General features: G+C 53.6%; 98 protein-coding genes, 1 tRNA gene, 3 rRNA genes and 1 pseudogene (2 of these 103 running past the window's edge). 60 read left to right on the top strand and 43 right to left on the bottom strand.

The window, feature by feature from the left end:
• On the top strand, positions 1–579 hold the 3' portion of the coding sequence (locus tag ACL2XO_RS00795) for a type III polyketide synthase (RefSeq protein ID WP_413726125.1). 492 nt of this gene lie to the left of the window's left edge; 579 of the gene's 1071 nt are visible here — the last part of the coding sequence; its start codon lies beyond the left edge, outside the window; the stop codon is at positions 577–579.
• Positions 580–641: 62 nt separating this feature from the next.
• On the opposite strand, the gene ACL2XO_RS00800 is transcribed toward ACL2XO_RS00795, so the two are convergent.
• Entirely contained in the window at positions 642–1100 is a 459-nt protein-coding gene (locus ACL2XO_RS00800) for a GNAT family N-acetyltransferase (protein WP_413726126.1), read from the bottom strand.
• A gap of 459 nt (positions 1101–1559) precedes the next feature.
• On the opposite strand from ACL2XO_RS00800, the gene ACL2XO_RS00805 reads away from it, so the two are divergent.
• From ACL2XO_RS00805 to ACL2XO_RS00815, 3 genes are all read left to right on the top strand, one after another.
• The gene (locus ACL2XO_RS00805; protein ID WP_413742004.1) at positions 1560–2951 is read left to right on the top strand and encodes a purine-cytosine permease family protein; all 1392 of its coding nucleotides are present in this window, start codon (positions 1560–1562) and stop codon (positions 2949–2951) included.
• Positions 2952–3123: 172 nt separating this feature from the next.
• Positions 3124–5196 (top strand): CocE/NonD family hydrolase, encoded by a 2073-nt coding sequence (locus tag ACL2XO_RS00810; RefSeq protein ID WP_413742005.1) that lies wholly within the window; start codon positions 3124–3126, stop codon positions 5194–5196.
• Positions 5193–5951 carry a nitrilase-related carbon-nitrogen hydrolase gene (locus ACL2XO_RS00815; RefSeq protein ID WP_413726129.1) on the top strand — a complete coding sequence of 253 codons (759 nt, stop codon included), beginning with the start codon at positions 5193–5195 and terminating at the stop codon, positions 5949–5951. Before ACL2XO_RS00810 ends, ACL2XO_RS00815 begins: the two co-directional genes overlap by 4 nt.
• Here the strand turns inward: ACL2XO_RS00815 and ACL2XO_RS00820 are convergent, their stop codons facing one another.
• The 8 genes from ACL2XO_RS00820 to ACL2XO_RS00855 all read right to left on the bottom strand — a co-directional run bounded on the left by ACL2XO_RS00820 (position 5952) and on the right by ACL2XO_RS00855 (position 15938).
• Positions 5952–6923 (bottom strand): GlxA family transcriptional regulator, encoded by a 972-nt coding sequence (locus tag ACL2XO_RS00820; RefSeq protein ID WP_413742006.1) that lies wholly within the window; start codon positions 6921–6923, stop codon positions 5952–5954. It lies immediately after the preceding gene.
• A gap of 101 nt (positions 6924–7024) precedes the next feature.
• Positions 7025–9019 carry a CocE/NonD family hydrolase gene (locus ACL2XO_RS00825; RefSeq protein WP_413726130.1) on the bottom strand — a complete coding sequence of 665 codons (1995 nt, stop codon included), beginning with the start codon at positions 9017–9019 and terminating at the stop codon, positions 7025–7027.
• 25 nt (positions 9020–9044) lie between these two features.
• On the bottom strand, positions 9045–10313 hold the full coding sequence (locus tag ACL2XO_RS00830) for an MFS transporter (protein WP_413742007.1): 1269 nt from the start codon (positions 10311–10313) through the stop codon (positions 9045–9047).
• A gap of 218 nt (positions 10314–10531) precedes the next feature.
• The gene (locus ACL2XO_RS00835) at positions 10532–12094 is read right to left on the bottom strand and encodes an ABC transporter substrate-binding protein (protein WP_413742008.1); all 1563 of its coding nucleotides are present in this window, start codon (positions 12092–12094) and stop codon (positions 10532–10534) included.
• A 29-nt stretch (positions 12095–12123) separates the two neighbouring features.
• On the bottom strand, positions 12124–13116 hold the full coding sequence (locus tag ACL2XO_RS00840; protein ID WP_413742009.1) for an ABC transporter ATP-binding protein: 993 nt from the start codon (positions 13114–13116) through the stop codon (positions 12124–12126).
• Positions 13109–14077 carry an ABC transporter ATP-binding protein gene (locus ACL2XO_RS00845; protein WP_203524192.1) on the bottom strand — a complete coding sequence of 323 codons (969 nt, stop codon included), beginning with the start codon at positions 14075–14077 and terminating at the stop codon, positions 13109–13111. Before ACL2XO_RS00845 ends, ACL2XO_RS00840 begins: the two co-directional genes overlap by 8 nt.
• Positions 14077–14991, bottom strand: a complete 915-nt coding sequence (locus ACL2XO_RS00850; RefSeq protein WP_413726133.1) for an ABC transporter permease — start codon at positions 14989–14991, stop codon at positions 14077–14079. Before ACL2XO_RS00850 ends, ACL2XO_RS00845 begins: the two co-directional genes overlap by 1 nt.
• Positions 14992–14993: 2 nt before the next feature.
• On the bottom strand, positions 14994–15938 hold the full coding sequence (locus ACL2XO_RS00855; protein ID WP_132924180.1) for an ABC transporter permease: 945 nt from the start codon (positions 15936–15938) through the stop codon (positions 14994–14996).
• A 1053-nt stretch (positions 15939–16991) separates the two neighbouring features.
• On the opposite strand from ACL2XO_RS00855, the gene ACL2XO_RS00860 reads away from it, so the two are divergent.
• The 7 genes from ACL2XO_RS00860 (at position 16992) to ACL2XO_RS00890 (ending at position 26683) form a co-directional block, all read left to right on the top strand.
• On the top strand, positions 16992–17414 hold the full coding sequence (locus tag ACL2XO_RS00860; RefSeq protein WP_132924179.1) for a MarR family winged helix-turn-helix transcriptional regulator: 423 nt from the start codon (positions 16992–16994) through the stop codon (positions 17412–17414).
• A gap of 687 nt (positions 17415–18101) precedes the next feature.
• The gene (gene gmk, locus ACL2XO_RS00865; protein WP_132924178.1) at positions 18102–18725 is read left to right on the top strand and encodes a guanylate kinase; all 624 of its coding nucleotides are present in this window, start codon (positions 18102–18104) and stop codon (positions 18723–18725) included.
• Between the two features lie 54 nt (positions 18726–18779).
• Positions 18780–19055, top strand: a complete 276-nt coding sequence (gene rpoZ / locus ACL2XO_RS00870) for a DNA-directed RNA polymerase subunit omega (RefSeq protein WP_132924177.1) — start codon at positions 18780–18782, stop codon at positions 19053–19055.
• A gap of 20 nt (positions 19056–19075) precedes the next feature.
• Positions 19076–21178, top strand: a complete 2103-nt coding sequence (gene spoT / locus ACL2XO_RS00875; RefSeq protein WP_132924176.1) for a bifunctional GTP diphosphokinase/guanosine-3',5'-bis pyrophosphate 3'-pyrophosphohydrolase — start codon at positions 19076–19078, stop codon at positions 21176–21178.
• A gap of 38 nt (positions 21179–21216) precedes the next feature.
• Positions 21217–23298: an ATP-dependent DNA helicase RecG gene (recG, locus tag ACL2XO_RS00880; RefSeq protein ID WP_413743015.1), complete on the top strand. Its 2082-nt coding sequence runs from the start codon at positions 21217–21219 to the stop codon at positions 23296–23298.
• 173 nt (positions 23299–23471) lie between these two features.
• Positions 23472–24857 (top strand): nucleobase:cation symporter-2 family protein, encoded by a 1386-nt coding sequence (locus tag ACL2XO_RS00885; protein ID WP_132924175.1) that lies wholly within the window; start codon positions 23472–23474, stop codon positions 24855–24857.
• Between the two features lie 134 nt (positions 24858–24991).
• Positions 24992–26683 (top strand): AsmA family protein, encoded by a 1692-nt coding sequence (locus ACL2XO_RS00890; protein ID WP_413726134.1) that lies wholly within the window; start codon positions 24992–24994, stop codon positions 26681–26683.
• A gap of 140 nt (positions 26684–26823) precedes the next feature.
• On the opposite strand, the gene fabY is transcribed toward ACL2XO_RS00890, so the two are convergent.
• The 7 genes from fabY to rbsK form a co-directional block, all read right to left on the bottom strand.
• Complete coding sequence (gene fabY / locus ACL2XO_RS00895) at positions 26824–27765, bottom strand: fatty acid biosynthesis protein FabY (protein ID WP_132924174.1); 942 nt, start codon at positions 27763–27765, stop codon at positions 26824–26826.
• A gap of 32 nt (positions 27766–27797) precedes the next feature.
• Positions 27798–28235, bottom strand: a complete 438-nt coding sequence (gene dtd / locus ACL2XO_RS00900; protein WP_203524201.1) for a D-aminoacyl-tRNA deacylase — start codon at positions 28233–28235, stop codon at positions 27798–27800.
• Positions 28232–29086, bottom strand: a complete 855-nt coding sequence (locus tag ACL2XO_RS00905; RefSeq protein WP_132924172.1) for a virulence factor BrkB family protein — start codon at positions 29084–29086, stop codon at positions 28232–28234. Before ACL2XO_RS00905 ends, dtd begins: the two co-directional genes overlap by 4 nt.
• Before the next feature lie 66 nt (positions 29087–29152).
• Positions 29153–29740: a glucose-1-phosphatase gene (gene yihX / locus ACL2XO_RS00910; protein WP_132924171.1), complete on the bottom strand. Its 588-nt coding sequence runs from the start codon at positions 29738–29740 to the stop codon at positions 29153–29155.
• A 161-nt stretch (positions 29741–29901) separates the two neighbouring features.
• The gene (locus ACL2XO_RS00915) at positions 29902–30921 is read right to left on the bottom strand and encodes an aldose 1-epimerase family protein (protein WP_413726137.1); all 1020 of its coding nucleotides are present in this window, start codon (positions 30919–30921) and stop codon (positions 29902–29904) included.
• Positions 30922–30938: 17 nt separating this feature from the next.
• Complete coding sequence (gene fucP / locus ACL2XO_RS00920) at positions 30939–32279, bottom strand: L-fucose:H+ symporter permease (protein WP_413742010.1); 1341 nt, start codon at positions 32277–32279, stop codon at positions 30939–30941.
• Positions 32280–32283: 4 nt separating this feature from the next.
• A complete protein-coding gene (gene rbsK / locus ACL2XO_RS00925) occupies positions 32284–33210 on the bottom strand; it encodes a ribokinase (protein ID WP_413726139.1) in 927 nt (308 codons plus the stop codon).
• Between the two features lie 187 nt (positions 33211–33397).
• Here rbsK and deoC point away from each other — a divergent pair, with 187 nt between their 5' ends.
• Complete coding sequence (gene deoC, locus ACL2XO_RS00930; RefSeq protein ID WP_132924167.1) at positions 33398–34075, top strand: deoxyribose-phosphate aldolase; 678 nt, start codon at positions 33398–33400, stop codon at positions 34073–34075.
• A gap of 45 nt (positions 34076–34120) precedes the next feature.
• Positions 34121–34894, top strand: a complete 774-nt coding sequence (deoR, locus tag ACL2XO_RS00935) for a DNA-binding transcriptional repressor DeoR (protein WP_132924166.1) — start codon at positions 34121–34123, stop codon at positions 34892–34894.
• Between the two features lie 218 nt (positions 34895–35112).
• Here deoR and typA read toward each other — a convergent pair whose 3' ends face one another.
• Positions 35113–36936, bottom strand: a complete 1824-nt coding sequence (typA, locus tag ACL2XO_RS00940) for a translational GTPase TypA (RefSeq protein ID WP_413726140.1) — start codon at positions 36934–36936, stop codon at positions 35113–35115.
• 376 nt (positions 36937–37312) lie between these two features.
• Here typA and glnA point away from each other — a divergent pair, with 376 nt between their 5' ends.
• The 4 genes from glnA to ACL2XO_RS00960 all read left to right on the top strand — a co-directional run bounded on the left by glnA (position 37313) and on the right by ACL2XO_RS00960 (position 41590).
• Positions 37313–38722 carry a glutamate--ammonia ligase gene (glnA, locus tag ACL2XO_RS00945; protein ID WP_132924164.1) on the top strand — a complete coding sequence of 470 codons (1410 nt, stop codon included), beginning with the start codon at positions 37313–37315 and terminating at the stop codon, positions 38720–38722.
• A gap of 140 nt (positions 38723–38862) precedes the next feature.
• Positions 38863–39912, top strand: a complete 1050-nt coding sequence (gene glnL / locus ACL2XO_RS00950; protein WP_132924163.1) for a nitrogen regulation protein NR(II) — start codon at positions 38863–38865, stop codon at positions 39910–39912.
• A 7-nt stretch (positions 39913–39919) separates the two neighbouring features.
• Positions 39920–41332: a nitrogen regulation protein NR(I) gene (gene glnG / locus ACL2XO_RS00955; protein WP_132924162.1), complete on the top strand. Its 1413-nt coding sequence runs from the start codon at positions 39920–39922 to the stop codon at positions 41330–41332.
• A 135-nt stretch (positions 41333–41467) separates the two neighbouring features.
• Positions 41468–41590: a YshB family small membrane protein gene (locus tag ACL2XO_RS00960; protein ID WP_165934192.1), complete on the top strand. Its 123-nt coding sequence runs from the start codon at positions 41468–41470 to the stop codon at positions 41588–41590.
• 120 nt (positions 41591–41710) lie between these two features.
• Here ACL2XO_RS00960 and hemN read toward each other — a convergent pair whose 3' ends face one another.
• A complete protein-coding gene (gene hemN / locus ACL2XO_RS00965; RefSeq protein WP_132924161.1) occupies positions 41711–43084 on the bottom strand; it encodes an oxygen-independent coproporphyrinogen III oxidase in 1374 nt (457 codons plus the stop codon).
• A 182-nt stretch (positions 43085–43266) separates the two neighbouring features.
• Positions 43267–43800, bottom strand: a complete 534-nt coding sequence (gene yihI, locus ACL2XO_RS00970) for a Der GTPase-activating protein YihI (protein WP_413726141.1) — start codon at positions 43798–43800, stop codon at positions 43267–43269.
• Between the two features lie 770 nt (positions 43801–44570).
• Here yihI and yihA point away from each other — a divergent pair.
• Entirely contained in the window at positions 44571–45185 is a 615-nt protein-coding gene (gene yihA / locus ACL2XO_RS00975) for a ribosome biogenesis GTP-binding protein YihA/YsxC (protein ID WP_243701602.1), read from the top strand.
• 339 nt (positions 45186–45524) lie between these two features.
• On the opposite strand, the gene polA is transcribed toward yihA, so the two are convergent.
• The 4 genes from polA to ACL2XO_RS00995 all read right to left on the bottom strand — a co-directional run bounded on the left by polA (position 45525) and on the right by ACL2XO_RS00995 (position 50800).
• Complete coding sequence (gene polA / locus ACL2XO_RS00980; RefSeq protein WP_132924158.1) at positions 45525–48314, bottom strand: DNA polymerase I; 2790 nt, start codon at positions 48312–48314, stop codon at positions 45525–45527.
• Between the two features lie 493 nt (positions 48315–48807).
• Positions 48808–49437 carry a thiol:disulfide interchange protein DsbA gene (gene dsbA, locus ACL2XO_RS00985; RefSeq protein WP_132924157.1) on the bottom strand — a complete coding sequence of 210 codons (630 nt, stop codon included), beginning with the start codon at positions 49435–49437 and terminating at the stop codon, positions 48808–48810.
• A 20-nt stretch (positions 49438–49457) separates the two neighbouring features.
• Positions 49458–50444, bottom strand: a complete 987-nt coding sequence (locus ACL2XO_RS00990) for a serine/threonine protein kinase (protein WP_413742011.1) — start codon at positions 50442–50444, stop codon at positions 49458–49460.
• 86 nt (positions 50445–50530) lie between these two features.
• Entirely contained in the window at positions 50531–50800 is a 270-nt protein-coding gene (locus ACL2XO_RS00995; protein ID WP_132924155.1) for a YihD family protein, read from the bottom strand.
• Between the two features lie 292 nt (positions 50801–51092).
• Between ACL2XO_RS00995 and mobA the strand changes: the two genes are divergently transcribed.
• The 3 genes from mobA (at position 51093) to ACL2XO_RS01010 (ending at position 54568) form a co-directional block, all read left to right on the top strand.
• Entirely contained in the window at positions 51093–51665 is a 573-nt protein-coding gene (gene mobA / locus ACL2XO_RS01000) for a molybdenum cofactor guanylyltransferase MobA (RefSeq protein WP_413743016.1), read from the top strand.
• A gap of 22 nt (positions 51666–51687) precedes the next feature.
• Positions 51688–52206, top strand: coding sequence for a molybdopterin-guanine dinucleotide biosynthesis protein MobB (gene mobB / locus ACL2XO_RS01005; RefSeq protein ID WP_413742012.1), 519 nt, complete (start codon positions 51688–51690; stop codon positions 52204–52206).
• 565 nt (positions 52207–52771) lie between these two features.
• Positions 52772–54568: an inverse autotransporter beta domain-containing protein gene (locus ACL2XO_RS01010; RefSeq protein WP_413726143.1), complete on the top strand. Its 1797-nt coding sequence runs from the start codon at positions 52772–52774 to the stop codon at positions 54566–54568.
• 516 nt (positions 54569–55084) lie between these two features.
• Here the strand turns inward: ACL2XO_RS01010 and rrf are convergent.
• The 4 genes from rrf to ACL2XO_RS01030 all read right to left on the bottom strand — a co-directional run bounded on the left by rrf (position 55085) and on the right by ACL2XO_RS01030 (position 60245).
• Positions 55085–55200: ribosomal RNA gene (gene rrf / locus ACL2XO_RS01015) — 5S ribosomal RNA — on the bottom strand.
• 234 nt (positions 55201–55434) lie between these two features.
• Positions 55435–58346: ribosomal RNA gene (locus ACL2XO_RS01020) — 23S ribosomal RNA — on the bottom strand.
• A 168-nt stretch (positions 58347–58514) separates the two neighbouring features.
• Positions 58515–58590 (bottom strand) — tRNA-Glu (locus tag ACL2XO_RS01025).
• 112 nt (positions 58591–58702) lie between these two features.
• Positions 58703–60245, bottom strand: a 16S ribosomal RNA gene (locus ACL2XO_RS01030).
• The 16S, 23S and 5S rRNA genes sit together here with 1 tRNA gene alongside, the layout of an rRNA operon.
• 466 nt (positions 60246–60711) lie before the next feature.
• Here ACL2XO_RS01030 and ACL2XO_RS01035 point away from each other — a divergent pair.
• Entirely contained in the window at positions 60712–61401 is a 690-nt protein-coding gene (locus tag ACL2XO_RS01035; protein WP_132924143.1) for a FadR/GntR family transcriptional regulator, read from the top strand.
• Between the two features lie 82 nt (positions 61402–61483).
• On the opposite strand, the gene kup is transcribed toward ACL2XO_RS01035, so the two are convergent.
• Positions 61484–63352, bottom strand: coding sequence for a low affinity potassium transporter Kup (gene kup, locus ACL2XO_RS01040; RefSeq protein WP_132924142.1), 1869 nt, complete (start codon positions 63350–63352; stop codon positions 61484–61486).
• Positions 63353–63591: 239 nt separating this feature from the next.
• On the opposite strand from kup, the gene ravA reads away from it, so the two are divergent.
• The 22 genes from ravA (at position 63592) to phoU (ending at position 86896) form a co-directional block, all read left to right on the top strand.
• Positions 63592–65091 (top strand): ATPase RavA, encoded by a 1500-nt coding sequence (ravA, locus tag ACL2XO_RS01045; RefSeq protein ID WP_413742013.1) that lies wholly within the window; start codon positions 63592–63594, stop codon positions 65089–65091.
• Positions 65092–65097: 6 nt separating this feature from the next.
• On the top strand, positions 65098–66567 hold the full coding sequence (viaA, locus tag ACL2XO_RS01050; protein ID WP_132924140.1) for an ATPase RavA stimulator ViaA: 1470 nt from the start codon (positions 65098–65100) through the stop codon (positions 66565–66567).
• Positions 66568–66627: 60 nt separating this feature from the next.
• Complete coding sequence (gene asnC / locus ACL2XO_RS01055; protein ID WP_132924139.1) at positions 66628–67089, top strand: transcriptional regulator AsnC; 462 nt, start codon at positions 66628–66630, stop codon at positions 67087–67089.
• Between the two features lie 89 nt (positions 67090–67178).
• Positions 67179–67622, top strand: coding sequence for an FMN-binding protein MioC (gene mioC, locus ACL2XO_RS01060; RefSeq protein WP_413742014.1), 444 nt, complete (start codon positions 67179–67181; stop codon positions 67620–67622).
• A 380-nt stretch (positions 67623–68002) separates the two neighbouring features.
• On the top strand, positions 68003–69892 hold the full coding sequence (gene mnmG, locus ACL2XO_RS01065; protein ID WP_132924137.1) for a tRNA uridine-5-carboxymethylaminomethyl(34) synthesis enzyme MnmG: 1890 nt from the start codon (positions 68003–68005) through the stop codon (positions 69890–69892).
• Positions 69893–69937: 45 nt separating this feature from the next.
• Complete coding sequence (rsmG, locus tag ACL2XO_RS01070; protein ID WP_413726145.1) at positions 69938–70558, top strand: 16S rRNA (guanine(527)-N(7))-methyltransferase RsmG; 621 nt, start codon at positions 69938–69940, stop codon at positions 70556–70558.
• Positions 70559–71193: 635 nt separating this feature from the next.
• Positions 71194–71574 carry a F0F1 ATP synthase subunit I gene (gene atpI, locus ACL2XO_RS01075; protein WP_132924135.1) on the top strand — a complete coding sequence of 127 codons (381 nt, stop codon included), beginning with the start codon at positions 71194–71196 and terminating at the stop codon, positions 71572–71574.
• A gap of 8 nt (positions 71575–71582) precedes the next feature.
• Positions 71583–72404, top strand: a complete 822-nt coding sequence (gene atpB, locus ACL2XO_RS01080) for a F0F1 ATP synthase subunit A (protein WP_132924134.1) — start codon at positions 71583–71585, stop codon at positions 72402–72404.
• 50 nt (positions 72405–72454) lie between these two features.
• Positions 72455–72694, top strand: coding sequence for a F0F1 ATP synthase subunit C (gene atpE, locus ACL2XO_RS01085; RefSeq protein ID WP_132924133.1), 240 nt, complete (start codon positions 72455–72457; stop codon positions 72692–72694).
• Positions 72695–72757: 63 nt separating this feature from the next.
• On the top strand, positions 72758–73228 hold the full coding sequence (gene atpF / locus ACL2XO_RS01090) for a F0F1 ATP synthase subunit B (protein ID WP_132924132.1): 471 nt from the start codon (positions 72758–72760) through the stop codon (positions 73226–73228).
• Positions 73229–73242: 14 nt separating this feature from the next.
• Positions 73243–73776 (top strand): F0F1 ATP synthase subunit delta, encoded by a 534-nt coding sequence (gene atpH, locus ACL2XO_RS01095; RefSeq protein WP_132924131.1) that lies wholly within the window; start codon positions 73243–73245, stop codon positions 73774–73776.
• A gap of 12 nt (positions 73777–73788) precedes the next feature.
• A complete protein-coding gene (gene atpA, locus ACL2XO_RS01100) occupies positions 73789–75330 on the top strand; it encodes a F0F1 ATP synthase subunit alpha (protein ID WP_413726147.1) in 1542 nt (513 codons plus the stop codon).
• 50 nt (positions 75331–75380) lie between these two features.
• A complete protein-coding gene (gene atpG, locus ACL2XO_RS01105) occupies positions 75381–76247 on the top strand; it encodes a F0F1 ATP synthase subunit gamma (protein ID WP_132924129.1) in 867 nt (288 codons plus the stop codon).
• Between the two features lie 32 nt (positions 76248–76279).
• Positions 76280–77662: a F0F1 ATP synthase subunit beta gene (gene atpD / locus ACL2XO_RS01110; RefSeq protein ID WP_132924128.1), complete on the top strand. Its 1383-nt coding sequence runs from the start codon at positions 76280–76282 to the stop codon at positions 77660–77662.
• Between the two features lie 20 nt (positions 77663–77682).
• The gene (locus ACL2XO_RS01115; RefSeq protein WP_132924127.1) at positions 77683–78105 is read left to right on the top strand and encodes a F0F1 ATP synthase subunit epsilon; all 423 of its coding nucleotides are present in this window, start codon (positions 77683–77685) and stop codon (positions 78103–78105) included.
• 355 nt (positions 78106–78460) lie between these two features.
• Positions 78461–79840 carry a bifunctional UDP-N-acetylglucosamine diphosphorylase/glucosamine-1-phosphate N-acetyltransferase GlmU gene (gene glmU / locus ACL2XO_RS01120; RefSeq protein WP_132924126.1) on the top strand — a complete coding sequence of 460 codons (1380 nt, stop codon included), beginning with the start codon at positions 78461–78463 and terminating at the stop codon, positions 79838–79840.
• 173 nt (positions 79841–80013) lie between these two features.
• Positions 80014–81846, top strand: coding sequence for a glutamine--fructose-6-phosphate transaminase (isomerizing) (gene glmS / locus ACL2XO_RS01125; RefSeq protein WP_413742015.1), 1833 nt, complete (start codon positions 80014–80016; stop codon positions 81844–81846).
• Between the two features lie 484 nt (positions 81847–82330).
• Entirely contained in the window at positions 82331–83371 is a 1041-nt protein-coding gene (gene pstS, locus ACL2XO_RS01130; RefSeq protein ID WP_413726150.1) for a phosphate ABC transporter substrate-binding protein PstS, read from the top strand.
• 62 nt (positions 83372–83433) lie between these two features.
• Positions 83434–84393: a phosphate ABC transporter permease PstC gene (gene pstC / locus ACL2XO_RS01135; protein WP_132924122.1), complete on the top strand. Its 960-nt coding sequence runs from the start codon at positions 83434–83436 to the stop codon at positions 84391–84393.
• Between the two features lie 20 nt (positions 84394–84413).
• A complete protein-coding gene (pstA, locus tag ACL2XO_RS01140; protein WP_413726865.1) occupies positions 84414–85286 on the top strand; it encodes a phosphate ABC transporter permease PstA in 873 nt (290 codons plus the stop codon).
• 39 nt (positions 85287–85325) lie between these two features.
• The gene (gene pstB, locus ACL2XO_RS01145) at positions 85326–86102 is read left to right on the top strand and encodes a phosphate ABC transporter ATP-binding protein PstB (RefSeq protein ID WP_132924120.1); all 777 of its coding nucleotides are present in this window, start codon (positions 85326–85328) and stop codon (positions 86100–86102) included.
• Positions 86103–86116: 14 nt separating this feature from the next.
• A complete protein-coding gene (gene phoU, locus ACL2XO_RS01150; RefSeq protein WP_132924119.1) occupies positions 86117–86896 on the top strand; it encodes a phosphate signaling complex protein PhoU in 780 nt (259 codons plus the stop codon).
• A gap of 107 nt (positions 86897–87003) precedes the next feature.
• Here phoU and yieH read toward each other — a convergent pair whose 3' ends face one another.
• The gene (gene yieH / locus ACL2XO_RS01155; protein WP_413726151.1) at positions 87004–87687 is read right to left on the bottom strand and encodes a 6-phosphogluconate phosphatase; all 684 of its coding nucleotides are present in this window, start codon (positions 87685–87687) and stop codon (positions 87004–87006) included.
• Positions 87688–88053: 366 nt separating this feature from the next.
• Here yieH and ACL2XO_RS01160 point away from each other — a divergent pair, with 366 nt between their 5' ends.
• The 7 genes from ACL2XO_RS01160 (at position 88054) to ACL2XO_RS01190 (ending at position 93357) form a co-directional block, all read left to right on the top strand.
• Positions 88054–88335: a PTS sugar transporter subunit IIB gene (locus ACL2XO_RS01160; RefSeq protein ID WP_132924117.1), complete on the top strand. Its 282-nt coding sequence runs from the start codon at positions 88054–88056 to the stop codon at positions 88333–88335.
• Positions 88336–88338: 3 nt separating this feature from the next.
• Positions 88339–89712, top strand: coding sequence for a PTS galactitol transporter subunit IIC (locus ACL2XO_RS01165; protein WP_413742016.1), 1374 nt, complete (start codon positions 88339–88341; stop codon positions 89710–89712).
• Between the two features lie 5 nt (positions 89713–89717).
• Entirely contained in the window at positions 89718–90170 is a 453-nt protein-coding gene (locus tag ACL2XO_RS01170; RefSeq protein ID WP_413742017.1) for a PTS sugar transporter subunit IIA, read from the top strand.
• 69 nt (positions 90171–90239) lie between these two features.
• Positions 90240–90533: a DNA-binding protein gene (locus ACL2XO_RS01175; protein ID WP_243701492.1), complete on the top strand. Its 294-nt coding sequence runs from the start codon at positions 90240–90242 to the stop codon at positions 90531–90533.
• A gap of 164 nt (positions 90534–90697) precedes the next feature.
• Positions 90698–91732 (top strand): HoxN/HupN/NixA family nickel/cobalt transporter, encoded by a 1035-nt coding sequence (locus tag ACL2XO_RS01180; RefSeq protein ID WP_413726152.1) that lies wholly within the window; start codon positions 90698–90700, stop codon positions 91730–91732.
• A gap of 135 nt (positions 91733–91867) precedes the next feature.
• The gene (locus tag ACL2XO_RS01185) at positions 91868–92581 is read left to right on the top strand and encodes a hypothetical protein (RefSeq protein ID WP_413726153.1); all 714 of its coding nucleotides are present in this window, start codon (positions 91868–91870) and stop codon (positions 92579–92581) included.
• Between the two features lie 164 nt (positions 92582–92745).
• A complete protein-coding gene (locus ACL2XO_RS01190; protein ID WP_413742018.1) occupies positions 92746–93357 on the top strand; it encodes a DUF3313 family protein in 612 nt (203 codons plus the stop codon).
• Between the two features lie 64 nt (positions 93358–93421).
• Here the strand turns inward: ACL2XO_RS01190 and ACL2XO_RS01195 are convergent, their stop codons facing one another.
• Positions 93422–93643, bottom strand: coding sequence for a DUF378 domain-containing protein (locus ACL2XO_RS01195; protein ID WP_132924110.1), 222 nt, complete (start codon positions 93641–93643; stop codon positions 93422–93424).
• A 704-nt stretch (positions 93644–94347) separates the two neighbouring features.
• Between ACL2XO_RS01195 and ACL2XO_RS01200 the strand changes: the two genes are divergently transcribed.
• The 3 genes from ACL2XO_RS01200 to ACL2XO_RS01210 all read left to right on the top strand — a co-directional run bounded on the left by ACL2XO_RS01200 (position 94348) and on the right by ACL2XO_RS01210 (position 97741).
• Positions 94348–95706, top strand: a complete 1359-nt coding sequence (locus ACL2XO_RS01200; RefSeq protein WP_243701601.1) for an aspartate aminotransferase family protein — start codon at positions 94348–94350, stop codon at positions 95704–95706.
• 236 nt (positions 95707–95942) lie between these two features.
• Complete coding sequence (locus ACL2XO_RS01205; protein ID WP_413742019.1) at positions 95943–96857, top strand: GNAT family N-acetyltransferase; 915 nt, start codon at positions 95943–95945, stop codon at positions 96855–96857.
• Entirely contained in the window at positions 96854–97741 is an 888-nt protein-coding gene (locus tag ACL2XO_RS01210; RefSeq protein WP_413726156.1) for a hypothetical protein, read from the top strand. The genes ACL2XO_RS01205 and ACL2XO_RS01210 overlap by 4 nt, the downstream gene beginning before the upstream one ends.
• Here the strand turns inward: ACL2XO_RS01210 and ACL2XO_RS01215 are convergent.
• The 6 genes from ACL2XO_RS01215 to ACL2XO_RS01240 form a co-directional block, all read right to left on the bottom strand.
• Positions 97738–98961, bottom strand: coding sequence for a DegT/DnrJ/EryC1/StrS family aminotransferase (locus tag ACL2XO_RS01215; protein ID WP_413726157.1), 1224 nt, complete (start codon positions 98959–98961; stop codon positions 97738–97740). The two genes, ACL2XO_RS01210 and ACL2XO_RS01215, sit on opposite strands and share 4 nt — an antisense overlap.
• Positions 98958–99335, bottom strand: coding sequence for a DMT family transporter (locus ACL2XO_RS01220; RefSeq protein WP_413726158.1), 378 nt, complete (start codon positions 99333–99335; stop codon positions 98958–98960). Before ACL2XO_RS01220 ends, ACL2XO_RS01215 begins: the two co-directional genes overlap by 4 nt.
• Positions 99332–99688: an EamA family transporter gene (locus ACL2XO_RS01225; RefSeq protein ID WP_203524233.1), complete on the bottom strand. Its 357-nt coding sequence runs from the start codon at positions 99686–99688 to the stop codon at positions 99332–99334. Before ACL2XO_RS01225 ends, ACL2XO_RS01220 begins: the two co-directional genes overlap by 4 nt.
• Before the next feature lie 22 nt (positions 99689–99710).
• Positions 99711–100604 carry an alpha/beta hydrolase gene (locus ACL2XO_RS01230; RefSeq protein WP_132924105.1) on the bottom strand — a complete coding sequence of 298 codons (894 nt, stop codon included), beginning with the start codon at positions 100602–100604 and terminating at the stop codon, positions 99711–99713.
• Complete coding sequence (locus tag ACL2XO_RS01235; protein ID WP_413742020.1) at positions 100588–101334, bottom strand: MtnX-like HAD-IB family phosphatase; 747 nt, start codon at positions 101332–101334, stop codon at positions 100588–100590. The genes ACL2XO_RS01230 and ACL2XO_RS01235 overlap by 17 nt, the downstream gene beginning before the upstream one ends.
• Before the next feature lie 242 nt (positions 101335–101576).
• Entirely contained in the window at positions 101577–102317 is a 741-nt protein-coding gene (locus tag ACL2XO_RS01240; RefSeq protein WP_413742021.1) for a MipA/OmpV family protein, read from the bottom strand.
• 299 nt (positions 102318–102616) lie between these two features.
• On the opposite strand from ACL2XO_RS01240, the gene cueP reads away from it, so the two are divergent.
• Both cueP and ACL2XO_RS01250 read left to right on the top strand, forming a co-directional pair.
• Positions 102617–103180 carry a copper-binding periplasmic metallochaperone CueP gene (gene cueP, locus ACL2XO_RS01245; RefSeq protein WP_413726161.1) on the top strand — a complete coding sequence of 188 codons (564 nt, stop codon included), beginning with the start codon at positions 102617–102619 and terminating at the stop codon, positions 103178–103180.
• 190 nt (positions 103181–103370) lie between these two features.
• On the top strand, positions 103371–104408 hold the full coding sequence (locus tag ACL2XO_RS01250) for an aldo/keto reductase (RefSeq protein ID WP_413742022.1): 1038 nt from the start codon (positions 103371–103373) through the stop codon (positions 104406–104408).
• Between the two features lie 151 nt (positions 104409–104559).
• On the opposite strand, the gene ACL2XO_RS01255 is transcribed toward ACL2XO_RS01250, so the two are convergent.
• Entirely contained in the window at positions 104560–104961 is a 402-nt protein-coding gene (locus ACL2XO_RS01255; RefSeq protein WP_132924097.1) for a tautomerase family protein, read from the bottom strand.
• Between the two features lie 600 nt (positions 104962–105561).
• Here ACL2XO_RS01255 and ACL2XO_RS01260 point away from each other — a divergent pair.
• The 3 genes from ACL2XO_RS01260 (at position 105562) to ACL2XO_RS01270 (ending at position 108821) form a co-directional block, all read left to right on the top strand.
• The gene (locus tag ACL2XO_RS01260; protein ID WP_132924096.1) at positions 105562–106692 is read left to right on the top strand and encodes a porin; all 1131 of its coding nucleotides are present in this window, start codon (positions 105562–105564) and stop codon (positions 106690–106692) included.
• Between the two features lie 216 nt (positions 106693–106908).
• On the top strand, positions 106909–107592 hold the full coding sequence (locus ACL2XO_RS01265; protein ID WP_413742023.1) for a GntR family transcriptional regulator: 684 nt from the start codon (positions 106909–106911) through the stop codon (positions 107590–107592).
• Positions 107593–107738: 146 nt separating this feature from the next.
• Positions 107739–108821, top strand: a complete 1083-nt coding sequence (locus tag ACL2XO_RS01270; RefSeq protein WP_413726165.1) for a YeiH family putative sulfate export transporter — start codon at positions 107739–107741, stop codon at positions 108819–108821.
• 47 nt (positions 108822–108868) lie between these two features.
• On the opposite strand, the gene ACL2XO_RS01275 is transcribed toward ACL2XO_RS01270, so the two are convergent.
• The 6 genes from ACL2XO_RS01275 to ACL2XO_RS01300 all read right to left on the bottom strand — a co-directional run bounded on the left by ACL2XO_RS01275 (position 108869) and on the right by ACL2XO_RS01300 (position 114623).
• Positions 108869–109867, bottom strand: a complete 999-nt coding sequence (locus ACL2XO_RS01275) for a LacI family DNA-binding transcriptional regulator (protein ID WP_132924093.1) — start codon at positions 109865–109867, stop codon at positions 108869–108871.
• 74 nt (positions 109868–109941) lie between these two features.
• A complete protein-coding gene (locus tag ACL2XO_RS01280) occupies positions 109942–110703 on the bottom strand; it encodes a glutamine amidotransferase (RefSeq protein WP_132924092.1) in 762 nt (253 codons plus the stop codon).
• 44 nt (positions 110704–110747) lie between these two features.
• A complete protein-coding gene (locus tag ACL2XO_RS01285) occupies positions 110748–111656 on the bottom strand; it encodes an ABC transporter substrate-binding protein (protein ID WP_413742024.1) in 909 nt (302 codons plus the stop codon).
• 75 nt (positions 111657–111731) lie between these two features.
• The gene (gene solA / locus ACL2XO_RS01290; RefSeq protein WP_413742025.1) at positions 111732–112871 is read right to left on the bottom strand and encodes an N-methyl-L-tryptophan oxidase; all 1140 of its coding nucleotides are present in this window, start codon (positions 112869–112871) and stop codon (positions 111732–111734) included.
• A gap of 55 nt (positions 112872–112926) precedes the next feature.
• On the bottom strand, positions 112927–113739 hold the full coding sequence (locus tag ACL2XO_RS01295; RefSeq protein WP_413726866.1) for an amino acid ABC transporter ATP-binding protein: 813 nt from the start codon (positions 113737–113739) through the stop codon (positions 112927–112929).
• A gap of 5 nt (positions 113740–113744) precedes the next feature.
• Entirely contained in the window at positions 113745–114623 is an 879-nt protein-coding gene (locus tag ACL2XO_RS01300; protein ID WP_203524246.1) for an amino acid ABC transporter permease, read from the bottom strand.
• Positions 114624–115199: 576 nt separating this feature from the next.
• On the opposite strand from ACL2XO_RS01300, the pseudogene ACL2XO_RS01305 reads away from it, so the two are divergent.
• Positions 115200–115343: pseudogene (locus tag ACL2XO_RS01305) on the top strand (helix-turn-helix domain-containing protein); its annotated part runs 17 nt beyond the window's last position; the annotation flags it as partial.

Genomic DNA, 115343 nt, shown 5'->3' on the forward strand with positions numbered 1-115343 from the left:
TGCGAATTCTGCTCACTAAGCTATCAGCCCACGGATGGTGATATCGGCAGCCTGCTGTCCGACGGATTATTTGGCGATGCGATAACGGCGGCAGTGGTGACCAGCCGCGCCGGCAACGGTCTGGAATTACAAAGAAACAGCAGTTATCTCATTCCGGATACCGATGAATGGATACGCTATGCGGTAAAAGATACCGGCTTTCATTTCCGGCTGGATAAACGGGTACCGGGCACCATGGCGCCTTTGGCCCCGGTCATGGCAGAACTGGCTTCGACGCATCATTGGCAGATTGACAGTCTCGATTATTATATTATCCATGCCGGCGGTCCGAGGATCTTAGACGATTTATGCAAATACCTCGGCGTGCAAAGGGAGAAATTCTCCTATAGCCGAGACACGCTGGTGAATTGCGGTAATATCGCCAGTTCAGTGGTATTTGAAGCCTATCGGCGCATGCACGAAGACAGCATTTTCAAATCCGACCAGAGGGGGATCATTGCCGGTTTTGGCCCGGGAATTATCGCGGAAATGAACCTTTCACAATGGCGATCCGCCGAAATTTCGCGGCTCACGGCGTAGAATATCTCTCAGGCCCATAGGGCGGGCGTCCAGGCCGCCCGAATCGGCTGCCCGGTAGTCCTTTACCGCGCTGAAGACGGAACGTTCTCCATGCCGATATGCGGTATACCGTCTTCTTCATACAGCTCGGTGACCGCATGAAATCCGAAACGACCATAAAATTTCTGTAAATGCGCCTGGGCGGAGAGATGAATCTTCCGGCCCGGCCACCGCGACGCACAGGCCTCCAGCGCCTGTTCCATCAGCCGATTACCCAGATTCATCCCGCGAGCCCGGGGCGAGACGATAACCCGGCCTATGGACAAGGTATCTTCACCGGTAAGAATCCGGGCATACGCAACCAGTTCACCCGCCATATAGCCCGCGACATGGCGGTTGTCATCCAGAAGATCCTGGCCGTCGATATCCTGGTAGGGGCAGGTCTGCTCTACGATAAACACCGCATTACGCAACGCGAGAATGTCATATAGACGTTGTACCGTCAGCTCATGGTGATGCCAGTCGTACCACGTTACATTCATTGAGCTTCCTTAGAAATCGGCTGAAAATTATCAATTCGCCACCTTTATATCCACCATTACTGTAAAATGCAAATATAATTATTGGATTGAAATTAACAATGACTGTTATAAGCATCGGAACGCTACTTCCCCCTTCAATGAGACTGAATATTTAAGTTTCCACAGGTTATAATAGCCCATAAACAGAGCGATTAAATTATCGATAAATATTTAAAACGTCATGATTACAATAGTCTGAATGGCATATTTTTTTGCAAGTGTATTTATTGCGTTAACTTAATCTAAAATCATTTTTTTAATAACCATCTTCACGATGATAATTATGTGTTGGATACCATTGGCATATATAACAGATTGATATTTGTCCCTCAATAAATAATGCCTCCAATTTCTATTCAACAATAGATGGGCCGATTTTTTAATCTGTTAGATTATTATTTTCATTCAAAGAGAGTCATCATGAAAAGACAATTCGCAAGTGTTATCTCTCCGGTTGAATTAAAAACCATTCAACCCATCAGCAGTACGGAACGGCAAGGCAAGATCAGCGATTTATTCACTATCTGGTTTGGTTCCAATATCATGATGCTGACGGTGATCACCGGTTCGCTGGCGGTGTGTGTATTCAATTTATCTTTTTTCGCCGCGGCGGCGGCGGTGATTATAGGTAATCTGGCGGGGGCCGTTTTTATGGCCCTGCACTCAGCCCAAGGCTCACAGCTGGGCGTGCCGCAAATGATCCAAACCCGCGGTCAGTTCGGATCCTTCGGCGCCTTGCTGGTTGTGGTCTTAGTGGTGGTGATGTACCTGGGCTTTTTTGCCTCCAATCTGATATTGGGCGGCCAGGGGCTGCACGCCATCTGTCCCCCGCTCAGTATCAACGGCGGCATTGCCATCGTCGGCGTCTTGAGCGTTACCGCCACGGCTTTCGGCTATAAACTTATACACGCCTACACCCGAATCATGTCCTGGCTGTCCGGTACTGCCCTGTTACTGTGTTTTGGCTGGATTCTGCTGGTAACCGGTTTGCCGGAGGCGTTCTTTAGCCACCGTCCGCCGACGTTTGCCGGTTTTTTCGGCGCCCTGTCTATTGCCGCTCTGTGGCAGTTGGCCTATGCCCCCTATGTGTCCGACTACTCCCGTTACATGCCGGAAAACAGCCATCAGGGTAAAGTATTCTGGGCCAGCTATTGGGGCTGCTCCCTGGGGTCCATTCTTCCGATGATCCTGGGCGTGGTGATCGCCCTGTGCTGGAAAGACGATGATGTCGTTACCGGCCTGGTGACCCTCACCGGCGGAGCCAGCGCCCTGATAGTGGCGATTTTCTCCGTGGGCATCGCCGCCACCAACGCGATGAATCTGTATTGCGGAACGCTGTGCGCGTTAACCGTCGGCCAGACACTGGCGCCGGCATGGTCTCCCCGCTCCGGCGCGCGCATTATCCTGGCCCTGGGGATGTTTACCTTGTCACTGCTGCTGGCGGTGGCGGGCCAGGGAAATTTTCTGGTGAATTACATCCATTTCATTCTGTTGTTGCTGTATGTGTTGATCCCGTGGACCGCCATCAACCTGGTGGATTATTACCTCATCGCCCACGGCAGCTACCATGTCCCCTCTTTTTTTCGGCAAGACGGCGGTATCTACGGCTATTTCAATTACAGGGCCATAGCTTGCTACCTGCTGGGCATCCTGGTGCAAATCCCCTTTATCGCCACCGATGTCTACACCGGCTGCATCGCCCGCGCCATGGGAGGCGCGGATATCTCATGGATCGTCGGTCTGATGGTAGTCTGTCCGGTCTATTACCTGATGAGCAGGGGAGTACGGGCGTCAGCCCACAGTCCGGCCTGATTCGCCCGACCGTTTTTTAACGTATTCAGGCGAAAATCGATGTCGGTCCGCTGCCTGATGTCGTATTTGACGCCAAATCGGTCGCAATGTTGATGGCCCCGGAACGGCGCTATGCAAAGATGATGCAGCGGGCATTTTTCACTGTTAGAACACCTATTATGCGGATACCTTGATGCAGATACTTGAAACAGTCTGGATTACCTTGCAGGATGGCTGCAAGCTCGCGGCGCGGATCTGGCTGCCGGACGGTCCCCGGCCGGTGCCGGCGATACTAGAATACCTGCCCTATCGCCGGCGGGACAGGCATCGCGGCGATGATGCCATTCTCCATCCCGGCCTGGCGGAAAGCGGTTATGCGGCCGTGCGGGTGGATATGCGCGGCGCGGGGGATTCCGACGGCCTGATGAACGACGAATACACTCCCCGTGAGTGGGCCGACGCGTGCGAAGTCATCGCCTGGATTGCCCAACAGCCCTGGTGTTCGGGGGCGGTGGGCATGATTGGCATCTCCTGGAGCGGATTCAACTCTCTGCAAATCGCCGCGTTGCGTCCCCCGGCCTTGAAAGCCATCGTCACCGCCTGCTCTACCGACGATCGTTATGCCGACGATATGCATTACATGGGCGGGGTGCTGCTTAACGATAATCTGCAATATGGCTCCACGCTGTTTACCTGGACGCCGACCCCGCCGGATCCGGACATCGTCGGCGACAAGTGGAAATCAATGTGGCTCCAACGGCTGAACGCCATGGAGCTGCCCCCGGCGAGCCGCTGGATGGCGCATCCCACCCGTGATGATTACTGGCGCAGCGGCTCGGTATGCGAAGACTACTCCCGTATCGAGGTGCCGGTGCTGGCGGTGGGCGGCTGGGCCGACGGTTATACCAATACCGTGCTGCGTCTGCTGGAAAACCTGCCGGGACCGCGCAAAGGGCTTATCGGTCCTTGGGGCCATGCCTTTCCTCATGTCGCCACGCCGGGCCCGCGCATTGATTTCATCCGCTACGTGACGCGCTGGTTTGATCACTGGCTGAAGAATGAGCCCACCGGCATTATGGATGAGCCGATGCTGACCTACTGGCTGCAGGAGGCGGAACCGCCGCGGGTCAGTTATACCGAACGCCGCGGTCGCTGGGCCGCCGAACAGCATTGGCCCGCACCGGCCATTGCGCCCCAGCGGTGGGCGCTGTCTCCGGACGGACGGCTGGAGACGTCTTGGCTGGATGACGGCGCCGAGGATGGCGGCGCCGCGATTGTCCGCCGGGGAGAGCCCCGCCACGAGGGATTGGTTCCCTTTACCCAGTCCATTTGTTCCCCTGCCGCCACCGGCATCGTTTCCGGGGAATGGTGTCCTTATGGCAACGGGCCGGATATGCCGGGGGATCAGCGGGAGGATGATGCCGGCTCCGCCTGTTTTGACAGCCCGGTATTCACGGCGCCGTTGCAAATTACCGGCCGTCCGGTGATAAGACTCGGCCTGTCGTCCGACAGCAGCCAGGGAATGATTGCCGTGCGGCTGAACGCCGTGGCGCCGGACGGCACCTCGCTGCGTATCACTTATGGCCTGCTCAATCTCACCCAGCGTAACGGCCATGATCGGCGCGAACCGCTGACGGCGGGGGAGCGCTATGATGTGGCGTTAACGCTTAATGCCGCGGCGTTTATTCTGCCCGCCGGCTATCGTCTGCGGGTGGCGGTATCCACCGCTTACTGGCCGCTGGCGGCGCCGCTGCCGGTCCGCACGACCTTGACATTGCATAGCGGCACCCTTGAACTGCCGGTTCGCGACAGCGGGATTGCCTCAACCCCGCCCCCTTGTCTCGGCAGGCCGCCGGTTCCCCCCGCCCTGCCTTCCCGTATCATCGTGCCGCCGCAACGGGGACGGCTGCGCCTGATCCGGGATATGAACGACGGCGATACCACCCTGGAGGTTGTGCGCAATCTGGGAGCGATATACCTGGAAGAAACCGGGCTGCGGCTGGACGCCTTGGGCCGTGAAACCTATAAAGTCAACGCCCTGGACCCCTGCGCCGCCAGCTCCAGGGCGGTGCGCAGCGCCGGTTTTCACCGCGGCGAGTGGCACGCCAGGCTGGAGGTCAGCAGCCTGCTGACCGCCGATGACGGCGGATGGCGCCTGGTATCCAGCCTGGAAGCCTTTGACGGCGACAGCCGTATCTTTCATCGTCGCTGGGACGATTATTATCCTTTTTTCAGCGACATCGCTCCCAAGGGAGACGCAACATGAATATCGGCATTGCCCAAATAACGGGCACTCCCGCAAGGGAGAGTGAAATAGTGGATTGGGTTCGCGAATCCATGGACGCGTTGCCGGACGCCGACATGATTATGCTGCCGGAGTTGGCGTTGTGCGGTTATGACGATCCCCATCGGGTCCGCAGTCTGGCGCTGGAAAGAGAGGGGCCGGTGCTGGGGAAGCTGGCGCAATTGGCCGCGGAAAAAGAGCAGGCGCTGGTATTCGGCTACGCGGAACGCGACCCCGCCGGACTGTATAACTCTTTACAGGTGATTGACGGCCAGGGCCGGGTGCGGGCCGATTACCGCAAAATCCATCTCTGGTCCGGTTATGAGACGGCGCTGTTCCAGACCGGTGAAAGCTTTGCCAGCTTTGCCCTGGGGGGACTGCGCTTCGGCCTGCTGATTTGCTATGACCTTGATTTCCCCGAGTCGGTCCGGGCATTGGCCCTTAAGGGAATGGATTGCCTGTTGTGCCTTAGCGCCACCACTCCCGGTTATGATGTGGTGCCACGCCATGTGGTGCCGACCCGCGCCTATGAAAACGGCTGTTTTGTCGCGTTCGCCAACCGCGGCGACAGCGGCTGCATCGGACAAAGCCGGATTGTGGGACCCGACGGCGGTATCGTCGCGTCGCTGCCGGGCAGCGGAGCGGCGCTGCTCATGGGAGAAATCAGCCTGACGGCCCTTGAGCAGTGGCGCCTGGGCCATGCCTACCTGGCGGAGCGCCGCACGGATCTGTATTGATTATGAGAGATTTTTTTTCTGTCTGACGCGGCGCATGGCCGATGGCAAAACACCGAAGGTGCGGCGAAACCAGCCGGCGAAGTGCGATGTGGAGCCGAACCCTGCCGAAACCGCGATTTCGATAATCGACTGGTCGGAATAAATCAGCATCTCCCGCGCCTGCTCAAGGCGCAGCTCCAGATAAAAGCGCTGCGGCGTTTTATCGAAATAGTGTGCGAACAGCCGCTCGAGCTGGCGCTTACCGACGCCGGCCCGCTTGGCAACCTCCGGCAACGAGATGGGATCTTCTATATGCGCCTGCATAACGGCGATAGCGGCGCCAAGAGGGGCGGGCATCGCCGCGCCGGCGGGACGCCCGCCCCGCTGATCGTCTTCAGCGCTGCGAATCCGTTCATGATGAAACTGATTGGCGATGGAGGCGGCATGTTCATCGCCGTAGCGTTCGGCAATGAGATTAAGCATCATATCCATGGCCGCCGTCCCGCCGGAGCAGGTGAGTCTTCCGCGATCGATTTCAAAAATTTTATGGGTACATTGGATATCCGGATAGACTTCCTTAAACGCCGAACGGCTTTCCCAATGGATGGTGCAGCGATACCCTTTAAGCAGCCCGCATTTGGCCAGCAAAAAGGTTCCGGTGGAAAGCGAACCGATAATGATCCCGGCACGGGCGGCCTGCCGCATGGCCTTTTGGTAGCCGCGTTCATACTTGGGCGCCACCACCCGCTCGCCGCCGCAGATAAAAAGATAATGAGAGCCGGGCATGACGTCATCGATGGACCGGGTGGGGAAAGGAATGCCGTTGGCGGCCACCACCGGCTCTCCGTTCAAGCTGGCCAAGTGCCAATTGAAGGCCTGTTTTTCATACAGCCGATTATAGGAACGCAACGGCTCAATGGCCGAGGCCAGACTCATCATGGAAAAGTCATGGCCAAGTAAAAAAGTGAACACGAGGGGTTCGACAAGAGGCATAGGTTCAAATCACTTCAATCTATAATATCACCGGTAAACAATACCCTATAGCCGTCATCTTTCAAGCCGCAGCGTGAAAGCTATTGGGCATTGCTTAGGTATTAACCGCCAATTGTCTTGATTCTCGCCGGAAAGCGATGTTCCCATTGCCGCTGGAAAATCTCCCGATCGTTTTCCCAGGCGCTATAGCTTGAGTTCAATACCAGGCCGCCGTTTTGCCATGCCAGGCGGCTTTCGCTGCGCAGTTCGATATGCCAGCCGGGGCGCTGGTAGCGCTGTCGGCGTTCGGCCTGCCAGCGGGCGGTTTCCGCGGTGGCGCCGATCTCATATGCCTCATGGCCTTCGCTATCAAAACTCAATTCGCCGATGCGGGTTTTCTGCCGCCGGGCATCCATTGTCAGCCGGTGGGTATTGCTGCCGGCATCCCAACTGAGCCGGCGGGCGGTGACTTCCGGAGCCATGACCTCATGATCCAGCGCCGGCGCTGAGCGGGGGGGGCCAAAAGCATCAGGCTTATCCGGCAGGCTTTCGGTTCGCAGCGGCAGCCGGAACCGGCCGGTGGCGGGGAGTATCTGAACCGGCCCCTGCCCTGGTTCGGCCCAGGCCATGGGCCAATATGCCGTGGAGAGCGCCAGCCGGATCCGGCTGCCGGCGGAAAACCGGTAGACAACGCCTTTAAGAGGCAATACCACAGGAAAAGTCTGGCCGGCGGGGACGTCCGGCCGGCTCAGCCGGTGTATGCCAAAGGTCACCCGCGCCGAACGGCCGTGGACATCCACCTCGTTCAGCCGCAGAACCAGCATGGCCGACGGCGTTTCAAAGGCGATATCCACCGTCAACTCCGCCTTGCCGCACAAAATAAGCGGGGCTTCCAGTACCGGCGCATCGAAACACACCGACAAACCATCATCGGCGCGCTGATCCCCTTGGAATTCAGGCGCATTGCCGCCGCCATCAAGGGGACACCACTCGCCGCCCATGGCGCCGCAGTGCGCCGGGGTATCAATGAGCAACGGCGCCGCGGCGGCGGGTGCATCAGTCAACAGGCCGTCCCCAAGATAAAAGTCATGATGATTTGTGGTGGCCGGCCATTGGGACGCGGTGATCCAGTGGCCGTCCAGCGTCAGCGATGACGGGTCGGGACGCAGCTGTTCCCCCTGCCATAGATGCAGCATCGGTTCATCCATGATGCCGGTTTGTTCGCCAAGCAGCCAATGCCGCCAAAATCGCAGGCATTCTCCGAGAAAATCAATTGCCGGACCGGGAGTGCCCCAATTGGGGTAGATATGGGTCCAGGGACCGATAAGACCCTTGCGCGGCACGTCAAGGTGCTCCATCAACCGTAATATGGCGTCGGAATAACCGTCTGTCCAGCCCCCCACCGCGTACACGGCGCACTGAATGTCGCGATAATTTTCATTTATCGACCCGTGCCGCCAGTAGTCGTCACGTTCCATATGCGCCAGCCAGTGGGCCAGCGGCGGTTCCATGCCCTCCAGACGCGCCAGCCATTGCTCGCGCCAGCCGTCGCCTACATAGGCTGGATCAAGGGGGCGTCCCAGCTGGGTAAATAAACCGCTGCCCCATTGCAGACCGTCGGTGAGCAGCGCCCCACCCATAAAATGCACGTCGTCCGTGTAGCGATCGTCGGTGGAACAGCAGGTGATAATCGCCTTCAGGGCCGGCGGGCGCCGGGCGGCGATTTGCAGGGCCGCGAACCCGCCCCAGGAGATGCCGATCATGCCGACGTTGCCGTTGCTCCAGCTTTGCCCGGCAATCCAGGCAATCACTTCCACCGCGTCGTCTTGCTCCTGTGACAGGTATTCGTCCCGCAGCAGGCCCCCCGAATTACCGCTGCCGCGTAAATCGATGCGCATGGCGGCAATGCCGTGGGCGGCGAAATAACCGTGGATCATCGAATCCCCCACCGCGGTATTATCCGACTGGCGATAAGGAATCCATTCCAGCACCAACGGCACCCGCCCCGGCCCATTAGGCAGCCACAGCCTGGCCGTGAGTTGGGTACCATCCGAAAGGGGGACGGTTATCTGACGAAAAGCCGGTACAGTGAGAGTATTGTCTATGGTGTCCGACATGGTCGGTCCTCCTGGCGATAAATAGTTAAGAATGAGGCGGCGATAACCGGCGCCGGGTTCCGAAGCGTTCCCAGGCGGCAATGGCGGCAGCGCCCGCCAGGCACAGCAGGCCGCCGACAATCATGGTCAGCGGCAGTCCCATGATCTCCGCCACGCCGCCGCAGATAATGGCGCCTATGGGCACCGTGCCGATTAACATCATGGAATAAAACGACATCAGCCTGCCCCGCAGGCCGTCGGGAACCTGGTGTTGCAGCAGCGAGTTCGAGGTGAGGTTCTGGGTCAGGATGGCGTAACCGATAGGCGCGGCAATCAGCGCGCTCAGCCAAAACAGGTGGGACAGGCCAAGGCATATTTGCGCAATCCCCAGCATCAGTGCGGCCCATAGCGGCCAGGGGCGCATGGGTTCAATACTGCTGCTGTAAGCCAGGCGCAGCGCGGCCACCAGCGCGCCGATGCCGGTAATGCTCATCAGAATGCCCGATCCGGCCGGGCCGCCTTTTAATACCCGATCGGCCAGCATCGGCAGGAACGAGAAATAGGGCACGCTGGTGAGGCTGCACAATCCCACCAGCAGCAAAATGCGCAGGGCATCGGCGTCATGGCGCAGAAAGCGCAGTCCTTCGGCCATTTCCGCCAGCAGACCGCCGGTCCGAACGGTGGGGGGACGCTGGGGAATACGCATCCCTGCCAGAAAGAGAATCAGCGGCACATAAGAGAGGGCAATAAAGGCGAAACACCAGCCCTCCCCCAGCTTATCCACCAGCAGGCCGCCCAGGGCGGGGCCGATAAGCCGGGCGCCGTTGAATATCACCGAGTTAAGCGCCAGGGCGTTGCCTAAATCGTTATATTCCACCAGATCCACCACCAGTGATTGCCGGCCCGGCAAATCGAAGGCGCTGATAAGACCCAGTCCGAGGGCGATGAAAATGGCTATCCTGGCGGTTATCCAATGATTCAAGGTGAGTATCGCCAGCATTGAGACCAGCACCGTCAGGCCGATTTGCGTGGCCAACACCAATTTGCGCCGATCGCAGCGATCGACGATGACGCCGGTGAATAACCCGAATATTAAAATGGGACCCTGGCTGCAAAAGGCCAACAGGCCCAGCATTACCGGCGACGCGACCCCGAGACGCCAGATAAGCCAGCCCAGGGCAATGGTGTGAATCCAGTTACCGATTACCGATAACAGCTGACCGCCGAAAAACCGACGGTAATTAGGGTGCCTTAAAGCGCTGCCGGCGGACCGTAGGCTCTTTTTAGGCGCGAGGGGAAGACGGGCAGTACTCAAGGAAGCTCCCACGTTAAGACAGGGGCGAAAACAGCGCCACCGGCTTATTGATCTTTTTTTGTTGAAGGCCCGCACCGTCTCCGGGCCGTGAGGGTGAAAACTCTGTCGCGTTCGAACGCGCGGGAAATTTCACGTCCGAACGTTTTATGCAAGCCGTTCAGTCATGAACTTTTTCCCGCACGCATTTTCATCTCGCGCTTCGTATTTCTCTGCTTTTATCACACTGCTTTTATTTCCCGGAACAAGGGCCACTGGCCGTCAGGAGTCCAGGCGCCTTTGATGGTGTTGGGCGTCACCCAGGCGTTACTGCCGTGGTAGAGAAAGACATAGGCGCCGGTTTCCTCCAGTTGATCCTGCAGCTTGACATACATGGCGGCCCGTTTGCCCTGGTCCAGTTCATTGGCGGCATCGTCGCTCAGTTTGTCCCAGTCCTTGTCGCAGGTTCTTTGGGTATTCCAGATACCCACCTGCTTGCAGGTGAACCAGGCGGTAACCCAGCTGGCATCCGGCGCGGTGGTAAAGGTGGTCATCCGCAGCTGCGAGTCCTTCCAGGCGGTGCCTTCGGATTCCTGCCCGGCCGCCACAAAGGCCGCGCTGTCCATTTGATTGATTTGCAATTGAATACCCACTTCCGCCAATTGCGCCTGAATGACCTGGGCGACGGTGCCGCCGTCGGTGGAGGTGGTCAAGTCCAGCCGCAGCTGCAGCTTGGATACGCCGGCTTCCTTAAGCAGGCGTTTGGCGGCGTCCGTTGAGTAGGGATAGATATTTTTACTCCGGGCGCCGGGCAGCGGCGGCGGCACCAGACCGAAAGCCGGTTTTACCGCCCCGCCGAAAGCTGCGTCCAGAATGGAGGGCACGTCAATGGCTTGCTGGATCGCGCGACGGACCCGGATATCCTTAAGCAGCGGATGATCAACGTTCATGCCGAGCCAGGTATAGGCCAGCGCCGGTCGCACCGTCAGGGTGGTGCCGGCCACTCCCTGCTGGTATTTGGGTATGGCGCTGATATTGATTTTGGTCATGTCCAGATCCCCCGCTTCAAAGGCGATTTCGGCGGTATTCAGATCGCCGATGGGCACCAGTTGAATCTGGTCGTAAAAACAGTGCGGTCCACTCCAGTTCTCGTTACGCACCAGGGTCAGCCGCTCCCTGGGTTGCCACTCGCCGATGCGATAAGGCCCGGATGACGCCAAGGGATCGGTGGCGATTTTTTTATCCTTCGCCGCTTCCACGGCCTTTTTACAGATAATCAGGCCGGAGGCATGGGGCAAGGTACTGGTGAACAGCGGCGCGAAGGGATGTTTCAAATGAATGAGTCCCTCGTAGGTGCCCTTGATCTCCACATGATCGAGGGCCTCCCAGTCGGTGGCATAAATCGCCGCCAGTTTGGGATCGATGAACCGTTCAAAGGAGTACTTCACGTCTTCCGCGGTCATTTCGCCAAAATCACCGGTCCACTTGATGCCCGGTTTGAGCTTGAAATGCACCGTCAGCGGGTCCACCTGTTCCAATACCTCTGCCGCATCCAGCTGCCATCCCCATTCTGTGCCGGCCTTGTACTGGCATAAGCCGGAATAGACGGCAAACATGACCATTTCATCGTACCAGCCGCTGCGATTGGCCGGATCGAGGTTGGTGATATCCTGATCGTTTTGCACGCGCAGGATTTTATTTTTGTTATCGGCGGCAAAAGCCACCGTCCGTCCGCCAAGCGCCAGCGAACCGGATACCCCGGCGGCAAGGATCGCCATGGTTTTAATAAGCTCACGTCTGTTCATCGAGGGGCCTTTCATGGATGCATCTCCTTTTAAATGATGCGGCTTGGCCGGGCCATTTGGGGTTGGTTTGGGATTAACGGGGTATGACAAGTCACCTGATGCTCCGCGGTAAGCTGCCGCGGCGCCGGCGCTTCGCTTCGGCAACGTTCCGTCGCCAGGGGACAACGGGTGTGAAACTCGCAGCCGGCGGGCCGGCGGGATAAGGTGGGCACATCCCCCTGCAACACGCCGGCGCCCGGGGGGTTATGCTTGCTTTTAGCGTTGAGCAGCGCCCGGGTATAGGGATGCGCCGGCGCGCGGAAAATGGCCTCGGTGGGCCCGGTTTCCACAATTCGTCCCAGATACATAATGGCAATTCGGTCCGTGACATGGCGGGTAATGGCCAGATTATGGGTAATAATCAGATAACTCATGCCCAGTTCCCGCTGTAGCGAGGTCAGCAGGTTAAGCAACTCGCCCTGAACCGAAAGATCCAGGCCCGCCGTGGGCTCATCGGCGATGATAAGCTTGGGCCGCAGGGCAAGAGCCCTGGCTACCGCCACCCGCCGCGCCTGGCCGCCCGAAAGTTGATGGGGATAGCGGTCCAGAAACAGCGATGGCAGGCCCACCAGTTCGAGCAGTGCCGCCGCCGCGCCGCGGCGTTTATATTCGCGGCCGTTAACCGCAAAAGGTTCGGTGACCAGATATTCCACCGTCATGCGCGGATCGAGGGCGGCCATCGGGTCCTGGAATATCAGCCCGGTTTCCCGGCGGATAGTCCGCCAGGACAAATCACTGGCATCCAGCGGTTCCCGGCCGTTAACCTGGATACTGCCCTTGGTTACCGGGGTCAGGCCAATCACGGCTCGCCCCAGCGTGGTTTTGCCGCTGCCGCTCTCGCCGATAAGACCGACGGTCTTGCCCGGCGGCACATGCAGACTGACGCCGGCCAGCACATCCACATGCCCGACGGCGCCGGGCATCAGACGGCTCAACAGATTGCCGGTCTTGTAGCGAACCACTAAATCCTGAATTTCAAGCATCGGCATTCACCTTATGGCAGCGCACCGTCCGGCCCTTTTCCCCCAGCAGGGTTTCCGGCGGCGTCTCGCTGCCGCACGGCGCGAACGCCAGGCTGCAGCGGGGCTGGAACGGACAACCGACGCGGTGGACGCTCGGCATCGGCACCGAACCGGCGATAAACGGCAGTTCGCGGGTGGCCACTTCAATTCGCTCCGGATCGCAGGCCAATAACGCACGGGTATAAGGATGGGCGGGAGAGCCGAAAATCTCGCCGATGGGACCGGCTTCGACGATCTCTCCGGCGTACATCACCGCCACTTTGTCGCAAAGAGCGCTCACCAAATGCAAATCGTGAGTCACAAAGATAATGGCGCCGTCCACCAACTGGCGGCTGGCCTTAAGCACTTCCACCACCTGCATCTCGGTGGTGGCGTCCAATGCGGTAGTGGGTTCGTCGGCAATCAGCAGCTCCGGTTCGGTTAACAGCGCCGCCGCGATGGCGATACGCTGGCGAATACCGCCGCTGAGTTCATGGGGATATTGCTTCAGCCTCCCCTGAGGGTCTGAAATCCCTACACGTTCGAGCATTTTCACCGCATGATTCAGCTTATCTGCCTTCGAACCCGGCTTATGGTGCTGGAACGCCACCAGCTGCTTGCCGATGGTGATCACCGGATTGAGAGCGGTGAAGGGATCCTGGGACACGGTGGCGATACCGTTGCCCCGCAGGCGGCGCTTGGCGGATTCAGGCAGCGCAAGGAGGTCTTGTCCGTGGTAAAGCAGCTGCCCGGAAGCCTGGGCATTGGCGGGCAACAGCGTGAGCATGGCTCCCACCAAGGTTGATTTACCCGAACCGCTCTCCCCCACCAGACCCAGCACTTCGCCTTTTTCCACCTGCAGGGAAATCTGGCGAACGGCCTTTAGCGGACCCTTGTCGGACGCATAGGTGACCGACAGGTTGTGCATTTCCAACAGTGCCATCAGTTATCCCCCCGGGATTGTCTGGCGGTGCGGGGATCAAGCGCATCCCGTAACGCCTCGCCGAGAAAGGTAAAGCCAAGGGTGGCGATGATAATGGGAATGCCGGCGGCAATAACGATATGGGGCGCCTGGCGGATAAAGGAGTAGCCATCGTTGAGTACCGTACCCCAGCTGGCGTCCGGCGGCTGTACCCCCTGCCCCAGGAAACTCAGGCCCGACTCAATGGCGATAACCGCCGGAATATCCATCGCCACCAGCACCAGCAGCGTGCCGGTCATATTGGGAACCAAGTGGCGAAAAACCACGCTGACGGGTGAGGCGCCCATGGCGCGGGCGGCGACAATATACTCCATGCGTTTGAGAACGCGGGTCTGGCTGCGCACTACCCGAAAGTAGCCAGGCACCATAAAAGTGATGATAATCATGATGATGGTGCTCACGCTCGACCCTACCAGCGTCACTACCGCCAAGGCGAACAGAATCATCGGTATCGACATCAGCGAATCGCAGAACAGCATTAGCAAGGTATCTATCTGCCGCGGACCGTAACCCGCCAGCAGTCCCAGCATGGCGCCGATAAGCAGCGCGCCGCCGGTGCCCAGGAATGCCACCGTCATAGCGATCCGGCTGCCGTAAATCAGGCGCGACAGCACATCGCGGCCGAGCTGATCGTTGCCCAGCCAGTAGTCCATGCTCGGCCCTTTAAGACGCAGGGCCGCTTTGATGGCAATGGGATCGTGCGGAGCCAGCCAGGGGGCGAAGATGGCGCACAACAGCATTGCCGCCACGCAAATCAGGGCAAAACGCCCCATGGGGCCTGACCAAACGTGCCGCAGCACGCGAAACGGGTCCGGCCGGCCCGCGGCGGCAATGTCGCCGGGACTCAATGCCGGGGTGGTGGTGATGAGCGCCATGGTCAAAGCTCCTGCCGCACGCGCGGATCCAGAAAAGTGTTGATCAGGTCGGCGATGAGATTGGCCAGTACATAACATCCGGAGGTCACCACCACCGTCCCCATCACCACCGGAAAATTGCGGGAAATCACCGAGTCGTACGCCAGCTTGCCCAGGCCGGGCCGCGCGAACACGATCTCGGTCAACACCGCGCCGGAGAGCAGCGAACCAATGCCGACCCCTAATACCGACACCACCGGCACCACCGCGATGGGCAGGGCATAGCGCAGCGCAATCAACCGATCGCCGATGCCGAAGGCGCGGAAGGTGCGGATATGGTTTTCCTTCAGCACTTCCAGCATCGAGGCCCGCACCAGCCGGGCCAAATAACCGATCCAGCTTAATGCCACCGTCAGGGAGGGCAGTACCAGCGCCTGTAGCTGCGAGCCCAAATCCCCCTGCTGCCCCGCGCCGATGGCCGGAAACCACTTCAATGTCACTGAGAACACCAGCAGTGCGTAAATCGCCACCACAAAAGCCGGCAGGGCGATCACGCTGGTGGACAGCAGTCCTATCAGCCGGTCGAGCCAGGTATTGGGCCGCAAGGCCGCCCAGCACCCCAGCGGGATGCCGATAATAATGGCCCAGGCAATGGCCGACAGGGCCAGAATGAGGGTATTGGGTAAGGCGCGGGCAATAAGCTGATTCACCGGCCGATGAGTCAGGACATCTTCGCCGAGATCTCCTGCGGCCACATGGACGATAAATCGTCCGATTTGCACGATAGCCGGCTGATCAAGCCCCATGTGTTCACGCAATGCCTGCTTTTGCGCCTCGCTGGCCCTCGGTCCCAACGCTACCGAAGCCGGATCCCCGGGCACTAAAAACACCAGACAGAATAATATCGTGATTGCCACCAGCATCACTGACGCCGCCAGAACTAACCGGCGAAGCAGGTAAAAGAACATAAGCGCAGCCTGTTAAATTAATTTTGTCAATGAAACGACAGCCCACCATCCGGCGCCGGAGAGATCTTCCGTCACGTTTTACTCAATTCGGGTGGGAGATAACCGGAAAATCGTCGCCGGCCCGACCGGTTATTTCGCCGGCTTCGGCGGATTGCGGCGGTAAACGTAAGCAAGCTTGCCAGTGTTTTAACCAAACAAAGGCCACATTCACGACATGATTTATTAACAATGCGACATATAAGAACTACGTATGCATGTCCGGTCCTATCCGGTCCTGTCCGGCCAAAATAGCGTTCTGACCGCCGGATCATTCACCAGCGTCCTTTTCTTACGCCGCCGCGTTAAAAGCGTCGCGGCGTCTCTTATGACTTTTTTAGATTTTACTTCATTGAAGTCTAAGCAATAATTTCTTCCGCTGCTGTGCCGGCAGCGTTTTTATAAAAACATCACAACATAAAAATCAACGCGTTACGTTAAACCTCACGGGTTCCCGCGAATTGTTTTACGATCACGGCAAGGTATTTATTAAATTTATTTTTTTATTATTTTATAAAATGCACTATTACACTATGCTTGTACGTCATATTTACACCTTGTAGACATAATAAAAAAACTCCAATAAATCAACAAGATTTTATCTATATCATCTTTATGTTAATTGAAAATTAGCAGGCTACTTAGTTATCATAAAAGTAATAAAGTAAAATAACATATCAACGACGTAATATTTCTGTATAGCATCCGTATTTTTCAATTAGTCGTGTTTAAAAATAGAAAATATTCCTATAAACTGCGCTGGCAATTCGTTAAGTATATTGCATGGCCCGTTCTTCAATTCAGAGATAATTATCGATTCCCCTAATGAGACACCGGGAAATAGGAAGGAATTTTATCGCCTTGGATTGAGATGTGTCATTGAAAAATTTGTTAAAAATATGTTTTTAAATTATGAAAATGGCGGGATTATTAAATACCCCACCCTCCATTTATAACAAATTTTTAACCTGCAATCGCGGCGAGTGAATCGCCTTAATTTCACCTAGAGATTATAAAATGGAAAAAGTTAAAGATATTGCCGACACCGTGGAATCTTTATCACGTATCTATCATCGCTTACGTAAAGAAGTGAACGGACAATTGGTTAACGAAGGACTGTCATTATCCAAAATGAAAATTCTTCAATTGATAACCCATGGCAAAACCAGCGCGACGGATATCAAAAACTATATGGGCTTTTCATCCCGCACCGTGGTCACCGTGCTGGACGCCCTGGAAAAGGATCTTATGCTGCAACGCCAGCAAAGCCCTACTGACCGGCGGGTCAAGCACGTTTATATTACGGAGAAAGGGCTGGATAAACTGCATATCGCCCAACACACGCACCGGACCATTCTGGAGCGTTTGCTTGCCCCCTTATCCGAAACGCAATTGGAAAAACTTGGCGAAATCTGCAATATGCTAGAACTGAGTCAATAGTAATTTTGGACTTTATTTGCGAATACAAACGTTAAGTGATAATGGTTAATTTAACCCCTTACACTTAATATACTCTGAACATTCTTCATCAATTTTCACGTCCGGATTGATGAGGAAAACTTTCTCGGCGTCCAGACATATAAGTGATGTTTGATATATGCATGTGGATAGTTTTACCCTGGCGGATCGGGTCAGATGAGCGATCGTGCATTTAGGAATGGGGCATATCCGCAGAAATTCAGGGTTGCCGGTATGGCCGGCATCCTTTATTAATTTGATTCATTGTCTTCATCAACAAAAACTCTTCTTTTGATACTTAAATTTTTCTTAATATTATGCTCGAGGGACTACGCATTTTCTGCGCAGCATTGCCGATAATCTGCTTTTTAATCTTTTTACTGGAAATTTATTCCCCGCCGGCACATCGCCACCTTATGCCGGTGCGGCGCAAGGCCGCTTCCCGCTTCAGCGCCGCTTCGCCGTCGCCAGGCCATCGCTGGCCCGGACGTAAGGCTCGGATGGCATAAATTCCTCTCGCTGCAGCAAGTGAGGCTGCATCCGGCGCCAATGCCGTGTATAATAACCGCTGTGATCAATTATACCCACCATCTTTCAAGCGGCAGCTGACGCTTGAACGCCATCGGGTATAGATGCGTCGATTCATTAACCACAGTCGAAAATCCCAGTATGGTTCAAGGAACGCTTTACATTGTTTCCGCACCCAGCGGCGCGGGAAAATCCAGCCTGATTCAGGCGTTGCTTAAAACACAACCGCTTTACGACACTCAGGTTTCGGTTTCCCACACCACGCGCCCCGTTCGTCCGGGTGAAAAACAGGGTGAACATTATTATTTTGTTTCCAAGGCGGAATTCGAACGCATGATCAATGAAGACGCCTTTTTGGAGTATGCGAACGTCTTCGGTAATTATTACGGCACTTCCCGCGAAATGATCGAACAGGTGTTATCCACCGGCGTGGACGTCTTTTTGGATATCGATTGGCAAGGGGCGCAGCAAATCCGTAACAAAATGCCCCAGACGCGCAGTATCTTCGTGCTGCCGCCCTCCAAAGAGGAACTGGATCGCCGTCTGCGGGGCCGCGGACAGGACAGCGACGAAATCATCGCCGGGCGCATGGCGCAGGCGGTGGCCGAGATGTCCCATTATGCCGAATATGATTACCTGATCGTAAATGATGAATTTAATACGGCACTGATGGATTTGAAAACCATCATCCGTGCCGAACGTCTGCGTCTGAACCGCCAAAAACTGCGGCATGACGCTTTAATCACCAAACTGTTGGCGGACTGAGACAACTTTCAGTATGATGCCCAGTCATTTCTTCATCTGTGGAGTAGCTCGCATATGGCACGCGTAACTGTACAAGACGCCGTCGAAAAAATTGGTAACCGTTTTGACCTGGTGCTGGTCGCTGCTCGTCGAGCTCGGCAACTTCAGGTCGGCGGCAAAGACCCTCTGGTTGCTGAAGAAAACGATAAGTTCACCGTTATCGCCCTGCGTGAAATCGAAGAAGGCCTGATTACCAATCAGATCCTCGACCTGCGGGATCGTCAGGAACAGCAGGAGCAGGAAGCCGCGGAAATCCAGGCGGTAACCGCGATTGCTGAAGGCCGTCGCTAACCTCAAACAACGGTTCGCAATTGTATCTGTTTGAAAGTCTGAATCTATTGATTCAACGTTACCTGCCAGAGGATCAAATCAAACTCCTCCGGCAGGCGTATCTTGTCGCCCGTGATGCTCACGAGGGGCAGACACGCTCCAGCGGTGAGCCCTACATTACCCACCCTGTGGCCGTGGCATGCATCCTGGCGGAAATGCGCCTCGATTATGAAACGCTGATGGCGGCGTTGCTGCATGATGTCATCGAGGATACCCCCGCCACCTACCAGGACATGGAACAACTGTTCGGTAAAAGCGTGGCGGAGCTGGTGGAAGGGGTATCCAAGCTCGACAAGCTGAAGTTCCGCGACAAGAAAGAAGCCCAGGCGGAAAACTTTCGCAAGATGATCATGGCGATGGTGCAGGATATCCGGGTGGTGCTGATCAAGCTGGCGGACAGAACGCATAACATGCGCACCCTGGGTGCGCTGCGCCCCGACAAACGCCGGCGCATCGCCCGTGAAACGCTGGAAATATACAGCCCCCTGGCCCATCGCCTCGGCATCCACCATCTCAAGACGGAACTTGAGGAGCTGGGCTTCGAAGCGCTGTATCCGAACCGCTACCGGGTCATCAAAGAAGTGGTCAAGGCCGCGCGCGGCAACCGCAAAGAGATGATCCAGAAGATACTCGCCGAAATCGAAGGGCGACTGACCGAAGCCGGCATCCCCTGCCGGGTCAGCGGACGGGAAAAGCATCTTTATTCCATTTATTGCAAAATGCACCTTAAAGAGCAGCGTTTCCATTCCATTATGGATATCTATGCCTTTCGGGTGATCGTCGGCGAAGTGGACACCTGTTATCGCGTATTGGGACAGATGCACAGCCTGTATAAACCGCGCCCCGGGCGGGTGAAGGATTATATCGCCATTCCCAAGGCCAACGGCTACCAGTCCCTGCACACCTCCATGATCGGTCCCCATGGCGTTCCGGTCGAGGTGCAAATCCGCACCGAAGACATGGATCAAATGGCGGAAATGGGGGTGGCGGCGCACTGGGCTTATAAAGAACAGGGCGAAACCGGCACCACGGCCCAAATCCGCGCCCAGCGCTGGATGCAAAGCCTGCTGGAGCTGCAGCAGAGCGCCGGCAGCTCGTTTGAATTTATCGAAAGCGTCAAATCCGATTTGTTCCCGGATGAAATCTATGTGTTCACGCCGGAAGGCCGCATCGTCGAGCTGCCGGCGGGCGCCACCCCGGTGGATTTCGCTTATGCGGTGCATACCGATATCGGCCATGCCTGCGTCGGCGCCCGAGTGGATCGGCAGCCATATCCCCTGTCGCAGGCCTTGACCAGCGGACAGGCGGTGGAAATCATCACCGCTCCCGGCGCCCGTCCCAATGCGGCGTGGCTGAACTTTGTGGTCAGTTCCAAGGCCCGGGCCAAGATACGCCAGATGCTGAAGAACCTTAAGCGCGACGATTCCGTCAGCCTGGGCCGCAGACTATTGAATCACGCCCTGGGGGGCAGCCGGAAACTGGCCGAGGTGGCGCCGGAAAACCTTCAGCGCGAGCTGGACCGGATGAAACTGGCGTCCCTTGATGACCTGCTGGCGGAAATCGGCCTGGGCAACGCCATGAGCGTGGTTATAGCCCGCAATCTGCAGGGCGATCAGTCCAATATGGCGCAGCCCGGTCCGAAGACGCTGCCCATCAAAGGCGCCGACGGCGTATTGATCACCTTCGCCAAATGCTGCCGCCCCATCCCCGGTGATCCGATTATCGCCCACGTCAGCCCCGGCAAAGGCCTGGTGGTACACCATGAATCCTGCCGCAATATCCGCGGTATCCAGAAAGACGCGGAAAAATTCATGGCGGTGGAATGGCAGTTGGATACCGAGCAGGAATTTATTGCCGAAATCAAAGTGGACATGTTTAATCATCAGGGAGTACTGGCCAATCTGACCGCGGCCATTAACGCCGCCGATTCCAATATCCAGAGCCTGAACACCGAAGAAAAAGACGGCCGGGTCTATAGCGCGTTTATCCGTCTTACCACCCGCGACCGTGTCCATCTGGCCAACATCATGCGCAAAATACGCGTAATGCCGGATGTGATCAAGGTGACGCGCAACCGGAATTAACCCCCTTTGGGGTTAATCTGCCACGGAGAGCTGAAATGATGGAAGGCCGTCTGCTGAACGCCATACCGTTGAATACGCTTTCAGGGGTCGGTCCCGCACAGGCGGCCAAGCTCTCCCGGCTCGGGCTGGAAAATCTCCAGGATTTATTGCTGCATCTGCCTTTGCGCTACGAAGACCGCACCCGGTTATACGCCATCGGCGACGTCCTGCCCGGCATGTTTGTAACGGTGCAGGGGGAAGTGCTCGGGTCCGACATCAGCTTCGGCCGGCGGCGCATGCTGACCTGCCGGGTCCGCGACGACAGCGGCCTTATCACCCTGCGCTTTTTCAACTTCAACGCCTCGATGAAAAACAGCCTGGCCGCCGGTCGCCGGATTACCGCCTATGGCGAAATCCGGCGCGGGCAGCTGGGGGCCGAAATCATCCATCCGGAATACCATATCCTCGGCGATCACAGCGAGGTCGAACTGGCCCCGGCCCTGACGCCGGTGTATCCCACCACCGAAGGCGTCCGCCAGGCCTCACTGCGCAATCTGACGGATCAGGCGCTGCTTTTGCTCGATACCTATCCCATTGCCGAACTGCTGCCGCCGGAGCTGAGCCGGGGACTTATCGGCTTGCCCGAGGCGCTGCGCACGTTGCATCGCCCGCCGCCGGATATTTCGCTGGCGGATCTGGAGCAGGGCAAACATCCGGCCCAGCGGCGTCTGATCCTGGAAGAATTGCTGGCCCATAATCTCAGCATGCTGGCGGTACGGGCCGGGGTGCGCAAAGATCTGGCCCTGGCGTTAACCCCGGGACCGCAGTTGAAACAGCGGTTTCTCTCTTTGCTTCCCTTTACGCCCACCGGCGCGCAGCGGCGGGTGGTGGATGAAATAGAACAGGACCTGGCGCAGCCGGTGCCGATGATGCGGCTGGTGCAGGGGGATGTGGGTTCGGGAAAAACCCTGGTGGCGGCGCTGGCGGCATTGCGGGCCATCGGCGAGGGTAAGCAGGTGGCGCTGATGGCCCCCACCGAGCTGCTGGCGGAGCAGCATGCCATGACCTTCCGCGCCTGGTTCGAACCGCTGGGCATCGAGGTAGGCTGGCTGGCTGGCAAACAAAAGGGCAAGGCGCGCCAGGCCCAGCAGGACGCTATCGCGCAGGGGAGCGTGGGCATGGTGGTGGGTACCCATGCGATATTCCAGGAGCAGGTGCAATTTTCAGGGCTGGCGCTGGTTATCATTGATGAGCAGCACCGGTTTGGCGTCCATCAGCGTTTGGCTCTGTGGGAAAAGGGGCTGGCGCAGGGCTACCATCCACATCAGTTGATCATGACCGCCACTCCCATTCCCCGGACCCTGGCCATGACCGCTTATGCCGATCTGGATACCTCGGTTATCGATGAATTGCCCCCGGGGCGTACGCCGGTGACCACCGTGGCCATTCCGGATAGCCGGCGGACCGAGGTTATACAGCGGGTGCGGCAGGCTTGTTTGCAAGAGCAGCGCCAGGCTTATTGGGTCTGTACCCTGATTGATGAATCCGATTTGCTTGAGGCCCAGGCGGCGCAGGCCACTTGGGAAGACCTGCAGGCCGCCTTGCCGGAGCTGCGTATCGGTCTGGTGCACGGCCGGCTTAAGTCCAAGGAAAAGCAGGAGATTATGCGGGCGTTCAAGGCCGGGGAGATCCATTTGCTGGTGGCCACCACCGTGATAGAAGTGGGGGTGGATGTGCCTAATGCCAGCCTGATGATTATCGAGAATCCCGAACGTCTGGGCCTGGCGCAATTGCACCAGCTGCGCGGCCGGGTCGGCCGCGGCGCGGTAGCCTCCCATTGCGTGCTGTTATATAAGTCTCCCCTGAGTAAAACCGCCCAGAGGCGGTTACAGGTATTACGGGATACCAATGATGGTTTTGCCATCGCCCAGCACGATTTGGAAATCCGCGGTCCCGGGGAACTGCTGGGTACGCGCCAAACCGGCAATGCGGAGTTCAAAGTGGCGGATTTGCTGCGCGACCAGGCGATGATCCCGGAGGTCCAGCGGCTGGCGCGCCATATTCATGAGCATCATCCCGACTCCGCCCGGCTGCTGATTGAGCGCTGGATGCCGGAGCGGGCGCGTTACACCAATGCGTAGGCACGCCCTCCCTTTAACACGCTCGCGTTGAGCCCCGGCGTTAGCGGACGGCGTGAATTCGCCCTTGAGTTGACTTATATCAATCGGTTGGGATGCGGGTTGTAAGCAATCGATTGCTTTTAGAAACAAGTTGATTAAAATGCCTCCTTTGCCGCCTATGAAAGCCATTCAACATGACAATGCCTTCCTATGAAATCGATGACGCGCCGATTCCCGTTGTCAAAAGCGAGCTGATTTACCATCTTGACGATCGTCCGCCGCTGGCGGAAACCCTGTTTGCCGCCTGTCAGCATTTGCTGGCGATGTTTATCGCCGTTATCACCCCCGGGCTGCTGATCTGCCAGGCGCTGGGGCTGCCGGCGCAGGATACGCAGCATATTATCAGCATGTCGTTGTTCGCTTCCGGACTGGCTTCCATACTGCAAATCAAAACCTGGGGACCGGTGGGATCGGGGTTGTTATCCATTCAGGGTACCAGCTTCAACTTTGTCACGCCGCTTATCATGGGCGGGCTGGCCCTGAAAAACGGCGGCGCCGATGTGCCCACCATGATGGCGGCCCTGTTCGGTACCCTGATGGTGGCGTCCTGTACCGAGATTTTGCTCTCCCGCGTGCTGCATCTGGCGCGCCGCATTATCACGCCGCTGGTGTCCGGCATCGTGGTGATGATTATCGGTATTTCCCTTATCCAGGTGGGACTGACCTCTATCGGCGGCGGGTTTGCCGCCATGGGCGACCACACCTTCGGCGCGCCGAAAAATCTTCTGCTGGCGGGGATTGTGCTGGTGGTTATCATTTTACTTAACCGCCAGCGCAACCCGTATTTGCGGGTGGCTTCGCTGGTGATCGCCATGGCGGTGGGCTATGCGGCGGCCTGGTTGCTGGGCATGTTGCCGCCGTCCGGACCTGAGGCTCCCCATAAGCTTATCATGGTGCCGACCCCGCTTTATTACGGGTTGGGGTTCGATTGGAATCTGCTGGTGCCGCTGATATTGGTGTTTATGGTGACTTCCATAGAAACCATCGGCGATATCACCGCCACCTCGGATGTCTCTGAACAACCGGTACGCGGGCCGGTCTATATGCGCCGTCTGAAAGGCGGCGTGCTGGCCAACGGGCTGAATTCTTTTCTTTCCGCGGTGTTTAATACCTTTCCCAACTCCTGTTTCGGCCAGAACAACGGCGTCATCCAGCTCACCGGCGTCGCCAGCCGCTATGTGGGTTTTGTCGTGGCTTTGATGCTTATAGCCCTCGGGCTGTTTCCGGTGGTCAGCGGATTCGTCCAGCATATTCCGGAACCGGTGCTGGGGGGCGCTACCATTGTGATGTTCGGCACTATCGCCGCTTCGGGCGTCCGCATCGTCTCGCGGGAACGGCTAAACCGTCGCGCCATTATGATCATCGCCCTTTCTCTGGCGGTGGGCCTGGGGGTATCGCAGCAGCCCCTGATTCTGCAATTCGCGCCGCAATGGTTAAAAACGCTGTTGTCATCCGGTATCGCCGCCGGCGGCATTACCGCCATTATCCTGAATTTACTGTTCCCGCCGGAACACAATTAATTAACATTCCTCCTTTTATCAAGCCGCTGTCTCAATACAGCGGCTTTTTTTTTCGGAAAACACATTGCCTATTGAGAAGCGCCGCTAATTACGGCATAAACACTGTAACCTTTATGACAGCGATGGATTGAGCGATGAAATTTATTGGGAAACTCATATTATCAATACTTTTGATATTGCTATTGATAATCGTCCTGATCTACGTCTTGCTGCAAACTCCTTGGGGCGCGGGCTGGGTCAGCAAATGGGTTACCCAGCACAGCGATTTCCAACTGTCATTGGAAAAAATTGATCATTCCTGGTCCGATCCCACTGAAATTTCTTTTGTAAATATCACCTTCGGTCAAAAAGGACATCCGCCCACCCTGGTCGCCAAGCAGTTGGTGGCCGGTTTGGGCGCACGCCAACTCACCGACCCCTTCCATTTTTACCGGATCCAGATGCAGGACGGCACCCTGGATATGGATACCTCGCCGCCCCTCTCCTCGCTACAGGCGGACGTCCTGCAACTGAACGGTATGGCGGTGCGGTCTCCCCAGGGGGGCTGGCGGCTTAATGGGCAAAATGTCAACGCCGGCATCACGCCCTGGAAACCGGAAAAGGAATTTCCCCTCGGGCGTAACGCCCGCTTTCAGCTGAGCGCGCGCTCTTTGACCCTAAACGACGTGCCGGCGGAAAACGTATTGGTGCAAGGGGAAATCGATGACCATCAATTGAAGCTGGATAATCTCGGGGCCGATCTGTCCCAGGGCGAATTAACCGGCAATGCGAAGCGGGACGAGGACGGCAGCTGGCTGGTGGATAATCTGCGTCTGAGCAATGTACGGATGCAAACCGAAAAAAGCCTGAATGATTTTTTGCAGCAGATCTCCCAGGTGCCGAAAATCACCATCCATCGCTTCGATTTGATCGACGCGCGCATGGAGGGGAAGGATTGGGCCTTCAGCGACCTGGACCTGACCTTGCGGAATATCACCTTCCAGGACGGCGACTGGACCACCGATGACGGTTCACTGTCCTTCAACGCCACCGACCTTATCAACGGGACGGTGCATCTGAACGATCCCATCGCCAATCTGGCCCTATCGCCCCAGGGAATAGAAATCCGCCAGTTCAGCGGACGCTGGCAAGGCGGATTGATGCGCACCTCGGGCCGGTGGCTGCGCGACGGACAGCAGTTGGAACTGGACGAGTTCATGGTGGCGGGGCTGGAATATACCCTGCCGGCAAACTGGCGTGACAGCTGGCAGCAGCCGCTGCCTTCCTGGCTGGCGCAGGTCACCGTGGATAAATTCACCGCCAATCGGAACCTGTTGATTGATATCAATCCTTCATTCCCGTTCCAAATCACCGCGCTGGACGGATACGGCAAGCAGCTGGAGCTGGCGCGCAACCATCAATGGGGCATCTGGTCCGGCAGCCTGAATCTTAACGGCAGCGACGCCACCTTCAATAAAATCGACGTACGGCGTCCGTCGCTGGCGTTAACCGCCGATCCGGACAAAATCACCGTCACCGATCTGAGCGCCTTCGCCGGTGACGGATTGCTGGAGGCCACCGCCCTGATTAACCAGCAGCCTTCACGTAACTTTTCGCTCAACCTGAACGGCAAAGCGGTTCCGATAAACGTGCTGGAGCGCTGGGGATGGCCTGCCATGCCGTTATCGGGCAACGGCAACGTTCAGCTAACCCTCACCGGCCAGCTCGCCGCACAGGCGCCCCTGAGGCCGACACTGAACGGCAGGCTGCAGGCCGTCGACGCAAAAGGACAATCGCTTAACCAGACCATGAGCAATGGCCAGGTGGCGGAGGATACGGCCCATTGAGCCTTTGGGAAACCGTCCCCGAAACGCCGGAGGCTAAAGTGCAATTCCCTTGGGGCAAGGGGCGTTGCATGGCAAAATGGCGATCCGCAGAAGGCGCGGAGCGCCAGAGATAATCCGCATGGGAACCGAAGCGCTACAAATCAATCCGCATGGGAGCCGCCGCGCTCCAGCGGCCTATCATGCGCCGGCGGCAGCACCAGATAGATGCCTTTGAACACCGCGCCCAGTTTATCGTTGCCGAACAATTCCACTTCCAGCTGAACCCGCGCCTTGCGTCCGCGGGCCAGCCGGTCCAGGTCGCCGCTCAGTGAACCGAGATCCGCAATGGCGCAGGGCCGGCCGGTAACCGGCGTCGTATAGCGGATATGGGCGTCCGCCAGGATTATGGTGCCCCCCAGTTGGCGCTCGCGCAGCAATAGCCAGATCAATCCCCAGCCGGTGAGGGTGGCCAGTGAAAACAGGCTGCCGGCGAATAGCGTATGATGGGGATTCTGATTACCGGCTTCCGGCATAGTGGTCATGAATTTCTGGCCGGTGTACTGGCTTATGCGCACCCCCATTTTTTCACTCAGGGGAATATGCTCGTACCAGGCCTGCTGCAACTGGCCGCACCAATCCGGCCGGTGCAAAATATCATCCAGCGTGGCAATGGGTTTAATCATTAAAAAGTGCCGTATGGGCGTGGAGGACGGCGCCAGAATTTCACCCTGGTTGATAAAACCCAGCTTGGCGAAAAAATCCACCGCATCCTCGCGGGCGCTACAGACCACCCGCTTTACCCCTTCCTGGCGGGCGACGGATTCCAGCGTCATGGCCACCAGCGTGCCCAGGCCCTTATCCTGCACCTGCGGGTCCACCGCCAGAAAACGGATGGCCGCCTCGTTGTCGGCATTGATATACAGCCGGCCCACCGCCACGGGCTTCCCCTCTTCATCCACCACCATCTGGTGATGCGCCATGGCATCATAGGCATCACGCTCGGAGCCCGGCGGCTGATGCAAGGGCTTACGTAACATTTCCCAACGGAACTGATAGTATTCCTTTAACTCTTCCTCGGTTTGCGGAACGCGCAAGTGATACATGACAGACTCTCTCTTTGAGTGCTTCTACCGACTCAGACTTGCAACCAGAACGTCGCCGGCCCGTCATTCACCAGCTCCACCTGCATATCCGCCCCAAAGCGGCCGGTTTGCGTCCGGATATCCGCCCGGCGGCAGCACTCGGTAAAATGGTGGTAAAGCCGCTGTGCTTCCGCCGGCAATGCGCCGCGGGAGAAGCCGGGCCGCAGCCCTTTGTCGGTATCCGCCGCCAATGTAAACTGTGACACAATAAGCACGCTGCCGCCGGACTGGCGGACATCCAGGTTCATTTTGCCTTGTGAGTCACCGAAAATACGATAAGCCAGCACCCGCTGGCAAAGTTTTGCCGCGATCTGTTCATTATCCTGCTTTTCTACTCCCAGCAGAATCAACAGCCCCGGGCCGATTTCCCCCACCGCGGTTTCGTCCACGGTAACCCGTGCACGCAAAACACGCTGAATCAACGCAATCATCGGGAGACCGTCTCCTCTAACGCCGACTGCCGGTGTTCGGCCAGCGAGACGGTAATCTCCGCCCCCAGCAATACAATACACCAGCTCCAGTATACCCAGAGAAATAAGATTGGAATCACCGCCAACACGCCATAAATCAATTGGTAGGAGGGAAACATAGTGACATATAAACCAAAAACCTTTTTCCCCAGTTCAAAAAGCAGACCGGCCACCAGCGCGCCCGCCAGCGCATCCCTGCTCGGCACCCGTACCGTGGGCACCACGCTGTACAACAGCCAGAACGAGGCGCAGGAGAGCAATAGCGGAAAGACCCGCAGGGCGACGGTGGCAAACAGGCTGGAACCGGTGGATTGCAGCCAGGTGATGGATAAGAGATAAGAGCTGAGCGCCATGCTGGCGCCGGTTAATAACGGACCCAGGGTCAACACCATCCAGTAGACCGCAAACGAAAATATGAGAGGACGCTTCTTTTTGCTGCGCCAAATAGTGTTAAGCACGGTATCCACGGAATAAATCAGCAGCAGCGAGGTGACAATCAGACCGCAGGTGCCCACCACCGTCATTTTGCTGGTGTTAAGCATAAACTGCTCGAGGTAACGCTGAATTACATTGCCGGTGGCGGGCATAAAATTGTTAAAGATAAAATTTTTGAGTTCTACGCTCACATCCGAAAAGACCGGAAAAGCGGCAATCAGCGCAAACACCACGGTCACCAACGGCACCAGGGAGAGCAGCGAGACATAAGCCAGATGCCCGGCCAGCACCGTCAGCCGGTCCTGATCAATACGTATGACTAATAGCTTGATGAAGGAATAACAACGGCTGAATTCCTTCAGGTTAGGACGTCTCATCGCAATTTTCCTCAATGAACGGGCCGATGCGTTTTGAGCACCGCCTTGCGCGGGGTCCAGGTTCTGTCAGGCAAAATAAGCGGGAATGACGTCAGGATCGGTAACATGCACCGTTTGCAGACCGACCGTTTTCGCGCCGGCGATATTATCAGCGTTATCGTCGAAAAAGATGGCCTTTGCAGCGGCTACCCCTTCCTGCTCCAGCACATAGCGGTAAATGGCCGGGTCCGGCTTACGCATGCCCAAATCCTGCGATAGATAGAGTTTATCCACGCTTTGCTGTATTTCGGGATATTGGCTCGGCCAATAATTACAGTGGAGGCGGTTGGTATTGGACAGAACCACCACCCGATGTCCCTGCCGCCGCAAAGCCTGGATGATATCGATAACCTCGGTGCGCACACCGGCGAAAATCGCCTGCCAGCCGGTGGTGAACTGTTCAAAGCTCAGCGCAATGCCCAACTCCCCGCAAATCCTGGCGGCAAAGGCTTCATCGGTAATATCGCCCCGCTCATGCTGCTCAAAGGCCTCGCCCATGACGAACTTCTTTTTCAGGATTGCCAGCGGGACGCCGCTCAATTTGCTCCAGACGCCCAAAACCCGGCCGAAATCGATATTGATAACGACATTGCCTAAATCAAAGATATAAAGCATGGCTCCCTCCCTTCTTTGCATGGTGTTCTCACTGTAGCGGGAAATAATCCAACTGAACAGTAATCAACAGAGATTACGCGGTCATGTCGACGGCGGAAACGGCGCCGGGCGCATCATTGGATGCGCCCGGTACGGCAATGCAGGGGGTGGATAGTGTCTGGTTATCCGTCAAGGCCGGTGACCACGGTAAATTCCCGCGTTGCCCCCGCGGGCAGCTCGATGAGCGTCCCGGCCTGGCGCGCCGCGATATGTCCCTCGGGACGGCAGGTGCCGGGCAGGATAAACGCCGCCACCTTTTGGTCGCCATTATACAAAATCCAGCGGGTCGCGTAGTTGAACTGTTCGCTGGAAAACCGGGTAACGAAGCGCGGCCCTTTATCCGGCGCCTGCATAAAAAACTCCGGTTGCGGCGTGTATTGCGCCAGGTTATCGGCAAAAAACACAATTTCCGGATCGTAGAATTGTGGTTGATCCAACGCGCCGAAGGCCGAGGGAGTGTCCGTCAGGGTAGCGGTATAATCCAGCCATTGCGGCGTGGGATGCACATGTCCGGGAATGGAGGTGCGCAGTGAAAACGCCCCGTCGGGGATATTCTGGCTAAAGGAACCCCCCGGCAGATAGGCGTAGTTCATATGGCACATATACTGCAGCGGCATCGCCACGCTGGCAAGATTGGTCACCCGCATGGTAATGGTCATCAGGGTCTCGCCGGCCGCCAGCCTCACTGACGGCGACGCCAGGTAATGATGGCCGAAACCCTTGACGTATTCATAATCCCCCCCCAGGGCGACGCTATTCCCGTCCAGCAGCAGATAGGCGCGGTCCAGGGGGGCGCAGGGCATTTCGCCATGCAGGGGATGAACATCCTCCGGGGACGGGCAACCGTTGCTCAGCAGGCCGGAATGGAACGCAAAGCAGCCATAGGTATCCACCACCGACTCGCCCCGTTTCGGCTCGGTAAACGGATTGGTCATTTTCAAATCATGACCCTCAAACTGCGCGTCCCAAATCATTTGGCCGTAAAAAGGCAACAGGGTAATAAAACCGCGGCTGTTGCGCAGGGTCACCGCTTCAATGCCGGAACGGTATTTGAACAACGTAACGCTGAGCTCGGCGCTTTCCAGCAGACAAACCGGCTGTTCGCTGAATTGGTTGCGCTGAAGATGAATGACGGCTGACATAATCGCTTCTCCTGCGGTTAAAGTTTGCTATCCATGACCGAACGGGCGGGGTCTGCCAGCAACTGATGCTGATGGTTGCGCAATTCACCCCAGAAATAGAATCCCACGTAGGCAAAGCACAGCAGCGAGACGCTGAATGCCTCTTTCATCGAACCCAAATGATCGGAAACAAAGCCCTGGATTGCCGGCACCACGGCGGCGCCGACAATGGCCATGACGATAATCGCCCCGGCGACTTCGGTATATTTGTTGTCCACGGTATCCAGCGTGCCGGCGTAAATGGTGGCCCAGCAGGGTCCGAACAAGACGCTGACAAACACCGCGGCATATACGGCGGTAAAATTCGGCACCATCACCACATAGGCCAGAGTCGCGACCCCTAGTATGGAATAGGCGATCAGGACTTTTTGCGGCATAAAACGCGTCATCAGGAAATTGGCGATAAATTTACCGGCGAAGAAACATATAAAGCTGTAAATCATGAAGTTGGAGGCGTCCCGTTCATTGGCCGCACCCAGGTTCAGCGCCAAACGAATGGTAAACGACCATACCGCCACCTGCATCCCCACATAAAGGAACTGGGCGACTATACCCTTTTTGAAGCGGGCGTTACCGGCCAGATAACGCAGGGTTTCTCCCATACCCGGCGCGGCGGTTTTTTGTCGATCTACCACAGGCTTGCAACGGGGATAGCGGGTAATGGCAAACAAGACCAGCACCACTACCAGCACCATGATCAGATACTTATAAGGTTCGAGGGTGAGTTCCAGCATATTCAGGCGGAATTGATGCCCCTGCTCCGGCGTCATGGCGGCCAATTGGCTGCTCAGGCTGTCCCCTTGCTGGAAAACCAGATATTTGCCCAGCACAATGCCCATCAGCGCGCCGACGGGATAAAAGGTCTGGCTGATATTAAGCCGCAGCGTCGCATAGTCGCGATGACCGATCATCGAACTGTAGGTATTGGCCGCAGTTTCCAGAAAGCTCAAGCCGATGGCGATGGCGAAAATCGCCGCCAGGAACATGGTGTAGGTGGCCATATGAGACGCAGGATAAAACAGCACGCAGCCGATGATATACAGCGACAGGCCCGTCATAATGGCCACTTTATAGCTGGTTTTGCGAATGACCATCGAGGCCGGAATGGCAATCAGAAAGTAGCCGCCGTAAAACGCGCTTTGCACCAGCGCGCTGGCGAAATCGCTTAAGGCGAACACCGTTTTGAATTGGGTAATCAAGATATCGTTCAAACTGGCCGCACAGCCCCATAAAGGAAACAGGCAAGACAGCAGGATAAACTGAAACAGCGGTGTTTTATTCAGATAGCCGTCAGGCATTTGTACCGTATTGTGGTGCATGATGTTATTCCTGATGTAAGGTGGCGAGGAAATCATGGAACTGGGCGGCGTCGGCATAGGAACGCTGGGTGCCTTTGCCCCGTACGCTGAATGCGGCATAGGCCGAGGCATATGTCATAGCCTGCTTCACGTCTTGGCTGCCGACATAGTAATGGGCAAAACACCCTATATAGGCATCGCCCGCGCCGCTGGTATCCACGGCCTGTACCGGCACCGCATCCACCCGGTGGACGCTGTCGCCGGTCAACCACACCGAGCCGCGGTGTCCCATGGTGATAATCAGGTTTTTCAGCCCCCGGGAGAGCAGAGAGCGGCCGGCGGCAAGGATATGCTCTTCGCTGTCCACCGCCATACCGGTCAGGATTTCCAGCTCCGTTTCATTAGGCATGAAAAAATCGCACTGGCAGGCATAAGCAATATCCAGCTCCCGGCTGGCCGGCGCCGGATTAAGAATCACCGGCACATGAAGCCGCCGGGCAACGTCGATGGCGTGATACACCGTCGCCAGCGGAATCTCCAACTGCAGGATAATCACCTTGCAGTCCTTGAGCTGCTCCGCCGCACGGTCAACATCCGCCGGCGTCAAATGGTTATTGGCCCCTTTAATGATCAAGATGCGATTATGTGAATCCCGATCAACAAAAATCGGCGCCACTCCGCTGGAAACCCCCGGCACCTTCTCAACATAGCGGGTATCTACGCCGTACCGGCGCAGGTTATTTACCGTATTGTCGGCGAACAGATCGTCGCCGACCTTACTCATCATCATCACGCCGGCGCCCAGTTTGGCTGCCGCCACCGCCTGATTAGCGCCTTTACCGCCGCAACCGATCTCAAAATCCGGGGCTTCAAGCGTCTCCCCGGTTTTCGGCATCTCGGTGATATAGGTAATCAGATCCACCATGTTGGAACCAATAACCGCTATATCCATAATCATTTGCCTCTCTAATGTTTTCATAGCATTCAATGTTACTACGCTAACATTATCAACCCATAAATGTTAATAATATGACACCTATCACATCTCATGAGAAAAATTAACGGACAAATGGCTATATAACGGTGTTAGATAATGTTATTATTTTCACATTAACATCATCCCTCACGAGGACGCACTCATGAACAAAACAGAAATCGACTTTCCCCGATATATCGATCACACCCTGCTGGCGATGGACGCCACCGAGGCGCAAATAGCCGCTTTATGCGAAGAAGCAAAGCAGTATGGCTTTTATGCCGTCTGCGTAAATTCCGGTTATGTGCCGTTCGCCGCCCGTGCGCTGCAGGGAACCGACGTTAAAGTGTGCTCGGTGGTGGGTTTCCCTCTGGGAGCCGGCCTGACCGCCGCCAAGGCTTTTGAAGCAAAAGCGGCCATCGAAGCCGGGGCCGGGGAGATCGATATGGTGATTAACGTCGGCTGGCTGAAAAGCGGGAAAATCGACGCGGTAACCGCCGATATACAGGCAGTGCACCAGGTTTGCGCCGCCACACCATTGAAGGTTATATTGGAAACCTGCCTGTTGAGCGAAGAGCAGATCGTGCAAGTTTGCCAGATTTGCCGCGAACTTAAGGTGGCCTTTGTGAAAACGTCCACGGGTTTTAGCACCGGCGGCGCCCGGGAACAGGACGTCAGGCTGATGCGGCAGACCGTTGGGGCGGACGTAGGCGTCAAGGCATCCGGCGCCGTTCGCGATCGTCAGACCGCGCAAACCATGATACTGGCCGGCGCCACCCGTATCGGCACCAGTTCCGGGGTAAGTATTGTGACGGGCGCAGCAGCCACCGGCAAATATTGACTGTTCACACCGGCGAACATTGGAACAATTGACGCAGGGTACACTATGGAAACGCGGCGCGAAGAAAGGATTAACAGGCTGATACAGGCTTTAAAGCGGGAAGACAAAATCCATCTGAAGGATGCCGCCGTCCTGCTGGGCGTATCAGAAATGACCATCCGCCGCGATCTCAGCGCCGAGCCGGCGCAGGTGGTTCTGCTGGGGGGATATGTCGTCAACGATCCGAAAAACAGCTCAGTCACCCACTACTTTGTGTCGGATCAAAAAGCCAAGCACGTTAAAGAAAAAAGCATTACCGGCCGTATGGCGGCCCAAATGATTGAAAAAGACGACACGGTTTTTTTTGATTGCGGAACCACCACGCCATTCATTATCGACGCCATCAACCAAGACCTGGCATTCACCGGCATTTGCTACTCGCTGAATACGTTCCTGGCATTGCAGGATCTGCCCAACTGCAAAGTCATACTGTGCGGCGGTGAATTCCATCCGGCCAACTGCATATTCACTCCACTGACCCAATATTCCATTCTGGATAACATCTGTCCCGACAAGGCGTTTATTTCCGCCGCCGGGATAGATATTCACTACGGTGCGACCTGCTTCAATTTTGATGAGCTCACCATGAAGCACCGCGCTTTATCCCTGTCGCAGCAAGGAATTCTGGTGGCCGATCACAGCAAGTTCGACAATATCAAACCCGCCTGCATCGGCACCCTAACCCTCTTCGACACCCTTATCACCGATCAGTCCCCCCCGCGCAAATTCCACGACTACTGCCAGCAGCATAATATCGCCTTGATCTATCAGCCAGACTGACGAACCCGCCAACTCCGAAGCTGTACCGAGCGTGTTAAGGGAGACCGTGACAATGGGGTCGTAGCGGCCATCTGGTGGCCGCCGAGCACCCCATGGCGCGGTAAGCCCGCCAACTCCGAAGCTGTACCGAGCGTGTTAAAGGGAGACCGCGCCGATTTTCGGCAAAAAAATACCGGTCCATCTGCATGGACCGGCATCTTGTCTTCTCGTGCCTAAGATCAGACTTCTTTGCTGGAACGATTGGCGCGCTTACGATCGTTTTCAGTCAGATAACGTTTACGCAACCGAATGGAATGGGGAGTCACTTCCACCAGCTCATCATCATCAATAAATTCCAGCGCTTGTTCCAACGACAGCTTAATCGCCGTCACCAGCGTAGTGGCTTCATCGGTACCTGAAGCGCGCATGTTGGTTAATTTCTTGCCGGTCAGGCAGTTGACGGTCAAATCATTAGAACGGGTATGAATACCGATAATCTGGCCTTCATACACTTCCGCGCCGTGGCCCAGGAACAAGCGGCCGCGATCCTGCAGGCTGTACAGGGCGTAAGCAACCGCTTTACCCTGGCCGTTGGAAATCATCACGCCGTTCTGCCGCTGGCCGATTTCACCCGAACGCACATCGTCATAATGACTGAACGACGAATACAGCAGGCCGGTGCCGGAAGTCATGGTCAGGAACTCGGTACGAAAACCAATCAGGCCACGGCTGGGGATAATATAATCAAGACGGATACGGCCTTTGCCGTCCGGCAGCATATCGCGCATCTCGCCTTTGCGCATGCCCATCGCTTCCATCACCGGACCCTGGTTCTGCTCTTCGATATCAAGCGTAACCTGTTCGAACGGCTCCTGTTTTTTACCGTCAACGGTACGGTAGATAACCTTCGGACGGGAAACGCCGATTTCAAAACCTTCACGGCGCATATTCTCGATAAGCACCGACAAATGCAGCTCGCCGCGGCCCGACACCAGGAAGGTATCCGGGTCTTCGGTTTCTTCCACCCGCAGCGCCACATTATGCACCAGCTCTTTGTTCAGGCGCTCCAGGATCTGGCGGGACGTCACGTATTTGCCTTCTTTGCCGCAGAACGGCGAGGTGTTAACCCCAAAGGACATAGAGACGGTAGGCTCGTCCACGGTCAGCGGCGGCAGCGCTTCAACCTGGGCCGGATCGCAGATGGTATCGGAGATATTCAGTTCACCCAGACCGGTCAGGGCAATAATGTCACCGGCTTCAGCCAGTTTGGACTCGATACGCTGCAGGCCCATATGCCCGAGCACCTGACCCACTTTGCCATTGCGGCGCTTGCCTTCGTGGTCAATGATGGTCACTGCCTGGTTCGGTCTGACCGAACCGCGTTTGATGCGGCCGATACCGATAACGCCAACATAGCTGTTGTAGTCAAGCTGGGAGATTTGCATCTGGAACGCACCGTCGCTATCAACGTTGGGCGCTTCGACATTCTTCACGATCGACTCGAACAGCGGCGTCATATCCTCGGCCATGTTTTCATGTTCATAGCCTGCGACCCCGTTCAACGCGGAGGCATATATGATCGGAAAATCCAGTTGCTCATCGGTTGCGCCGAGGTTGACGAATAAATCGAACACCTGATCCACCACCCAATCGGGGCGTGCTCCGGGCCGGTCTACTTTGTTGATGACCACAATAGGCTTGAGACCGTAAGCAAAGGCTTTCTGGGTCACGAAACGGGTTTGCGGCATGGGTCCGTCCATGGCGTCCACCAGCAGCAGCACCGAGTCCACCATGGACATGACGCGCTCAACCTCACCGCCGAAATCGGCATGTCCGGGGGTATCAACGATATTGATACGGTACCCGTTCCAATTGATAGCGGTATTTTTCGCGAGGATGGTAATTCCCCGTTCTTTCTCCAAATCGTTGGAGTCCATCACGCGTTCGGTGGCGTCATTGCGGTCACCCAATGTTCCGGATTGTTGCAACAGCTTATCGACCAGGGTGGTTTTCCCATGGTCGACGTGCGCGATGATGGCGATGTTACGCAAATTTTCGATCACAACTTTGCCTCAGGCATTAGAAATAGCGCGTTATTGTACACGTTATAGGCGAAGGACTAAACAAGATCGCGCTGTTCTCTGCATTTGCGTCATTTTCAGCGCCCCATCATCCCTTTATCAGTGCAATGTTTCAATTATTCGCACGCATTGCACCAAAATAGTGCCCACTCAGCGCACAAATGCACTAAAATAGCACCCCCCCCCCAATCTGGTGCAGCTTGGCAACCGTTAAAAGGCCGCAATTCGGCGCCTCGCGTTCATTTAGCAATGTTGGCACAGTTTTAGCTTAGTTAAGCTTAGCCTAGGTAAGTTTAAAAAATCCATACCATACGATTTCGTTCCACGACGACAATGGCACATCCGGGAGAATATAAGTATGTCCGCTGAACACGTTTTGACGATGCTAAATGAACACGAAGTCAAATTCGTCGACTTGCGTTTCACTGATACGAAAGGGAAAGAACAGCACGTCACAATACCGGCCCATCAGGTGGATGCCGATTTTTTTGAAGACGGCAAAATGTTTGACGGTTCTTCAATCGGCGGCTGGAAAGGCATCAACGAATCAGACATGGTGCTGATGCCCGATGCAAGCACCGCCATGCTTGACCCGTTCTATGAAGAAACCACACTGATCATCCGCTGCGATATCCTTGAACCGGCCACCATGCAGGGTTACGATCGCGATCCGCGTTCCATCGCCAAGCGCGCTGAAGATTTTCTGAAATCATCCGGCATCGCCGATACCGTTTTTTTCGGACCTGAACCTGAATTCTTCCTGTTCGACGATATCCGTTTCGGTTCCTCCATTTCCGGTTCCCACGTTGCCATCGACGACGTCGAAGCGGCCTGGAATTCCGACAAGGTTATTGAAGGCGGCAACAAAGGCCACCGTCCGGGCATCAAAGGCGGCTATTTCCCCGTACCGCCGGTGGATTCATCACAGGATTTGCGTTCCGCCATGTGTTTGACCCTGGAAGAAATGGGTCTGGTGGTGGAAGCCCATCACCATGAAGTGGCTACCGCGGGCCAGAACGAAATCGCCACCCGCTTTAACACCCTGGTGAAAAAAGCCGACGAAATTCAAATTTACAAGTATGTCGTGCATAACGTCGCCCACGCCTTCGGCAAAACCGCGACCTTTATGCCCAAACCGATTTTCGGCGATAACGGCTCAGGCATGCATTGCCATATGTCTTTAAGCAAAGACGGCAACAACCTGTTCTCCGGCGACAAGTACGGCGGCCTGTCCGAAACGGCGCTGTTCTACATCGGCGGCGTAATCAAACACGCTAAAGCCATCAATGCGCTGACCAACCCCACCACCAACTCATACAAACGTCTGGTCCCGGGGTATGAAGCGCCGGTGATGCTGGCCTACTCCGCCCGCAACCGTTCCGCCTCAATCCGTATTCCGGTATCGCCGAGCCCGAAAGGACGCCGTATCGAAGTGCGCTTCCCGGATCCGGCCGCCAATCCGTATCTGGCCTTCGCCGCGCTGCTGATGGCCGGACTCGACGGCATCATCAACAAGATTCATCCCGGCGATGCCATGGACAAGAATCTGTACGATCTGCCTCCGGAAGAAGCGAAGGAAATTCCTCAGGTATGCGGATCGCTGGATGAAGCCCTGGCATCCCTCAGCGCGGATCGCGAGTTTTTGACCCGCGGCGGCGTCTTCACTGACGATACCATTGATGCTTACATCGAGCTGCGTACTGAAGAAGTTGACCGCATCCGTATGACGCCGCATCCGGTGGAATTCGAGTTGTATTACAGCGTTTAATTACATTGTGTTTTTTGTTGCCGTGGAAACTTTCAGCCCATCTTCGGATGGGCTTTTTTCTCCAGCAAACCTTGCGCGTAGCCATGCGCAATATTATCTAATGGACTAAAATGCACTAGAATAGTGCGGGAGACTGCTTTATGGCTACAGGCTCATTGCCCGATGCTGGGCAGATCCTAAATTCGTTAATAAACAGCATATTGCTGCTAGATAACGATCTTGCCGTTCATTACGCCAACCCGGCGGCGCAACAGCTGCTGGCGCAAAGTTCCCGTAAGCTTTTCGGTACGCCGTTGCCTGAATTAATGGGGTATTTTTCCCTCAACGTCGAATTGATGCGCGAAAGCCTTAATGCCGGACAAGGGTTTACCGATAATGAAGTTACCCTGGTGGTGGACGGACGGGCGCATATCCTTTCCCTTACCGTGCAACGCCTGCCGGAAGATTATTTCCTGATGGAACTGGCGCCGATGGACAATCAGCGGCGTCTGAGCCAGGAACAAATCCAGCATGCCCAGCAGGTGGCGGCGCGGGATCTGGTGCGCGGGCTGGCCCATGAAATCAAAAACCCCCTCGGCGGATTACGCGGCGCGGCGCAGCTGCTGGCAAAGGCGCTCCCCGATCCCTCCTTGCTGGAATATACCAAGGTCATCATCGAGCAGGCGGATCGCCTGCGCAACCTGGTGGATCGACTGCTGGGACCGCAGCAGCCCGGCATGCACGTGACGCAAAGCATCCATCAGGTGGCGGAACGGGTGTTTCAACTGGTCTCGCTGGAAAAACCGGACAATGTGACCTTGTTGCGGGATTACGATCCCAGTCTGCCCGAATTAGCCCACGATCCCGACCAAATGGAGCAGGTATTGCTGAATATCACCCGTAATTCGCTCCAGGCTTTGGGCGAAGACGGGGGAACGATAACCATCCGGACCCGAACGGCTTTCCAGCTTACGCTGCACGGCGTGCGCTATCGATTGGTAGCCCGTATCGATATTGAAGATGACGGCCCCGGCGTTCCCGCGCAATTGCAGGATACGCTTTTCTACCCGATGGTCAGCGGCCGCGAAGGAGGAACAGGCCTGGGGTTATCCATCGCCCGCAGTCTTGTCGATCAGAATTCGGGGAAAATTGAATTTAACAGTTGGCCGGGCCATACCGAATTTTCGGTTTACCTGCCTATTCGCCAGTGAGGTCACTATGCAACGAGGGATAGTCTGGATCGTCGACGACGATAGCTCCATCCGCTGGGTGCTCGAACGCGCCCTCACTGGAGCCGGGTTAACCTGCGCCACCTTTGAAGGCGGTAGCGAAGTGCTGGATGCGCTATCAACCCAAACCCCGGACGTGTTGTTATCGGATATCAGGATGCCCGGTATGGACGGTCTGGCGTTACTGAAACAGATCAAGCAGCGTCATCCCATGCTGCCGGTCATTATCATGACCGCCCATTCCGATCTGGATGCCGCAGTCAGCGCTTACCAGCAGGGCGCGTTCGATTACCTGCCTAAGCCTTTTGATATCGACGAAGCCGTCGCGCTGGTGGAGCGCGCGGTCAGCCATTATCTCGAACAGCAGCAGCCGGCGCGCGTCCAGCCCGCCAACGGCCCCACCACCGATATTATCGGTGAAGCGCCGGCCATGCAGGACGTTTTCCGCATTATCGGCCGCCTGTCCCGCTCCTCCATCAGCGTGCTGATCAACGGCGAGTCCGGTACCGGTAAAGAGCTGGTGGCCCATGCCCTGCATCGCCACAGTCCGCGCGCCAAATCCTCGTTTATCGCGTTGAATATGGCGGCCATTCCGAAGGATTTGATTGAATCGGAACTGTTCGGCCATGAGAAAGGCGCGTTTACCGGCGCCAATCAGGTCCGCCAGGGTCGGTTTGAACAGGCGGACGGCGGCACCCTGTTTCTGGATGAAATCGGCGATATGCCGCTGGATGTGCAAACCCGCTTGCTGCGGGTGCTGGCGGACGGTCAATTCTATCGGGTGGGGGGCTACGCGCCGGTCAAGGTGGATGTCAGGATCATAGCCGCCACCCATCAGAATCTTGAATTACGCGTCCAGGAAGGCAAGTTCCGCGAGGACCTGTTCCACCGGCTCAACGTAATCAGGGTGCACCTGCCGCCGCTGCGCGAGCGCCGGGAGGATATCCCGAAACTGGCGCGCTATTTCCTGCAGGTGGCGGCGAAAGAGCTGGGCGTGGAACCTAAAATCCTGCACCCGGAAACCGAAACCGCGCTGACCCGTCTGTCCTGGCAGGGCAATGTTCGTCAATTGGAAAACACCTGTCGCTGGCTCACGGTAATGGCCGCCGGCCAGGAAGTCTTGATCCAGGATTTGCCTCCGGAGCTGTTTGAAAGCACCACGCCGGACGCTTCGGTACAATCCCTGCCCGACAGCTGGGCCACGCTGCTGGCGCAATGGGCTGACCGCGCGCTGCGTTCCGGTCATCAAAATCTGCTGTCGGAAGCGCAGCCTGAGATGGAAAGGACGCTGTTGACCACGGCGTTGCGACATACCCAGGGACATAAACAGGAAGCGGCGCGATTGCTGGGCTGGGGAAGAAATACCCTGACGCGTAAACTGAAAGAACTGGGCATGGAATAACCCCGGCCGCCGGCGCTGTTGATCAGGCTTGTTGATGATTAAAAAAGCGACGGCGCCAGCAAAAATGCGGTTATTTTACTCTTTACATCCCGGGCTGACACAGTATGATCTTGTCGCTGACCCGGGAGGAAGACCATGTTGAATTCGTTGATCGCTTTGGTGACACACGGCGCGGATATGACGGCCGCCGCCGGCCATGCACCTCAGACGGCGCTGGCTGCGATACTCTGCGCTGCCCTGATCAATTTTTTTAGCTAACCGGCCGTCTTAGTCTTACCGGCCAAATTGCGAATCCATTCTTGAAATCCACCGTCAGGTGGATTTCAAGCTTCGTGTCGTCATGCCCCATTACACCGGCACCGCTCGCCCCCTCCCCGTTCAAATCACCTGAGAAAACTGGCGCTGGCGCAGCTTGTCACGCAAATAAACGTCAAAACACATACAGATATTGCGTATCAGCAAACGCCCCTTCGGGGTCACATTGATATCCCGGTCCGTTATGTCCAGCAAGCCGTCCCGCTCAAGGGGACGAAGCTGTGCCAGATCCTCGGCGAAATAGTCGACGAAACGGATGCCGTAACGGTTTTCCAACGCGTCAAAATTGATGGAAAACTGACAAATTAGCGCTTTTATGACATCCCGGCGCACGCAATCATCGGTGGTAAGGGCCACGCCCCGCCATAACCCGTTGCCCTGACGGGAGACGCTCTCGGCATAGCTCTTCATCTCTTTCTGGTTTTGCACATAACTGTCGCCAATCATGCTGATGGCCGATACGCCCATACCCAGCAATTCGCAGTCGCCGCGGGTGGTATACCCCTGAAAATTACGATGCAGCCGGCCGGCCCGCTGCGCAACGGCCAGTTCGTCGTCCGGGCGGGCAAAGTGATCCATACCGATAAACTGATAACCCGCGTCGCACAGGGTGGCTATCGTATGCTGCAGAATATCCATCTTCTGCGCGGCGCCCGGCAAATCCTGCTGTTTGATTTTTCTCTGGGCGGCAAACAGCGCCGGCATATGCGCGTAGTTGAATACGCTCAAACGCTGCGGGTTCAATTCGATTATCCGGCCCAGGGTATGCAGAAAGCTTGACAGGGTCTGGCTCGGCAGACCATAAATCAAATCGATATTGGTGGAAAGAAAGCCGAGCTCCTTTGCCCGCTCCAGCAGGGCGAAGATCAGCCCCTCATCCTGCTCCCGGTTCACCAGCCGCTGGACCTCCTTATCAAAATCCTGCACGCCCATGCTGATACGGTTAAAACCCTCACCGTGCAGGTGATCGATCATATCCAGGGCGATTTCCCGCGGATCGATTTCAATAGAGAGTTCGGCCCCTTGGGCAAAATCAAACTGCTCGCGCAGCAGGGCCATCAACCGGGATATTTGCGCCGGCGTAAGGAACGTCGGCGTGCCGCCGCCCCAATGCATCTGCGTAACGTGGCGGTGACGGAACAGCGGCGCGCGCTGACGGATCTCCTGTGCCAGGGTATCCAGATAACGCTCGACCCTTTCCGGCTGGCGGGTCACCATTTTATTGCAGGCGCAGAAATAACACAGCTTATGGCAGAAGGGGATATGGAGATATAACGATAGCGGACGATCCGGATAACGCTCCAGCGCGCGTTTAAACGCCGGTTCGTCGTAGCGCTCGCTGAATTCCAAGGCGGTAGGGTAGGAAGTATAACGCGGGCCCGATTGGTTATATTTTTGAATCAGGGCCGAATCCCATTCTATCGTTGACACTGACATGGCTGCTTACTCCTTCCGAATTTTCCGCCGACTCCGCCTGGCGGGCATAGCCGGCCGCCGTGCGGCGGCACGGGCCGAGCGTAACCGGTCTTTACGCCGCGAGAGCCGCCATAGTTTACTCAATAACCACACCAAATAACATGTCAGCGGCACGGCAATCAGCAGAAGCAACATGCAGCAGCCTAAAAGGAGTCCTTCTCAAAACCCCGTTTCAGCAACTGCAGCATATCCTCGTTTTTGGTCTCTTCTTCTTCGTCTTCATCGTCCAATTCTATACCCAGCTCAGTCATGAGCTGATCGATGCGATCCAGTTTCTCATCCACATAGGCCTGTTCTTCGGCGGACAGGATTTCGTCCTGTTCCAGCCTTATCAGCAGCGCATCCAGGCGGGTATCGTTTTCCAGGCTATCCAGTTCCGCCTGCGGAGAAAGAACCTCGGCGGGGATGATAACCTTGGGCGCCGCCGGTTTGGCCACGGCGCCGGCGGCGATCAACGGCACCGGTTTTTTACTGCCGATACGGGGATCGGCATTTGCCGACGTGGAGGAGCGTCCGCCGCTCTTGTTGCCTTCCTGGGACCGTGAACCGGCGGCCAGGCCGCGACGTTTTTTCTGACGCTGGCGGGTGCGGCCTTCAATATTCAGCTCTTCTCGTGTCTTGCGTTTGTTCCTGGCCGCGGCAGGTCTACCCCGTCCGCTTTTGGTTGTTGGTTTCATGATGTCTGCTCTTGGCTAGCGTTAATTAAGTATATACCCTTCACCTTTCGAGTTGCCGCCTTGCTGCAATTCGAAATCTATTGGGTATAGAATTGCGGCGGAATCTATCAGAAACCCAACAAATAAAAAAGGTGGCAATTATTCTGCCACCATAACATGAAGGTGCTTCGCGAGAAAAACCATCCTCCGGCGATGAACCTGACGGTCCACATCCTGTGTTTGAAGGTCGTCGCTGCGATGAAGATGTATTCTACGCTATACGAAGCAGATTGGTTAGAGTGTATTCCTTTACACGCCCATCCTGGGCCGCTTTACTTCCCTGAAAAGAGTATTGAATCGGCATAGGGCTACCAGTTTGCCCAGCCTGTGTGCAACTTTATCGTCTAGATGATTTTTTGAGGCGCTCCTTGCCTTGTCATCTAATGTAACCGCGTAAAAATAACCCGCAAGACGACCGGCAGGAGCAAATAGGGCGCTAAACTGAGAGTTAATTAATTAACACTATGATTTATAATATATTAATTTTTATAAAAACGAGATTACGTTACGGACAACGAGCAAATTTCCTACACCATAAATATCCTAAAAACCTCATCTTAGTACCGAAAGGTTTAAAAGAAGCCGCAGACGCCCATCAAACACATTGATTGCTGCAAGATAGCCGCAAGATAAAAACCGCATCTGACGCCATTACCCGTATAATCGACATTAAGACGGTGCTAAGTCATCCTGAGAGAGAGGAAATTTTGGCCACACTATTTAATTACCACATGACCCATTTTGTCATGAGCGCGCCGGATATCCGCCATTTGCCCACCGATGCCGGTATCGAAGTCGCCTTTGCCGGACGCTCCAATGCCGGTAAATCCAGCGCCCTGAACACACTGACCAACCAAAAAGGTCTGGCCAGGACCAGCAAGACGCCGGGACGTACCCAGCTTATCAACCTGTTTGAAATCGAGCCCGAGCGGCGCCTGGTGGATTTACCGGGTTACGGTTACGCTGAAGTCCCCGAGGAAGTAAAGCTCCATTGGCAACGCGCCCTGGGAGAGTATCTGCAAAAAAGAAACAGCCTGAAGGGTTTGGTGGTGATGATGGATATCCGCCATCCGCTAAAGGATCTTGATCAGCAGATGATCAAGTGGGCGGTGAGCGTCGCCATCCCGGTGCTGATTTTACTCACCAAGGCCGATAAACTGGCTTCCGGAGCACGCAAAGCGCAGCTTAACCAGGTGCGCAAAGACGTCCTGGCATTTACCGGCGATATTCAGGTGGAAGCGTTTTCGTCGCTGAAAAAAACCGGCGTGGATAAGCTGACGGAAAAATTGGACAGCTGGTTTGGCGAAACCACGCAGGCAGAGGACATAACGCCCGACGCGCTCTGAGGAAATTGAAACGGGTAAGGGCGGCTTCGCAAACAGGGGGGGCGCCAAGGCGCTCCGCCTCTGGCCGCGAGGCTTTATTGCGCCCAATAAAAAACGCCCCAGCCAATAATGACTGGGGCGGCTAATATTTAGCCAAATCCGATTACGTGAAGTAAAAGGTCTGAAAGATAGAACATCTTACCTCTGTACCCTACGACTCTAACTTTACATCAATTTTTGTCGGGGCAAAAGAATTTTTTGTTGTTAAATTTCATTTATTGCTATTGCAAGTGCGATTATAACTGTCCACATCACATATTTGTGTAGCTTAATTACAAAAAAAGCTTATTGATTCGCCACTTAGTGAGCTTGATCCCAATTCTCACCCAAACCCACATCAACCTGCAGCGGCACATCCAGCGCGTAGCACCCTTCCATTAACGATTTGATATGCGCCGATGCCGATTCAGCCGCGTCCCGCTGTATTTCAAAAACCAGCTCATCGTGCACCTGCATAATCATACGCACCGGCGGCTGCTCTTTTTGCAGCCATGCATCAATGGAAATCATCGCCCGTTTGATAATATCGGCGGCGGTGCCTTGCATCGGTGCGTTTATCGCCGCCCGTTCGGCGCCTTTTTTGCGTGCGCCGTTGCGGGAGTGAATGTCCGGCAAATAAAGACGGCGTCCGTCCAGGGTGGAAACATACCCCTGCTCGTTAGCCTGCTTGCGGGTACGCTCCATATAGGCCAGGACGCCTGGATAGCGCTCGAAGTAGAGATTCATGTATTTTTGCGCTTCCGAACGGGGCACCGAAAGCTGGCGCGCCAGTCCGAAAGCGCTCATGCCGTAAATCAGGCCGAAGTTGATAGCCTTGGCGCTGCGCCGCTGTTCTTGCGTCACCTTCTCAAGAGACTGGCCGAACACTTCGGCGGCGGTGGCCCGATGGATATCCTTGCCTTCGGCGAACGCCTTGAGCAGCCCCGCATCCCGGGACAGATGGGCCATAATGCGCAACTCGATTTGCGAGTAATCCGCCGCCACGATGACCGACCCTTCGGGCGCGATAAACGCCTGCCGGATACGCCGGCCTTCGTCGTTGCGCACCGGGATATTCTGCAGGTTGGGATCGCTGGAAGAAAGCCGGCCGGTAGCGGTAATCGCCTGGTGATATGAGGTATGCACCCGTTTCGTCAGCGGGTTGATCATCAGCGGCAGCTTATCGGTATAGGTGGATTTCAATTTCGCCAAACCACGGTGTTCAAGAATCAGCTTCGGCAGCGGATAATCCAGCGCCAGCTCCGCCAATACCTCTTCACCGGTGGACGGGGCGCCGCCGGGGGTCTTTTTCAGGATGGGCAGCTTCTGCTTGTCGTAAAGGATCGCCTGCAGCTGTTTGGTGGAAGAGAGATTAAAGGGTTCTCCCGCCAGAATATGGGCCTCGTTCTCCAGCTCCCCCAGCCGCTTGGTCAATTCCACCGAATGGGCCGCCAGGATGTTTTCATCAATCAGCACGCCGGTGCGTTCGACACGTGACAGCACCGGCACCAGCGGCATCTCGATTTCTTCAAAAACTTTTTTCAGGCCTTTGTCCTGCTCGATCTGCGGCCAGAGCTTTTCATGCAGCCGCCAGGTGACATCCGCATCCTCCGCCGCATAGGGCGCCGCCTGTTCCATCGCGATTTGATTAAAGGTCAGCTGGTTTTTGCCCTTACCGGCAATATCCTCAAACCCCACCGTCGTATGCTGCAGGTAACGATCCGCCAGGCTGTCCATATCGTGACGGCCGGATACGCTGTTGAGAACATAGGATTCCAGCATGGTATCGAATGCGATGCCCGCCAGTTCGATGTCGTAACGTTTTAACACGCCGCGATCGAATTTCAGGTTTTGGCCGACTTTACGCAGCCGGGGGTCCTCAAGCAGCGGCTTAAGCCGGGCAAGTACTTCGTCAAGATTCAGTTGGTCGGGCGCATCCAGATAATCATGCCCCACCGGCAAATAGGCCGCATCCCCCGGAGCGGTAGCGAAAGAGAGCCCCACCAGATTGGCCGTCAGCGTATCGAGACTGTCGGTTTCAGTGTCGAAGGCAAACAAGCCGGCCTGTTTGATTTTATCCAGCCATTGCTCCAGGCTCGCCATGGTCTCAATGATTTGATAACCCGCCTGGGATAACTGTTCCGCGGGCACATCCGCGTCAGGTGCCGCGGGCGCGTTGAAGGGGGTACGCAAAGCCGCCGCCGGCGTTTTACGGCCCTGTAACCACTTGCCGTCTTCCACATCCGCCAGCCAGCGTTTAAATTCGTATTTTTTGAACAGCTGCCGCAACTCATCCGCATCGGGCTCGCTGACCGTCAGCCGATCGAAAGGCAAATCCAGCGGCACATCGGTCTTGATGGTGGCCAATTGATAGGAGAGATAGGCCAGCTCTTTATTTTGTTCCAGCTTGGGCGCCATGGTTTTCGCCCCCCGGAACGCCAACTCCGCGACGCCGTTCAAATCGCCATAGATATTGTCCAGACTGCCCATCCCCTGCAGCAGCGCCTGGGCGGTTTTTTCACCCACGCCGGGAACGCCGGGGATATTATCCGAACTGTCCCCCATCAGGGCCAGATAATCGATAATCCGTTCCGGCGGAACGCCGAATTTCACCTTCACTTCCTCCGGCCCGAGAATGGTGTTGGACATGGTATTGATAAGCGTAATCATCGGCGTCACCAACTGCGCCATATCCTTGTCACCGGTACTGATCAGGACTTCACGTCCGGCGCGCTCGGCTTCCAGGGCCAAGGTGCCTATAACATCGTCCGCCTCGACGCCGGATATCGCCAATAACGGCAGCCCCATGGCTTTAACCATATTGTGCAGGGGTTCGATTTGGCTGCGCAGGTCGTCCGGCATCGGCGGTCTATGGGACTTATAATGTTCGAACAGCTCATCGCGGAAAGTCTTGCCTTTGGCATCAAATACCACCGCCACATGGCTGGGACGATATTGTGTCAGAAGACTGCGCAGCATGTTTAAAACGCCGTACATGGCGCCGGTGGGTTCGCCCGCGCTATTGGTCAGCGGCGGAAAGGCATGATAAGCGCGGTAAAGATAAGAGGAGCCATCCACCAAGATCAAGGGGTTGTCTGCGATATGGGCCATAGCGTAATTCGTTCTTTTTGGTCGAAAGACATAGGGTATAGCATGCCATAGCTGGCCGCCAGTGACGAACGTTAGCGTATCATAAGGCCGATAAAAATACTGAAGTTAGACCCGGATCCCCAGGATCATGCTGTGGATAACTTTGTGAGTAAAAAGATTTTTAAAGATTTATATATTCTTTGAAGAGCAATGCTTTAATAAAAAAATCATATATATCATCCAATTAGAACATTGCATTTGCTAATTGCTTATATTACATAGGTATTCCCGGTTTGTGGATATTAACTTAACCTTTCCCATGCCGTTTAATGACCGTTAAACTTAAGCCTGAAAAGAATATACATAAAAATCAATTTTCGACAGGCCGATTCCGGAAATAACTTACTGATGCCAATGGCGGCAATTGTAAACCGCACCACCAACTGAAAGACGTCTATTGTCCCTCATCCGAGGTGCGGTTCACATGACCGGCACTAAAACGCAGGAGAGAATGTTATTGTTGCGTCAGCAAAAACTTCACCACATCAGCGAACTGTTTAACATAGATATCCATGGAAGAGGTATCCAGGCCGTCATTTTTGACCATGTATTTTCCATTAACAAATATGGCGGGAACCCCGCGCAATTGCAGATCGGCTGCCGCTTTTTCCTCTTGCACCACTAATGATTTGACTACAAAACTATTTAAAGCAGAATCATATTCCTCGCCGCTTACGCCCGCTTTGATAAAGACATCGCGAATATCGGCCGGTGACTGAACGGTCTGGGTTTTCTGCACGGCTTCAAACATCAGGGGGCTGACTTTATCCTCAACGCCCAGCGCCATGGCCACTGCCCAGGCCTGGGTTAATTCCTTACCCAAAGGTCCAAGAAAATCAACGTGGTACTTGGTCATTTTGGTGCCGGCCGGCAGCGCTTGCCTGACGCTGGCGGAAATATGATAGGTTTGCTCGAATTCATAGCAATGGGGGCAATAAAAAGAGAAAAATTCCAATACTTGCGGTTCGCCGGTTACTGGCTTGTCAAGCTGGACATATTGCTGCCCTTCCGTAAATTGCGCAGCGGATACACTGAATGCAACAGCCATTAGAATACCCATTAACGCAAACCAAATTTTTTTCATATAAATGTTCTCTCTAAAGTTTAATACGAAGGCATAAGCTGTAACGGCGGCTCCCGTAATACCTTTACCTGTTCCGTAAAGATCACGGTTTGCTGCTCCCAAAATCCAGCTTCCACCATCCATGGGAAACTATGGGGGAACGCAGGATCGCCCCATCGCCTGCTGATCCAGGCAAGGTAATAGATCATGCGCATTGCGCGCAACGGCTCCATCAAGGCCAATTCACGCGGATTAAAAACCATGAACTCCTGGTAGGCGTCAAGTAAAAGTGACAATTGGTACTGCTGTTCCATGCGATCGCCATTGAGCAGCATCCAGAGATCCTGAACTGCCGGGCCGTTGCGTGCATCATCCAAATCGACAAACATCGGTCCGTCGCGCCACAGAATATTGCTGGCATGCAAATCGCCGTGCAAACGCAGCGGGAGCCAGTCATCACGCCAATATATCTTCACTTCGGCAATCAAAAGATCCACCGCGCGTAAAAATGCTTCCTTTTGCTTGCCGGCGATGAGGGTGCTCTGCTCCAGCTCGCGCCTGGGTTCGTACAGATACTCTTCCAATGAAATAGTGGGGCGGAAGGAGAAACGTTTTTCACCGTTATGGCGATGAATCCGGCCGATAAAACGGCCCACCCACTCCAGCTGCTCGTCGTTATCCTGCTCGAATTGCCGGCCGCCGACGCTTGGGAAAACGGCAAAACGAAAGCCTTCATGGTTCAACAGCGTCGAGCCGTTGATGCGCATCGGCGGGACCACAGGAATCTCCGCTTCCTCCAGTCCGAGCGACAGTTCGTGCTCCTCCAGGATTTGCTCGTCAGACCAGCGTTCAGGACGATAGAATTTCACCACGTAACGTTTTCTGTCTTCATCCAGAAACTGATAAACGCGGTTTTCATAGCTATTGAGCGCGGTTAGGCCGGAATCAATACGCAAGCCGACACTTTCCAGGGCATCCATAATCAATTCCGGCATCAACGTCTTGAAATTAAATGCTGTTATGTTCATAAAACGTTTTATCTATTTTAAGCCAGTAATAGACCAGACAGGTTGCCGGCAGGAACAACCGGGAGACTCTTTTTAGCAAGCAACATCTACTCTTTGATAATGCCGCGGGCCCGAAGGATGGCGGTTTTGAAGTCTTCTTCGTAATCCTTCTGCAAGCCGGGAATCATCTCGGCCTTGTCCGCGTCCCGCATTTTCAGGTGGTAAATCAGCGTATCGTCGGTGATTTCCGCCAGGCCGCCCTGATAACCGGCTTCATCAGCCAGTTTTTGCAAAAATTGCAGCAGATTGAGATCGGATTCTTTTCTCCAAGCGGGATGAAGAAGCTCGATAAGTTCGTCAACGCGATGATATTTCATAATCCAATCCTTCTGATGGTATCGGTCATAATGTAGCAAGATCCGCCGGGGGGGATAAACATCAATGTTAAGTAACCCCGGAAACATTGTATCTTAATATGTGGGCGACCAGCATACAGCATTTGGCAAACAGCGACTCCTTCCTAAAGAGTCGACGCGGCAATGCAGCGCTGATCTCGAATCTGGCTGTGTTAAAGACGTAAACCGCTTACAGGTAAACGCAACTTTTCCAAAAGCTGGTATCTTTAGCAGTAACGGCCAAACAATAAGAAATCTCCGGGAGACAACCATCATCAGCATATCAATAACCGGTGTCATCCTGGCGGGAGGACGTTCGAGCCGCATGGGCGGTGAAGATAAAGGGCTGATATTGCTCAACCAGCGGCCTCTTTACCGGCATGTCCTCGACCATCTGGCCGGGCAGGTGTCTACAGTCATTATCAATGCCAATCGCCATCTCGACCAATACCGGCAAAGCGGCCTGCAGGTAATTACCGACACGCTGCCCGATTTCCAAGGTCCGCTGGCCGGCATGCTCGCAGGCCTGAAAGCCGCCGGCACCTCATGGATAGTGTTCGTCCCCTGCGATGTACCGGTTTTCCCGGCTGATTTAGTTGCGCGTTTATGGGAAGGAAAAGGGAATGCCGATGCCGCTTTCGCCCATTCCGGTGAGCGCGATCATCCGGCTTTCGCGCTCCTTAACCGCTCGCTGATCCCGGCATTGGAAGATTTTCTATCCCGAGGAGAACGTAGGGTGATGTTGTTTTTCATGCAGGTTAACGCCGCAAGGGTTGTTTTTACGGCGCGGCATCCCGCCTTTTCAAACCTGAATACGCCGCGGGATATAGCAGACTGGCGTCAGTAAACGCCCATTGAGGATAAACATCATGGAAAAATCGCATCCGCCGCTATTGGCGATTACCGCATTTAGCGGGACAGGCAAAACAACATTATTGAAACAGCTCATACCCTTGCTCAATCAGGTGGGCGTTCGAGTCGGGCTCATCAAACACACCCATCACAAGGTCGACGTGGATACCCCGGGAAAAGACAGCTATGAATTGCGCAGAGCGGGTGCTCGGCAAACCATGGTGGCCAGTGACGCCCGTTGGGCACTAATGACCGAAAATCAGGATAATGAAATGCCCGCCCTTTCATGGCTGGCGGCACAAATGGACCCGAGGTTAGTGGACCTTATCCTGGTGGAAGGCTTTAAAAATGAGCCGGTGCCTAAAATTGCCCTATTCCGCTCGGATACCGGCAAGGACTGGCGCCCGTTGATTGATGAATACGTCATTGCGGTGGCCGGGGATGTAAAAGTGGATATGACATTGCCGGTGTTGGATATCAACCAGCCGGAAAGCATAGCCGCATTTATCAGCGAATGGTTGGTTGATAACCGATAGGATCTGATGCCATTTAACTATATAACCTTAAAGGTTACGAAGGTCATGCTTCGTTAGACCTTGACTTGTCCTTTTGAAAGATCCTTCACTTCAATTAAGCGTTTACGTTACGCAAATAAGCAGAAATATATTTTTATTATTTGATAGTCTTTCAACATTACCAATATACAAAATTTTTCTGTTTAAAATACCATCTAGACTTGAAAAATTAATGTGATCCAGACATTACTATTATTATTTTTATGAATAGGTTCTTTACCCATCATGCCTTTTTATGCTATTTATTGCCCGCTTTAAAAAATATGAGCGCACTCAATGATATAATTTTATATTTAAATATAATCACTTGGAATGATTTATATGGAGTATATATCGGCTAGAAACCACGAAAATACTTAATCTTTTAATGTGTTCAATTATTTTATAATTGAATTAATTTTCCTTTATCGTGTGAAGGTATTCCTATGATTCTCTTTTGTTAGAGTTATATTGCTATTTATCGTTTTACACCAACACGTAGTACAAAAACTTTCTCAAATCAAAACAAAGAAAATACTGAACAACTATGATCGCTTTCAAATGGTATGTCACTGTCATAAGTATGGCCGCCTTGCTGGTGGGCTGTTTATCTACGGAAAAGAAAAAAAAAATTGATAAAAACTCAATCCCAATGGGTCTAACACAGGATAGAAATCCATCAAATACTCATCAAAACGCATCGAATGCCCATGCCAGAAGAAAAAATCACAAGGAAATAGCGGAAGATAACGAAATAGAGGTAGTTGGCACAAGCCTTCACCAGAAGCAGAATGGCTATTCTTCAGAAGATGTTTCTACTCGTGAATCGGAGGAAAAACAGGGGTCGGCAGTCATTCATCTTCCATTGTTAGCCAAGTCGCTAAAATCTGCCTCCTTTGATTTCCTTTTGCCATTGAATAACGATGACGATAATTTAATCTTCAGCCAAATCGGAGCACGCCGCTACGATGGAAGAAATATTGTCAATTTTGGCGTAGGACAGCGGCACTTCTTCGACAGTTGGATGCTGGGTTATAATACTTTTTACGATAGGCAGATTTCAGGAAACCAGCATCAGCGATTAAGCGTTGGATTGGAGTTATGGAAAGATTACTTGAAATTTTCATCTAATAGTTACCACCGAATATCAGGTTGGAAGCCTTCAGCCTACCTTGACCGAAGTGTTGAACGCGTGGCCAAGGGCTTTGATCTGCGCTTGGAGGCGGCTTTATCAAGCTATCCCCAAATATCAGGTAATCTCAAATATGAACAGTACTTTGGCAGTCAGGTAGCAACGACCAATAGCCATGAACGGTACGATAATCCATCGGCATTTACTGCAGGCATGTCTTATACACCTTTCCCGTTAGTATCCCTTGGATTAGACCATTCTCGTTGGAATAATGGTAAGAACGACAATAAACTGAATTTATCCCTCAACTATAAAATCAACGTTCCGCTATCAAAGCAACTTGATTCTAGAATGATGCCACAGTTCAGGACATTATCGGCACAACGTTTGGATTTGGTCGATAGAAACCATAATATTGTCCTTGAACATAAGGACAAAAACATTGGCGATGCGATAAAACTCACGCTTCCTGCTGAATTCAAGGGTATTGAAGGCGAAAGAAAACAGGTCTATTTATCCATTACGTCGAAATACGAGATAGATCATGTCAAATGGTTTGCCGAAGATTTTATATCTCGTGGCGGGTCAATTACCACTAATTCCCCTTTAGATTACCAGATACAGTTGCCACAATTTGCTAACCAGGGCATAAACCAATTTGTCATCCAGGCCACCGCTTATGATAAGAAAGGCAACTCCTCAACTCCTAGCCAAATGACAATCTATACTGAGCGCTATACTCCCACTCAACTCGAAACTAATATTCCTCAATCACTAGCGGTACAAGAAAATATTACAAAAGAGGAACAATTAGTGGATCCTATCGATAACCTTAATGAAGAAGAGGATGATGATAATGATTTGAAGTCTGATAAATACGATAATTATTACCCCTCCCCGGATGAGGAAGATGAAGATCATCTATATGACACTGCGTATGAAACAGATTCGGATTCAAATGAGAGTCTTAACAATATTTCACTTTCTGATATTGATGATGATAATCCTTACACAGAAGAATCCACTACTGATACCGATTATGATTCCGGCTGGACTGATAGTGAAAATGAGAATATCGGTTCCAAACCTCTATTATCTTCGTCCTTTACCGAAGAGGATAAAAATAAACTAAACGACATTTTAAAAAATATTTCTGAAGAAGAAAAAAATAACTTAGCTGATAAACTCAGAGAGGTCTTAGAAAACAATTAAAAATCTCAAACCGATTTTAGTAATGGACTACCTCCACAGGTAACTTACGAGCAATAAAAGAAATCAACGGTCATTCATAATGATATTTCGGAAACCAAAGGCCTTACAATGGAGTAAGAAATCAAGAAGCATAGGGGAAAAAGAGGTTGGCCATATTTTCTAAGGTCAGTTTTGATGACAACTCTGACGAATTATGAAATGATGAATAAATCCTTATATTAAGTCTCCATTAATTCGTGCCTTTTTTGTAATCATTGTCTCCCTAAGATGCGGCTTAGACACCCAATGGAGTCAAGGGCAAAAAAGGCCACGAAGAAATTTTTGATGGAGTGGCATTCTCGCAGTTTATGTCCGCTTGCGCAGGTCTGTTACGGCTGGCGCAGACGGCTCCATTGAACCGGCTCTGCCGGTTGACCCACTTTAGGCTATTACATGAACTGATGGAGTAACGAACCGCCTGGTTTAGCAGGCAGAAAAAAGCCCTCTGTTTTCACAGAGGGCTTCGTTCAATTGGATGCCTGGCAGTTCCCTACTCTCGCATGGGGAGACCCCACACTACCATCGGCGCTACGGCGTTTCACTGCTGAGTTCGGCATGGGGTCAGGTGGGACCACCGCGCTAGTGCCGCCAGGCAAATTTCTCGTCTCTTCCTGAGACTCGCCCTGCGGGCCAGCGCTGTGCGCTGTACAAAATCGTTCCCGACGATTTTGTCATTTCCCCCGTGCAAGGCCAACGCTCCGCGTTGTTGACAGTCCGTCAGTGCTTCGACCGACTGTTTGTATTCTTTAGGTCCGGAACAATCGCTGAAAATTCTCTCATCGCCCTTGCGGACAACGCTCTCATCGCTCAAACACCTTAGGTGTTGTAAGGTTAAGTCTCACGGGTCATTAGTATCGGTTAGCTCAACGCATCGCTGCGCTTACACACCCGACCTATCAACGTCATCGTCTTTAACGTCCCTTCAGGTGGCTTAAAGCCACAGGGAAGACTCATCTCGAGGCAAGTTTCCCGCTTAGATGCTTTCAGCGGTTATCTCTTCCGCACGTAGCTACCGGGCAATGCCATTGGCATGACAACCCGAACACCAGTGGTGCGTCCACTCCGGTCCTCTCGTACTAGGAGCAGCCCCTCTCAATCTTCCAACGCCCACGGCAGATAGGGACCGAACTGTCTCACGACGTTCTAAACCCAGCTCGCGTACCACTTTAAATGGCGAACAGCCATACCCTTGGGACCTACTTCAGCCCCAGGATGTGATGAGCCGACATCGAGGTGCCAAACACCGCCGTCGATATGAACTCTTGGGCGGTATCAGCCTGTTATCCCCGGAGTACCTTTTATCCGTTGAGCGATGGCCCTTCCATTCAGAACCACCGGATCACTAAGACCTGCTTTCGCACCTGCTCGAGCCGTCACTCTCGCAGTCAAGCTAGCTTATGCCTTTGCACTAACCTCACGATGTCCGACCGTGATTAGCTAACCTTCGTGCTCCTCCGTTACTCTTTAGGAGGAGACCGCCCCAGTCAAACTACCCACCAGACACTGTCCTCGACCCGGATTACGGGCCGGAGTTAGAACATCAAACATTAAAGGGTGGTATTTCAAGGTTGGCTCCATAAGGACTGGCGTCCCTACTTCTAAGCCTCCCACCTATCCTACACATCAAGGCTCAATGTTCAGTGTCAAGCTATAGTAAAGGTTCACGGGGTCTTTCCGTCTTGCCGCGGGTACACTGCATCTTCACAGCGAGTTCAATTTCACTGAGTCTCGGGTGGAGACAGCCTGGCCATCATTACGCCATTCGTGCAGGTCGGAACTTACCCGACAAGGAATTTCGCTACCTTAGGACCGTTATAGTTACGGCCGCCGTTTACCGGGGCTTCGATCAAGAGCTTCTCCTTGCGGATAACCCCATCAATTAACCTTCCGGCACCGGGCAGGCGTCACACCGTATACGTCCACTTTCGTGTTTGCACAGTGCTGTGTTTTTAATAAACAGTTGCAGCCAGCTGGTATCTGCGACTGGCTTCAGCTCGGGAAGCAAGTTCCTCCACCTAATGCCAGCGTGCCTTCTCCCGAAGTTACGGCACCATTTTGCCTAGTTCCTTCACCCGAGTTCTCTCAAGCGCCTCGGTATTCTCTACCTGACCACCTGTGTCGGTTTGGGGTACGATTCGATGTGACCTGGTGCTTAGAGGCTTTTCCTGGAAGCGTAGCATCAACCCCTTCACCACCGTAGTGGCTCGTCATCACGCCTCAGTGTTACAAGAGAACGGATTTTCCTGTCCTCTCCACCTGCACGCTTGAACCGGGACAACCGTCGCCCGGCCGGTCTAGCTTTCTCCGTCCCCCCTTCGCAGTCACACCCAGTACAGGAATATTAACCTGTTTCCCATCGACTACGCCTTTCGGCCTCGCCTTAGGGGTCGACTCACCCTGCTCCGATTAACGTTGAACAGGAACCCTTGGTCTTCCGGCGAGCGGGCTTTTCACCCGCTTTATCGTTACTTATGTCAGCATTCGCACTTCTGATACCTCCAGCAACCCTCACAGGCCACCTTCTCAGGCTTACAGAACGCTCCCCTACCCAACAATACCCGAAGGTATCGCTGCCGCGGCTTCGGTGCATGGTTTAGCCCCGTTACATCTTCCGCGCAGGCCGACTCGACCAGTGAGCTATTACGCTTTCTTTAAATGATGGCTGCTTCTAAGCCAACATCCTGGCTGTCTATGCCTTCCCACATCGTTTCCCACTTAACCATGACTTTGGGACCTTAGCCGGCGGTCTGGGTTGTTTCCCTCTTCACGACGGACGTTAGCACCCGCCGTGTGTCTCCCGTGATAACATTCTTCGGTATTCGCAGTTTGCATCGGGTTGGTAATCCGGGGTGGACCCCTAGCCGAAACAGTGCTCTACCCCCGAAGATGAATTCACGAGGCGCTACCTAAATAGCTTTCGGGGAGAACCAGCTATCTCCCGGTTTGATTGGCCTTTCACCCCCAGCCACAAGTCATCCGCTAATTTTTCAACATTAGTCGGTTCGGTCCTCCAGTTAGTGTTACCCAACCTTCAACCTGCCCATGGCTAGATCACCGGGTTTCGGGTCTATACCCTGCAACTACACGCCCAGTTAAGACTCGGTTTCCCTACGGCTCCCCTATTCGGTTAACCTTGCTACAGAATATAAGTCGCTGACCCATTATACAAAAGGTACGCAGTCACCCCAATTTCTCAAGGCTCCCACTGCTTGTACGTACACGGTTTCAGGTTCTGTTTCACTCCCCTCGCCGGGGTTCTTTTCGCCTTTCCCTCACGGTACTGGTTCACTATCGGTCAGTCAGGAGTATTTAGCCTTGGAGGATGGTCCCCCCATCTTCAGACAGGATATCACGTGTCCCGCCCTACTCATCGAACCCACAACCTCTGCACCTTCGGATACGGGGCTATCACCCTCTGTCGCCGGACTTTCCAGACCGTTCTCCTGATGCAAAAGCTGATGGTGGTTCTGGGCTGTTCCCCGTTCGCTCGCCGCTACTGGGGGAATCTCGGTTGATTTCTTTTCCTCGGGGTACTGAGATGTTTCAGTTCCCCCGGTTCGCCTCATTGCGCTATGGATTCACGCAATGATAGTGCAACGAATTGCACTGGGTTTCCCCATTCGGACATCGCCGGCTAATAACGCTTCATATCAGCTTACCGACGCTTTTCGCAGATTAGCACGTCCTTCATCGCCTCTGACTGCCTAGGCATCCACCGTGTACGCTTAGTCACTTAACCTCACAACCCTAAGATGTCTCAGGTTTGCTTGCTTTGAGAGACTCGCATACTGATTTTGCTCAGCATGTTTTTTTCAAATTTTCAGCTTGTTCCGGATTGTTAAAGAGCAGTATTTCGCAGCGCACTCTTTCAAATGCGCTCTGAAATTTATCAGACACGTAGGCTGTTTGGCGTCCCCTAGGGGGTTCGAACCCCTGTTACCGCCGTGAAAGGGCAGTGTCCTAGGCCACTAGACGAAGGGGACAAAGATACGCGTTCGCGAAGCTGCGCTTCACAAACAAAACCATACGAGCTGTTTGCTCATCACTTCTATCAGACAATCTGTGTGGACACGTCACTCGACGCGCATCTTTCGGTAAGGAGGTGATCCAACCGCAGGTTCCCCTACGGTTACCTTGTTACGACTTCACCCCAGTCATGAATCACAAAGTGGTAAGCGCCCTCCCGAAGGTTAAGCTACCTACTTCTTTTGCAACCCACTCCCATGGTGTGACGGGCGGTGTGTACAAGGCCCGGGAACGTATTCACCGTGGCATTCTGATCCACGATTACTAGCGATTCCGACTTCATGGAGTCGAGTTGCAGACTCCAATCCGGACTACGACGCACTTTGTGAGGTCCGCTTACCCTCGCGAGTTCGCTTCTCTTTGTATGCGCCATTGTAGCACGTGTGTAGCCCTACTCGTAAGGGCCATGATGACTTGACGTCATCCCCACCTTCCTCCGGTTTGTCACCGGCAGTCTCCTTTGAGTTCCCACCATGACGTGCTGGCAACAAAGGATAAGGGTTGCGCTCGTTGCGGGACTTAACCCAACATTTCACAACACGAGCTGACGACAGCCATGCAGCACCTGTCTCAGAGCTCCCGAAGGCACAACTCCATCTCTGAAGTCTTCTCTGGATGTCAAGAGTAGGTAAGGTTCTTCGCGTTGCATCGAATTAAACCACATGCTCCACCGCTTGTGCGGGCCCCCGTCAATTCATTTGAGTTTTAACCTTGCGGCCGTACTCCCCAGGCGGTCGATTTAACGCGTTAGCTCCGAAAGCCACGGCTCAAGGCCACAACCTTCAAATCGACATCGTTTACAGCGTGGACTACCAGGGTATCTAATCCTGTTTGCTCCCCACGCTTTCGTACCTGAGCGTCAGTCTTCGTCCAGGGGGCCGCCTTCGCCACCGGTATTCCTCCAGATCTCTACGCATTTCACCGCTACACCTGGAATTCTACCCCCCTCTACGAGACTCTAGCCTGCCAGTTTCAAATGCAGTTCCCGAGTTAAGCTCGGGGATTTCACATCTGACTTAACAAACCGCCTGCGTACGCTTTACGCCCAGTAATTCCGATTAACGCTCGCACCCTCCGTATTACCGCGGCTGCTGGCACGGAGTTAGCCGGTGCTTCTTCTGCGGGTAACGTCAATGATTGAATCTATTCAATCCAACCCCTTCCTCCCCGCTGAAAGTGCTTTACAACCCGAAGGCCTTCTTCACACACGCGGCATGGCTGCATCAGGCTTGCGCCCATTGTGCAATATTCCCCACTGCTGCCTCCCGTAGGAGTCTGGACCGTGTCTCAGTTCCAGTGTGGCTGGTCATCCTCTCAGACCAGCTAGGGATCGTCGCCTAGGTGAGCCGTTACCCCACCTACTAGCTAATCCCATCTGGGTTCATCCGATGGTGTGAGGCCCTAAGGTCCCCCACTTTGGTCTTGCGACGTTATGCGGTATTAGCTACCGTTTCCAGTAGTTATCCCCCTCCATCGGGCAGATCCCCAGACATTACTCACCCGTCCGCCGCTCGCCGGCAAAGTAGCAAGCTACTTTCCGCTGCCGCTCGACTTGCATGTGTTAGGCCTGCCGCCAGCGTTCAATCTGAGCCATGATCAAACTCTTCAATTAAAAGCTTGATGCTCAAAGATTTCATCTGGTTAATCTTTTGAATTAACTGTTTGTCACTCTTCAAGACTTGTATTGTTGTGTTTCGATACGGTCTTGTGAGTGCCCACACAGATTGTCTGATAAATTGTTAAAGAGCATGGCCGGGGAGGTCTAAATCTCACCTGGCGCGGGTTGCGTATATTACGTTTTCCCGCTGAAGAGTCAAGCTTTTATTTGCTTTAGCGAAGCGCTTTTCCCTTCCCGACCAGGTCCGTCGCAGCGGTTAATCCCGGTCAGTGGAGGCGCATTATAGGGACTTATTAACGTCTGACAAGGCTTTATCGGCAAAAAAATACTGATCGGTTTATTTTTCGACAATCAATGTAAAAAATCAGGGATCGCCGCTGCATTTACAACATTTGTCCCGCCATCGAGACGCGCGAAAGTTTACTATGAAGTGAATTAAATCAGTACAGGACAGGCCACGATGCACTTAACAGCGCAACAGCAAGCCGCACAGCGAAACCTTTCCTATCTTCTGGCCGAGAAGCTGGGGCAGCGTATTTTGGCCGGTGAGTATGTAGCTGGGGATATATTGCCCGGAGAAATAGAGCTGGGCGATCTTTTTGGCGTCAGCCGAACTGCGGTGCGGGAAGCGGTGAAAATATTGGCCGCCAAAGGGATGCTTTTACCCAGGCCGCGTATCGGTACCCGGGTATTGCCGCGCCATCAGTGGAATTATCTCGACCAGGAATTGCTGAGTTGGTGGGTGACCCGGGAAAACTTCGACGATGTCATGGCGCACTTTCTGATTATGCGCACCAGCCTTGAACCGCAGGCCTGCGCATTGGCCGCCATCAATGCGGCGGAAGACGAGAAGTATAAACTGGTGCTGCTTATGGAAGAGATGAGCGCGCTGCACAAGCGTTTTGACCGGGAGCGTTGGATAAGCGTCGACGCCCAATTCCACCGGCATATTTACGAAATAAGCGGAAATCCGTTTCTTTCCTCGTTTGCCAATCTGTTCAGTTCCATTTACCAGAACTATTTCCGCGCCATCGTCAGCGATGAAGTCGTTAAGTTAGGTTCCCACCAGGCGATCGTAGACGCCATATTGGCATCCGATTCTCCTGCAGCCTTGGCAGCCTGCCAGCGGTTGCTGGCGGAAAATGACTGATAAGGCCCAGACAGCAGCAGCGGTGAAATAGCGAACCGGTATGATATGGCACTAGCCTATAAGTGACACCGGACTGGGGACATCAGATTTCCACCTGGGTGCCCAGTTCAATTACCCGGTTAGGTGGAATCAGGTATTGATCAGGAGCCCTTAGCGCATTTCGGCTCAGCGCAATAAACAACTTGCCGCGGATAAGCAGATACCACGGCCGTTTACCCAGAATCAGCGATTCATGGGACATAAAAAATGATGTTTCCATCATCCGGCAGGATAAGCCTTCCAGACCGCACCTGTGGAAAATTTCTTCCATATCAGGGGTCTCTTTGAAGCCGTAATTGGCCACAACCCGCCAGAAAGTCGGCGAAAGCTGTTCAATGGTGACGCGCCGGACGTTATGTACAAACGGCGCATCTTCCGTTCTGAGTGTCAACAGTACCACCCGTTCATGCAGTACCTTGTTATGTTTGAGGTTATGCAGTAACGCAAACGGAATGACATTCATGGCGCGGGACATGAACACCGCCGTACCGGACACTCTTACCGGCGGTGATTTTTCCAATGACGCAATCATGGCCTCAAGGGAATTGCCATGCTCATGCAAGCGGCGCAATAGCCGAAAACGTTCGCTTTTCCAGGTTGTCATGACGATAAACATCAGGAAGCCCAGCAGCAACGGCAGCCAGCCGCCGGAAAATATCTTGAGTACATTGGCGGAAAACATCGGGACATCCATCCCCAACAGCACCACCAGCAAAATAATCACCAAAAAACGATTCCAATGCCAGTTTTTCACGGCGACGGTACAGGACAGAATGCTGGTGATAACCATGGTGCCGGTCACGGCAATGCCGTAAGCCGCCGCCAGATTGCTTGAGTGCTCGAAACTCAGGATCACCAGCACCACCGCCGTATAAAGCAGCCAATTGATAAAAGGAATATATATCTGGCCGGATTCCATTTCGGAGGTATGGACGATACGCATAGGGGGCAAATATCCCAAACGAACCGCCTGGCGCGTTAAGGAGAAAACGCCGGATATCACCGCCTGGGAAGCAATAACCGTGGCGAGGGTAGCCAGAATCAATAGCGGAATCAACGCCCAGTCAGGTGCCAGCAAAAAGAACGGATTTTTTATCGCAGCGGGGTGCTTCAGCAATAACGCCCCTTGGCCGAAATAATTCAATACCAGCGAAGGTAATACCGCACTGAACCAGGCGAGGCGAATAGGCAGCTTGCCAAAATGTCCCATATCGGCATACAGCGCTTCTACCCCGGTAATGGCCAGCACCACTGCGCCAAGTGCAAAAAAGGATACTGCTTTATATTGGATAAAAAAATCCACCGCCCACTTGGGATTTAATGCATAGAGCACTTCAGGATTGATCCAGATTCCCCTGATGCCGAGAACGGCTAAGGTAAAAAACCACAACACCATGACCGGGGCGAATAATTTACCGATTCCGCCGGTTCCTTTTTTCTGTATGGCGAACAATAAGGTCAGAACCAAAACCGACAATGGAACGATATAGGTGTCCAGGGAGGGAGCGGCAATTTGCAGCCCTTCAATGGCCGAAAGCACTGAAATAGCCGGCGTTATTACTACCTCGCCATAGAAGAAGCTGCCGCCGATGAGGCCCATGATAACCAGAACCCAGGTTAAACGGGCAGAAGTGTTCCTGCCGGCCAGCGACATCAGCGTCAATATCCCCCCTTCGCCGGAGTTATCCGCTTTCATTACGAAGGTCAGGTATTTAAACGAAACGATGAGTATCAGCAGCCAAAATATCAATGAGAGGAAGCCGAATACCGCTCCCCGCTCAACGCCGAAGCCATAATGACCGGCCAGGCATTCTCTGAGGGTATATAGAGGACTGGTACCGATATCTCCATAAACCACGCCAATTGCGGCTAAGGTGACCGCCGGCAAGGATTGCTTTATCTCTCTGCTCATAACCTCTTCGCGCTGTAGTGTATCCGTAAGCGTTTGGTGGGCTTCGTCCTGAGCTCATCAAAAAGCGCACAGTATGCATGAAACTTGAAGAATACCTAATTTAATATCATCTTTATGAGTATAAAAAACGGTCGGCCAGTCCATCGACCCGCCGATGGACATATCTTTTCTCACCTATCATTCTAAAAATGAGTGGTTTATTGTTCTGGAATCACTCTTTTTGGGTTAACGCATTCATTATGGCTCATTCATCACTTCTGGTTGAGAGAATTTATCGTCTGAGCAATGCTTTGGAAAGCGGACTTTATGAGCGGCAACATACTATCCGTCTCTGTCTGCTGGCGGCATTGTGCGGTGAAAGCGTCTTTTTACTCGGGCCGCCCGGTATCGCCAAAAGCCTTATTGCCCGGCGGATTAAACTGGCGTTCAGCCACGCCAGGGCCTTTGATTATCTCATGACCCGCTTCTCCACGCCGGAAGAGGTATTCGGTCCCCTGTCACTGCAGGCGCTAAAAGAAGATGGTCGTTATGAACGGCTGACCAAGGGATATTTGCCGGAAGCGGAAATCGTTTTTCTCGATGAAATCTGGAAAGCAGGTCCGGCTATTCTGAACACATTATTAACTGCCATTAATGAACGGCGGTTTCGTAACGGTGATAAAGAGCAAGCACTTCCGATGAGGTTGCTGATTACCGCCTCCAATGAATTACCGGATGCTGAAAGCGGCTTGGAGGCCCTTTATGATCGCATGCTGATTCGTCTGTGGCTGCATAAGGTAAAAGATAAATCCAATTTCCACGCCCTGCTGACCCATCCGGCGGAGCCGGGTGGGGAAACCATCCCTGAGTCGGTGAAAATCAGCGATGAGGAGTATCGGTCCTGGCAGTCGCAAATCGATCAGGTCAGCTTATCATCGGAATGCTTCGAATTGATTTATCAATTACGCCAGCGCCTGGACGCGCTGACGGATGCGCCCTACGTTTCCGATCGGCGCTGGAAAAAAGCGCTGCGTTTATTGCAAGCCTGCGCTTTTTTCAGCGACCGGCAAGCCATCGCACCGGTGGATATCATTCTGCTCACCGAATGTTTATGGCATGACCCCGATAGCCTTAGCCTCATAGAGCAGCAGGTGGAAGGGGTGATTCTGGAACACGGTTACCAACAGCAGGCCATGCTGTTAAAAATCCAGGAAATTATCCGGCAAAAAATAGAGCATCGGCATAGGCACAGCGCCAGTGAATCTATAACGGTGGATGCGAAAAAGGGATTGATGGCCCGTCGGCCTGTCTACTCTCTGCCGGAGGCGCTCAATGACAAAACGCTGGTGCTGGTATTACAAACTCCATTGGTTTTACAGGATATACAGGTCACCCATATCGCCGTGGAGCGGGATACTTTACAGCAATGGCTGGTGAAAGGCGGGGCGTTGAAAGCGCGACTGAATAACATCGGTTTTGCCCAACCGCTGGAGGCGCGGATAAACGAGCAGCAGCAATTGGAAGTGCTGGATATCAGCCGGCGGGCCTCGTTGCTGGCGCGTGAGAGCAGGCTTTCCACTGAGGAGTTGCCCTCGGAGCTCAATGAAGCCCTGGTCGGTGTGGAACGGCAATTTAACCAGCAACGCAGTCGTTTCAGCGAACACCAATCCTGTCTGTTTATCACTAAAGATTGGGTGGCTAAAATCGAAGCCAGCTTATTGGAAGTCTCACAACAGCTTCAACTGGCCAGACAAGGCTAACCTATCATGCTGGCTTTAACCACGCTGGACATGTTTTTGTCGATTAACGACAGTGAACTGCTGGATAACTTTATCCTGACGCTGCTTGCCAGTCCGCAATTAGCGGTTTTCATGGAGAAATACCCTTCGCTTAAGAAAGCCCTTCTACATCGAACCCCGCTGATAAAGCAGCGATTGGAACAAACGGTAAAAGAGACCAGGGTGCCGCCGGAACTGGCTGCTGAGTTCCAGGCGTTTCAAGAGTGTCAGTTAATGGCGCAGAACGCCTTTAATGCGGCATTGCCGCAGATATTGGCCCGGCTGGAACGGCTGGGTTCGCCTTTTTCCTCCCAGGCCCGGACGTTGACCAGAAACGCAACCCTGAACAACACGCGGCCCGAAAGCAGCTTCCAGGTACTTTTTCTCCAGCGCTGGCGGCTAAGTCTGACCTTTCAGGCCACCACGCTGCATCAGCAGTTGCTTGAACAGGAACAGGATATATTGCTCGAGGAACTACAGCAGCACCTGGCGGCCAGCGCCGCATTGGTGCCGTTACTGGCGGAAAACGACAATTCGGCGGGAAAGTTGTGGGATATGACCGCCGGACAGTGGCAGCAGCTGGATTATCGTCAGCTGGTGCATTATGGCGAATTCTTGCGGCAACAACCCGAGCTTCAGGCCCTGGCCGATCAGTTGGGCCGCAGCCGCCATGCGAAAACCCATGCAGTAGCGGAAGCCACCCAACAATGGGTTCGATTGATGATCCGCGAACCGGCGATACTTCCGGAGGAAGTCAATGGTATTCATCAAAGCGACGATCTGCTGCGATTGCTGCCTTCCGAGCTGGTTACCCTTGGGATAAGCGATCTTGAGTTTGAGTTTTATCGCCGTCTGCTGGAAAAACGCCTTTTGACCTATCGATTACAAGGGGATACCTGGCGGGAGCGTATCAGTCAGCGGCCGGCACGGAGCGAGCGTATGGAATCGCAGCCCCGGGGACCCTTTATCGTTTGCGTAGATACATCCGGTTCCATGGGCGGCATTAACGAGGAATATGCAAAGGCATTTTGCCTGGCATTGATGCGCATTGCCCTGACGGATGACCGCCGTTGTTATGTCACTCTTTTTTCGACCGGAATGGTGAGCTATGAGCTCACGGCGCCGTCGGGACTGGAACAGGCAATTCGTTTTCTCGGACAAAGCTTCCGGGGAGGGACCGATCTCGTCGCCTGCCTGAGCGCGCTGGCGGATAAATTGGATACTCCACCCTGGCGGGACGCGGATGCGGTAGTGATTTCCGACTTTATTGCGCAGCGGTTGCCGGATGAGCTGATTACCCGCATCAGGCATCAGCAGCAGCGGCAAACGCAGCGTTTTCATGCTGTCGCCCTGTCAGCGATGGGAAAACCGGGTATTCTGAAGATATTTGATCATATCTGGCGGTTCGATACCGGTTTAAGAAGCCGGTTGATGCGTTTCTTGCGCCGCAGAAACTAAGCAATGCCTGGCGATATGCCGCGATGACGCGGACCGTTCATCGGCTATACAGAGGAAACCATGTCGGACCTATACCAGATAGATGACCTTGACCGCGCTATTTTAAAGGCATTAATGGCCAATGCCCGTACCGCTTATGCCGAACTGGCCAAGCAGCTTGCGGTCAGTGCCGGTACTATCCATGTGCGGGTGGAAAAGATGAAGCAGGCGGGCATTATCACCGGCGCCCGGGTGGATGTCAGCGCCAGGCATCTGGGCTACGACGTGTGCTGCTTTATCGGCATTATTTTAAAAAGCGCCAAGGACTATCCTTCGGCGCTCAAGAAACTCGAGGATCTGGAGGAAGTGGTGGAAGCCTATTACACCACCGGCCACTACAGTATCTTTATCAAAGTCATGTGCCGCTCCATCGATGCCCTGCAACAGGTACTTATCAACAAGATCCAGACCATTGATGAAATTCAGTCAACAGAGACGTTGATCTCGCTGCAGAACCCCATCAGCCGTACCATTGTGCCTTAAAGGTTATTTCTTATACCCCTATTATCCACAGGTAGATCCCAGGCCGTACACAGCGTACAATATCGGCTCATTTATCAGGCGGGAATAATATGGCCGATGTAACGTTAATCTCCGGCAGTACCCTGGGTAGCGCCGAATACGTGGCCGAGCATATCGCCGGTCTGTTGGAGCAGCAGGGATTCACCACCGAGATTTTGCACGGTCCCGAATGGGAAGAGCTGAGTCCGCAGGGGCTTTGGCTGATTATCACCTCCACCCATGGCGCCGGAGAGTTGCCCGACAATCTGCAGCCTTTATTTGAACAAATGGCCGCCGATCGCCCCTCGCTTTCTGGTGTGAAATATGGCGGTATAGGGATCGGCAGCAGTGAATACGATACCTTTTGCGGCGCCATCGAAGAGGTTGATCGTCAAATGATCGCATTAGGCGCGGAACGGATCGGTGAGATATTGAAGATCGATATCACTCAGCATGAAATTCCCGAGGATCCGGCTGAAGAGTGGGCCAAAAAGTGGATCGGTTTGATTAAATAGTAAAAAATATCTTCTTTTTTATGTGTATAACATAGCTTAAAACCGGCTTATAACCGGTAGTTATCCACTGTATAACCTTTGCTCGCTTATTGAGCTGTGCATAAGTAGCGATCTTGATCCCAGCTTATACCGCTCGGGATCACCACTCATTCACAGCAATCGATCGATCTCAATAAGTTGTTTTCCATCATGAAAAACGGCTTATCCACAGAAGATCGCGATCCTAGTAGTAGAGGTAATAAAGAGATCTTTAAATAAAAAGATCTTTCTTTAATTACCCGTGGATCCACGGGGCTTGTATCACTTCCAAAGTTGAGTAGAATCCACATTCCCGGAAGATCCAGACGATCCTTTGCTCCCAGAAACGAGGTTTATGCAACATGTTTTATCCCGATCAGTTTGACGTCATAATCATTGGTGGCGGCCATGCCGGAACTGAAGCGGCCATGGCGTCGGCTCGTATGGGATGTAAGACCCTGTTATTGACGCATAATATCGATACCCTCGGGCAAATGTCCTGTAATCCGGCCATCGGCGGCATAGGGAAGGGCCATCTGGTGAAGGAAATTGATGCTATGGGCGGTCTTATGGGAAAAGCCATCGACCGTGCCGGCATTCAGTTCAGGATACTAAACGCCAGTAAAGGACCTGCGGTTCGAGCTACCAGGGCTCAGGCGGATCGGCTGCTTTACCGATTGGCGATCCGGACCGCTCTGGAGAACCAGCCCAACCTCATGATCTTCCAGCAGGCGGTGGAGGATCTGATCGTTGAAAACGATCGGGTGGTGGGCGCGGTGACGCAGATGGGGCTCAAATTCCGCGGACGTTCGGTGGTGTTAACCGTCGGCACCTTCCTGGACGGCAAGATCCATATCGGCATGGATCATTACAGCGGCGGCAGGGCCGGCGATCCGCCGTCCATCGCCCTGTCAAAACGCCTGCGTGAATTGCCGTTCCGGGTCAAGCGGCTGAAAACGGGCACCCCGCCCCGCATCGATGCCCGCACCATCGATTTTAGCGTCCTGGCCACGCAACAAGGCGATAACCCGCTGCCGGTCTTTTCGTTTATGGGGTCAGTGACGGACCATCCCCGCCAGGTGCCTTGTTATATTACCTATACCAATGAACGGACCCATGAGGTCATCCGTCAAAATCTCGATCGCAGCCCGATGTATGCCGGCATCATCGAGGGCGTGGGTCCGCGATATTGTCCTTCCATCGAAGATAAGGTCATGCGCTTCGCCGATCGCGATTCCCACCAGATTTTCCTTGAACCGGAAGGGCTTACCAGCAACGAGGTCTATCCTAACGGCATCTCCACCAGTTTGCCCTTCGATGTGCAGATGAAAATCGTGCATTCCATGAAAGGCCTGGAAAACGCCCTGATCGTCCGCCCTGGCTATGCCATCGAGTATGACTTTTTTGATCCCCGCGACTTGAAACCGACGCTGGAAAGTAAATATATCGCCGGCCTGTTCTTTGCCGGACAGATCAACGGCACTACCGGTTATGAAGAAGCCGCTGCCCAGGGCATGCTGGCTGGTATCAACGCGGGGCGCGCCGCCAAGGATTTGGAGGGATGGTTCCCAAGGCGGGATCAAGCCTACCTGGGAGTTCTGGTGGACGATTTATGCACCCTGGGGACGAAAGAGCCTTATCGTATGTTCACTTCTCGTGCCGAATACCGTTTGCTGCTGCGTGAAGATAACGCTGATTTGCGGCTTACCGAAACCGGCAGGGAGTTGGGGCTGGTGGATGACGAGCGCTGGGCGCGCTTTAGCGAAAAACAGGAAGGTATCGAACGGGAACGCCAGCGCCTGCGCGACCTGTGGGTACACCCTCGCACCGATGAAGTGGAAAAGATCAACTCTCTGCTGAAAAGCCCGTTGACTCGCGAGGCCAGCGGCGAAGAGCTGCTGCGCCGCCCCGAAATGACCTATGACATTCTCACGTCATTACCGATGTTTTCGCCGGCGTTAGCCGATGCGCAGTCAGCGGAACAGGTGGAAATCCAGGTCAAATACCAAGGCTATATTTCACGACAGCAGGATGAAATCGACAGGCAGCTGCGTCATGAAAACACCCTGCTGCCGGTTGATTTGGATTATCTGCACGTGGCGGGCTTGTCCAACGAGGTGATTGCCAAACTCAACGATCATAAACCGGGTTCTATCGGCCAGGCGTCCCGCATCTCCGGGGTGACGCCCGCCGCAATCTCGATTTTGCTGGTCTGGCTTAAAAAGCAGGGTTTGTTGCGCCGCAGCGCCTGACATGCTGTTAGGTCAGGAGATGAGGCACCGTTAAAGGATGTATGCATGTTAGCTAAACTGGATGCCCTGCTGTCTCAGGGGGGAATTATGCTGTCCGATCGGCAAAAACAGCAATTGCTGCTTTACGTTCAGCTGCTCGACAAATGGAACAAGGCTTATAACCTGACGTCGGTGCGCGATCCCGAACAGATGTTGATACGCCATATCATGGACAGCATCGTGGTGAATGCCCATTTACAGGGACAGCGCTTTATCGATGTGGGCACCGGGGCCGGCTTGCCGGGCGTTCCCTTGGCCATTGTCCGACCCGCGTCCCGTTTCACCCTGCTGGACAGCCTGGGCAAGCGTATCCGGTTTTTACGCCAGGTGCAGCATGAGCTGCAATTGGAGAATATTGAAACGGTGCAAAGCCGTGTTGAGGATTATATTCCGCCGGCGCCTTATGACGGTATCATTAGCCGCGCGTTCGCTTCCGTTAACGATATGCTGTCCTGGTGTAAACATTTGGCCTCGCCCGGCCAAGGCCGGTTTTATGCCCTTAAAGGAACGATCCCGGCAACCGAACTGGCGGAACTGCCCGCGGGGTTCGAGATGGAATCAGTGATAAGACTCGATGTTCCAACGTTGGCGGAAGAGCGTCATTTGGTGATTCTGGGGCGGCGCTAAAATTGTTTTTTATCAATAAAAAGTCGAATAGCACCGTAGGGATAATTCAGTCAATGAACAGGTAGTGAAGTAATAATATTTCAAATATTGTTCACTATTATTTAACATTTAAAGATCATCCTTGTGGGCATAAATTTAGTTTTAACTCTAATAGTCACTATAGAAAATATATGTGTCGAAAAATGTCAATGATATTCCCTTATAGGATGGGAAAAAAAACTCCCGGTATTTTCCCTTTGACCGGATTGGCGGCCTATAAAGCCTATTTTATAATAAAAAATATATAACTTAATGATATTTATTGTTTTTATTGGAAATGATTTGCTGAAGTCGACAAGGTGTATTGAGCTGACAGAGAGACTTCCTTCTTATAAATGTGATCATGCGCACAGTTTGATATGTAATAATTGCTCAAGCAGTATGAAGTTATGCATGGTATGATTCCTGCGCTTTATAGCGAAAAACGGGCAAAACGAACGGATTTAAATTATTGTTCACCTTTTCGCTACTTATGGATTGAATTCATAGTATCGACCCGTATAATTTGCACGTTTTTAGCTGCTTGACTCATGACGCTAAAGGCAGTTTTATACTCCTTCAGTCTGACCAGAACGGGTGCGGAGAGAAGTTAAGTCATGTCCTTATCCCTCTACAGCGGGAAAGTCGCCGGAAAGTTGTTATTTATCCAGCTAATGACTTTTGTTCTGGTAAGCGCACTGTTTGCGCTGTTCAATTCGCATTGGAGCGCTTCCGCCCTGAGCGGTGGGCTGGCGGCTTGGCTGCCGAACGTATTGTTTGTGCTGTTTGCCTGGCGCCATCAGGTAAATGTTCCGGCCTCGGGACGTGTTGCCTGGTCGTTTGCCATCGGAGAGGCGCTCAAGGTCGTCGTTACGATAGTCTTGCTTATCGTGGCGCTTGGGGTGTTCAGGGCTGCGTTTGTTCCATTGGGCCTGACCTATTTATCGGTGCTGATTGTGCAGATATTGGCACCGGCCGTAATTAACAACAAAGGGTAAGAGGCATCATGTCTGCATCAGGAGAAATCTCTACTCCACAGGAATACATAGGGCATCACCTGAATAACCTTCAGCTGAACCTGCGTACTTTCGAACTGGTTAATCCCCACAACGGCCCGGCAACATTCTGGACGCTGAACATTGACTCCATGTTCTTTTCCTTGCTGCTGGGCGTGATCTTTATCTGGATCTTCGGTCGTGTCGCCAAAGGCGCCACCAGCGGCGTTCCCGGTAAACTGCAAACCGCCGTTGAACTGATTATCGGGTTTGTTGATGGCAGCGTACGGGATATGTTTCACGGCAAAAGCAAGCTTATCGCTCCGTTGGCGTTAACCATTTTCGTCTGGGTTTTTCTGATGAACCTGATGGATTTGCTGCCAATCGATTTGCTGCCTTATATCGGCGAACATGTTCTCGGGTTACCGGCGTTGCGCGTTGTTCCTTCCGCCGACGTGAATATCACGATTTCTATGGCCTTGGGCGTATTCATCCTCATTCTGTTCTACAGCGTGAAGATGAAAGGCATCGGCGGTTTTATCAAAGAACTTACCATGCAGCCGTTCAACCATTGGGCCTTTATCCCCATCAACTTTATTCTCGAAGGCGTTAGCTTGCTGTCCAAACCGGTTTCATTGGGCCTTCGGTTGTTTGGCAATATGTACGCGGGTGAGTTGATTTTCATCCTGATTGCCGGTCTGTTACCGTGGTGGTCTCAATGGATTCTCAATGTGCCCTGGGCCATTTTCCATATACTGATCATTACGTTACAAGCCTTTATCTTTATGGTGCTGACGATTGTCTATCTTGCGATGGCGTCTGAAGAACACTGATACTTTTTACAATAATGTTGCGTTTAATCTGAAACAAACTGGAGACTGTCATGGAAAACCTGAATCTCGATCTGCTGTACATGGCTGCCGCTGTGATGATGGGTCTGGCGGCAATCGGTGCTGCGATCGGTATCGGCATCCTGGGTGGTAAATTTTTGGAAGGTGCTGCGCGTCAGCCGGATTTGATTCCCCTGCTGCGTACACAGTTCTTTATCGTTATGGGTCTGGTTGACGCCATCCCCATGATCGCTGTAGGTCTGGGACTGTACGTGATGTTTGCTGTAGCGTAGTGTGTATCATTGCGTGATTTTAATACAACATCAATCCGTTAACTTTATAAGAGGCATTGTGCTGTGAATCTTAACGCAACAATCCTCGGCCAGGCCATCGCGTTTGTCCTGTTTGTCCTGTTCTGCATGAAATACATATGGCCGCCGCTGATGGCAGCCATCGAGAAGCGTCAAAAAGAAATTGCTGACGGTCTCGCTTCTGCGGATCTTGCCAAAAAAGAGGTGGACATAGCGCAAGCCAATGCGACCGATCAACTGAAGAAAGCGCGAGCCGAAGCCCAAGCAATCATTGAGCAAGCCAATAAACGGAAAGCTCAGATTGTGGACGAAGCGAAAGCGGAAGCAGAAGACGAACGCAATAAAATCGTGGCGCAGGCCCAGGCTGAAATCGAAGCCGAAACCAAACGCGCTCGCGAAGAGTTGCGCAAGCAAGTCGCACTGCTGGCTTTAGCGGGTGCCGAGAAAATTATCGAACGTTCCGTGGATGAAGCTGCCAACAGCGACATCGTTGATAAACTGGTCGCTGAACTGTAGGGAGGGAGGGGCTGATGTCTGAATTAGTAACTGTAGCTCGCCCCTACGCCAAAGCAGCTTTTGACTTTGCCGTCGAGCACCAAAGCGTTGAACATTGGCAGGATATGTTGTCGTTTACCGCTGAGGTAAGCCGCAACGATCAGATGGCGGAACTGTTATCCGGCGCTGTCGCTCCGGAGACGCTGTCGGATACGTTTATCGCTGTCTGTGGTGACCAACTCGACCCGGCGGGCCAGAACCTGATCAAGGTCATGGCCGAAAATGGACGCTTGGCGGTCTTGCCGGATGTGCTGGAACAGTTTATTCATCTGCGCGCGGCGCAGGAATCGACTGTGGAAGTGGAAGTCATTTCCGCAAGCCAGCTAAAAGATGAGCAACTGGCGAAGATTACTGCTGCGATGGAAAAACGTCTGGCACGCAAAGTTAAGCTGAATTGCAAAATTGATAAGTCTGTCATTGCCGGCGTAATTATTCGTGCAGGCGATATGGTGATAGATGGCAGCGTTCGCGGTCGTCTCGAACGCCTGACAGACGTATTGCAGTCTTAAGGGGACTGGAGCATGCAACTGAATTCCACCGAAATCAGCGAACTGATCAAGCAGCGCATTGCTCAGTTCAATGTGGTGAGCGAAGCTCACAATGAAGGTACGATCGTTTCCGTGAGTGACGGTATTATCCGTATTCATGGTCTGGCTGAAGTGATGCAGGGCGAAATGATAGCACTGCCCGGCAATCGCTTCGCCATTGCCCTTAACCTGGAACGCGACTCTGTCGGCGCCGTGGTGATGGGGCCTTATGAAGACCTGGCCGAAGGCCTGAAGGTCAAATGCACCGGCCGTATTTTGGAAGTGCCGGTGGGTCGCGGCCTGTTGGGCCGCGTGGTGAATACCCTGGGCGCTCCCATTGACGGGAAAGGTCCGGTTGAACATGACGGTTTCTCCGCGGTCGAGGCGATTGCCCCGGGCGTTATCGAACGTCAATCCGTCGATGAGCCGGTGCAGACCGGTTATAAATCCGTCGACGCCATGATTCCTATCGGTCGCGGACAGCGCGAACTGATTATCGGCGACCGTCAGACCGGTAAATCCGCCCTGGCTATCGATGCGATTATCAACCAGCGCGATTCCGGCATTAAATGCGTTTATGTCGCCATCGGCCAGAAAGCCTCCACCGTGGCTAACGTGGTGCGAAAACTGGAAGAACACGGCGCCCTGGCCAATACCATCGTTGTGGTGGCCACCGCGTCCGAATCCGCCGCTTTGCAATATCTGGCGCCGTATTCCGGCTGCGCCATGGGCGAATATTTCCGCGACCGCGGCGAAGATGCCCTGATCATCTATGATGATTTGTCCAAACAGGCCGTGGCATACCGTCAAATTTCCCTGCTGCTCCGTCGTCCGCCAGGACGTGAAGCTTATCCTGGGGACGTATTCTATCTCCATTCCCGTTTGCTGGAACGGGCATCCCGCGTAAATGCCGAGTATGTTGAAGCGTATACCAAGGGTGAAGTGAAGGGCAAAACCGGTTCGCTGACCGCATTACCGATCATCGAAACCCAGGCGGGTGACGTTTCAGCGTTTGTTCCGACCAACGTGATTTCCATCACCGACGGCCAGATCTTCCTGGAATCCAGCCTGTTTAACGCCGGTATTCGTCCTGCGGTAAACCCCGGTATTTCTGTATCTCGCGTGGGCGGTGCCGCTCAAACGAAGATCATGAAAAAACTGTCCGGCGGTATCCGTACAGCTCTGGCGCAGTACCGTGAATTGGCGGCCTTCTCCCAGTTCGCATCCGATCTGGATGAAGCTACCCGCAAACAGTTGAATCACGGTCAGAAAGTGACTGAATTGCTTAAACAGAAACAGTATGCGCCCATGTCGGTGGCTCAGCAGTCTCTGGTGCTGTTCGCGGCGGAACGCGGTTATTTGGAAGACGTTGAGCTGGCGAAAGTCGGTGATTTCGAAGCCGCGCTTGTAGCCTATGTTGACCGCGAACAAGGCGATTTGATGCAACAAATCAACCAGACCGGCGCTTATAACGATGATATCGAAGGCAAGCTGAAAGGCATCCTCGATAGCTTCAAGGCAACCCAGTCCTGGTAATGCGCCGCGGTCTGCTTCGGCGGGCCGCCAAGCTATGAGGAGGAGCAGAGATGGCCAACGCAAAAGAAATACGTACCAAGATCGCCAGCGTACAGAACACGCAGAAGATCACCAAAGCGATGGAGATGGTTTCCGCTTCTAAAATGCGAAAATCTCAAGATCGCATGGCGGCCAGCCGTCCTTATGCAGAAACGATGCGTAATGTGATTGGTCACCTTGCTTTGGGAAATCTGGAATATAAACACCCCTACCTGGAAGAACGCAAGGTTAAGCGCGTCGGGTATCTGGTGGTTTCCACCGACCGTGGTCTGGCCGGCGGTCTGAACATTAACCTGTTCAAAAAAGTGCTGACGGATATGAAGGGCTGGAGCGAGAAAGGCGTTGAATCCGAACTGGCTGTTATCGGATCCAAAGGCGTCTCTTTCTTCAATGCCATCGGCAGTAAAGTTGTCGCCCAGGTCACCGGTATGGGGGATAACCCCACCTTGTCGGAACTGATCGGTCCGGTAAAAGTCATGCTGCAGGCCTATGACGAAGGCCGTCTTGATAAGCTCTATATTGTCAGCAATAAATTCATTAACACCATGTCCCAGGTTCCGCAGCTTTTGCAGGTTTTACCCCTGCCGCCCGCGGAAGACGATGAAAATCTGAAGAAAAAAACCTGGGATTATCTGTATGAACCTGATCCCAAGTCCCTTTTGGATACGCTGCTGCGTCGTTATGTGGAATCTCAGGTTTATCAGGGCGTCGTTGAAAATCTGGCCAGTGAACAGGCCGCGCGCATGGTGGCGATGAAAGCTGCAACGGACAACGGCAGCAGTCTCATTAAAGAACTGCAGCTGGTTTACAATAAGGCTCGTCAATTCAGCATCACTCAGGAAATCACCGAGATCGTTTCGGGAGCCGCCGCAGTTTAGGTTAGGGTTACGAATTACGTAGAGGATTCAAGATGGCTACTGGAAATGTTATCCAGGTTATCGGCGCCGTGGTTGACGTCGAGTTCCCGCAAGATGCCGTACCTAAGGTGTACAACGCGCTTGAAGTGGAAAACGGTGCCACCAAATTGGTGCTGGAAGTTGAACAGCAATTAGGCGGCGGCGTCGTACGTTGCATCGCCATGGGCACATCCGACGGTTTGCGCCGGGGCCTTAAAGTGACCAACCTGGAACGTTCGATTGAAGTCCCCGTGGGTAAAGCCACACTGGGACGTATCATGAATGTGCTGGGTCAGCCTGTTGATATGAAAGGCGATATCGGCGAGGAAGAACGTTGGTCAATCCATCGTCCGGCGCCGAGCTATGAAGATTTGTCGAGTTCCCAGGAATTGCTGGAAACCGGCATCAAGGTAATAGACCTGATGTGCCCGTTTGCGAAGGGCGGTAAAGTGGGTCTGTTCGGCGGCGCCGGTGTCGGTAAAACCGTTAACATGATGGAACTCATCCGTAATATCGCCATCGAGCATTCGGGTTATTCAGTGTTTGCCGGCGTGGGCGAACGTACCCGTGAAGGGAACGACTTCTACCACGAAATGACCGAATCCAACGTTATCGACAAAGTATCGTTGGTCTACGGCCAGATGAACGAGCCGCCGGGAAACCGCCTGCGCGTGGCGTTGACCGGGCTGACCATGGCAGAAAAATTCCGTGATGAAGGCCGCGACGTCCTGCTGTTTATCGATAATATCTATCGTTATACCCTGGCCGGGACGGAAGTGTCCGCACTGCTGGGCCGTATGCCGTCGGCGGTAGGTTATCAGCCGACGCTGGCGGAAGAAATGGGCGTGCTGCAAGAACGCATCACCTCCACCAAAACCGGTTCTATTACCTCCGTGCAGGCCGTTTACGTCCCGGCGGATGACTTGACCGACCCGTCTCCGGCAACGACCTTCGCCCACCTTGACGCCACCGTGGTATTGAGCCGTCAAATCGCTTCCCTGGGTATCTACCCGGCGGTTGACCCCCTCGACTCCACCAGCCGTCAGCTGGACCCGCTGGTGGTGGGACAGGAACATTACGACGTTGCCCGCGGCGTGCAATCCACTCTTCAGCGTTATCAGGAGCTGAAAGATATCATTGCCATCCTGGGTATGGACGAGCTGTCGGAAGACGACAAGCTGGTGGTATCCCGCGCTCGTAAGATCCAGCGCTTCCTGTCTCAACCGTTCTTCGTTGCCGAAGTATTTACCGGTTCGCCGGGTAAATATGTTTCCCTGAAAGACACGATTCGTGGCTTTAAAGGCATCATGGACGGGGAATATGATCACCTGCCTGAGCAGGCGTTCTATATGGTGGGTTCCATTGATGAAGCAGTGGAAAAAGGCAAGAAACTGTAACGCTGTGAGAGGAGGGTGATATGGCTGCAAATACTTACCATCTGGATGTCGTCAGCGCGGAACAGAAAATGTTCTCCGGGCTGGTGGAAAAAATCCAGGTGACGGGGAGCGAAGGCGAGCTGGGTATTTATCCCGGTCATGCCCCGCTGCTCACTGCCATTAAGCCCGGTATGGTGCGTATCGTTAAAGAGCATAGCGAAGAGGAGTACATTTACCTGTCCGGTGGTGTGCTCGAGGTGCAACCCAGCATCGTTACCGTGCTTGCCGATACCGCTATTCGAGGCAAAGATCTGGATGAAGCGAGAGCGATGGAATCCAAGCGCATGGCGGAAGAGCATATCAATAATTCCCACGGCGACGTGGATTATGCTCAAGCCTCGGCTGAATTGTCGCGGGCTATGGCTAAATTGCGGGTTATTGAATTAACCAAACGGTCCATGTGATCAAGTCATCATCCATAAAAGGCCGGTCAACATGACCGGCCTTTTTTATTAAGGAGCCAGAAAATGTCCTGGATAGCGAATCTCAGTCACCTTTGCCGTCAGGTAAGGTTCTTAATTTCAGCCGCAAAATAAGTACGGCCTCCGAATCTCCCTATGGGGCCGCCATTGCTGTCAAAATAGCCTTTAATTTCCCTTCTTTTGCCCACGGATTGTCCAGCAGGCCCGGTTAAGGTTAATATTTTAGCTGGTACGGGTATTCTGCGGCCATATTGCATTTTTCTGACCAAAATATGTAGTAATCCCTGTTATGAACGGGTTTACTTTCGTCTATTGAATTTGATTCATCAGGATAGTTATGTCGAATCGAGCAATGAGCGTGGTGATACTTGCCGCGGGTAAAGGCACCCGCATGTATTCTGATCTGCCTAAGGTGTTGCACCCCCTGGCGGGAAAACCGCTGATTAGCCATGTTATCGATGCCGTTAGTACGCTAAACACCGAACATATCCATCTGGTTTACGGTCATGGCGGCGAATTATTACGGGAAAGGCTGGCGGACGGCGGTTCCCGATTGAACTGGGTGCTGCAATCCGAGCAGCGTGGCACGGGACACGCGGTACAGCAGGCGCTGCCCTATTTGCTTGATGATGAAGATGTGCTGATCCTGTATGCCGATGTTCCGCTTATCGCTCCCGAGACCCTCAAGCGTTTGCTGGCGGCCAAACCGGACGGCGGTATCGGCCTGTTGACCGTGACGCTGGACGATCCTTCCGGCTATGGGCGCATCGTGCGTGAAAACGGGCAGGTTACCGGCATCGTGGAGCAAAAGGATGCCTCGGAAGAGCAGCGCCGGATTAACGAAATCAATACCGGCATTATGGTGGCGGCGGGCGTGGATCTGAAGCGCTGGTTAGGTTCGCTGAACAATAATAATGTGCAGGGCGAGTATTACCTCACCGACATCATCGCCATGGCCTGGCATGAAGGACGGCAAATCAATACCGTGCAGCCAGGGCGGCTGTGGGAAGTGGACGGTGTGAATAACCGCCGCCAGCTGGCGGTGCTGGAGCGGGCCTATCAGCAGCAACTGGCGGAGGAGCTGTTGCTGGCCGGCGTCATGATTTGCGACCCGGCCCGCTTTGATCTGCGCGGTGAACTCAGGCACGGACGCGATGTGACCATTGATACCAATGTGATTATCGAAGGCCGCGTGGCGCTGGGCAATAACGTGGTCATCGGCACAGGCTGTGTCCTGAAGGATTGCGATATCGGCGATAACGTGGTCATCAGCCCTTATTCGGTAATAGATGGCGCCATATTAAGCGCCAATGCCTCCGTCGGACCGTTTGCCCGGCTGCGTCCCGGTTCGGAACTGGGAGAAGGCGCCCATGTGGGCAACTTTGTCGAAATGAAAAAAGCCCGGCTCGGCAAAGGCTCGAAAGCCGGACATTTGAGTTATCTCGGTGATGCCGAGATTGGCGCCGCGGTGAATATCGGCGCAGGCACCATCACTTGTAATTATGACGGCGCCAATAAGCATCAGACTATCATCGGCGATGACGTTTTTGTCGGTTCGGATACTCAACTGGTGGCACCGGTTACCGTAGCCAAGGGGGCGACCATCGCCGCCGGCACCACCATAACCTGCGATGTGGGTGAAAACGAGCTGGTGCTTAGCCGGGTGAAGCAAACGCATATCAGCGGCTGGCTGCGGCCGGTCAAGAAAAAAAAATAAGACATACATCCTAAATAGTTCGAGTTGCAGGAAAGCCAACGCGCCTGCAACGTGAAGTATGACAGGCATAACAATACCCCGCTCTACAGGCTCGGGGAAACCGGATAACCGGAATCGGTCGGATCAACGATATCGAAACGGCTCGTCAGGGCCGTTCATTAGGAATAACACAGATGTGTGGAATAGTAGGTGCAGTAGCCCAACGTGATATTGCTGAAATACTGTTGGAGGGGTTACGCCGGCTGGAATATCGCGGCTATGATTCCGCGGGTTTGGCGGTGGTGGATAATCAGGGACAGTTGCAGCGTCTGCGCCGGGTAGGCAAGGTCAGTGCGCTGTCCCGGGCGGTGGAGGAACATCCCCTGGCCGGAGGCACCGGGATAGCCCATACACGTTGGGCTACCCACGGCGAGCCGTCGGAATCCAATGCTCACCCCCATGTCTCAGGTCATATCGTGGTGGTGCATAACGGTATCATTGAAAATTTTGAATCCCTGCGCAGTGGCTTGATAGAACGGGGATACCGTTTCGCTTCCGAAACCGATACCGAAGTGATCGCCCATCTGGTCCATTGGGAACAGTCGCAGCACGGCGGTACGCTGGCGGAAGTGGTATTGCGGGTTATCCCGCAACTACGCGGCGCTTACGGCACGGTTATCATGGACAGTAAAGACCCCAGCGTGCTGGTGGCCGCACGTTCGGGCAGTCCGCTGGTGATAGGTCGCGGCGTGGGTGAGAATTTCCTGGCTTCCGATCAGTTGGCCCTGTTGCCGGTCACCCGGCGCTTTATCTTTTTGGAGGAAGGGGACGTTGCCGAAGTCACTCGCCGTACCGTGCGGGTGTGGGACATCCAGGGCAATCCGGTGGAACGGGAAGAGATTGAATCCCAGGTGAAATACGATGCCGGTGATAAAGGCCTCTATCGCCATTACATGCAAAAAGAGATTTTTGAACAGCCGCAGGCCATCAAAAATGCCCTGGAAGGCCGGTTCACTCACGGCGAAGTGACCCTGCCGGAGTTGGGCGAAGAGGGGAACAAGCTGTTATCGCAGGTGAAATATGTTCAGATTATCGCCTGCGGAACCTCCTTCCATTCCGCCATGGTGGCGCGCTATTGGTTTGAAGCGCTGGCCGGCATGCCCTGCGATGTGGAAATCGCTTCTGAATTCCGTTATCGAAAATCCGCCGTGCGGCCCGGCAGTCTGCTTATTACCCTTTCCCAGTCGGGCGAAACCGCCGATACCCTGGCGGCGTTACGTCTGACCAAAGGCCTAGGTTATCTGGGTTCGCTTGCGGTGTGTAACGTGCCAGGTTCGTCACTGGTGCGGGAGTCCGATTTAGCGCTGATGACCAAAGCCGGCACCGAAATCGGCGTGGCGTCCACCAAGGCCTTCACGACTCAGCTCACGGTGCTGCTGATGCTGGTGGCCCGTATCGGCCGACTGCGGGGCATTGACGGGGAGGTTGAGCGGCAGATTGTTCATGCCCTACAGGCCCTGCCGGCGCGCATTGAGCAAATGCTGGCGCTGGATAAGGCCATCGAAGCGCTGGCGGAAGGATTTATGGATAAACATCACGCCCTGTTCCTGGGACGGGGAGCTTTATATCCTATCGCCATGGAAGGAGCGCTGAAGCTGAAGGAAATATCTTATATCCATGCCGAAGCCTATGCCGCGGGTGAATTAAAACACGGTCCGCTGGCGCTTATTGATAGCGAAATGCCGGTTGTCGTGGTGGCGCCGAATAACGAGTTACTGGAAAAACTGAAATCAAATATTGAGGAAGTCCGCGCCCGGGGCGGCCAACTCTATGTCTTTGCCGATCAGGACGCCGGTTTTATCGATGACGACGCCATGACGATAATTCCGTTGCCCCACGTGGAGGATATCGTTGCGCCGATTTATTACAGTGTCCCCTTGCAGCTATTAGCCTATCACGTAGCTTTGATCAAAGGCACCGATGTTGATCAACCGCGTAATTTGGCGAAATCAGTTACTGTCGAATGATAATCTAACATCCGCAGCCTATCTGAGGGCTGCTTTTATAATCTGTAGCTGAATAGATCCGGTATGCTCTTCAAAAAGCATACCGGTTTTTTTCAGGCTAAAATCGTTATCTAACGGATTTATCGAAACCACCGATACTTAGGGCCGTTTTTTTCGTTGTTTATCAGAACCAGGCTTCCCACATTGCCCCGACATTAAAGGAATCAAGGTGCTTTCATCTTAACAAGTAAATGAGAATTGCCGTTCTATGTTGGTGGTTGTGCATTCCAAACATCATGAGCAATGACATCCTATATTCATAATTCGCTTGGCACCGCAGCCAATCCTAACTATATTTGAATCGCGTATTTTAGAATGAATCCAGTCATAAAAATGTCACATTACTGACATGTGACTGTCACCTAATTGTCCTATTTTCCTTCCTGCAGCTCTATAATTAAAGAAAGCGGCCTCTGGCCGATTTTAATATCCCACAGGAGGGATTATGAAACAGATGCATACAGCCGTTGCCAGCCTTGTTGCAGCTACATTCGCCTTGGCGAGTTTTTCTTCGTTTGCTGCTGCCAGTCTGACCGGCGCCGGCGGTACTTTCCCTGCCCCGGTTTATGCTAAATGGGCCGACACGTACCAAAAAGAAACCGGCACCAAAGTCAACTATCAAGGTATCGGTTCCTCTGGCGGCATTAAACAAATTGAAGCGAATACCGTTGATTTCGGCGCATCCGACGCCCCTTTAAGCGATGCTGATCTAAAATCAAACGGCCTGTTCCAGTTTCCCACCGTTATCGGCGGGGTCGTGATGGCGGTGAATATCCCCGGCATCAAAACCGGCCAGCTGACCCTGGACGGCCATACCCTGGGTGAAATCTATCTGGGTAATATCAAAAAATGGAACGACCCTGCCATCACCAAACTTAACCCGGGCGTTAAGCTGCCCGATCAGAATATCGCCGTGGTCCGCCGCGCTGACGGTTCGGGCACCTCTTATGTCTTCACCAGCTATCTGTCCAAAGTCAATGACTCCTGGAAACAGAAGATTGGCGCGGGCACCACGGTTAACTGGCCGGTGGGCTTGGGCGGTAAAGGCAATGATGGCGTAGCCGCGTTCGTTCAGCGTTTACCCGGCGCCATCGGTTATGTTGAATATGCTTACGCCAAGCAAAACAACCTGCCTTATACCAAGCTTATCTCCGCCGACGGCAAGCCGGTCGAGCCGAATCAGGATAACTTCAGCAACGCGGCCAAGGGCGCTAACTGGAAGGAGTCGTTCGCTCAAGACCTGACTAATCAGAAAGGCGATAATGCTTGGCCTATCACCTCCACAACCTTCATAATGCTTCATACCGCGCAGACCAAGCCGGAACAGGCGAAGGAAGTCTTCAAATTCTTCGACTGGGCTTATAACAAGGGCGGTGAGCAGGCCAATGCCCTTGACTATGCTACCCTGCCGACAGAAGTAGTTGCCCAGATTCGCGCCGCATGGAAAGCGAATATCAAAGACACCAACGGTAATGCGCTGTACTAAGCAAATGTGTTTCTTCCCTTCCTTGATGGGAAGGGAATACGAACCCACTGAAAGAGTATCCTATGGCTGACAATATGCCGGTACAGCATGCCCCCGGTAAAAAAGGCGACCTGATTTTCGGTACGTTGGTCAGACTTGCCGCCCTCATTACGCTGTTAATGTTGGGCGGCATTATCGTCTCGCTGATTGTTGCCTCATGGCCGAGCATCGAAAAGTTCGGTTTTGCATTTCTCTGGACCAAGGAGTGGGATCCACCCGGCGAGCAGTTTGGCGCGCTGGTGCCCATTTACGGTACGCTGGTAACCTCTTTCATTGCTTTGCTGATAGCCGTGCCGGTGAGTTTCGGCATCGCGCTGTTTCTGACAGAATTGGCGCCTGCCTGGTTAAAAAGACCGCTTGGCGTGGCCATTGAATTATTGGCTGCCATCCCGAGCATTGTTTACGGCATGTGGGGCCTGTTTGTCTTCGCACCGCTCTTCGCTCAATATTTCCAACAACCCCTGGGCGACGTATTGTCCAATATTCCCTTTGTCGGAGTATTGTTTCAGGGACCGGCGTTCGGCATAGGTATTCTGGCGGCGGGCATTATCCTGGCCATTATGATCATTCCCTATATTGCCGCCGTGATGCGCGATGTGTTCGAGCAAACGCCGGTAATGATGAAAGAGTCGGCCTACGGGATCGGCTGCACCACTTGGGAAGTTATCTGGCGCATCGTGCTGCCTTTCACCAAAAACGGCGTTATCGGCGGCGTTATGCTGGGCCTGGGGCGTGCGTTGGGCGAGACCATGGCGGTGACGTTTATTATCGGCAATACCAACCAGTTAACCAGTATTTCCCTGTTTATGCCCGGCAACAGCATCACCTCGGCGCTGGCGAATGAATTCGCGGAAGCGTCGGCAGGCCTGCATACCGCGGCGCTGATGGAACTGGGGCTGATTCTTTTTGTTATCACCTTTATCGTCCTGGCCTGCTCCAAGTTCATGATCATGCGTTTGGCGAAAAATGAGGGCGTGAAATAATGGCCACTGTCGAACATCAGATGACCCATACCCCCTCGCAAATGGAAGCCCGGCGTAAAAGACAGGCCTGGCGCCGCCAGAAAAACCGGTTGGCGCTGTTTTTATCGCTCATCACCATGGCGTTCGGCCTGTTTTGGCTCTGCTGGATTTTATTGACTACGGTAAGCCGCGGCTTCGAGGGATTGTCGTGGTCTTTGTTCACCGAAATGACCCCGCCGCCCAATACCGCCGGCGGCGGTCTGGCCAATGCCCTGGCGGGCAGCGGCTTATTGATCCTCTGGGCGACTATCGGCGGCACGCCGCTGGGCATAATGGCCGGGATTTACCTGGCGGAATACGGACGTAAATCCTTTCTGGCGGAGGTGATTCGGTTTATCAACGATATCCTGCTGTCCGCGCCTTCCATTGTTATCGGTCTGTTTGTTTACACCCTGGTGGTGGCGAAAATGGAGCATTTCTCCGGCTGGGCCGGCGTGATTGCCCTGGCGCTTTTACAGGTGCCCATCGTTATCCGCACCACGGAAAATATGATGCGGCTGGTGCCCGATACCATGCGTGAAGCCGCTTATGCCCTCGGCACGCCGAAATGGAAGATGATCTCCGCCATTACGTTCAAGGCGTCTATTTCGGGTGTTATCACCGGCGTGCTGCTTGCGGTGGCGCGTATCGCCGGCGAGACGGCGCCGCTGCTGTTTACGTCGCTCTCCAACCAGTTCTGGAGCACTGACCTGATGCAGCCCATCGCCAACCTTCCGGTCACCATATTCAAGTTCGCCATGAGTCCGTTTCCCGAATGGCAACAGCTGGCTTGGGTAGGGGTATTGCTGATTACCCTGTGCGTTTTGCTGTTGAATATCATCGCACGGATCATTTTTGCCAAAAAAACCAATTAAGAGTCAGGCGCCGACGCGTCTTTGAAAGAGAGAGTGTGCATGAGCAGGATAAACAACGCCACCGACAGCAAAATACAGGTCCGCGATCTGAATTTTTATTACGGCAAATTCCATGCGCTTAAAAATATCAGTCTTGATATTGCCCGTAATCAGGTGACAGCATTTATCGGTCCATCCGGTTGTGGCAAATCCACCCTGTTGCGCACCTTCAATAAAATGTACCAGCTTTATCCCGATCAGCGTGCGGAAGGGGAAATTCTGCTGGATGGGGAGAATATTCTTACCGATAAGCGCGACGTGTCTTTATTGCGCGCCCGCGTCGGTATGGTTTTTCAGAAACCGACGCCTTTCCCTATGTCAATTTATGACAATATCGCCTTCGGGGTGCGTTTATTTGAGAAGCTGTCCAGAACGGAAATGGAAGAACGGGTACAGTGGTCGCTGACAAAGGCGGCGCTGTGGAACGAGACCAAAGACAAGCTGCACCAAAGCGGCTACAGCCTGTCCGGCGGTCAGCAGCAACGTTTATGTATTGCGCGGGGCATTGCCATCCGGCCGGATGTTTTGTTGTTGGATGAGCCCTGTTCCGCGTTGGATCCTATCTCCACCGGGCGCATTGAAGAGCTGATTTCAGAATTGAAAACGGACTACACCGTGGTGATTGTTACTCATAATATGCAACAGGCAGCGCGTTGCTCGGATCACACGGCATTTATGTATCTCGGCGAGTTAATCGAATACAGCGATACTGACAGTATCTTTACCGCTCCAAAGAATAAACAAACCGAAGATTATATTACTGGCCGCTATGGTTAATCACGGGATATATCATGGAAAATCTGAATCTTAATAAACATATCTCCGGCCAGTTTAACGCTGAACTGGAGCACATCCGCACTCAGGTCATGGCCATGGGCGGCCTGGTGGAGCAACAGCTCACCGACGCCATCAGCGCCATGCACAGTCAGGATGAGGAGTTGGCCAAACGGGTCGTGGCCGGCGACGTTAAAGTGAATATGATGGAAGTGTCCATTGATGAGGCCTGCGTGCGCATCATTGCCAAACGCCAGCCCACCGCCAGCGATTTGCGGCTGGTGATTTCCATCATCAAAACCATCTCCGAACTGGAGCGTATCGGCGACGGGGCTGACAAGATTTGCCGTACCGCCCTGGAAAAATATTCCCAGCAGCACCTGCAGATGCTGGTGAGCCTGGAGTCGCTGGGCCGTCATACCATTCAAATGCTGCATGATGTTTTGGATGCGTTTGCCCGCATGGATTTGGATGAAGCCATCCGGATTTATCGGGAAGATAAAAAGGTGGATCAGGAATACGAGGGCATTGTCCGTCAGCTGATGACCTATATGATGGAAGATCCGCGCACCATACCGAGCGTACTCACCGCCCTCTTTTGCGCCCGATCCATTGAGCGTATCGGCGACCGCTGCCAGAATATTTGCGAATATATCTTTTACTTCGTCAAAGGACAGGATTTTCGCCATGTGGGCGGCGATGCGTTGGAAACATTGCTGACCGGCACCGGTAGGGATGTGTCCAACGATCTGGCGGCGCAGGCGCCGGATGAGAATCCCATTCCGCCGACGGAATAAAGGCAGCGTTTTACATCCGCTGGTTATCAAATGTGATAACCAGCGATAGCCGCTCTGCCCGTATTGAGTTCAATTGCCCCATCTTCCTGGCGAATTAAACGGCCCGATCATATCAATGCCGACGGCGTCCGCGTCAATATCCAGCCCCGCTCATGCCACAGCGCCGGCAATTGGCCCATGGCATCGAAGCGGGTCACCAGCGGATGGTCAATCGGCGGATTAAGTGGATCGGCGCAGTAATAGAACACCGGAATACCGGCGGCAATACCGGCCTGGGTTCCGGCGGCGGAATCCTCCACCAACAGGCATTGATTCACCGGCACCTGTAATTGGGCGGCGGCATGGTAAATAATGGCCGGGTCCGGTTTCCACCGTTGCAGATCGTAGCCGCTGTACAGCCGGTTTTTGAAAAAGGGTAGTAATTCCGTCAGCCCAAGGGAGTGCTGCATTTTGCTCACCGGTCCGTTGGATACCACCGCCAGCGGTACGATTATCTGCTGCAACAGTTCTCGGATTCCCTCGATAGGCGCCAGGCGCTCATCAAACAGACGCGCCACTTCGGCACGATACTCGGTTTCCAGTATGTCCACACGCTGATACAGCGGGTACCGCTGTTTAACGCGATCGATGATTTCGTAGAGTTTTATCCCTTTGAATTCTTTGACGACCTGTTCCAGAGTGATGTGAATACCGTATCTGGCGAACAAAATGACATAGGCTTCGCAGCAGAGAATCTCGCTGTCCACCAGCGTGCCGTCGCAATCAAACAATACGCATGAAATATCCGTCATTACCCCTGGCCTTTTATCAGCATTCATCGCTCTGAATAATACTTTACCTCATTGCGCCGCGGAAAGGATCGTTAATAACCGCGGGCCGGCCGGCGCGCCACGGCCAGGGCCGGCAATAAGAACAGCGGGCGGAAGGGACCGCTTTGGCGGAGCCGATGATGTGCCTTAAGGGTAATTCTACACACTGTTATTATGATAATAATAGCCATTTAAAATAATAAATGCTTATAAATCAATGTATAAATTAATCATCTATGACTCATGATCCATTTTATGTGTTTTATGTGTGTAAAATTACACACTGATCACATTTACTATTCACTTAACATGTTTTAATCATTCCACCTCTTCAAGCCGGGAATTAACATGAAACATATGATGATCTGCTGTGGCGCGGGCGTGGCAACCAGTACCGTGGCGTTAAAAAAACTGGAAGCCTATCTGAAAAGCGAGAACCTGTTGGACAAAGTGCGCATCTCTCAGGGCACGGTGGCGGAAGCCATTACCCACAGCGATCTGGACTTTATCGTTTCCACCTCGCCGGTAAAAGTCTCCGTTCCGGTAATAAATGCCTTGCCCCTGCTGACCGGCATGGGCGCCGATAAAGTCTTCACCAGCGTTAAAGCGTTGATTCTCGCTGAGGGTTAAGCCATGTTTATCATTGATTACATTGTCGGCATGGGCGCATCGGTAATGATGCCGCTGATTTTTATCATACTCGGCCTGATATTGCGGTTATCCATATCGAAATCCATAAAAGCCGGTTTGATGGTGGGGATTGGTTTTATTGGATTGAGCATTACCGTTAATCTGATGATCGATTCCTTAACACCGGTGAGTAACGCCATCGTCCAGCGCTTCGGTCTGCATCTCACCGTATTGGATATGGGCTGGCCCGCCGCCGCGGCCGTCGCCATGGGAACCCGGGTGGGCGCGCTGGTGATACCCGTCTGCGTGGCCATTAACGTTTTAATGCTTTATACCAAAACCACCCGCATCCTGAACGTGGATATCTGGAATTTGTGGCATCATGCCTTTACCGGTTCGCTGGTGGCGATTATCACCGGCAATCTCTGGCTGGGAGTATTGGCCGCCGGCCTCAACTGCATCGTTACCATGGTGATTGCCGACCGGACTACCGCCGATGTGGAAAAGTACCTGAATTTACCCGGCATTTCGGTGCCGCATGGTTTTTCAGCCTCTTTTGTTCCCGCGGCCTGGTTGGTGAACGCCATCGTTGATCGAATTCCCGGCGTGCGCGATATTAAAATCGACACCGACGTTATCCAGAAACGACTGTCCATTTTGGGCGATCCCGCCTGCCTGGGGGCGATTATCGGCGCTATCCTGGCCATTATCGCCGGTGTCGATGTGAAGTCTGTTTTGCAAACCGCCATTACCATGGCGGCGGTAATGACCATCATCCCCCGCATGGCCAAGATGCTGATGGAGGGAGTCTATCCAATCAGTGAACGTATTCAGGAAATCGCGCAATCCCGGGCAGGCTCGTTCGGCCGGATTTCCATCGGTCTTGATTCCGCGGTAAGCGTCGGCCATCCGGTAACCTTGTCGGTTTCCATGTTGATGATTCCCATCATGCTGATCCTGGCGGCTATTATACCGGGCAATGAATTTCTGCCCTTCGCCTCCCTTACCGGGCTGCCGTTCGCTTTCGTGCTGGTTACCGCCGTGTGCCGCGGCGATATGTTCCGTACCCTGCTTACCGGGCTGATTACCTTGAGCCTGGCGCTGCTGATTGGTACCGCCCTGGCGCCGTTGGTGACCAGTACAGCCATCAGTACCGGTTTCTCGTTGCCCCACGGCGCCACCAGCATCAGCAGCGTCGATTACGCCGGCGCCATGCTGCCCTGGGTGATCATCAAGGGTTTCTATTTCAAAACCATCGGCATCGCCGTGCTGATAATCTGCGCCCTGCTGTTGGCGCTGTGGAACCGTAAAAAAATCAGGCTTGAGGACCAGGAGCTGATGCAATCCGAGTCGGCTCAGGCGAGCATAGGGGAATAACCGGCATGTTCAGCGTAAATCGTATATTCACTATTAACCGGCCGATAAGCCGTACCGACCTGCTTACCCAGCTGGCGAAAAGCCTGCATGAAGATGGTTTCGTCAAGGAAAGCTTCTTGCAGGGGGTGCTGGACAGGGAAGCGGAGTACCCCACCGGAATCGATATGGAAACCCACAGTATCGCCATTCCGCATACCGAATTCGAGCACGTTAATAAAACCGGCTTTGCCGTCGCCATCAATCACGCCGGGGTGGAATTTCACCGCAGCGATGAGCCGGACAGCGTAGTGAAGCCAACGGTGGTGGTATTGATGGCTATCGATCCCAGCTGCGAAAAAGTGGCGGTCATTCAGTCGCTTTTTGCGCTGCTGTCGGATATTGAGCAGGTTAACAAAATCGCTCGAAACTCGCCGCAGGAAAACGCAAAGTTGTTCACTGAAGCCATCAGTACCCGGTAGAATGACCACATGGGACCTCACTCGACCGGATAGCGACGTCAGAGATATGCGATGTTAAGAATAAGCCAAGTGATTGAAATCGCGATGGTCAGTCGCAAGACTATCTATAACGCTATCAACAGTGGGCGGTTGAAATATCAATTGGTGCAGCTGGATAACCGTCAGGTACGGATGTTTGATGAAAACGACGTGCTTGACGCCTTTCCCAAAGCCAATCGCGCCTCACTGGAAGTACAGGCACTGCATCAGGAAATAGCGTCGCTCAAATTCGCGCTGGCTGAATTGCAAAAAGCCGTTGAGGCCATGGATCCCGCCGCCCAGGTGGAAATGATCTCCCCCAAGCCGAAAAAGAACAGGCCTTGATGAGCTGTTCAAACCCTGTTTTCTGACCGGTACGCCGCCGCGCTGCCTCGGTAAAATTGCCTCGTTCCTATACTTTAGCCATGTAAGATCAAAAAATAATTATTATGAATAGCGTATTTTATGTTATCCATTTTGCTGGGTGACCTTTATCAATAGGCTACATAATGACTAACGTTAAACAAACCGGCGCTAAAAAGAGGGCACTTTCCCTGCTGGCGCTGTTGCTGGCGGCCAATATCATCGCCTGGGCGTGGGCCTTGCTGGTTTTTAAGCATAACGCCGCCCTGATAGGCGCAGCGCTGCTGGCATACAGTTATGGGTTACGCCATGCGGTGGATGCGGACCATATTGCCGCTATAGATAACGTTACACGCAAGCTGATGCAACAGGGCCAGCAACCGGTGTCCGTCGGCGCCTATTTTTCGTTAGGCCATTCCACTATTGTGCTCATTGCCTGCGCCGCCATCGCGGCGACGTCCTTGGCATTTCAGGGACAGATGGGGTGGATACATGACTATGGCGGTATTATCGGCACCCTGGTTTCGGCTTTTTTTCTGCTGACTGTCGCCTTGATAAATTTAGCGATCCTGCGTACCGTTTATAAAACCTTCCAGCGCATCAAAAAAGGTGAGGCTGTCAGCGGTCTGGATATTGATACGCTGGCGGCAACAAACGGTGGCCTGATGACGCGGATATTTCGTTTCGCCTTTAGATTCGTTAATAAAAGCTGGCAAATGTACCTGGTGGGCTTTCTGTTCGGATTGGGATTTGATACCGCCACTGAAGTGGGACTGCTGGGAATATCCGCTGCCGGCGCGACGTCGGGAATGTCCCTCTGGTCGATAATGGTGTTTCCGGTATTGTTCGCCAGCGGCATGGCGCTCATCGACTCGCTGGATAATTTCGTGATGGTGGGCGCGTATGGCTGGGCTTTCACCAAACCGGTACGCAAGCTTTATTACAATATGACCATTACCGCCACCTCGGTCATTATCGCGCTGTTTATCGGCGGCCTGGAAACGCTGGGACTGATTGCCGGCCAGTTTGATTTGCATGGTGGTTTCTGGGATCTCATCGCTTATCTCAACGACAATATGGGCAATGTCGGTTATTGGGTGATCGGGCTCTTTATCTGCTTCTGGATTATTTCGGTCCTAAATTTCCGCTGGAGAAAATACGATAGCCTGGCGGTCCTTTAATAAGTATATGAAAGATTAATGTTTTGCTGTTTAACGAGCGTTTAGCCACAAGCCGATAAAAAATAGCTACTTCCCGAGAAGTATGGTGTTTATTACCCTTCTCCTTTCGGGCGTTAACCAGCAAAGGATTGATCAATGAAAGCGTCTAATCTGAATCTTCCGAAGCCCTCTCTTCATATTACTTCATCCGACAACGCTGTGGCCGCGGAGAAGGGTTCGTTTATCGCCAGACTACGCCGGATCGGACAGACATTAGCGGCACTGGCGTGCCGCTTTTTCTTAACGGGCCGGGATACTTTGCTCCGTATTAAAAATTCGGTACCGGCGATAATGTTGAATACCCTGAACGCCGTTGGCAATTATCTCCCGGATGCTTTTGATAAAACGTCAAGCCGGCCAGTGCTTGCACCGTCCGTGGAGCCGCCCTTGTTTGCTTTGGATAAACGGGACCGGGAGATTGCCGAAAAGATTATTGAGGAATTCGCGATTCCATTGGCATCGGAGTGGGAAAGAAAAAACGGCATGACCGGCAGCATTGAAAAACTCATCTGTCGTATCGGTATAGCCCTGAACCGTCTGGCGACCTCCTCCCGTAATGAACGTTCTGTAAGCCGCGCTAAACGGGAGGCGAAATTTCTCGATGGCCAAAAATTTCCCGGTCTGGCAATGTTGATGTATCTGTATAAGAATCGGGTTGGGGAAGGGTTTTTTGAAAGCCTGTTATTGTCCCAAGCGGGAAATTTCGGCGAACGGTATAAGACGGATAACCAAAGTGCACAGCACCAACAGGCCGTTCACGCTCTGGAAATATTATGGTCGATCATTATCGCTCAGCGCCCGGCTCCTTAGTGTTGGGCTTCTTCAGTGATTCAACGCAGCCCGCATTGATGGCATGAACAAACGCCAATAATGATGATTTATCCGCCGGTTAAAGGGTAAATCCAGGGTGTTTAATGAGCATGTATAGTCGATAATGAATCGGTAACCGTGTTGATAAAGCGTGGAGCTTGCAGATGAGTCGATTTTGTACGGATAGGCCCCCGTTTTCCACCTCCGGACTGTGGTTGGGCGTTGCCGTGCTGTTTTTGTCCGCCTGCGGGACTACCATGACCACCAGGCAGAGCGGTTTTCTAACCGATTACCAGCGCCTGTCGCCGGTATCCGCGAAAGGAGAACGTTCGCTTAAGACGCCGGTTGCGTTGAATCCGGCCCGTACCGCTATTACGGCGGTGGAATGGCGCGTTAAAAACGATGGTTTATCGCCGCAGGAACGCACCGCCTTGCTGGCTGCGTTACGGACCGATCTACAGCATCAGCTTGAGCTTTTACCCCAGTCGCCTGATGGCCGGCCCGCCGAGGTGCGTGCCGCCATTACCGATGTTTCCACCGTCTCTCCGTCGTTGAATGTGCTGAGTACCGCCATGTTTGCCGCGCCTCTGGAACGGGGCGGCGCCGCGGTGGAGATAGAGGCTGTGGAAACCGGCAGCCATCGGCAGCTGGCCGCCTTAAGTCTGGGATATTACGCGCCATTGAGCGATTTAAAAGCGCGGTACAGCAAACTGGCGCCGGCGCAGATCGCCCTGGACAAAGCCGCCGGCGATTTCGGCCCGCTTTTACACCCCTGAGGATTGAACAATGGCGGGAACGAAAATACGCCGGCGCTTGAGAGCACGCCTAGCCGGCTCGCCGTTAATGGCTTTGGTGATGATGCTGAAGTAAGCCGACGCGAGGGATAAACGTTAACGCATATAAGGCGCAAATGCCGACGATGGTATAGACCACGCGCGCCAGGGTGGCTTCTTGTCCGCCAAAAATGGCGCCCACCAGATCAAATCTGAACAACCCCACCAGCAGCCAGTTCAACCCGCCAATAATCAATAATACCAATGCAACCATGCTCAATGCTTTCATACGACCTCCTGCTATAAAAATAAAAGTTAACAACGACAAGTAACGCTAAATAACCTTATTACTCCTTCGTAAAAGAATAAAAAGTTAATGATAAATTCAGTATACATTCAATAATTGTTCACAACTTGATTAACAGGACAGAACATATGTCTTCAAATGCTTGGCAGGGTGAGACAAGTACAAACCAAATACTTATATTTTTCCTCAGCCTGTTTACCCTTTTTTAATTAATTCGCATAGCATATAGGCGTTCCATGCCATGAGGAAAGAAAGAGACATCATGTGAGGCCCGACACGTTGCCTGTTTCAGAACTGGTTGCGCCATGGAATAGCCGGGTTGAGAAGAAAACCCGTTTCTTTACCGACAGACGGTAGCGGCGGCGAAGGAGCGAAAGCTTGTCATTTCTCGCCAAAATGTAATAAATACTCACAGTTTTAATTTTTTTAAATCCTTAAGGTTAATAAAAGGAGTGTGATGTATCTTATTGTTATTTATTGGTTTTATGCGTATTTTGCTGCCCTGCCGGAAATCGTTGAAATGTCATTAGAGAAGCGAATTATAAACGGCACTACAACATGATGTTGGATTCAGCCACTCCGGTTTTATTTGCTCGATATAATAACTTCCACTAAACATAATTAGCCATATTGCCAAGTTAATCCTTGGCCGGAGATGTAATGTTATGACGCTTTCTGAAGCACAGATGTTGGAAGATGAAGCAAAGTACTGTTCATTTGGAGACACAGTCCATTATGTGAATCCGCCTAAGATTTTCCAAAGATGTCAGGGCAGCTATATATTTGATGGACAAGACATACCATACCTTGATCTGCAAATGTGGTACTCCGCGGTCAACTTTGGCTATGCTAATCCGCGGCTGGACAATGCCTTAAAAAATCAGATCGATGTGCTACCGCAAATCGCCAGCCAATATCTGCATCCGACGAAAATTGAACTCAGTAAAATCATTGCCCAGGACATGGAAAAGAAATTCGGCCTGCCGGGACGTGTCCATTACAATGTAGGCGGTTCACAATCCATCGATGACTCGCTGAAACTGGTGCGTAACTTTTGCAACGGCAAGAGCCGGATGTTCGCCTTTGAAGGCGGCTATCACGGACGGACGCTGGGTGCTTCCGCCATTACTTCCAGCTACCGTTATCGCCGCCGGTTCGGCCACTTCGGCGAAAGAGCGCAGTTTATCCCCTTCCCTTACCCCTTCCGGCGCCAGAAAGGCTTGTCGCCGGAAGAGTATGCGGACAAATTGATCGCTGATTTTGCCCGTCTGTTTGAAAACGAGTATCACGGCGTGTGGGATCCGAAAGTGCGGCAAGCCGAGTTTGCCGCATTTTATATCGAACCCATCCAGGGTACCGGCGGCTATATTATCCCGCCGCGCAACTTCTATAAGGGCTTGAAAAAGGTACTGGACGATCACGGTATTCTGCTGGTGGTGGATGAAATTCAGATGGGCTTTTACCGCACCGGTAAATTGTGGTCCATAGAACACTTTGGTATTACCCCGGACGTGCTGGTATTCGGTAAAGCGCTGACCAACGGCTTGAATCCGCTGGCAGGTATTTGGGCTCGTGAAGAAATGATCAATCCGGTGACCTTCCCGGTAGGTTCTACCCATTCCACTTTTGCTTCTAACCCGCTGGGTACCGCCGTCGGTCTTGAAGTCATGCACATGCTGGCGGAAAAAGATTACGAAACCCAGGTTATGAACAGCGGCGCCTATTTCCTCGAAGGGCTGAAAGCGCTGCAACTCCGCCATCCGGAAATTGGCGATGTGGACGGGCTGGGCCTGGCTCTGCACGCTGAACTTTGCGAAGCCGACGGTTTTACGCCGAACAAAGCGCTGTTGGACAAAATGGTGGACATCGGCCTGTCCGGCACCCTGGATTATAAAGGCCAGAAAATGGGCCTGGTATTGGATGTGGGCGGTTATTACAAGAATGTCATCACTTTCGCGCCGTCGTTGGAAATCAGCAGGTGCGAAATCGATCAGGCTATGGAACTGCTGGATCAATTAATTAGTCGTGCGAAACGCGAACTGTAAGCGTACGTGGTAAAAAGCGCACATCGGTGCGCTTTTTTTTTGAATGTTGATTTCGGACGCGACTTATGACTGGCCATAGTCGCCCGGGGGTTCTTTATGTAAACAATATAGAACCCCAGGCGCTCATCTTGAATTTTCACCGGTATCCACCGGTCGGTTTTAACGTCCGGATGTCAGAAAGTGGACTGCCGTATTTTTCCACCCGGTTTGATTTACTGACTACGATGGATAAAGACGTGCTTATAAAATTGCTTCGCTGGCCCGGATCTGGTTTATGGCGCCGGTGGCTCAGTGTCGTTACCAATTTTATCGGCACCACCGTCAATGAATATTCGCCTTTCCCGGCCGATATTACGCCGCAGGCATTATCCGGGTGGATCCAACGCCATTGCGCCGGGGAAAAAAAAATCACCATCATTAAAGATGTACCGCAGAATTCACCGTTGCTGCAAGACCGGGATAATCAGTATTCCCAAGCGTTGATAGCTGAATGTACCGGCCGTGGATTTATAAAGGTGGAGGGGCAGGCGTTAGCCTATGTGCCCATTGATTTTAAGGATGTAGACGACTATTTGTCGCGCTTGTCCCATAGCCGTCGGCGCAATATACGCCGTAAGCTGCGCAGCAGGCGGGATTTACGGCTGGAAGTGTTGCACACCGGCGATAATCGCTTTCACGATGCGCTTTGGCGGCAACGGCTTTATACACTTTATCAGGCGGTCTATGACCAAAGCGAAATTCATTTTGATTTGCTCAGCGCGGATTTTTTTGCCGGGCTGCTGCTGGATGCCGATAGCGGCGGGCGGGTATTCTGCTACTGGATGGGGCAGGAATTAGTGGGATATAATCTGTGCTATCAATGGGATGATAAGCTGATCGATAAATATATTGGTTTAAATTATCCCTTGGCATTAGAGTCTAATCTTTACGTTGTGAGCTGGTTTGCCAATTTGGAATATGCCCTTGAAAACAGATTGCGTTATTATGTGGCGGGCTGGACCGACCCCCAGGTAAAAGCCGATCTCGGCGCCCAATTCACCTTTACCGTTCATCTGGCGTGGGTGCGTAATCCTCTGTTGCGCCGGGTTTTAAACCGGTTTCGGCACTATTTTGAAAGCGATACGCGCTGGCATCAGGATAGACAATCATGACCCAGTCTCGACCGCCGTTGATTCTGAATTTTGATGATTCAGTGACGCTGGAAAATATCGACAGCGCTGTGCACATTCCTTTGCAAGACTGGCAGGAAAGCATCCGTTTCGGCTGCCGCTGGCCGCGGTTCCAACAGCTGGTCGCCGCGCTGGAACCACAGCTTGCCGTTGATTATGGCTGTGTATTCACCGGCAGCGGCGATTACCATCACCTGACGCATCTGTTATTGCAGCGCCAGGTTAAACAGCCGCCGTTCCAGCTCGTGATTTGTGATAACCATCCGGATAATATGCGATATCCTTTCGGTATCCATTGTGGATCTTGGGTATATTGGGCCAGCTTGCTGCCGCAGGTTGAGCATATTCATGTTCTGGGTATCGGTTCATCGGATATCGCTCTCGGCCATGCCTGGGAGAATCACTGGCGGCCATTGATGAGAAAAAAACTCTCCTATTGGAATATCAATGTGGACACCGGCTGGCTTAATTGGCTGGGAGCAAAGGACAGCAGTCGTCGTTATAACGATGCCGATGGATTGATGACGGATTTTTTATCGCGCTTTCGCTCCGGCAGCCGGCAATCGGTTTACCTCTCCATCGATAAGGATGTGCTGAGTCCTCAGGTGGTGAATACCAACTGGGATCAGGGATCGTTTCAGGAACGGCATCTGAATGAATTGATTGATGCCTGCCGGGGACGGCTTATAGGTGCTGATATTACCGGGGAAGTGTCGGTTTACCGTTATCTGAGCCGCTTCAAGCGTTGGCTCAGCGCCGCGGACGGACAGCAAGAACCCTCCATTGCCGAGGCGCTGGCCTGGCAGCAACGGCAAAATCAGCTGAACCAGCGGCTGCTTGAGCGGATAAACGGCTGCTGGAATTAACCCAGCGCAGCCCGCAATTGCGCCAGTACCCGGCCGAACATGTCGTCGGAGAGCCATGGGCTGTTAGTGATGGACAGGCCGCGGGTCGCAAGGGCTTGCGCGTTGGGAGACAACAGCTTCGGCTGTAAAAAAGGCGTTACCGCCGGGTAGCCCGCCAGGGTGTGAATAAACAAGCGGGTCACGCCCAATCCCGAGGTCCAAAGGCTCTCCATTGCCGCATCACGCGTTTTATTATCCGGCATCAGCAACAGAATAAACGGCCAGGTGCCCTGCTTGTCCGGCGAATCCGCCACGACGCCGACACCCGGTAATTGCCTTAACAAATCGACCCGACGCAGGGCGCGTTCTCGCCCCTGGCGGAGAAAAGCGGGCAATCGCGCCAGCGCAGCGGCGGCGACCCGCTGCCGGTAACGCCCGAGGGTGTGCAATGGGATTGCCTGCGCTGAAAAATCATCCCCCACCGCCGCCACCCTATCGCCATTAGCCAGGGCGCGTCGCAGCGGTTTACCATAGACATAATAGAGGCCGTGGGGCCGGTAAAACACCGTATATCCCCATAGCTCGGCGATCCGCTTGAGCTCCCAGCCGATGCTGAACGCCAAATCCTGCCGGCATTGCCGCTGCAAGGCCAGGTTCAGCTCGGGATTGCTGCTAAAAAGCACGCCGCCTTCCGCGGTGGTCAATCCTTTCCCCAGGGCCATACTGAAAAAAGCGATGTCGCCTTTGAGGCCTACGCTGCGTCCTTCATCCAGGGCCCCCATCGCCTGGGCGGCATCCTCGATAATCGCGGCCCCGGCCTTCGCCGTTATGGACCGTACGTTGTCCACATCGGCCACCCGGCCGGCAAGGTGCGTTACCACCACCGCCAGCGTTTGTTCATCGCACAGCGACGCCAGCTGCCCGACGTCCAGACTGATGCCGCCAGGCGCAAGATCGCAGGGAACAACGCGCAAAGGCGGACAGAAATGAACGGCCAGCGCCACCAGGGGACAGGTATATGCCGGAACTATCAAGGCGGTCCGTCCGGGCAAGCGCTGCTGCAATACCCGCAGCGCCACGATCAGGGCGGCAGTCCCGGAACAGGTCAGTGCGGGGAGGGGAATTGACAGCTGTTGCGCCAGGCCGGCGGCCAGATTGCCGGATAAAGCCAGAAGATCGCTCCATTGCGCGGGTAGGCCGGCGGTGGGAGGAATTTCCACCAAGGGAGGGAAGCGCGTCACGAATCGGCGGTCTCGCCTTTGGCCAGGCAGAGGATGCCCGATAATATCAGCAGGCCGCCGATGACCTTTACCGGATTGAGCTGATCGTCAAATAGCCAGACGGACACCAGGGTGACGCTGATAATTTCAAGATGCGACGCGGCAAAGGCCGGCCCCACCGGGGCATATTTCAACAGGGTCATCCAGGTAAAAAAAGCGCCGATGTAACCGATAAAGGCGCCATAAATCCACGGATGGCCGAACACGCGAACCAGCCATTGGACATCCATCATCAGCGGCGCGGCGTGCAGCGAGGCGTATTTAAAGCTCACCTGGGCCAGGGTATCAAACAGCATCAGCGCCAGGAAGCCGAACACATAAAAGCGTTTCATCATTCGATACCCACAACCAAAACACCGCAGGCGATAAGCAAAATGCCTATCAGCCGCCATTTGCTCAGGCTTTCCTTGAACCAAATGCGGCCGACTACCATGATGGCTACAATATTGATTGAGCCCAGCATGACCCCAACCGACAATGGCACCAGCGACAAGAAGGCCAGCCACAACAGGAATTCGAATACATAGCTGAAAATACCGACCCAAATCCATTTATGGGACAGCATATGGCGCCAATGGGCCAGGCCGGAATAGGCTGTACCGGACAATGCGGCGGCTTTGAAAGCCAGCTGGCCCAGCGTATCCACCAGCACGTTCATCACCCATAGAAGAATGGTTAATTTGCTCATGACCTGGTCTTGTATCCCTTTGTCATGCGCTCTGCATCGTCGAATTCAGCCCTGCCTGCAGGCCCGGGACGCTAAGCTGGCTGCCGCCGTTACGATCCGTCTGCGGAACGTTTTGCTGAATGAAGGTTATGGAACGGGATACCAGCTCCCGCCGATCGTTATCAATAGTAATCATATGGTAGCTGTTTTTCAGCAGTACCATCTTCACCGGCCCGCGAACGTTATCACGTACCAGTTCGCCGTTGCGGCGATGGGCGATATCGTCATTTTCCGCATGCATAATCAAGCAGGGCGAGGTTATCCGGTGCAGCGAGCGGCGCACGTTCCGCGTCAGGTAAACCAGCTGGCTCAAGGAAGGCCAGGGGTTGCCCGCCAAACCGGCCGCGCCGCTGTCGCCGCTTAACATGCTTTGGGAAATTTTACGGCGCAGCTGCTCGTTGCGTATGCCGTAGGGCGGCTCTTCGTTGAAGATACGGCGGCGGCCGAGATGGAGTATATCCGTCATTATCAGGAACCCCGGCGCCAGTATTCGCGTAATGAGCGGAACCGTCCAGCCGTCGAAGCGGAACGTCGCGCCGTACACCAGCACGCCGCGGGTGCGCTCTGGAAAATCGGATGCATATTTCAGCGCAAGTACCGCTCCCATCGACAGGCCGCCGACATACAGATAATCAACCTGCGAGCGCAGTTTCTCCGCGGCGTCGATAACGCTTTGGTACCAGTCTTTCCAATTGGTGGCGATGAGATCGTCCACATCGCCGCAATGGCCGGCCAGCTGCATGCCGTAGACGGTAAAACCGGCCCGATTGAATTCCCGCCCCACTCCCCGCATTTCGGTGGGCGTACCGGTCAGGCCATGGATCAACAGCACGCCGATGTTGCCGCCTTCCAGCATAAAATCATGATGGTTGATCACACATCCCCCGGATTATCAACTGCTCCATGGGCGCCAGATAGGCGCTCTCCCGCTGCTGCAAAAGCCGCTCCAGCTCGGCGGGGGCCTGGGAAAAGTCCTTCATGGCGGTAAAGGGAACGCCCATCCGCCGACATTCGGCAACCAGGCCGCCTTTGGCGAAAACATGATCGGCGATTTGAGAGACACAGAAATCCGAGCGCCCGTCGCCAATCATCAAAAATTTATCCGGCGCCACGGTTTTTGCTATGCCGCATTTACATACGCCGCTCGCCTTCAGGCAATTGGCGTTATGGTAGGGGAACTCCAGCGCCCAGCGCCGTTCGCTCACCTGCCGCAAACGGTTGGCCATCACCGGTATGCCGCTTATGCCGTGGGTTTGCAAAATATGATTAATCGCGTAGTCCAGTCCGTCGCTGACGATATGCAATGGTATGTTTTGCCGGCGGGCATAAGCGGCGAATTCGGCAAACCACGGATCGATGGCCAGGGTGGAAAGGCATTCGTTCAGCTCAAGGCGGGAGGTATCCAACAGGGCAATTTGCCCTGCCATGCATTCCCGCGAGCCTATCTCGCCGTTTTCCCATCGCTGCTCCAGCGCCTGCCAGCCCGGCATGCCAAACGCATCCAATAATGTATCGGTGACGTCTTTGAAACTGATGGTTCCGTCGAAGTCGCACAACACCGTCCATGACGGTAATCGCGGGATTGATTGAATGGATCTTGTTGCCATATATACAGCTATTAGCTCTGAAAGGGAGACGGTGGTAAAAGAGCTACTCAGCCCCGGGAGCAATGAGGAGCTTGCATTCATTGAATTCAGCGGATGCCGGGTATTTTACCTTAACAATAATAAATAGTTTATAAACGAAGTGATTGGAGAAGTAATATTAGGCTTAATATTACTTTATAGTACTAGTGTGTTGATTTTAAATAATTTTATTTTTATTAAATGACTCTTTTCTAAAAAAAACGCTAGAAATTGTAATTTATCCCCAAAGAGAATGCATAAATTTCATCCCCATCGACCATCGGACTGTCACGAACCGTTGAAGGCAGGAAATTGCCCCTTGCGCTGGCATACGTATCCCACCGCTCAGTGAGCTTATAGTCGGCGGTCAGGGAAACATAAGGCGTAATATTCGCCGAAGGGCGGTATTCGCTCAAGCCGCTGCGGCGGGCCTCCATGGACGATACGCCGTAATAGTAGCGGGTTTGCTGGCCGTTGGCCCCATCCACGCCGAACTCCGGTATGACCGTCAGCATGCCCAATCGCACCTGATTCAGATAGGAGATATTAGCCAGCACACCCTGGCTGTTATTCAGAATATCCCCCGCCAGCTGGACATGCACAGCCCCTATCGGGGTGGTGCGCTGATAGCTTATACCGGACATCACCGTGGACCGGCGATCGTTCAGCCTGCGCATCGCCGTAGTGCTCCCCCGGCTGGACTTATACTCCTGATCCAGGAAAAACGCTTTTAATTTCAGCTCATTGGCGTCATCGTTCATAAGATAGCGCCCGGCATCATCCCCTTGGATATACCAGGTATCATCGTCATAGTTGATTACCGGCCAAACCGAATGATCGTCTCTGTCCACCTTATAGGGTGAGGTGGTCAGAAAACCGCCGATACCCAGAGCGATATCCGCCGCCCAACCGTATACGGGGGCCAATAAAACCAAGAAAACTACGATTTGTTTAGGCGTTTTCATCGTTTGGTTATGGTGTGATCCTGATAATAGGTTTTCTTACATAGTGCTGGCGCTATGAATCCGCCAGCGCGTTTCCCGCGGGTCTGTGATTCACTCCGCCAGGGTGTCCAAGGCCTGATGCAAAGAACGGCCCATATTGTCTTTAAGCGTCGGTCAATCAAAAGAAATTTACACTTCTATTCAAATCAGCTTTTGACCCTGCCCTTAGGGGAAGGTGTAAATTCTTTTTTAACACTTTCTTTTGCAAAGAAAGCGGCTTGAATCGGCTGTGCATTCTTTTCATGCGAGGATATTTGAATATGAAAAATTTATCGGCTTACGCCATAAACACAATAATATTGGGCTCAGCCCTGGCTGCGTTCAGCCAGTTCTCTTATGCTCAAGATCAATCTTTTCTGGCAAAAAATGGTCTGGAAAATAAAACAACGCCACAAATGGTGGAATATATCAATCGCCTGCAGCAGGATCGGCCATTGAATTTTTCCGCCGCCGTCACCAGTACCGAACTTACCGTATCGGATGGTAAAGAAGCGCATTCCTACCCTCTCGGCGATAAGTTTTATCTGTCATTCGCCCCTTATATTACCTACACCCATCCTTGTTATAACCATAACCTGTCATCCTGTACCGGAGAATTAAAAAATACCGCGTTCAAGGTAAAAATCATCGATCAACAGGGTAAGGTCATTGCTAGCAATAACATGACCAGTTATCAAAACGGTTTTATCGGCGTCTGGCTGCCGAGAAATATTACCGGAACCATAAACGTGACCTACAACGGTCTTTCCGCCGTGACTCCTTTCGCCACAGGAAACGATAGCCAAACCTGCCTGACCAGTGTGAAGCTCGAGAAAACAATTTAACGGTCGTTCCGGCGGGCACTTTTAAATTTGAACGCTCGCGTAAGTTATCCGGACGATGAAGTATTAAAGGTTTCCGCCATGCCGGATAACCTGTTGACGTGTACTGCAACACCCTTTCGGGGGAGCCGGATGATTGTTACCGCCGTAGGCGGCATCCGGTTTTCCTGGATGACATCAACAGGAAACCGCTATGCGATATATAAAACTCGGCAATACCGGATTGGATGTTTCACCCATCGCCCTTGGCTGCATGACCTATGGCGAACCGAACCGCGGCCATCCGGTATGGTCACTGGATGAAGACGCCAGCCGCCCTTTGATTAAACAGGCGCTCGAAGCAGGGATCAATTTCTTCGATACCGCCAATATGTACTCCCAAGGTTCCAGCGAGGAGATCCTCGGCCGGGCTTTGCGGGATTACGCCGATCGGGATAACGTGGTTATCGCCACCAAAGTGCGCCATCCCATGCGCCCTGGTCCCAACGGCGCCGGACTGTCGCGTAAGGCGATTTTCACAGAAATCGACCATAGCCTTCGCCGGCTGGGGACCGACTATATCGATCTTTACCAGATTCATCGATTGGACAACGCGACGCCGCTGGAGGAAACCCTTGAAGCGCTAAACGATGTGGTGAAATCCGGTAAGGTGCGTTATCTCGGCGCATCGTCAATGCATGCCTGGCAATTCAGCAAGATATTACATCTGCAGCGCCAGCACGGCTGGGCGCGATTTGTCTCCATGCAGGATCATTACAATCTGCTGGCGCGGGAAGAAGAGCGTGAAATGCTGCCTCTTTGCAAAGATGAGGGCATCGGCATCATTGTCTGGAGCCCGCTGGCCCGCGGTCGCCTTGCCCGTGAGAGTGGCGCCGCCACCGGCCGTTCAGGCAGCGACCCCTTTGCCGATATGCTCTATACCCAGGAAAAAAGCGATGACGCCATCGTCGATGCCGTGGCGGCCGTCGCCCGTGCAAGGGGCGTTAGCCGGGCGCAGATTGCCCTGGCCTGGCTGCGGCGTAACCCGGTGGTGGCGGCGCCGCTGGTGGGCGCCGGCAAGCCCTCCCATATTGCCGATGCGGTGGCGTCGCTGGACATCGTCCTGACCGAGGAGGAAATCGCCGCCTTGGAAACCCCTTACACGCCGCGTGAAGATTTCCAGGGAGTGTCGGACGATGCCCTGCTGGCGCGCATCTCGGCCCGCATCGGCATCAAACCCGCCGGGGCCTGACGGCGTGAAGCCAATGCGTTTATTGCGCATTGGCTTCATTAAACAAGAGCATGTCCTGATTCAGCCGGTCATCTATTTCAACTATGCACCCTAAGACTGTGCCCATCCCGCCCCGGCGGGAAAAGATTCGCCATTTAATATGAACTCAGATTTACCGCGACCCCTCTCCTTGTTCCCACTCGGGGCTATAGCCCCCTAGCGCCGGGTGATACATTTCGTCGCCGGAATGTTGGGTAAACTCGACATTGAGGCGGTCGGCGCGCAGGCCCAAAATTTCGATGCAATGCGCACAGAGCGCTTTTGCCACTTCCATTCGCAGTTCAGGAGTTCTGCCTTTTCTAATATCCAGCATCATTACGGAAACCGGGGTCGGCTCGCCCCCGATATCCGGTACCCGCCATACCCCGCCTTCGCCCAGTTCACGAATGGCAACGCTGATGCGGCGAATATCCACCGACATCATTTGGGCATAGGTTTCGCTGATTTTCGCCGCAAGACGTTTTTTGTCCGCCACCGGGTAATGACCGTTTACGTCAAGTTGAAGATAAGGCATGTTCGACCTCCGGATGAGGGCCCTCATGACACGAAAGCAAAGCCGTTGCCAGGGTCGCGCCAAGGGCGTTAGGGAAAAGATACATGCATATGCCAGTATTGGTCAATCATCTTCAAAAAGCATGTGTTTAAGGCCGATATAAAACGGTGGCATACTCCGCCATCCCTGGCGGCTATGGTTTTATCTCCGATTAATCTGTGATCTTGCCAACAAAATCTTCTTATCAGTCTTGTATGGTAGATGGACAAGTGCGTATATTTGCGCTGCCTCATTAATCATTAGCATCAATCATTAATTAATCATCATTAAGCGATGTACTTATGTCGTTTTTGGCAATGTCATGAAATTCGCAGCTTTCCCATAAAAAGATGAGGGAAATTTTATGAAAATGTAAAAAGAAAAGCTAACGATAACATAATTACAACCTAAAAATTTTATAGGTAAAAGCGATGACTTTCGTTGAGATAGTCGTGCTTTAAGCCTAAGCGATTATATGGTTTGGACAGGGTTGGCCCGCATATTCAGGCACTGGCATGCTTGGTAAGGTCATTATAAAGCAATGCTATTTAAAATTTCTTTCACACGGAACGATTATTAAAAATGAAAAAATCCATATTAGGGATTTCTATTGGCCTGGTGTTGAGTGGTGTTTCTTTTATCTCGAATGCAGAAATTACCTTGCTAAAGCAAGATCCACAGCCTTATGACTTATTAAGCCGTCTCACCTTCCAGGTGGGGGGAAGCATCCGTCCGCAAATGAACCAGGTAACCGGTCAAAGATCCTATAAAGATAATGGTTTTGACGGCGGGACTCGTTTTCGTTTCTCTTCTGATTATTATTTGTTCGATGACGTCAGCTGGATCAATTATTACGAATTGGGTGTGAATATCCCCGCGGTCCTGGATTGGGATAACCATCATGCCGATGGAGCAAATAATACTATCCGCCGCCAGCTTTATACCGGTTTCAAAAGCAAAACCTTCGGCCAGTTAACCTTCGGCCAGCAGCTTAGCGTTTATTATGATGTGGTTGGGGCTAAAACCGACGTATGGGATGATGATATGCTCGCCCAGGCGCCGGGCAACGGCGTCAACGGCGACTATGACGGTTCTTACCGTTCTCGCAAGCAGTTGAAATACAAAGTCAGCGCCGGCAACGCCGATCTGTATGCCGCCTATTTGTTTTCTGATGAAGACTATTTGACTCCGGATAATTTCCACTACAAACGTAAAGGCGGCGGCTCGTTAGGCATCAACTATCATTTGACGCCCACACTGAGTTGGGGATTAGCATACAACTACACCAGCGCGGAAATTAAAGATCCGGTCAGCCACAAGTCGAATGATTATAATCAAAGCATTACCGGTACCGGCTTAAGCTGGACGCCCGGTCATTGGATGCTGTCCGCCACCGGTGGCTTATATCAAAACTTCTTAACCACCAAAATTAAAAATACCAATGATTACTTTGCCGGTAATGCTTATGGTATTGAATATTTTGCCGGCTACACCTTCCCAATTGATAGCTACGCGGTTAAAACAATAAAACCTTATGTTATGGGTGACCGTCTGGAATATATAGATGATCGCAATTATGAAAAACGAGATAATGGCGTAGGTATCTCGTTCCAATTGAAATATGGCTTCCGTGTTGACTATGAACACGTCATTACCAACGCCACTGGTCAGGATTATGGTACAAATATCATCCGTGCATGGTACGATTTCTGATACCGCCGCAATGAGATTGCTTATATTATCGTGAAAATAGCAAAGATAACCAAACGGGCCGGGTGCGCCGCGAACCTCCGCATGGCGTGCCCACCGTTTCGTTATCTTGCTGAGGAGAGCGTTCAATCTGGTTAGCGCCGATAAGGCAATTGTCATACCGTCAATATACATAGTAGGATGACTCTTCATGTATCGAAATAAGCCATCCAGACCGTCATGCCAAAAGCATTTGATTTCAACAACCATGAACTAATTAATCTGCAAGTTTACCGTTTTTTACGTAATGAAATAATCTCGTGCTCTATTGCTCCCGGCAGTGTGTTATCGGAAAAAGAGATTTCACTCTATATAGGCGTGTCGCGTCAGCTGATCAGAGAGGCCTTTATCAAACTGGCTGAAGCCGGTCTGGTCCAAATCCTTCCTCAGCGCGGTACGTTTGTGCGGCGTATTTCCGCTAAGCGCGTCGCCGAAGCGCGTTATATACGGCAGGTCATAGAGTGTGCCGTGGTGCGGCGCGCCTGTGCATGTATTACCGACGAACAGGTGCTGTCGCTGGAACATAATCTTCGCCGTCAGGCGCTGGCGGCGGACAATGATAAGTTCAGGGAATTTTTTGACCTTGACGATAGTTACCATCAGGCGCTGGCCGATATCGCCGAATGCCAACTCGCCTGGAAGACCATAGAATCCATCAAGTCCACCATGGACCGGGTGCGGTATCTGAGTCTGAGCGTTGTCTCGCCGCCTCGGGACCTTATCGCGGAGCATTATCACATTTTCGACGGTCTGAAAAAACGGGATGCCGATGCCGCGGAGCAGGCGCTCCGGCGCCATCTTGGGCACATGATTCTATCCATTGATCCTATTGCCGCACAACATCCTGACTGGTTTGAAGGATAACGGTCGAAGTGACCAGCTGACATTCTCCTTACCCATGTCCCCCTCTTTACCACTTATACTGGTAGGTTATAAGTATATAATGAATTTATCTTTTGAATGGTCCGCTGATAATCTAAGGCCCGGTCACTACTGGAGCAGGAGGTTTCATGTCCGTTCACTTATTGCATTCATTACCCAAACGTTTTCTTTTACCTCGTGAACCTCTGGGTCTGCTACCGGGGCTGATCTTAGCCGGCGTACTGACGGCGGCGGCCATCTGGACCGGCAATATTCCCTTGATCACGCATTTGGGCCTGGGTGCGCTGACGCTGGCGATTATTTTTGGCATTATCGCCGGTAACACGATTTATCCCTGGCTACAGCCGGCAAGCCATAGCGGCGTGCTTTTCGCCAAGCAGCGGCTGCTGCGTATCGGCATCATTCTGTATGGCTTTCGGTTAACCTTTCAGCAAATCGCCGATGTGGGCGCCACCGGTGTCGTCATTGATCTTTTAACCTTGAGCAGTACCTTTTTGCTGGCCTGCTGGCTGGGCCGAAAGGTGTTTGGCATGGATAGCCAGACCGTTATGCTTATCGGGGCTGGCAGCAGTATCTGCGGCGCGGCGGCGGTAATGGCCACCGAACCGGTACTAAAGGCCGAAGCCAGTAAAGTCACGGTCGCCGTGGCCACGGTGGTGGTGTTCGGTACCTTGGCCATTTTTGTTTACCCCTGGCTGTACCGCCTCAACCTACACTATCATTGGCTGTCGTTCAGCGAGCTCTCTTTCGGTATTTACGCCGGTTCCACCATTCATGAAGTGGCGCAAGTGGTCGCCGCCGCCCATTCCATCAGCCCCGAGGCGGAAAATGCCGCCGTGATTACCAAAATGATTCGCGTAATGATGCTGGCGCCCTTTTTGGTACTGGTTTCCGGCTACCTCAGCCGCCGTCACCACGGCATTACCGACACCGCTGGAAAATCGGCCATTACCATTCCCTGGTTCGCGGTGGTCTTTATTCTCGTGGCGGCATTCAATTCCTTTCACCTGCTGCCGGCGGCGCTGGTGAATCAACTCATTACCCTGGATACGGCCATGCTGGCCATGGCCATGGCGGCGCTGGGCCTGACAACCCATGCCGGCGCTATTCGGCAGGCGGGACTAAAACCTATCCTGCTCGCCACCCTGCTGTTTATCTGGCTGATTATCGGCGGCGGGGCAATTAATCAGCTGGTACGGCACCTGATTTAATTGCGTTTGACAGACAAGCCCAGCTTCCTTTCGGCCAAGCTCTGAGTCTACAGCTTCCAGCTCAGACCGCCCAGCTTGGGGGCGAATTCAAACAGCTCGGCGGCGGCATCGGACTGCTGCTGCTGAAAGATAATCCGTTCTCCGGCCAGGCGCCCCATTTCATGAGGATTTTGGTCGATGGAGGCGATGCGTTTACCCGCCAGCAGCGGAATTTCATTCAGGTCAAAGCCCACAAAACCGATATTATCCCGGGACAGGGCGGCCCAGTCGTCCAACGCTTTAATAACGCCGATGGTCATCAGGTTGTTGGTGACAAAAACGGAGTCAAAGACGATGCCCTCTTCCAGCAGCTGGCGAATCGCCGTATAGCCGCCTTCGATTCGATTATTGCCGTATTTGACCTTGGCGATATCCAGCAGGCCGGTTTTATTCACCGTGGCGGCGAACCCTTCCAGGCGTTTTTCGCTGGTAGGGTTCGGCGAACCGGCGATACAGACGGTTTTCCGGTAGCCGGCGGAGGTGAGGTAATTGGCCGCCAGTGCCCCGCCGGCGAAGTTATCCGTCAGCACCGTATCGTAGCGATTGTCCGGCAGGGAGCGGTCGACAATCACCACTGGAATACCGGCCTCGGTGAGTCCCGAGAGATCGGTGGCGTCCGAGGCCGGGGCGATCACCACGCCGCCCACCCGTTCGGCGATGGCGACATCCAGATAATGCCGCTCTTTTTGCGGATCGTCATCGGAACTGCCGACAAACACGCAGGTATTGCGCGGCAGGCAAATCTGTTCCAGCCCGCGGGCTAAACGGGTAAAAAAGGAGTTTTCGAAGTCCGGGACAATCAGTGCCCACAGATGCGACGTGGTCAGCCGCAGGCGCTGGGCCGTACGGTTCGGCCGAAAGCCAAGAATGGCAACGGACGCCAGTACGCGTTTAGCCAAATCCTCACGCACTTTTTGACCGTTCGTCACCCGCGAAACCGTTGCCACGGAGACATGGGCGTGTCGGGCTACGTCGTAGATAGTTACAGCTCGATGATCAATAGTCATTAGTGGTTTTATTCATCGCGTGCGGGGCCCGGCATAAAAAGCCGGGCCGGCCAGACTGCATTAAATCGGCGTTGTTATATTTCGCGCGCGGCCCATTTCACCATGCGCTCCCACATCAATCCGTAATTTTCCCACTCGTGAAGATTACCACACCAGTGATAGACAGGATCGGTGGTATAGGTGACGGAGCGGCCTTTACCGGGTTCCGCGACGGCCATAAACACATCGCCGCGCGTTTCCATCAAAAGCGTCGAGTCGGATTTCAAAAACACCCGATTATAACCGAGAATGATGCGATCTTTATCAAAAGTAACGCCCTTTAAGATGGGATGCTCAGGCACCAGGACATCCAGCTTGGCGCCGTCGGGCACTTCGATGCGGTCATCGATACCGCGTTCGCAGGTGACCGGCAATACAGCCTCTATCGGCGTGCCTCCCCATAATCCCTTACCCTCGATACCGGAATAGGTGGTATATCCGCCGGCCATGATCAGTCCGCCGCCGTTTTCCACCCATTTGCGGAAATTACCGATGCGGTCCGGCCCCATAGGGACTATACGCTCGCGGTTGCCGGGTAGCAGCGCGAAATTATTGTAACCGGTATCGCTGAGAATAATGACGTCCCACTGGGAGAAATCCTCTTCCGTCATGGGAAATTCCGCGCGGATACGGTCGGCGGACATATGGGTCAGCGCAATACCGGGACGGGGCGAGAGCGCATCGCGCAATACCTTGGCGGAATCGCGATAGTAATTAAGAATAAAAGTATCAATGCCTTTGGCGGATATTAACGTTTCCGTTTGGGTATCGCCGCAATATAAAACACGAATGGACATTTTTCTCTCCTGTATAGGGAATTAGCGTTAAGCGTCGGTAAATATCAGCCCCCTGGCTGATTGAAGCGAAGGCCGTCATTGACGGTGAATTTTTCCAGTCCGTTGGGCTGCATGCCCCACGCGCTGAGGATTTTTTGATAGCTGCCGTCTTTTTGCATCTCGCCCAGCGCGGCCTGTACGGCATCGCGCATGGCGGTATCGGCGCGGCGGAACGGCATGGCGTTATAGCCGGTGCCGTACTGCTCAAACGCCAGCACTTCCAGACCGGCGGCGTCAGGGGAGGTTTTGATCACGTAAGCGGCCACGCCGTATTGATACATGGTGGCATCCGCCCGGCGGGTACGAACCTGTAGCAAGGCCTGGTTGATATCCTGGAAAACCTGAATGTCGATTTTGGTGTCGCACTTTTTATTTTGTGCCTCAACCAATCCCTGCATAACGCTGCCTTGCAGCAGGGCAACGTGTTTACCGCACAAATCGCCGATTTTCTTGATGCCGGAGGGGTTGCCTTTGGCCACCACGATGGCGTTGCCGTCGGTGGAATAATCAACAAAATCCACCTCTTTTTCCCGCGCAGGCGTATCCCCCATGGCGCTGAGGGCGGTGTCAATCCTGCCCGCTTTTATCGCCGCCAGGATGCCGGGGAATTTCAGCGTCTGCCATTTGGCGTGCAGTCCCAGTTTGGCGGCGATGGCGTTGCCTAAATCGATATCCAGGCCCACCAGGGTCAGCCCGTCCTCGCGATAATAGGAATAGGGCGGCGTGCCGGGATCGGTGCCGATGGTAAAGATCCCGCCGGCATGGGGCACTTTGCCGGCCAGATCGGGTGAGGCGTTGACGCTTAACGGCTCTCCTTTGGGACCGATGCTCAACTCCGCGGCGTAAGCGGCGTGAGCGCACCAGAATGTCGCGACGACCAGCGTTGTCCGCCAGGTATTGACGAATAAGCTCATGGTGTAAACCTCTTATGGACCGCATGCCGCGGTGGATTAGCCGGCCATCCCCGGCCGGTTGTTGAGAAAACGGATTCAGCCGGCCCGGCGGGCTGCGCATCCTAGTGAAAAATGCTCATTGATATAGGGGTCGCCGTCGCGTTCGATAAGGTCGGCCACCGCCACCCCGACGGCGGGTGACATTTTGTAGCCGTGCCCAGAGAAACCTGTGGCGATAACGATGCGTTTGGTTTGCGGGTGGTAATCGATTACCGGGCGATCGTCGCCGGTAAAACCGTCCAGATAAACGCCGCTGCGCACCGGTTGATGATCAACCCCCTCCAGCAGGGTGCTTGCAACGCGCCGCATAATGGCGGTGTCGGCGTAAGAGACCGTTCTGTCCACCGCAGAGGGATCAATATCGCTGAGATAATTCACCGGCGGCATGATTTTAATGGTCCAGCCATCCATGCACGGAAAACCTGAGTAATCGATTTCTGACGTGCGCCTGATACAGACCGGAAAGCGGGACGGCAGATAAGCCTGCTTATCATCGATACCAAACCAGGTCCCTACCAGACGGCGGGCGATGAAATGAGGCGAAGGAACGTCAATCATGCGCGTTCCCCAGGCGCCGCTGGTGACCACCACGCGGTCAAAGCGCCGGGTATTGCCGTCACAGGTAACATCGACCCCGTCGGCATGGGGATGGATACGGGTTACCTCGCAGCCTTGATGCAGCGTCGCCCCGGCCGCCAGCGCGGCCTTTACCGCGGCTCTTACTCCCAGCTCAGGCCGCAGCAGGCCGCCGTCGAGATCAAGCAGGGCAAATTCGCCGCCGCTTAAACGGTGCTGGGGAAAACGGGCGCGCAGCGCCTGCTCGTCCAGCACTTCATGGCGCACATTATGTTCCCGCGCCCCTTCCAAGGTGCCGGTGAGCCACTCCGCACCCTTTTCACCGATGTACAGGCAGCCGATGGGGAAATGGAATTGGCGTTCGGAGGTGGACTGAAGCTCGCGCCACAGCGCCAGGGAGCGTTTCAGTAAGGGAATATATTCCGCGCCTTCCTTGTAGGCGAGGCGGAATATCCGCGATTCAGCGCCGTGGGCGCTGGTATCATGGGGTACGCCCATGCGATCGAAACCGGTAACCTGATACCCGCGTTGAGCCAACTGCCAGAGCGACATGCTGCCCATGGCGCCGACGCCGACGACCGCGACTGTTTGCGATGACATGATGAATCTCCTGTAAGAAAGAACTGTGGTGACGTATAGGATGACGCAAGCCGCGCTATTTGATTTTTGACAGGAACGCCCGCGTTCGCGTATGCGTCGGCGTGTTGATCACCTGGGCGCTGGGGCCTTCTTCCACAATGCATCCGCGATCCATAAACACCACCCGATGGCTCACCTCGCGCGCAAACCCCATTTCATGCGTTACCACCACCATGGTCATTCCCTGCCGGGCAAGCAGGGTCATCACCGACAGCACTTCATGCACCAGTTCCGGATCCAGCGCGGAGGTCGGCTCGTCAAACAACAAAACCTTGGGTTTCATCGCCACCGCGCGGGCAATGGCGACCCGCTGCTGCTGTCCCCCCGACATCTGCGTCGGCCGCCGGTGGGCATAGCTGTCCATGCCCACCGATGCCAGCACCGCCATGGCATTTTCCCGCGCCTGAGCCTTTGGGATATGCAGCACGTGGCGCAGCGCCAGGGCAACGTTTTCCAGCGCGCTCAGGTGAGGGAAAAGATTGAATCGCTGAAAGACCATGCTCATGGCCGCCCGTTGACGCGCGAAGTCCGGTGCCGGCAGCTCCCACAGCACTCCATTTGTTTCCCGGCAGCCGAAACGTTCGCCATCCAGCCATACGCCGCCGCTGTCCGGCATCTCCAAAAAATTCAGGCAGCGTAAAAACGTACTTTTGCCCGACCCGGACGGACCGATGATGCATACCACTTCGCCGCGCTCCACATCCAATGAGACATTGGTGAGCACTTGGTTGGCGCCGAAGCTTTTGCAGATATCGCGCGCGCAGAGCATGGGGCGATGCCAGGACACGGGCCGCAGTATCGGATTATCTTGTGGCAGCATGGCGGTCATCATGGTTAAACCCCCGTCTCGGAGAGCAAATTACGTGTGTTTTTGCCGTCAAGGTGGCGCTCGAGCCAGTACTGCAGGCCCGAGGCTACCGTGGTGAGAATCAGATACCAGATGGAGGCCACCACCAGCAGTTCGATAACATGAAAATTCCGCGCATAAATATCTTCGGATTTGGTTAACAGCTCCTGCGCCCCGATGACTGAGACCAGAGAGGTGTTTTTCAACATGCCGATGATTTGATTGGCGGTAGGCGGGGTGATTATTTTCAACGCCTGGGGAAAGACGATAAGGGTCATGACCTTGGTTCTGCTCAGGCCGATGCTGTGAGCCGCTTCGGTCTGCCCGCTGTCCACGGCGTTCAGGCCGGCCCGCACGATCTCCGCCATATAGGCGCCTTCATTCAGCCCCAGCCCCAATACCGCGGCGACAAAGGGGGTTATCAGCACATTCACCGATATCTGCCAGTCGCCGGTGCCGATAACCGGAAATACCAGGGCGATATTGAACCAGAAAATAAGCTGCACCAGTAACGGCGTGCCGCGAAACAGCCAGATATAGAGCATGGCGGCGGCGTTTACGATGGGATAGCGGGAGAGGGACATCACGGCCAGCAGGGTACCGAGAATAATGCCCGATAGCATGGAGAGTACCGTGAGTTGCAGCGTCATGACCAGCCCGTCAAGGATGGCCCGATGGAAGAAAAAGCTGGCCATGACCGACCAGTCAATCGCTCCGCTGATGGCAATGCGTACGATGAGCAACACCAGGAGAACGCTAACCAGCGCGGTAATCAGCAGGCGTTTGCTTCGGCCTGGAATCCTGGGCTTGCCCGAAAGATAGGGCTCGGGTTTTCCCGCATACTGGGATAGGGGTTTTGCAGTCACTCGCTACCTCACTTGCTGGTAAGTAAAAACGAATTTCCAATGTCTAGAAATCGATTTCTCATTGATGGCGAATTTCTCTTGAAAAGACGTTGCTGCACGCCATCAGAATATGAGTAATCGATTTCTTGTCAATATGGCGCCAGAGGGAAAAAGCGGTAAAAAACGGAATAGGGATAGGGATTCATGCTGCGGTAAACCGATTTATAAAATATTTAGAACCAGTAATCGGGTACACATCTGTGGTGATTACGTCTTGGCAACATAATCAACGATATTATTGTGCTTAATTTAACCAATTTATAGCAATGGAATCTATGCTGTTTTTACTTGTTGAAATTTCGATGAATTTTCAAATTCTATTATTGAGAAGGATATAGATAGTTTTCCAATGATAATCGGGATACACATCACATTTTCTTATTTCATCATGCCTGAAAAGAAGATCCTATGCTTTCCTAAATTTGTTTAAAAAAGAGGATGGCACTTACTGACAACGGGAATGTTATTATCCAATTGGGAATCGTTAGGTAAAATGCGGACATTCAAATTCGGGATATTTTATTCAGATACTCTTTTATGGTCTCGATATACGCTCAGGAATATCAATTAGTTATAACATTGTTCAAAACTACCCGTATTTAAAGGGGATTACCCAGGGACAACTTGCCGACGCTTTGGGTCGCCCGCAATCATTTATTGCAAAAGTGGAAAACGGTGAAA

Source organism: Sodalis sp. RH15 (assembly GCF_047324255.1).
GTDB lineage: Bacteria > Pseudomonadota > Gammaproteobacteria > Enterobacterales > Enterobacteriaceae > Acerihabitans > Acerihabitans ligni.

What these genes read in the sequence shown, in the direction of transcription:
- ACL2XO_RS00800 (WP_413726126.1), bottom strand. Translation starts at nt 1,100, where the DNA reads ATGAATGTAACGTGGTACGACTGGCATCACCATGAGCTGACGGTACAA.
- ACL2XO_RS00805 (WP_413742004.1), top strand. Translation starts at nt 1,560, where the DNA reads ATGAAAAGACAATTCGCAAGTGTTATCTCTCCGGTTGAATTAAAAACC.
- ACL2XO_RS00810 (WP_413742005.1), top strand. Translation starts at nt 3,124, where the DNA reads ATGCAGATACTTGAAACAGTCTGGATTACCTTGCAGGATGGCTGCAAG.
- ACL2XO_RS00815 (WP_413726129.1), top strand. Translation starts at nt 5,193, where the DNA reads ATGAATATCGGCATTGCCCAAATAACGGGCACTCCCGCAAGGGAGAGT.
- ACL2XO_RS00820 (WP_413742006.1), bottom strand. Translation starts at nt 6,923, where the DNA reads ATGCCTCTTGTCGAACCCCTCGTGTTCACTTTTTTACTTGGCCATGAC.
- ACL2XO_RS00825 (WP_413726130.1), bottom strand. Translation starts at nt 9,019, where the DNA reads ATGTCGGACACCATAGACAATACTCTCACTGTACCGGCTTTTCGTCAG.
- ACL2XO_RS00835 (WP_413742008.1), bottom strand. Translation starts at nt 12,094, where the DNA reads ATGAACAGACGTGAGCTTATTAAAACCATGGCGATCCTTGCCGCCGGG.
- ACL2XO_RS00840 (WP_413742009.1), bottom strand. Translation starts at nt 13,116, where the DNA reads ATGCTTGAAATTCAGGATTTAGTGGTTCGCTACAAGACCGGCAATCTG.
- ACL2XO_RS00845 (WP_203524192.1), bottom strand. Translation starts at nt 14,077, where the DNA reads ATGGCACTGTTGGAAATGCACAACCTGTCGGTCACCTATGCGTCCGAC.
- ACL2XO_RS00850 (WP_413726133.1), bottom strand. Translation starts at nt 14,991, where the DNA reads ATGGCGCTCATCACCACCACCCCGGCATTGAGTCCCGGCGACATTGCC.
- ACL2XO_RS00855 (WP_132924180.1), bottom strand. Translation starts at nt 15,938, where the DNA reads ATGTTCTTTTACCTGCTTCGCCGGTTAGTTCTGGCGGCGTCAGTGATG.
- ACL2XO_RS00860 (WP_132924179.1), top strand. Translation starts at nt 16,992, where the DNA reads ATGGAAAAAGTTAAAGATATTGCCGACACCGTGGAATCTTTATCACGT.
- gmk (WP_132924178.1), top strand. Translation starts at nt 18,102, where the DNA reads ATGGTTCAAGGAACGCTTTACATTGTTTCCGCACCCAGCGGCGCGGGA.
- rpoZ (WP_132924177.1), top strand. Translation starts at nt 18,780, where the DNA reads ATGGCACGCGTAACTGTACAAGACGCCGTCGAAAAAATTGGTAACCGT.
- recG (WP_413743015.1), top strand. Translation starts at nt 21,217, where the DNA reads ATGGAAGGCCGTCTGCTGAACGCCATACCGTTGAATACGCTTTCAGGG.
- ACL2XO_RS00885 (WP_132924175.1), top strand. Translation starts at nt 23,472, where the DNA reads ATGACAATGCCTTCCTATGAAATCGATGACGCGCCGATTCCCGTTGTC.
- ACL2XO_RS00890 (WP_413726134.1), top strand. Translation starts at nt 24,992, where the DNA reads ATGAAATTTATTGGGAAACTCATATTATCAATACTTTTGATATTGCTA.
- fabY (WP_132924174.1), bottom strand. Translation starts at nt 27,765, where the DNA reads ATGTATCACTTGCGCGTTCCGCAAACCGAGGAAGAGTTAAAGGAATAC.
- dtd (WP_203524201.1), bottom strand. Translation starts at nt 28,235, where the DNA reads ATGATTGCGTTGATTCAGCGTGTTTTGCGTGCACGGGTTACCGTGGAC.
- ACL2XO_RS00905 (WP_132924172.1), bottom strand. Translation starts at nt 29,086, where the DNA reads ATGAGACGTCCTAACCTGAAGGAATTCAGCCGTTGTTATTCCTTCATC.
- yihX (WP_132924171.1), bottom strand. Translation starts at nt 29,740, where the DNA reads ATGCTTTATATCTTTGATTTAGGCAATGTCGTTATCAATATCGATTTC.
- ACL2XO_RS00915 (WP_413726137.1), bottom strand. Translation starts at nt 30,921, where the DNA reads ATGTCAGCCGTCATTCATCTTCAGCGCAACCAATTCAGCGAACAGCCG.
- fucP (WP_413742010.1), bottom strand. Translation starts at nt 32,279, where the DNA reads ATGCACCACAATACGGTACAAATGCCTGACGGCTATCTGAATAAAACA.
- rbsK (WP_413726139.1), bottom strand. Translation starts at nt 33,210, where the DNA reads ATGGATATAGCGGTTATTGGTTCCAACATGGTGGATCTGATTACCTAT.
- deoC (WP_132924167.1), top strand. Translation starts at nt 33,398, where the DNA reads ATGAACAAAACAGAAATCGACTTTCCCCGATATATCGATCACACCCTG.
- deoR (WP_132924166.1), top strand. Translation starts at nt 34,121, where the DNA reads ATGGAAACGCGGCGCGAAGAAAGGATTAACAGGCTGATACAGGCTTTA.
- glnA (WP_132924164.1), top strand. Translation starts at nt 37,313, where the DNA reads ATGTCCGCTGAACACGTTTTGACGATGCTAAATGAACACGAAGTCAAA.
- glnL (WP_132924163.1), top strand. Translation starts at nt 38,863, where the DNA reads ATGGCTACAGGCTCATTGCCCGATGCTGGGCAGATCCTAAATTCGTTA.
- glnG (WP_132924162.1), top strand. Translation starts at nt 39,920, where the DNA reads ATGCAACGAGGGATAGTCTGGATCGTCGACGACGATAGCTCCATCCGC.
- ACL2XO_RS00960 (WP_165934192.1), top strand. Translation starts at nt 41,468, where the DNA reads ATGTTGAATTCGTTGATCGCTTTGGTGACACACGGCGCGGATATGACG.
- hemN (WP_132924161.1), bottom strand. Translation starts at nt 43,084, where the DNA reads ATGTCAGTGTCAACGATAGAATGGGATTCGGCCCTGATTCAAAAATAT.
- yihI (WP_413726141.1), bottom strand. Translation starts at nt 43,800, where the DNA reads ATGAAACCAACAACCAAAAGCGGACGGGGTAGACCTGCCGCGGCCAGG.
- yihA (WP_243701602.1), top strand. Translation starts at nt 44,571, where the DNA reads ATGACCCATTTTGTCATGAGCGCGCCGGATATCCGCCATTTGCCCACC.
- polA (WP_132924158.1), bottom strand. Translation starts at nt 48,314, where the DNA reads ATGGCCCATATCGCAGACAACCCCTTGATCTTGGTGGATGGCTCCTCT.
- dsbA (WP_132924157.1), bottom strand. Translation starts at nt 49,437, where the DNA reads ATGAAAAAAATTTGGTTTGCGTTAATGGGTATTCTAATGGCTGTTGCA.
- ACL2XO_RS00990 (WP_413742011.1), bottom strand. Translation starts at nt 50,444, where the DNA reads ATGAACATAACAGCATTTAATTTCAAGACGTTGATGCCGGAATTGATT.
- ACL2XO_RS00995 (WP_132924155.1), bottom strand. Translation starts at nt 50,800, where the DNA reads ATGAAATATCATCGCGTTGACGAACTTATCGAGCTTCTTCATCCCGCT.
- mobB (WP_413742012.1), top strand. Translation starts at nt 51,688, where the DNA reads ATGGAAAAATCGCATCCGCCGCTATTGGCGATTACCGCATTTAGCGGG.
- ACL2XO_RS01010 (WP_413726143.1), top strand. Translation starts at nt 52,772, where the DNA reads ATGATCGCTTTCAAATGGTATGTCACTGTCATAAGTATGGCCGCCTTG.
- ACL2XO_RS01035 (WP_132924143.1), top strand. Translation starts at nt 60,712, where the DNA reads ATGCACTTAACAGCGCAACAGCAAGCCGCACAGCGAAACCTTTCCTAT.
- kup (WP_132924142.1), bottom strand. Translation starts at nt 63,352, where the DNA reads ATGAGCAGAGAGATAAAGCAATCCTTGCCGGCGGTCACCTTAGCCGCA.
- ravA (WP_413742013.1), top strand. Translation starts at nt 63,592, where the DNA reads ATGGCTCATTCATCACTTCTGGTTGAGAGAATTTATCGTCTGAGCAAT.
- viaA (WP_132924140.1), top strand. Translation starts at nt 65,098, where the DNA reads ATGCTGGCTTTAACCACGCTGGACATGTTTTTGTCGATTAACGACAGT.
- asnC (WP_132924139.1), top strand. Translation starts at nt 66,628, where the DNA reads ATGTCGGACCTATACCAGATAGATGACCTTGACCGCGCTATTTTAAAG.
- mioC (WP_413742014.1), top strand. Translation starts at nt 67,179, where the DNA reads ATGGCCGATGTAACGTTAATCTCCGGCAGTACCCTGGGTAGCGCCGAA.
- mnmG (WP_132924137.1), top strand. Translation starts at nt 68,003, where the DNA reads ATGTTTTATCCCGATCAGTTTGACGTCATAATCATTGGTGGCGGCCAT.
- rsmG (WP_413726145.1), top strand. Translation starts at nt 69,938, where the DNA reads ATGTTAGCTAAACTGGATGCCCTGCTGTCTCAGGGGGGAATTATGCTG.
- atpI (WP_132924135.1), top strand. Translation starts at nt 71,194, where the DNA reads ATGTCCTTATCCCTCTACAGCGGGAAAGTCGCCGGAAAGTTGTTATTT.
- atpB (WP_132924134.1), top strand. Translation starts at nt 71,583, where the DNA reads ATGTCTGCATCAGGAGAAATCTCTACTCCACAGGAATACATAGGGCAT.
- atpE (WP_132924133.1), top strand. Translation starts at nt 72,455, where the DNA reads ATGGAAAACCTGAATCTCGATCTGCTGTACATGGCTGCCGCTGTGATG.
- atpH (WP_132924131.1), top strand. Translation starts at nt 73,243, where the DNA reads ATGTCTGAATTAGTAACTGTAGCTCGCCCCTACGCCAAAGCAGCTTTT.
- atpA (WP_413726147.1), top strand. Translation starts at nt 73,789, where the DNA reads ATGCAACTGAATTCCACCGAAATCAGCGAACTGATCAAGCAGCGCATT.
- atpG (WP_132924129.1), top strand. Translation starts at nt 75,381, where the DNA reads ATGGCCAACGCAAAAGAAATACGTACCAAGATCGCCAGCGTACAGAAC.
- atpD (WP_132924128.1), top strand. Translation starts at nt 76,280, where the DNA reads ATGGCTACTGGAAATGTTATCCAGGTTATCGGCGCCGTGGTTGACGTC.
- ACL2XO_RS01115 (WP_132924127.1), top strand. Translation starts at nt 77,683, where the DNA reads ATGGCTGCAAATACTTACCATCTGGATGTCGTCAGCGCGGAACAGAAA.
- glmU (WP_132924126.1), top strand. Translation starts at nt 78,461, where the DNA reads ATGTCGAATCGAGCAATGAGCGTGGTGATACTTGCCGCGGGTAAAGGC.
- glmS (WP_413742015.1), top strand. Translation starts at nt 80,014, where the DNA reads ATGTGTGGAATAGTAGGTGCAGTAGCCCAACGTGATATTGCTGAAATA.
- pstS (WP_413726150.1), top strand. Translation starts at nt 82,331, where the DNA reads ATGAAACAGATGCATACAGCCGTTGCCAGCCTTGTTGCAGCTACATTC.
- pstC (WP_132924122.1), top strand. Translation starts at nt 83,434, where the DNA reads ATGGCTGACAATATGCCGGTACAGCATGCCCCCGGTAAAAAAGGCGAC.
- pstA (WP_413726865.1), top strand. Translation starts at nt 84,414, where the DNA reads ATGACCCATACCCCCTCGCAAATGGAAGCCCGGCGTAAAAGACAGGCC.
- pstB (WP_132924120.1), top strand. Translation starts at nt 85,326, where the DNA reads ATGAGCAGGATAAACAACGCCACCGACAGCAAAATACAGGTCCGCGAT.
- phoU (WP_132924119.1), top strand. Translation starts at nt 86,117, where the DNA reads ATGGAAAATCTGAATCTTAATAAACATATCTCCGGCCAGTTTAACGCT.
- yieH (WP_413726151.1), bottom strand. Translation starts at nt 87,687, where the DNA reads ATGACGGATATTTCATGCGTATTGTTTGATTGCGACGGCACGCTGGTG.
- ACL2XO_RS01160 (WP_132924117.1), top strand. Translation starts at nt 88,054, where the DNA reads ATGAAACATATGATGATCTGCTGTGGCGCGGGCGTGGCAACCAGTACC.
- ACL2XO_RS01165 (WP_413742016.1), top strand. Translation starts at nt 88,339, where the DNA reads ATGTTTATCATTGATTACATTGTCGGCATGGGCGCATCGGTAATGATG.
- ACL2XO_RS01170 (WP_413742017.1), top strand. Translation starts at nt 89,718, where the DNA reads ATGTTCAGCGTAAATCGTATATTCACTATTAACCGGCCGATAAGCCGT.
- ACL2XO_RS01180 (WP_413726152.1), top strand. Translation starts at nt 90,698, where the DNA reads ATGACTAACGTTAAACAAACCGGCGCTAAAAAGAGGGCACTTTCCCTG.
- ACL2XO_RS01185 (WP_413726153.1), top strand. Translation starts at nt 91,868, where the DNA reads ATGAAAGCGTCTAATCTGAATCTTCCGAAGCCCTCTCTTCATATTACT.
- ACL2XO_RS01190 (WP_413742018.1), top strand. Translation starts at nt 92,746, where the DNA reads ATGAGTCGATTTTGTACGGATAGGCCCCCGTTTTCCACCTCCGGACTG.
- ACL2XO_RS01195 (WP_132924110.1), bottom strand. Translation starts at nt 93,643, where the DNA reads ATGAAAGCATTGAGCATGGTTGCATTGGTATTATTGATTATTGGCGGG.
- ACL2XO_RS01200 (WP_243701601.1), top strand. Translation starts at nt 94,348, where the DNA reads ATGTTGGAAGATGAAGCAAAGTACTGTTCATTTGGAGACACAGTCCAT.
- ACL2XO_RS01210 (WP_413726156.1), top strand. Translation starts at nt 96,854, where the DNA reads ATGACCCAGTCTCGACCGCCGTTGATTCTGAATTTTGATGATTCAGTG.
- ACL2XO_RS01220 (WP_413726158.1), bottom strand. Translation starts at nt 99,335, where the DNA reads ATGATGAAACGCTTTTATGTGTTCGGCTTCCTGGCGCTGATGCTGTTT.
- ACL2XO_RS01225 (WP_203524233.1), bottom strand. Translation starts at nt 99,688, where the DNA reads ATGAGCAAATTAACCATTCTTCTATGGGTGATGAACGTGCTGGTGGAT.
- ACL2XO_RS01235 (WP_413742020.1), bottom strand. Translation starts at nt 101,334, where the DNA reads ATGGCAACAAGATCCATTCAATCAATCCCGCGATTACCGTCATGGACG.
- ACL2XO_RS01240 (WP_413742021.1), bottom strand. Translation starts at nt 102,317, where the DNA reads ATGAAAACGCCTAAACAAATCGTAGTTTTCTTGGTTTTATTGGCCCCC.
- cueP (WP_413726161.1), top strand. Translation starts at nt 102,617, where the DNA reads ATGAAAAATTTATCGGCTTACGCCATAAACACAATAATATTGGGCTCA.
- ACL2XO_RS01250 (WP_413742022.1), top strand. Translation starts at nt 103,371, where the DNA reads ATGCGATATATAAAACTCGGCAATACCGGATTGGATGTTTCACCCATC.
- ACL2XO_RS01255 (WP_132924097.1), bottom strand. Translation starts at nt 104,961, where the DNA reads ATGCCTTATCTTCAACTTGACGTAAACGGTCATTACCCGGTGGCGGAC.
- ACL2XO_RS01260 (WP_132924096.1), top strand. Translation starts at nt 105,562, where the DNA reads ATGAAAAAATCCATATTAGGGATTTCTATTGGCCTGGTGTTGAGTGGT.
- ACL2XO_RS01265 (WP_413742023.1), top strand. Translation starts at nt 106,909, where the DNA reads ATGCCAAAAGCATTTGATTTCAACAACCATGAACTAATTAATCTGCAA.
- ACL2XO_RS01270 (WP_413726165.1), top strand. Translation starts at nt 107,739, where the DNA reads ATGTCCGTTCACTTATTGCATTCATTACCCAAACGTTTTCTTTTACCT.
- ACL2XO_RS01275 (WP_132924093.1), bottom strand. Translation starts at nt 109,867, where the DNA reads ATGACTATTGATCATCGAGCTGTAACTATCTACGACGTAGCCCGACAC.
- ACL2XO_RS01280 (WP_132924092.1), bottom strand. Translation starts at nt 110,703, where the DNA reads ATGTCCATTCGTGTTTTATATTGCGGCGATACCCAAACGGAAACGTTA.
- ACL2XO_RS01285 (WP_413742024.1), bottom strand. Translation starts at nt 111,656, where the DNA reads ATGAGCTTATTCGTCAATACCTGGCGGACAACGCTGGTCGTCGCGACA.
- solA (WP_413742025.1), bottom strand. Translation starts at nt 112,871, where the DNA reads ATGTCATCGCAAACAGTCGCGGTCGTCGGCGTCGGCGCCATGGGCAGC.
- ACL2XO_RS01295 (WP_413726866.1), bottom strand. Translation starts at nt 113,739, where the DNA reads ATGACCGCCATGCTGCCACAAGATAATCCGATACTGCGGCCCGTGTCC.